We start from the raw sequence: 114822 nt of genomic DNA on the forward strand, positions 1-114822 counted from the left end.
AAAGGGGCGGCCACCGAAGTGGCCACCCCCTTGCTGTTTCGACTAGGAGCCGACGCGGAAACGCGTGAACGCGGTTCCCTTGACACCGGCCTCTTCGAGGACCTGTGCCACGGACTTCTTGGCGTCCTTCGCGAATGCCTGGTCAACCAGGACCTCACCCTTGTAGAACCCGGTTACGCGGCCTTCCACAATCTTGGTGAGCGCGGCTTCGGGCTTGCCCTCTGCCTTTGCGGTCTCTTCGGCGATGCGGCGCTCGGACTCAACCAGGTCAGACGGAACGTCTTCGCGGGTCAGGTAGTTCGGGGCCATGGCAGCGATGTGGACTGCAACATCGTGGGCGGCGGTGGCAGCGGCTTCGCCTTCACCGTCAACAGCGAACAGCACGCCAACCTGGGCCGGGAGGTCCTTGGAGGTCTTGTGCAGGTAAGCGTCAACCGTTGCGCCCTCGACGCGGGAAACGCGGCGGACAACAACCTTTTCACCCAGGACAGCGCCTTCTTCGACGACGACCTCGGAGAGCGGCTTGCCGTCAACCTCGGTGGCCAGCAGGGTCTCGAGGTCGGCTGCGCCGGACTCGACGGCAACGGCCAGGACCTTGTCGGCCAGCTGGATGAACTTGTCAGCCTTGGCCACGAAGTCGGTCTCGCAGTTGACCTCGATCATAACGCCGACGCCGTTGCTGACCTTGGCAGCCACCAGGCCTTCAGCGGTGGAGCGGCCCTCGCGCTTGGTAGCGCCCTTGAGGCCCTTGATGCGGATGATTTCGATGGCCTTTTCGGCGTCACCGTTGGCTTCGTCAAGAGCCTTCTTGACGTCCATCATGCCGGCGCCGGTGCGCTCGCGCAGGGCCTTGATGTCCGCGGCAGTGTAGTTCGCCATGTGAACCCCTCTGTCTAGAAATTTGTTGTGGTGTACGGACCGACAGGACAGCAGCCCACCTGGTGGGCCGCCATCCTGTCAGCAGCTCCGGCGCCGCAGGCGCTGGAGAATCCGGGTTAGTTGTTACTTGGCGTCTTCAGCCGGAGCAGCAGCTTCTTCTGCCGGAGCAGCTGCCTCGGCAGCAGCCGGAGCTTCAACTTCCTCTGCCGGAGCAGAAGGAGCGGCAGCAGCAGCTTCTTCAGCCTTGCTGCCTTCGAGGAGTTCGCGCTCCCACTCGGCAAGGGGCTCTTCCGGAGCTTCGGTGGTGCCGGTGGCGCGGTTGTTGCGGGCGATGAGGCCCTCGGCAACGGCGTCGGCAACAACGCGGGTCAGGAGGTTCACAGAGCGGATGGCGTCGTCGTTGCCCGGAATCGGGAAGTCGACCTCGTCCGGATCGCAGTTGGTGTCCAGGATGGCCACAACCGGGATGTTCAGCTTCTTGGCCTCGTCAACGGCGAGGTGCTCCTTCTTGGTGTCCACGATCCAGAGCACGGAGGGTGCCTTGGTCAGGTTGCGGATACCGCCGAGGTTGGACTCGAGCTTGGTGAGTTCGCGCTTGAGGAGCAGCAGCTCCTTCTTGGTGTACGCGGAGCCGGCGACGTCGTCGAAGTCGATCTCTTCGAGTTCCTTCATGCGCTGGATGCGCTTGGCGACCGTCTGGAAGTTGGTCAGCATACCGCCGAGCCAACGCTGGTTCACGTACGGCTGGCCAACGCGGGTTGCCTGCTCGGCAATTGCTTCCTGGGCCTGCTTCTTGGTGCCGACGAAGAGAACGGTGCCGCCGTGTGCAACGGTGGCCTTCACGAACTCGTAGGCGCGGTCGATGTAGGACAGCGACTGCTGAAGGTCAATGATGTAGATGCCGTTGCGCTCCGTGAAGATGAAGCGCTTCATCTTCGGGTTCCAACGGCGGGTCTGGTGTCCAAAGTGGACGCCGCTGTCAAGCAGCTGGCGCATAGTTACGACGGGCATGCCGACGCTCCTTCCGGCAGGTCATTCATGAGAAACCCCGAAGGCTTCTTACCCTGCCAATAGTTGACGGTTGATTAGCGTGGCCCGGGCGGGCCGTGCTCCTGGCATCCATCGCGCTTCTCATCAGCACCAGGGTGCTGACCGCAAGAAGCATGATCCTCCAGCGGAGGGCTGGATGCGCGTAGTCAGCTGCCGCTCCCCCACACTCCTGAATGAGACGTGCCGACGCAAACCCGGACAGGGGCGTATACCGTTGGAAAAACCAGTGGGATAGCCGCCGGACGGAAAGCGTTGAGGGCGCAGCGAACTGCTCCATCAAGTGTACTACAGGCGCCCGCACCCGGAGGACGGGAATGACGCCGGCGCACGGCCTTATCCACATAGGCCGGCCCGCCCCTGCCGGCTCCTTTTCAAGCGGTGCAGGCTGGGCATATGAAACCTCCGGTACTGCTCGCAGCGCTGCTCCTGCTGCCCGCCTCCCTTGCCCCCGCCGGGGAGACCCTTACCTTCGGTCCGGCACCCGCCGCCGTGGAGGCCGCGCCCTCCTGGCGATGGCCGGTATCCCCCCGCCCGCCGGTTCTCCGGGACTTCGACCCGCCGCCCAAGCCGTGGCTCAGCGGCCATCGGGGCGTGGACCTTGGGACAGCGCCCGACGGCGCCCCGGTCACCTCGCCGGCGGCCGGAACCGTCAGCTTCGTGGGGGTTGTCGTAGACCGGCCGGTGATCACCATCGACCACGGCAACGGCCTGCGCAGCAGCTTTGAACCTGTGGAGAGCAGCCTGGCGGCCGGCAGCGCGGTGGACGCGGGCCAGGTAATCGGCACTCTTCTCCCGGGCCATTGCCCGGCCGCTTCCTGCGTGCACTGGGGCGTCCGGCGCGGCGAGGATTATGTGAATCCGCTGCAGTTTGTGATGGACCTGCGGCCATCCATCCTGCTGCCCCTGGGTGCATCGCCGTAGTGCCCGGCGGCGCACTCGCGGGTACGGTCCGCAACGGGTCAGACGATCGCCGAGATACCGGTGATGGCGCGGCCGGTGACGAGGGTGTTGATTTCGTGCGTTCCCTCGTAGGAGTAGATGGCTTCAGCGTCCGCGAAGATCTTGGCCATTTCAAAGTCGGTCACGATGCCGTTGCCGCCAAGGAGGTTCCGGCCGATCGCAACGCTTTCACGCATCCTTGCAGTGGTGAACGCCTTGGCCAGGGCGGACTGTTCGTCCCTGGCAGCACCGGCATCCTCCAGCTGGGCCAGCCTCACCATCATGCCCATGGAGCTGACGGTGTTGCCCAGGATCTGGACCAGCTGGCTTTGGACCAGTTGGAAGGACGCCAGTGGCCGGCCGAACTGGTGGCGCTCTACCGCGTAGCGCCGGGCCACGTCGAACGCGGCCAACTGCTGGCCCACGGCCTGCCAGGCCACACCGAGGCGTGTGACTTTCAGGACCTTGTTGACGTCGCGGAAGCTGTTGGCGTGGGCGAGCTTGCAGAAGTCCGGAACCACCACGTTGTCAAGCGTGATGTCGGCGTTCTGGACAGTCCGGAGTGCGATCTTGTTCTCGATCTTCTTCACACTGAACCCCTCCAGCGTGGTGTCCACCAGGAAGCCCTTGACCTGGTTGTCCTCAAGGTCCCGCGCATAGATGACCACCCAGTCAGAGAAGGTGGCGTTCCCAATCCAGCGCTTGGCCCCGTTCAGAATCCATGAACCACCCTCGCGGCGCGCAGTGGTCCGTGTTCCACCCGCTACGTCCGATCCGCCCAGGGGCTCGGTCAGGCCGAACGCCCCGATCTTCCTGAGCGCATAGATGTCCGGCAGCCAGGCGTCCTTTTGCTCCTGGGACGCCAGCGCTTCGATGGAACCGGTGAAGAGTCCGTCGTGGACGCCCATAAACGTGGAGATGGACGCGTCAGCGCGCGTCACCTCGGCATGCATCAGGCCGGCAAAGAGGTTGGAATGGCCCTGCCGCCGGACCGGACTGACCAAGTCGATGTCCGCCAGCTTTGGAATCAGGTCCATGGGGAACTCGCCGCGGTTCCAGAAGTCGACAGCGATGGGCCGCACCTCGCGGGCCAGGAAATCCCTGATCTCCGCCAACCGGTCCTGCTCCTTTCCGCTCAGCAACTGCTCGAAGGAATAGAAGTCGCCGTCGGCATAGGGCAGGTTGGTGACGTCGGCAGCAGGAGTGGACATGTTTACCTCGCAGATGATCAGCGGTGACCGGAGCTCGCCGGAAAGGAGCACGGTAAGTTACTGCTCAGTAACATACCGCAGGTGCGGCGCTTAGGAAAGAAAACCGCGGCCTGCAGATGTGCCGGCCGCGGTTTCCGCGTTCGTGGGTAGGGCTACTCGGACTTGAACCGAGGACCTTAGGATTATGAGTCCCGCGCTCTAACCAGCTGAGCTATAGCCCCAGATGCCCTGGCTGGTCTCCGCAAAAAGGGATATCCCTGCAGGGCAGAATTACTCTAGCAAACCCCGGAAAGCGTTCAGACCACTTTGTCCTCGAAGCGCGCGCCCCGGTACAGGTCCTCGAAGGTCTGAAGGGTGCCTTCGATGCTGTGCGGTGCCACCATTTGCCGGCTGACCTGGCCCATGGCGGCACGCTGGTCTGCCGGCAGTTCAAGGATCATGGTGATCTTCTTGGCCAGGTCGTCACTGTCGTTCGGCGTGAACAGGTACCCGTTTTCGCCGTCGCGGACCAGGTGCGGCAATGCCATGGCATCCGCCAGCACCACCGGCGTTGAAGCGGACATCGCCTCCAGGGTGACCAGCGACTGCAGCTCCGCCGTCCCGGGCATGCAGAAGAGATCAGCCTTGATGTAGGCATTCCGCAGGTCCTCGTCGCTGGCCAGGCCCAGGAACTTCACCCGGTCCCCCAGCCCGAGCCGCTGGACGAGGTTTTCGAGCGAGGAACGGACTTCGCCGCCACCCACGATTTCCAGGTGCACGTTCAGCTCGGGTGGTGTCTTGCTGATGGCTTCGATCAGTACATCCACATGTTTTTCCTCGGCGAGGCGGCCGGCAAACATCACGGTGGGGTGAGCGTGCGGTTCGATGTGCTCGCCGGGCTGGAGTTCGTAGGCGGCCGAATCGATGCCGTTGGAGAGCGGGAGGACCTTGCGGAGGAAGGCGTGCTGGTGCATGGCCTTGGCCGCGAGCGGGGTGGGCGTAGTGACTACGTCAGCCCGCGCCATGACTTTGCCCATGTCCTTCCAGGAGATCCGTCCGATGATGTTTTTGAACCACTGCGGGAACGGCAGGAACGGATTCAGGTTCTCCGGCATGAAGTGGTTCGTGGCGACGATCCGGATGCCCCGCTTGTCGGCCTCGTACAGGACATGCTCGCCGATCATGTAGTGGCTTTGGATGTGGACGACGTCGGGCTTGACCCGGTCAAAAAGGATGCTGATCTCCTTCTTGATTTCCCACGGGAAGCACAGGCGGAAGTACTCATGGGTGGGGGCGGCGTGCGAGCGGAGGCGGTGCACGGTGGCCTCTGACCGGAACTCGGTGAAGCTCTTCCCGTTGTCCGCACGGCAGGCCAGCACGTGCACGTTGTGGCCCCGGCCCGTCATTCCCTTGGCCAGGCGGTAGCCGAACTGCGCGGCCCCGTTGATGTGGGGCGGGTAGGTGTCCGCGGCGATCAGGATGGTCAGAGGTTGCTGGTCTGCGGGCGTGGTCACGTGGAGAACTCCTGATGGTCACGGTGCGGACAGTTGCACTGACAGCACGGTTGGCCGCTGGCATGGCGCCGGGGCTTCGTGTAGTTGCTGGCGAAGGGACTAGTGGGACGGCCTGCCCGCGGCCTTCCGAGCGTCTTTTTTGCGCTTGGTGACCTCGGGGTGGTGCCGGGACAGGGCTATGACTCCCACGATAGCAAGGGATGCCGCCGTTCCCATCGCAATGGCCATGACGGCGTGGACATCGGGGCGGAGTTCGCCGAGGATGACAATGCCGATGGCTATTCCCACAAGGGGATCGATCACCGTGAGTCCTGCGATCACCAGGTCCGGCGGTCCCGCGGAGTAGGCGTTTTGGACAAACCATGACCCCAGCCCACCCGCAGCAATAAGGGCCACCACGGAGTACCACTGCACGTTCAGCAGGAACAGCCCGTTGGGGTCGAGCAGGTGCTTGCCGATGATCCGGGTGAGGACGGCCACGAATCCGAAGAGGACGCCGGCGCCCAGGATGTAGACGAAAGCGTTGATCCGGTGCTTGAACATTACGGCCAACGTGCCGAAGAGTCCGACAGCGAGGGCGAGCAGCAGCACAATGGTGAGTTCGGCCTCGAGGCTTACATGGTGGTTTTCCTGGGTGACGTTGACGGCCAGGAGGACAAAGAGCGCAGAGCCCGTCACACACGCGGCGATGGCCACCACGGTTGCCCGGTTGATGGTGAGGTCCTGGTCCTTGGCGTTGATGACGGTTGTGATGACGAGCGCGATGGCGCCGATTGGCTGGACTACGGTGAGCGGGGCGGACACGAGGGCCACCGCGTTCATGGCCATGCCCGCACACAGCAGCAGGAGGCCGAAGACCCAGCGCGGGTTCCGAAGGAGGCGGAGGAAACCATTCGAGCTAAGTGCCAGGCCGCCGGTGTCGGCTTTGACGGCGCTTCCCTGGCGCTGGGCTCCAAGGGCAAGGCAGAAGGCTCCAAGCAGCGCAAGCACAACGGCCACCCACACCATCAGGCGGTCCCGCCGTCGTGATGCTGCTGCATCCTGCCTTTGCGCAGGATGGCCCAGAAATAGTTGTAGGCGGCGATCCAGTGGCCGATCAGGCCAAGGCCCAGCACTATCCACGCGGCGACGAACAACTCATCCGAAAATGGGGTGTCCAGCCGGGACAGGACCAGCATCGGCGTGCCCAGGAGCAGCAGCCCGGTGCGCACCTTGCCCACTACGCTGACGGGAAGGTCCGGGTGGCCGCCGAAGAAGGACAGCGTGAGGACCAGCAGTACGGCGTCGGGGATCACCAGCGCGGCCAGATACAACCAGTGCACGACGTCCGCGATCACCAGCGTGACGGCGACGGCGATCAGCGCCAACCTGTCGGCAATGGGGTCGAGGACGCGGCCAAGCTTGGAGGCCTGGTCGAAGCGGCGCGCCACGTAGCCGTCAATCCAGTCGGTGCAGCCCATCACGGCCAGGACCACCACAGCGGCGCCGTACTCTTTTTGGGCCAGAACCAGCCATACGAAAAGCGGTACGCCCATGAACCGGACCACAGTCAGCAGGTTGGGGATGGTGAAGACGCGGTCGTGGTCCACCTGGGAGCGTCCCGGGCGGGAGCCGGCACCGATGAACCTCATCCCGACCCCTTTCCTTCCTGCTGCCCTCCGGGCACGGCTTAACGGTTTCTGCCTGCGGCCCTGCCACGCGCTGCCCGTCGGCGGCGACGTTTAAGGCCGGGTCCTAGTAGCTCCGAAGAAGCTTGCGGACCAGGACGACGAACACGGTACCGGCAGCCGCAAAGGCGGCCAATGGCTTCCACCGGCTGCCCAGGCTGCCTGCGGACTCTGAAAGAGCTGCAAGCCGGTGGCCGGCAAGGTCTTTGCCCCTTCCGGCCAGGGCCTGGCCTTGCCGGAGTTTGCCCTGTCCGGCAGCCAACAGGACCCGGGCCTGGGTTTTGACGTCGAGCTCTTGGCCGAGGTCGTCCCGGACCTCGGTGAGGTGGTGGCGGCGCTGGTTCAGGCGGCGGACAAGTTCGGGCTCGGAGGCCTGCGGGAACTCCTTGTTGTGCTCCGCCGCCTTTGCTTCCTTCTCGGCCTTTGCCTTCGCGTCGGCCTCCGCCTTGGCCGCCCTGGCCGCTTTCGCTTCGGGGCTCTGCGGATCGAGGACCGCGGGGTTGAAGGCGGAGCCCTCCTTCGCGATGCCGATATCGTGCTTGATCCCGCGGATGGTTTCCTCCGGCAGCAGGGGCATGGCCTTCTTGAATTTACGCATGCCGATCAGGCCGCCGATGAGTCCTATCAGCAGGAAAGCCGCGGAGACCAGCAGGGCAGCCAGCCACGCCGGCATGATCGTGGCGAGGCCCATGATGGCGGCAACAATCAAGCCGACCAAAAGGAAAAGGAGGAAGACGAGGGCCACTGCGAGGAAGGCGGCGGCAACTCCGACCTGGATGCCCTTGCGCTTGAGCTCGACTTTCGCGAAAGCCACTTCGTCATTGAGCTGGCGGGGCGCCAACCGGAAAAGGAGTTTAAGCGTCCTGGGCAGCGCAGCAATGCGCAATCCCGGGCTGGTCCGCCCGCTGTGACGTCCGCTCATCGGTTCCGCCTTACTGTTTCATGGCCGATTCGGCTTCCATGTGCTGCGGGAAAGTGCAGCTGCACAGTCCCCGGCACCAAAACTATCATTCAGCTGAATGACGGACCCCGGGGCTTGCCGGACGGCGCGGCCTACAACGCTGCAGAATTACTTCCCGCCCCGGGCCTAGGATTAATCTCCGTGACCATACCCAGCAATCCGGGCGATCTTCTGAGCCGCCGCCGGAAACTCCTGTACATCCTCCTCCTCGGCGCCCTGACGGCATTGGGTCCGTTCACGATTGACCTTTATCTTCCCGCCTTCCCCGCCCTGGAGGAGAGCCTCGGCGTGACCGAGGCCCAGGTCCAGCTGACCCTCGCCGGGACTACCGTGGGCTTTGCCATTGGCCAGCTGGTGGTGGGCCCCTTCAGCGACAGGTTCGGCCGCCGGACGCCGCTGATCCTTGCCACGGCCGTTCACATCGCCGCGTCGCTGGGCGCGGCCCTGTCCACCGACATCACGAGCCTTGGTATTTTCCGCGTCCTGATGGGTGTGGGTGCTGCCGGCGGCGGCGTCGTGGCGATGGCCATGGTCCGGGACCTGTTTTCCGGCTACGCATTGGTCAAGATGTTTTCCCGGATGTCCCTGGTCAGCGGGCTGGCACCGATCCTGGCGCCCGTGATCGGCTCCCAGCTGCTCCTGGTGATGCCGTGGCCGGGGATTTTTGTTTTCCTTGCCGCCTACGGCACCCTGGTCATCGTCGCCGCCCTGTTCCTGGTGCGCGAGACGCTGCCTCCGGAAAAGCGCCGGCAAAGCGGTATGACGGCCCGCCAGCGCTACCGGGTCCTCTTCAGCGACAGGGTCTTTGTTGGGCTGCTGCTGGTGGCCGGCCTGAACTTTGGCGGCCTGTTCACCTACCTTTCCGCCTCCCCTTTCCTCTTCCAGGACATTTTCGGTTTTTCCGCCCAGGAGTACGGGCTTCTCTTCGGCATCAATTCCCTGGGTATCGTCGCGGGAATCCAGACAAGCTCGCGCCTCATCCGGCGCGTCCCGCCACAGTGGATCATTGCCGCCGCCACGGCCTGGATGTTCGTCATGGCCATGCTGATCGTGGTGTTCGACCAGCTGGGGTTCGGCCTCTGGGGCGTGATGGTCCCGCTGTGGTTCTACATCATGGGCACGGGCTTTATGTTCCCCTGCGTGCAGGTGCTCGCCCTGGCCAGCCATGCTGCCCAGGCCGGTACAGCAGCTTCGCTGCTGGGTTTCGCGACCTTCATGATGGCAGGGCTCATCTCCCCGGTAGTGGGGTGGCTGGGAATCACTAGCGCCGCTCCCATGGGCGCCGTCCAGGGCGCCTGCATCCTGCTGGCAATCGCCGCCCTCTGGCTGGTGGTGCGACCGCGCACCGTGCCTTCCATCCACTGAGTCCCGTCGATCCACTGACGCCATGAAGCATCCTGAGAAGCGAAAGCCGCACCGGAACCGCCGGGGACTCTTCCTTGGGGCGGTGCTGGGCGCCGTCGCGGGCTACTTTGCCGGCCGCGCCCTGGGCAACCCCGCCATGGGGATTGTCCTGGGCATGCTCGCGGGGTCCGCTTTGCTGTACCGGGTCAACCCCGGGCCCTGGAACCGGCCCTGATCATTCCCGCACGACCCCCGCGGTGCTCCCGCATAGCCCCCGTGACGCTCCCGCCGGCCGGGCCGGGCCGTGCCGCAGCCTCCACGTCTGCCGCTGGGCGCCCGTCCCGGGATAAAATGTGTCCGTGCCCCGCCGGCAGAATCAACCGCCGCTTCCGGCCACGTGGCAACGGTGCGATACCGGGATACTGCCACTGTGGTGGGAACGGTTGTGCGCCGAGAGCGGCGAGCAGTCCGCCGCCCTCTACGCCGCCGGCCTGTTCACCGAGGACCGCCGCCGGCCGATCGCCCAGTGGTACAACCCCGCCTTCATGGCAGCACTGCTGGTAGCCCCGGAAACCTCCCCCGAGTGGCCCGTGCAGCGCTTCGGCATCTTCTACGCCCCACCGGAAACCGGCTTTGTGCGCGTCCATTCCGCGCCCCACGAGTGGAACCCGCGCCAGCCGCGAAAGTCGCCCACGGAACGGGAGGCGTTCCTGGCCGCCATCGTTGAAGCAGAGCGGTTCCTCCAAGTGGAAATGGACTTCGTCTAGGAAACGAAAAATCCCTGTCCCTCCGAGGGAGGCACAGGGATTTTCCGTTTGGCTCCTCCTGCTGGACTTGAACCAGCAACCCTTCGATTAACAGTCGAATGCTCTGCCAATTGAGCTAAGGAGGAATGAAGCAGGTACGACCTTAGCAAAGGATTCGCACCAAAGTGAAATCGGCGGTTTTGCGGGCCCGATTGCGCCGCGAGGGCATAAAAAATCCCCGTTCCGGAGGCCGGAACGGGGATTGTGCGCTCCTCCTGCTGGACTTGAACCAGCAACCCTTCGATTAACAGTCGAATGCTCTGCCAATTGAGCTAAGGAGGAATGAAGCGGGTATTAGCCTAGCAAAGGTCTGGCCGGGAAACGAAATCGGGGCCGGCGGGTGCAGTGCCGGGGACCGGGTCAGGCATCCGAGCGCAGGGCGCGGCGTTCCATTTCCAGCATCATCAGCTCGCGGTTGAGCCGCTGGTAGGTCTCTGGATCAGCCGCCGGGTCCAGCCGTTGGAGCTGGCCCATCTTGTCCGCCTTGACCCGGGTGATCTGGAGCTCGAAAAGCCGCGAGAGGATGTCACGGCAGTACTTCTGCACTGCTTCCTCCGTACTGGCGGGCAACGGCACCACGGCCAGTTCGGACACCAGGGGCCGCAGCGGTTCGGGAACTTCGTTCATCACGTGCTCCACCCAGCGGACCGGGTCAGCAGTGAGTGCCGGGTCCGTGGCGCGCATGGCGTCATGGACTGCCTGAAAGGCCGGTGTAGCGAACCGGGCAGCGGCAAAGCGCTCCCAGACCCCGCCGCCGAGCAGCGCAGGCTCCTGCAGTGCCACCTCCAGGGCCTGGCGTTCCATGGAGGCCACCGGATCGCGGGGGTCCGGGCGGTGGAAGGACGGGACAGCGCCCGACGGCGGCCCGGCAGCTACGCCGGGTCCGCCAGGTTGGGCGGCGCCTGCGGGAGTCCGGGGATCGGCGGCGGGTGGCCCACCTTGGTCTCCGCGCTTTACGGCAGCGGTCACCATGCGCAGCACTTCGTTGGGGTCCGGCATGCCCAGCCATCCCGTGAGGGCCTGGCAATAGCCCGTGCGGGTGGACGCGTCCCGGATGGCGGCAACCACCGGTACGGAGGCCTTCAGGCCCTGCACGCGCCCTTCCACGGTGTCCAGGTTGAACTGCTTGAGCGTGGTGCGGATGGCGAACTCGAACAGCGGCCGCCGCGACTGCACCAACGCGTGTACTGCCTCGTCGCCCTTGCTTTGGCGCAGGTCGCAGGGATCCGCCCCCGTGGGCTCCACGGCCACAAATGTCTGGGCGGTGAAACGCTGGTCCTCTTCGAAGGCCCGCAGTGCCGCCTTCTGGCCCGCGGCGTCGCCGTCGAAGGTGAAGATGACCTCTCCCCCGGTGCCGTCGTCCGAAAGCAGCCTCCGGGCTACCTTGATGTGCTCGGTGCCGAACGCGGTGCCACAGGTGGCAACCGCCGTCGGGACCCCCGCGAGATGGCATGCCATCACATCTGTGTAGCCCTCCACCACCACCAGCTGCCGGTCCTTGGCGATGTTGCGCTTGGCGAGATCGATCCCGTAGAGCACCTGGGATTTCTTGTAGAGCGTGGTCTCCGGGGTGTTCAGGTACTTGGGGCCTTGGTCGTCCTCGTAGAGCTTGCGGGCGCCGAAGCCGATGGTGTCCCCCGCGATGTCCCGGATGGGCCAGATGAGGCGGCCGCGGAAACGGTCGTAGATGCCCCGGTTTCCTTCCGAAAACATGCCCGTCAGCTTCAACTCGGCATCGGTGAAGCCCCGGTTGCGAAGGTGCTTGAGCAGCGCGTCCCAGCCCTGCGGGGCGTACCCGACGCCGAACTGCTCGGCGGCGGCACGGTCGAACCCGCGGCCGTGCAGGAAGGTACGTCCCTCAGCGGCCCCCGGCGTGAGCAGTTGCGCCTGGAAGAACTCGTCGGCGATTTTGTGGGCGTCCAGCAGCCGCTGCCTGCGACCCACTTCCTCGCGGCTGGGGCCGGTACCGCCGTCCTCGTACCGGAGTTCATAGCCGATCCGGGATGCCAGCTTCTCCACGGCTTCCTGGAAGGAGCTGTGGTCCTGCTTCTGGACGAACGCAATGACGTCGCCATCCTCGCCGCAGCCGAAGCAGTGGTAGCGGCCTACCTGGGGACGGACGGTGAAGGACGGCGAGCGCTCGTCATGGAAGGGGCACAGGCCCTTGAAGGTCCCCAGCCCGGCGCCCTTGAGCGTGACGTAGCCGTCAACCACTTCCTTGATGTCCGTGCGCTGGCGTACTTCGTCAATATCTTCACGTTTGATCAGCCCAGCCACAGAGCAATCCTAGCCCCGGGGTACGACGGCGGCCGGCGCCTTATGGCGTTCCTCACCACAGCGACGGAAGGCTCCCCACCAGGCGTTCGTACATGGCCAGCGCCGAGCCGTCGGTGAGTGATGCCACCTGGTCGATCACAACGCGAAGGCGCGCACCGTCGTCTGGCGCATCCCGCCAGTCTGCAGCGAACATCGGCTCGAGGTGCCGGTCGCCGGTGGCGCTCAGGGCGGTGACCAGGGCGTGCAGCACTTCGCGCTGGCGCTCGTAGATGGGCTGGCGGTGATCCGTGGTCATCACAAAGGTGGTGGCCAGGCCCTTCATGACGGCGATTTCCATCACGGTCTCGTCCGGCACCATGAGCTGGGCGTTGTAGCGCGTCAGGTTCTCTGGACCGTAGACAGCGCGGGTGGTTTCCAGGGCGCTCTGGCAGAACCGGCCGATCAGCTGGCTGGTCATGTTCTTCAGGGCTGCCATGGATTTGCGGCTGCCGTCGGCTTCGCGCACCCACACGTCCGTGGCTTCCAGCCGCGCCAGCGCGGCGTCGATCGCGGCGGGATCGTTGTGCGGCAGGTACCACTGCTTGGCGTAGCCAACCACCCGGGCGCGGTGGTCCGGATTGTCCATCCAGCGGAGCTGGAAGTGTCCGGCCACGATCGCGTCCTCGACGTCGTGCACTGAGTAGGAAATGTCGTCGGCGAGGTCCATGACCTGGGCCTCCAGGCATGATTGGCGCTCCGGGGCACCCTGGCGGATCCAGTTGAAGATCGGAAGATCGTCCTCATAGGCGCCGAACTTGCTGGTCCGCTGTCCCTGGATCACCGGGGCTTCCAGCGCGGACCAGGGGTACTTCGCTGCGGCGTCCAGGCTGGCCCTGGTGAGGTTCAGCCCGGCCGGCTGGTTATCTGCCGTCAGCACCTTGGGCTCCAGGCGCGTCAGCAGCCGGAGGGTCTGGGCGTTGCCTTCGAAGCCGCCGATGGCGTGGGCAACCTCGTTCAGCGCAGATTCCCCGTTGTGGCCAAACGGCGGGTGGCCCAGGTCGTGGCTGAGGCAGGCGGTGTCCACCACGTCCGGGTCGCAGCCCAGGGCGCGGCCCAGTTCGCGGCCCACCTGGGCCACTTCCAGGCTGTGGGTGAGGCGGGTCCGGACAAAGTCGTCCGTGTCCGGCGCCACCACCTGCGTCTTGGCGCCCAGCCTGCGGAGCGCGGAGGAATGCAGCACCCTGGCGCGGTCACGCTCAAAGTCCGAACGGTAAACGTTTTTGCTCGGCTCCTCCACCCAGCGGGCGGAATCGTGGCTGTCGTAGCCCGGCAGCACCGGTGCGGCGGTTCGTGTCTCAGCCACCGGAAACATCCAGTTCCGCAGCGGAGATGTCCCGCGACTGGTCAGCGTTGAGTGCCCGCGATTCCAGCCAGTCCTTCGGCAGCGCGGGCCTCTTCGGTGAGCCTGCCCGCCCGCGGGGACCTTCGGCGTCGCCGCCCGGGTAGGGCGAGTCCAGGTCCAGCTCGGCGAGCGTATCCCGCAGCACCTGCAGGCTGGTCACGAGGGCCAGGCGGGTGCGCAGTTCCCCGCCCACCACGTAGCCCTTGAAGTACCAGGCGATGTGCTTTCGGATTTCGCGCAGGGCCTTGCCCTCGTCACCGAACGTTTCCACCATGAGTTCCGCGTGCCGGTACACACCCTCGGCCACCTGGCGCAGGTTGGGCCGGAAGCGGGTGTCGCTGCCTTCGAAGGCTGCCTGCAGGTCCCCGAACAGCCAGGGCCGGCCCTGGCAGCCGCGGCCCACCACCACGCCGTCAACACCTGTTTCCCGGACCATCCGTACCGCGTCTTCCGCAGACCAGATGTCGCCGTTGCCCAGCACCGGGATGTCGGGCAGCGCCTCGCGAAGGCGGGCGATCGCAGACCAGTCAGCCTGTCCGGAGTAGAACTGGGCGGCTGTCCTGCCATGAAGGGCGACGGCGGCGACCCCGGAATCGCGGGCGATCCGGCCGGCGTCGAGGTACGTGAGGTGGTCGTCGTCGATGCCCTTGCGCATCTTGATGGTGAGCGGGACGTTGCCCTTGGAGGCTTCCTTGACGGCGGTCTGCACAATTGAGGTGAAGAGGTCGATCTTCCAGGGCAGGGCCGAGCCGCCACCGCGCCGGGTGACTTTGGGAACGGGGCAGCCGAAGTTCAGGTCGATGTGGTCCGCCCGGTCTTCCTCAACGAGCATCTGCACGGCGCGGCCCACTGTTACCGGGTCCACGCCGTACAGCTGGACGGACCGGACCTTTTCGTCGTCGTCGTGGGAGATGATGCGCAGGGACTCAGGCGTCCGTTCCACCAGGGCGCGGGAGGTGACCATTTCCGCCACATACATGCCGCCGCCGTACTCGCGGCACAAACGACGGAAGGCCGAGTTGGTGATCCCGGCCATGGGCGCCAGGATCACGGGGGTGTCCACGGTGATGGGGCCAAGCTTCAGGGGCGGGAGTTCCAGCCTGGGGGCGGGAGGAGTTGCTGTAACAGTCACCTGTCCATTGTTGCAAAGCCGGGCAAATCGTGAGTGCCGGCAGGTCCCGCTCCCTGGCAGCCACCGCTGTCAGTCCCGCTCTGCAGCCCTGCGCCCCCGCCGGGTCTGGAGGGCCGCGGCCGCGAGCGTGCCCGTATCGGAGACATCATCAGGATTGACAACCGGTTGCGTTCCCGGGTGGGCTGACCCTCGAGCGGCTGTGGCCTGGCCATGGTCCATGTCCACTCCACGGCCGCCGGAGTCCGGAAGCTCCGCTGCCCGTGCACCGGTCGCCTTCACCACCAGCACGGCAATCAGGGTGGTCACCGGGATCGCCAGGACCAGGCCAATGGAACCAACCAGGGTCCGGATGACCTCTTCGGACAGCTCAGCGCTGGTGAGGGTATCCGCGAGCGGGCGGTCGTAGAGCATCACGATGATGAGGATCGGCAGGGCGGCGCCGGCGTAGGCGAACGCGATGGTGTACACGGTGGAGGCGATGTGGTCACGCCCGATGCGCATTGCAGAGGTGAACAGTTTCCGCGCGCTGCTGCCGGGTGCCAGTTCGTACAGCTCCCACACCGCAGAGGACTGTGTGATGGTCACATCGTTCAGGACACCAAGCCCCGAGATGATGAGCCCGCACAGGATCACGCCCGAGATGGAGATGTTGGCCGACGTGTTCACCAGGGTGGTTGCCTCGTGGTTGCCTACTCCGGCAAGGTTTGCGGCGCCCGTGGCCCAGGCTGCGAGGAGCGCCGTGATCCCCAGCCCGAACATGGTGCCCAGAAGGGCGGTTGAGGTCCGGGCCGAGAAGCCGTGGGCGAAGTACAGGACCCCGATCATGATCACCGTTGATCCCACCAGGGCCAGCAGCAGCGGGGGTTTGCCTTCCACCAGGCCGGGAAGCATAAAGCTGGCCAGCACGAAGTACGCACCGACCAGTCCGATCAGTGCCCGGAGGCCGCGCCAGCGGGCCACCGCGATGACCACCGCGGCATAAAGCAGTGCGAGCAGGACTATCGGCAGGGTCCGGACGAAGTCCACAAAGATAAAGGCCGGCGAACCCTGTGACGCTGACGCGCCCTGGGCGTTGGACAGGTTCAGGTAGCGGATCTGGTCACCGGGCTTGACCCCGTGGGACTTCGCGACGTCCGGGTTGATGACCACCTTCACCGGGCTTCCGCCCTTGTCCGGTTCGGTGAAGGCAAACGTACAGTCGGATCCCTGCTGGGATTGGCCCTGCTGGTTCTGGCCTTGTTCGCCCGTACCCGGCTGGCCTTGATCCTGCTGGGCCACGCCCTGCATGCAGTTTTCGGTGACCACGCTTTGGATGCTGCCCGTATCGAACGTGACCCCCGGGGCGGCGGAATAGGGGTTGGCCAGGGAGATGCCTTCCTTGCTCCCGGAGGGCCACAGCATGGCCATGCCTGCCAGGGTCAGGAGCGTCAGGGGAATCAGCACCGCGGCGAGGATGCGGTTTGCCTTCCGGCGGGCGGCCATCGCCTGCGGCGTCGGCTCCGAATGACCTGTAGAAGCGTGGGAGTGACCGGACCCCATCAGCAGTAGAACCTCATACGTTGAACTCTACGTCCGGCACCATAGGGTTGATAAATGGATCGTCAGAACTGGGAGGAACCGGGCATGGCCAACCGCAGCACAGGGGAAAGCGGCAGTTTTAATGCCGCGGGAACCGCAGCCGAATCTGACCGCCAGGCCGTGCTCAGCGTGCTTCCCCCGTCCGGGCCCACCCTGGGGGTTGCCCTGGTGCTGCACGGAGGAAAATCCCACAGCCGCGAACCGGTGGAATCGACCCACCTGAGCCCGGCAAGGATGGTCCCCTTCGCGCGGCACCTGCACCGGGCCGGCAGAAAACACGGGCTCGCTGTGTGGTCCCTGCGCAACAGCGTGCGCGGCTGGAACGGGGCTGACATGTCGCCCCTGCAGGATGCGCGCTGGGCCCTGGAACAGATCAGCAGCCGGCACCCGGGTGTGCCGGTATTCCTGGTGGGCCACTCGATGGGCGGGCTGACCGCGGTCTGCGCTGCGGACCACGTGCAGGTGGAAGCTGTTGTGGCCCTGGCGCCCTGGCTCAGCCCTGGGACTCCGGTTTCAGCAGTGGCCGGCCGGAAGGTGCTTATTGTCCACGGCACCCTCGACAGGTGGACCAGCCCCTCGGCGTCGCTCGCGTTTGCACGCCGCGCCGCCGCAAACGCTGAATCCATGCAGTACGTTGCCCTCAAAGGCGTTGGGCATTTCATGTTCCGCAAGATCCGGCTGTGGCATACGCTCTCCACCGGGTATGTCCTGAAGGCCTTCCAGGAATCAACCGGGGCGGACGTGGCCCTGCCCCGGGGCTTTGACGAACTGCTGCCGGCATCGGCGGTCCAGGTGACCCTGTGACCCCCTTCCCCTGGGCGGACTTTGCCGCCACCCTGCCCTGGACCGCGCTCGCCGTCGTCGTGGTCCTGGTAATCACGTTCGCCCTAGCCGTCCGCCAGGGCCGGCACTCGGTGATGGATGTGGCGTGGGGTCCGGGATTCGTGGCCGTCGCGGTGGTGTCCTGGTGCCTTTCCGCCGGAATTGGCGACGACGCGAGGCGCCTGGTGCTCCTCCTGCTGACCGCGGTATGGGGCCTGCGGCTGGGTGCCCATATCGGCTGGCGCGCCCGCGACGGCCATGAGGACCCCCGGTACCAGGCCATGCTCAGCAGTGCGCCCGGCAACAGGAATGCCTATGCGCTCCGGCGGGTCTACCTGCCGCAGGGCCTGGTGATGTTCTTTGTTTCGCTGCCCGTCCAGGTTGGTATGTCCGCCACCGGCGGCATTGGCTGGCTTGCGCTCCTGGGCGTCCTGCTCTGGCTCACCGGGTTCGCTTTCGAAACCGTGGGCGACTGGCAGCTGCAGCAGTTCAAGCGGGACACCAGCCGTCGTGGAACTGTCCTGGACACCGGCCTGTGGCGCTATACCCGGCACCCCAACTACTTCGGCGACGCCGCCGTATGGACTGGTTTGTTCCTGATCGCCGCCGATTCGTGGCCCGGAATCCTGACTGTGCTCTCGCCAGCGCTGATGGTGTGGACCTTGGCGGCGAAGACGGGCAAGCCGCTGACGGAGAAGGCGATGTCCGGGCGCCCAGGCTACCGCGAGTACGTTGAAGCCACCAGCGGCTTTATCCCCCGGCCGCCGAAGCGCCACTGACCCAAAAAAGCTAGCGCCAAGTGCCGTTCTGGACCGTCAAAACGACACTTGGCGCCACTCAGTTGGCTGGAGACTGCCTAGTCCGAGACGACCAGGGTTTCCGGACCGGAGAGGCGCGCCTTGCCGTTGTCGAGCAGGGGCTCGACGGCGGCGCGCAGGGCTGTCATGGAATCGTCCAGTTCCAGCATGACAGGGTGCTGGTACGCAATCAGCGCGAGCATGTCCCGGACGGCTTCGGCGGCGTCATCCGCGGCAAGCGCCGGTTCGTGGCCAACAAACACGTCCGTAGGTTCCTGGCCGCTCTGGCCCGTGTCCTCTTCCGGACCCTGGGCCGGCGCTGCGTAACTAACGGCGAAGGCACGGATCCGGCCCTTCTTGCTCGGCGCCACCCCCGAACCGAAGGCGGACCCAGGCTGGGCACGCAGGACAATCGCGCCGTGCGCACCGGTGAGGTCGTCCAGGAACAGCTTCTGGACCTGGCCCACGGACAGCACGCCCGGTGAATCCCACCCGTGGATGGCAGTGTAATAGCGCCCCACCACGTCGGTGAGTTCCACTGAGCCGGTGGCCAGGTCCATCACCACGTCGGAGCCCGCGTTTTCGTCGCTGGCCGGCCCGCCGCCGTCGTCCTTCGCCGGGAATACGGGAAGCCTCAGGGCACCCGGTTCCACCACCACCAGCCGTGAACGCTGGATGGGCGAAAGGCCGAAGGCTTCCGCAAAAGCGGCGCCGGGGGTGCCCGGCTCCACCTTGGCGCGGAGCCTGGTCACGCCCGACGGCGACTGTTCGGCTTCGCGGCGCAGCATGGTCAGGAGCGTCGTACCGACGCCCGAGCGCCGGTGATCGCGGGCCACCTCGACGTACGTCCACAGCCGCTCAGGGTGCAGGGAGGCCTCGTACACAACGCCCGCCGCGACAGGAATTCCGACGCCGTCCACCACGTCCTCGGCCACGATGCACCGCCGCCACGGCGAGCCGTCGCCGTCGGAAGAAGGCGCAAGGGCACCGCGGAACTGCCGTGCCTGGTGGGTTTCGGGGCCGCCCCAGATCTCAAGGAGGGCCAGGTCATCGCCCTCGCGCCATTCGCGGTATTCGATGGCCACTGCTAGGCGCCGATCAGGCGTGCGGCCAGGTAGCCCTCAACCTTGTCCAAGGAGACGCGCTCCTGGCTCATGGTGTCCCGCTCACGGATGGTCACGGCCTGGTCCTCGAGGGTGTCGAAGTCCACGGTGATGCAGAAAGGGGTACCGATTTCGTCCTGGCGGCGGTAGCGGCGGCCGATGGCGCCGGCGTCGTCGAAGTCGATGTTCCAGTTCTTCCGCAGCTGGGCGCCGAGGTCCTTTGCCTTCGGGGAGAGGTCCTCGTTGCGGCTCAGGGGCAGCACGGCGGCTTTGACCGGGGCCAGGCGCGGGTCCAGCTTCAGGACTGTGCGGACATCAACGCCGCCCTTGGCGTTGGGGGCCTCGTCCTCGGTGTAGGCGTCCACCAGGAACGCCATAAAGGAACGGGTGAGGCCCGCGGCGGGTTCGATCACGTAGGGGGTGTAGCGCTCGTTGGTGGCCTGGTTGAAGTAGCTCAAATCCGTGCCGGAGGCCTTGGCGTGCGTGGAGAGGTCGAAGTCGGTCCGGTTGGCGATGCCTTCGAGCTCGCCCCATTCCGAGCCCTGGAAGCCGAAGCGGTACTCGATGTCCGTGGTGCCCTTGGAGTAGTGGCTCAGCTTCTCCAGCGGGTGCTCGAAGAAGCGCAGGTTTTCCTCGCGGATGCCCAAGTCTGTGTACCAGGACATGCGCTCCTTCATCCAGTACTGGTGCCATTCCTCATCGGTTCCGGGCTCAACGAAGAACTCCATCTCCATCTGTTCAAATTCACGGGTACGGAAGATGAAGTTGCCGGGGGTGATCTCGTTGCGGAAGGACTTGCCGATCTGGCCGATGCCGAACGGCGGCTTCTTGCGGGAGGTGGTGAGCACGTTGTTGAAATTGACGAAGATGCCCTGGGCCGTTTCCGGGCGCAGGTAGTGCATGCCTTCCTCGCTGGCCACCGGGCCGAGGAAGGTCTTGAGCAGGCCGGAGAATTCCTGGGGTTCGGTCCATTCGCCGCGGGTGCCGCAGTTGGCGCAGGCGATGTCCTTCAGGCCGTTCTCGGCGGGGCGGCCCTTTTTTTCCTCGTACTCTTCCTCGAGGTGGTCCGCGCGGTAGCGCTTGTGGCAGGAGAGGCATTCCACCAGCGGATCGGAGAAGACCTCCACGTGGCCGGAGGCTTCCCATACCTGGCGGGGCAGGATGACGGAGGAGTCAAGGCCCACCACGTCCTCGCGGCCGCGGACCATGGACTGCCACCACTGGCGCTTGATGTTTTCCTTCAGTTCGGCACCGAGGGGCCCGTAGTCCCAGGCAGAACGCGAACCTCCGTAGATCTCACCGGCCTGGAACACAAAACCCCTCCGCTTGGAGAGGGAAATGACCTGGTCGAGAACGGATTTTGCTGCCATGGGGAAACTCCAATTTCTACAGGGCCGCTGGGTGCGGTCCGCGGTTTTCAGGCCCCGCGATAGCCGGCGGTGCGTGACCGCAGGCTGCCGCGGGGGCGGATGAAGGAAAGATGCAAAAAGCTGCGTGTCCTAGCCTACCGGTGCCCGCTGCGGAGCGCGCCCCGCGGCCAGGGCAGGGTTGCCAGGATGATCGCGGCCAGCGTGAGGATCGTGCCGAGCACTGTGGCCGGTGCAACCACGGTTCCGGGCGCGGGCAGGATCACGTCGAGCGCAAGCGAGCCCAGCAACTGGCCGGCGATCATGCCCAGGCCCGTCACCAGTACGCCCAGGCTGCGGACCAGCAGGGCGCCCAAGCCGATGAAGACACACCCCATTGCCCCGCCGACGTAGTACCACCACTCCCCCGGCAACGGATTGCCGGGCCCGGCCAGGGCCACCTTGACGGCGTAAGCCGTCCAGAGGACCACCGAACCGGCCACGAAATTGACCAGGGTGGCGGCGATCGGCGTTCCGTAATGGACTGTCGCTGTTCCGTTCATGGCCTGCTGGAAGCTCATGAGGAACCCGGCGAGGACGGGGAGAAGGAGGGGAAGCAGCAGGGCCCCTGCGCTGCCAGGTCCAGCGCCGCCGTCGGACGTTCCTCCGGCGGTTCCGGTAAACCGGGGCGAAACTGCCCAGGCCACGGCGGCAATGGTCAGCAGGCAGCCGATGACCCGGATCGCGGTGACGGGCTTACGGCCGGCCGGCCCGATGCCCAACCGGTCCACCAGTAGACCGCTGACGGTCTGGCCGGTGACCGTGGCTACGGTGAAGAGGGCCACGCCCAGGATGCCCACCGTGAAGGACTGGGCAAAAACGAACAGCGCGCCGATGCCGCCGGCGAGGACGTAGACGCGGGGAAACGCCCTGCTGCGGACGGCGGGCAGGATCCCGGCCAGCCCGGCCCGGCCGCGCGGCAGGAGCAGCGAGATCAGGATCATCACAACAAGACCTGTGCTGAAACTCACCACGGATGCAGCGATGCCGTCATCTAACCGGGCACCCAGGGCACCGTTGATGCGGCCCTGCAGGGGAATGGCCAGGCCTGCGCCCACCGCCAATGGAAGGCCTGCAAGCAGCGGCAGGCGATGGGTGGAGGTCACTGAATCCACCTTACGTCAGGCATTATTGCTTCATGAGCAACCCCGTTGAAGACGTCCCCATCCGTGACAGCATGATCCGCCTCGGCCAGCTCCTTAAGCTCGCCAACCTGGTGGAGGACGGCGTGGAGGCGGCGGAACTCATCAAGAACGGGCTCGTCAAGGTCAACGGCGAGATCGATGACCGGCGCGGCCGCCAGCTGCACAACGGGGACACTGTCACGGTCAACGGGCAGACCGTCCGGGTGGTGGCACCGAAGGCGGACTGATCCCCCACGCCGGCGCCCGCCGTCGCCCGCCTACTTCTTGAGCACCTCGTGCGTGAGGAATTCGCCCACGTGGCCGATCTCCTGCTGGTTAATCCCGTGCCACATGCCTGTGTAGAGCACCTTGGTGAGCTTGACGTGCCGGCGGACCCAGCCCATGGTGTAGTCGATCTTGTCCGGGGTGATCACCGGATCCTGCTGGTCCCGGCCCCAGAACATGGGAACAGTGCCGTCCAGTTCGGAGTCCTTGAAGCTGGGATCGTCGCCCGCGTCCACCACAAAACCTGAGAGTCCGACGACGGCCGCAAAGTCAGTGGGGCGCTGCCGCAGGAGTGTGGTGGCCATGGCCATTCCCATGGAGAAGCCGAGCAGGGACACCGAGGGGTGCCCCACCTTGATGGCGTCGATCCAATCCAGCACAAAGGACGAAGCCGCCTTGACCCGGTCCAGTGAGTAGTCGATGGATGCCGTGAGCGGGAACCAGGTGAAGCCCGGGCCCATGGCGATGGGCGCCCGGACGGAGGCGACGGCGAAATCCCCCGGCAGCAGGTCGGCCAGACTGAGCAGGTCCTGTTCGTTGGCGCCGTAGCCGTGCAGGAGCACCAGCAGGGGCTTGCCGTCGCGCTGGTCCTCCGGATGGGACCACAAAACAACAGGGGCAGGAAATACTTCGGCTTCAGTCATGGTTTCCATTGTTACAGCTACCGAATGGTAACAACCTACGTTCGCGTAGCCAGTGAAGCGGAAGGCAGGATAGGACCGTGACTGACACAAGCGCCATTCAATCCCCCACTGCCCACGCCGGATCCCACCCCTGGACCCGCTACGTGGCGATGGGCGATTCCTTTACCGAGGGTATCGGCGATCCCGAGCCCTCAAGCCCCGGCGGCTACCGCGGCTGGGCAGACCGGGTGGCGGAGGAACTGGGCCGGACGCAGCCTGACTTCGCTTATGCCAACCTTGCCGTCCGTGGCCGGCTGCTGCAGCAGATTGTGGACCGGCAACTCGCGCCCTGCCTGGCGCTGAAGCCGGACCTTGTCACCCTCTCGGCCGGCGGCAATGACCTGCTGCGCCCGGGCGGCGATCCCGACGTCCTGGCGGAGAAACTTGACTCGGTGGTGCAGATCCTGGCCATGGGCGGCGCCACCGTGGTCCTCTTCAACGGCCCGGACACCGGATCGTCCGTGCTGGGCAGGATCCGCAGCAAGGTGGCCATTTATAACGAGAACCTGCGTACCGTGGCTGCCCGGCACGACGCCGTGATTGCCGACATGTGGTCCCTGCGCCAGCTCAGCGATCCGCAGATGTGGGACCAGGACCGGCTGCATTTCTCCCCGCTGGGCCACCACACCATCGCGGCTATGGTGCTGGACTCGCTGAATGTGGACCATACGCTGGAGCCGCTGCAGCCTAAACCTGTGCCTTCGCGCACCTGGCGCGCGGCGCGCTCGGGCGACCTGGTGTGGGCACGCGAGTACTTCGTGCCCTGGGTGCTGCGCCGGCTGCGCCACCAGTCCTCCGGCGACGGGATTACCGCGAAACGTCCGACGCCGGGCCCCGTCTTTGGTCCGGGCGTCCCGTTGGGATCCGGCGAGGGTCCGCTGGGAACCACCGAGGCGGTTCGGCGCTAGCGCTGCAGGCTTTTGCGGGAAACTCGACGCGGGTTACCGGACCAGCTGAGGCGGCGGGCATGGAACCTGACGCGGTGGTGCGCCTGCGGCTTCAGTCCCAGCTGCTCCGGGCACCCGGCGCGGCCTCAGCCCCTTCACGGGACTCCCGGCCGTTCGGGTGCAGTCCGGGGTTAAGCTGGAAGGACACACATGAGAGGCACGGCACCGTGAGCAACTTGTTTTTCTGGATCATCATTTTGTCATTCCTGATCCCGATGGCCATGCGGATGTACCGGAAGTCTGTCGCCCGCAGGAACCACGAGCAAACCTTTTCCGGGCGCTACCCCGAGCAGTTCCCCGGCAGCGGCCAATTCCCCGGATCAGGGCAGTTCCCGGGATCAGCCGGCCCGCAGAACAAGCAGCCGCGGGACGGCTTCACCCAGCAGGACTATTTCAGCGGCGGATTCCGCGAGCTTGACCGGCCGCAGCCGCTGCCGCCCATCCAGCCGGTCCCGCCGATGGACCAGCAGTTTCCGCCGTACGGGCAGCCGCAGCATGGGCAGCATCAGCAGGGCCACCGTGAAGAAGCCCCGCAGCAGCCTGCGGCACCTGCGACTCCCCCGCCGCCGTCGGCCCCGCAGGGCTACCGCGCCCGCAAGCTTGCCGAACTGGACGAGAAGTACAGCAACGGTGAACTGTCCGTCGAGGAGTACATGACCCGCCGCGGCGAGATCATGAACGGCTAGCCTGCGTCAGTCCATCTCGTCCAACCTCCGGCGTCAGTCCACCTGCGGAAAGCCCAGGTCGATGACAGACGTGGCCGGGTCCGGCCACCGCGTGGTGACCACTTTGCCCCTGGTGTAGAACCGGATGCTGTCCGGCCCGTACATGTGCGTGTCACCGAACAGGGAGTTCTTCCAGCCACCGAAGGAGAACGTGCCCACCGGCACCGGGATGGGCACGTTGACCCCCACCATGCCCGCCTCGACGTCGAACTCGAACTGGCGGGCAGCGCCGCCGTCGCGGGTGAAGATGGCAACCCCGTTGCCGAACTCGTTGTCGTTGACCAGGCGCACTGCATCGCTGTAGGTATCCACGCGCACCACGGACAGGACGGGGCCGAAGATCTCGTCGTCGTACACCTTCATGCCCGGCTTGACGTGGTCCACCAGGCTGACTCCGATGAAGAACCCGTCTGAATCGAACTGCTGCGAACGGCCGTCAACGACCACCGTGGCACCTTCGTTCTCGGCGCCGGCCACATAAGAGGCCACCCTGTCGCGGTGTTCGGCGGTGATCAGCGGGCCCATTTGCGACGCCGAATCCGTGCCCGGGCCGATTGTCAGGGTAGCCATCCGGCTCTGGATGGCTGCCACAAGATCGTCCGCAATGTTGCCAACGGCGACGAGCACACTGACCGCCATGCACCGCTCGCCTGCCGAACCGTAGGCAGCCGAAACGGCGGCGTCTGCTGCCATGTCAAGGTCCGCGTCGGGGAGGACCACCATGTGGTTTTTGGCCCCGCCCAGGGCCTGGACCCGCTTGCCGTGGTCCGCTGCGCGCTTGTAAATCGACTGCGCAATGGGCGTGGAGCCAACGAAACTGACGGCTTTGACGTCCTGGTGTTCGAGCAGGACGTCCACCGCTTCCTTGTCGCCCTGGACCACGTTCAGCACACCGGCCGGCAGTCCCGCTTCCGCAAAGACTTCCGCGATGAACACGGCGGAGGACGGATCCTTCTCACTGGGTTTCAGGAGCACAGTGTTGCCACAGGCCAGCGCACTGCCGATCATCCACAGCGGCACCATAGCCGGAAAGTTGAACGGGGTGATGCAGGCCACCACGCCCACAGGCTGCCGGACGGAATGGACATCCACGCCGCTGGAAACCTGTTCGGAGCGTTCCCCCTTGAGCATGTGGGACAGACCTGTGGCGAACTCGATGTTCTCGAGCCCGCGGGAAATCTCCCCTTCGGCGTCAGAAAGTACCTTGCCGTGCTCGCTGGTGAGGATGGCGGCCAGTTCGGACTTGCGCTGGGTCAGGATTTCGCGGACGCGGAAGAAGATGTTGGTGCGCTTGGCCAGGCTTGTTGCCCGCCATGCCGGCAGGGCGGCCTTGGCGGCGGCAATGGCTTCCTCCACCCGGGCCGCCGAAGCCAGCGCCACCTGCTTTTCCTGCTCGCCGGTAGCCGGGTTGAAGACGGGGCCGAAGCGTTCAGCGTCGGTGACGCGGTTGCCGTTGATGTAGTGCGGGATGGTGTGCATGGATGTCTCTCTTCTACTTTGCTGAATCCAGTGAGCCGTCAACGAGCTTGATGATCATGGAACAGTCCTTGCCGGACTCGCCCGCATCGATGAGGCGTTGGTACAGCTGCTGGACGTGCTTGCCGATTTCGAGCGGCGTTCCGGTGTCCTCGGCGGCGCTGATGGCCAGGCCGATGTCCTTGTTCGCCAGCTCGGCAGTGAAGGTGGGCGCGAAGTCGTTGTTGGATGCTGCGGTGGGGACAACGCCGGGAACGGGGTACCAGGTGCGCAGTGCCCAGCTGTCCCCGGAGGAGACGGAAGCAATGTCCCAGAAGACCTTCTTGTCGAGGCCCAGCCGGTCCGCCAGCACTGCACCCTCGGCTGTGGAGGCCAGGTTGATCAGGAGCATCAGGTTGTTGCAAATTTTGGCTGCCTGGCCGGTGGTGGCTCCGCCGGTGGGAATGATGTTGGCAGCCATCGGTTCGATGTAGCCGGTGGCGTCGGCCACAGCGCCCGCTTCACCGCCGACCATAAAGGTGAGCGTTCCTGCTGAGGCGCCGCTCATGCCGCCCGAGACAGGGGCGTCCACGAAGCGGAAGCCGGCGGCAGCGGCGGCGTCGTGCAGTTCCTTAGCCGCGGCGATGTCGATCGTGGAGGAATCGACCAGGAGTGTGCGCGCATCCGCATGCGCCAGCACCCCGTCCGTACCCAGGTAGACAGCCTTGGCATGCTCGCCCTTGGGGAGCATGGTGAAGACAACGTCGGCGCCCGCCACCGCCTCAGCGATGCTCGCTACCGGTTTCACCCCTCCGGCCTCCGCTGCGGCGAGGGCGGCCGGGTTGAGATCGAATCCCCGTACGTCATGGCCCGCCTTTGCAAGGTTCCCGGACATGGAACCTCCCATGTTCCCCAAACCAATCCAACCGACTACTGCCATGGCCTAAGCTCCTTTGCTGTGTCTCCGGCCGAGGGCGGCCGGAAGGTCTGTGTCCACCATCACACCCTGCTACAGTGCAATCAAGGGGAAAAATCACAGACGGTATGTGCACTGATGCACACAGATGAAAGGGCACCGGGTGGCACGGCTTCCGAGTCCGGACGACTTGTTGATTTTGCTGACCGTGGCGCGGCTGGGGCGTTTTAATGCCGTGGCCGAAACGCTGGGCACCACGCACACCACCATTTCCCGCCGGATCCTCGCCCTCGACAAGCAGTTGGGTGGCCGCACCCTCGAGCGCAGCCCGCACGGCTGGGAACTGACGGAGCTCGGGGCCTCGGCCGTCGCCGCGGCGGAAACCATCGAGGAAACGCTCGGGTCCCTGGCTGCCGTCACGAGCCAGGACCGGGACACCCTGGCCGGCATGGTGCGGATCAGCACCTCCGACGGTTTCGGCGCCGAATTTGTGACGCCGGCGCTGGTCCGCCTCCAGCAGCGGCACCCCAACCTGAATGTGGAGATGCTGAGCGCCACACGCAAGGTCAGCCAGAACCGGTCCGGCGTGGACCTGGAGGTGGTGGTGGGCCGCACGGACGTGAGCAACGCCCAGACCATTTTCCTGACCAACTACTTCCTCCGGCTCTACGCAAGCCCCGCCTACGCCGCCCGGCGGGGCTTGCCGGAAACGCCCGACGGCGTGGGGCAGCACGGCTTCGTCTCTTACGTCGAGTCGGCCCTCCAGGTTGCCGAACTGGGCCACCGGTCCTCGCAGCTGCCCATGCCGAAGTCCAGCTTCCAGGCGACGAGCATCTTTGCCCAGGTGGAGGCGGTGCGCCGCGGCGCCGGCATCGGGCTGCTTCCGAACTTTATGGTGGCCCGAAACCCGGAGTTCATTCCGGTGCTCCCCGACGCCTTCCAGCGTCAGTTGCCCATCTGGGCGGTGGCCCGGCCGGAATCGCTGCGGTCCGCCCGGGTGCAGGCCGTGATCGCTGCCCTGCAGGAAGAGGTGGCCGAACGCCAGGACCTGCTGGCAGCCTAGGGCCAGGCATCCGGATGATGCCTGCCTGCGGCGTTTCAGGCTCGGAGTGCCGTTCCAGGAATTCGAGAAGGCGTCTTAGGCCTGGAAGAGCCGCCTCACCACTTGCCCGGCGGCGAGTGCATCAAGGCCTTCGTTGATCTCCTCCAGCGGCCGGGTGTCGGTATGCAGCAGCTCAACGGGAAGCCGGCCCTCGCGCCAGTACCCCAGGTACAGGGGGATGTCCCGGCCCGGAACGGCGTCGCCCATATACGAGCCCAGCAGCCGCTTTCCCACGCCGGCGAACTGAAGCGCGGGCACTGTCAGTTCTGCGGTGGGGTGCGGCAGCCCTACGGAGACCACGGCGCCGCCGCGGGTCACGTGGTCCAGGCATGAGGCGATGACCCGTGCTGATCCCACAGCTTCGATGGCCGTGTCCACGCCGTCGCCGGCAGCCGCCTGGATCAGGCGGGAGGCCTCCTCCGGGGTGCCCACGGCGGTTGCCCCGCACTTTTGGGCGAGCCCGTGCTTGCCCGCATTGGGATCGATGGCGATCACGGAGGAGGCACCGGCGAGCGCCGCAGCCATCACGGCCGAAAGCCCCACGGCACCCAGTCCGAAAACGGCTACGGACTGGCCGGGCTGGATGGCGGCAGTGTTCAGGACAGCTCCCATCCCGGTGAGCACAGCGCAACCGAACATTGCCGCAACAGTGTCCGGGACGTCGTCGTCGATAACCACCACCGACTCCCGGGCCACCACGGCGTAATCGGCGAACGCCGAAACACCCAGATGGTGGTTGATCCGCTCCCCAGCAGGCGTCCGCAGCAAGGCCTCGCCGTGCAGGAGGTCCCCGGACCCGTTGACTTCCGCCGCACGGTGGCAGAGAGCGGGACGGCCCGCACGGCACGCCCGGCAGGCACCGCAGCTGGGGACGAAGACGAGGACCACATGGTCCCCGACTGAGACATCCGTGACGCCGTCACCCACCGCGGCAACCCGTCCTACCGCCTCATGCCCCAGCGCCATGGGAAGGGGCCTGACGCGGGAGCCGTCCACCACCGACAGGTCAGAGTGGCACAGGCTCGAGTAGGTGATGGTGATGCCCAACTCACCGGCGCGGGGTTCCGGCCGGTCAAGATTTTCGACCTGAAGCGGATGCGTTTCGGTGTAGCTGCTTCCGGACGGGACCGTGGAGTAGAGGACCGCTGCTTTCATGGAAATCCTGATTTCGTCGAAGGTGCCGGCGCCCAACTGCCCGGGCCTGCGTGGTCGCGGGTCCGGGCAGTCGGTGTGCTGTGTGTGCTGAAGGGTGGTTATTTCTTGCCGGCCGCGAGCAGGTCCGCAGTGCCCTTGGCGTCGGCCGCGTCCACGTCGTGGAGGGAGATGCCCCGGGTTTCCTTAAGGAAGAACACGGAGATTGCGGTCACGATGCAGGCTCCGAGGAGGTACAGCGCCACGGGGGTGGAGGACTTGAAGTTGCTCAGGAGTGCGGTGGCGATGATCGGGGCCAGCGAACCGGCGACGATGGAGGTCACCTGGTAGCCCAGGGAAACGCCCGAGTAGCGCATCCGGGTGGGGAACATCTCGGCCATGATCGACGGCTGCCCGGCGTACATCAGCGCGTGGAACAGCAGGCCGATGGTGATGGCGGCCAGGATGATGAGGTCGTTGGCGGTGTCCATCATCGGGAAGGCGAAGAAGCCCCAGGTTCCGCCGAGGATGGCGCCCACCATGTAGACCGGCCGGCGGCCGAAGGCGTCGGACATCTTGCCGACCAGCGGGACAGCGCAGAAGTGGATGAAGTGCGCCACCAGCAGCAGGAGGAGGATGCGGGAGGTATCGGTCTGGACAACGACCTTCAGGTAGGTGATGGAGAACGTCACCACGAGGTAGTACAGGATGTTCTCGGCAAAGCGCAGGCCCATGGCGGTGAACACGCCGCGGGGGTAGCGGCGGAAGACCTCCGCGACGCCGTAGCCCTTCTTCTCAACGGTGACTTCCTTGCGGGCCTCGATGAAGATCGGGGCGTCCTGGACCTTGGTGCGGATGTAGTAGCCGACGATCACGATCACGGCAGACAGCCAGAAGGCAACGCGCCAGCCCCAGCCGAGGAATGCTTCCTGGGAGAGCGTGGACGACAGGGTAAACAGCACGCCGGTGGCCAGGAGGTTACCCATGGGAACGGCGGACTGCGGCCAGCTGGACCAGAATCCGCGGGACTTGTTCGGGCTGTGCTCGGCAACGAGCAGCACGGCGCCGCCCCATTCACCGCCGACGGCGAAGCCCTGGACGAAGCGCAGGAATACCAGGAGGGCCGGAGCCCAGTAGCCGATCTGCGCGAAGGTGGGCAGGCACCCCATGAGGAAGGTGGAAACGCCCACCAGGATGATGCTCAGCTGCAGCAACTGCTTGCGGCCGAACTTGTCACCGAAGTGGCCGAAGACGATGCCGCCTATCGGCCGGGCCACGAAGCCTACGGCGTAGGTGACGAAGGCGGCGATGATGCCATCCAGTTCGGTCCCTGAATTGGGGAAGAACATTTTGCCGAACACCAGGGTGGCGGCGGAGGCATAGAGGAAGAACTCATACCACTCAACGACGGTGCCGGCCATGGAGGCCGTGACGACTTTCCTCAGGCCTGAGGCCTTGACGTCGGTTTCCTCTGGCCGCCGTGCGGCCGAGCTTTCCGTACTCATGTGTGAACTCCTTCGGCGTCGTCATCGACACCACTGGGACAGGCTATGGCGGGTGCGTGTGGTTTTGGTCACGAACCGCCGGGTCCCAACGAGTATGGTCTGCCGGAAGGCGCAGCTCAACGCCGAATGATGCAGAGCGCATCTGCATTAATGCACATTCTTTGGCATCTAGGCCTGGTGTTATGCCGAAAGGTGCTCCCGCAGCTGGTTCCCCAGCTGGCCGATCTCGGTAAGGAAGCCATCGTGCCCGATGGGCGCCTCAATCAGGTGGACGTCCACCTCGCCGGGAAGCGCCCGTGCCAGCTCGCGCGACTGGGACGGGAAGTAGAGCCGGTCCGAGTCCACGGCGGCCACAAAGAAACGGGCACTCGAGCTGGACAGGGTCTGGGCGAGGGACCCGCGTCCCCGGCAAATATCGTGGCTCATCAACGCCTCGGTGATGGCGATGTAGCTGTTCGCATCGAACCGCTGGACCAGCTTGGTGCCCTGGTGGTCCAGGTAGCTTTCCACCTGGTACCGCCCGCGGGTAGCGAGCTGCTGCCCCTGGAGCGGCGATTCGGGGGCCTGCGGCTCACGGCCGAAGCGTCCGTCCAGTTCCCGCGTGGAGCGGTACGTGATGTGGGCGATGCGCCGGGCCAGGGCGAGGCCCTGCTCGGGGGCGGGTCCGTTGTAGTAGTCACCGCCGTTGAAGTTGGCGTCCTGCCGGATGGCGAGGGTCTGTGCCTGGGCGAACGCGATCTGCTCGGCGGTACTCGCGGCGCCTACCGAGATCACTGCGCAGCGCTGCACCCGTTCCGGAAACGTGACCGCCCATTCGAGCGCACGGGCCCCGCCCATGGAACCGCCCAGCACGGCAAACCAGCTCCCGATCCCGAGCTGGTCGGCCAGCCGGGCCTCGGCCAGGGTGCTGTCCCGCAGGGTGACCAATGGAAAACGTGAACCCCAAGGCTTCCCGTCCGGCGCGGGCGACGACGGCCCGGTGGACCCGTAGCAGCCGCCCACAATGTTGATCGACACCACGAAAAAACGGTTTGTATCTACCGGCGCACCAGGCCCCGCGAGCTGTTCCCACCAGCCGGGCTCCTCGGTGTCGCCCCGGGTCACGTGGGTGCTGCCTGTCAACGCGTGTTCGATCAGGACGGCGTTGCTGCCGTCCGCGTTCAGTGTGCCCCAGGTTTCATAGGCCAGAGTGACGTCCGGAAGGTATCCGCCGGCTTCCAACTCCAGTCCCCCGATGGAGGCGTAGCGGACAATCCCGTGTTCAGGGACAGTTGTACGGGTGACGGTAACCGTCATGGCAAGACCTCTTCTACGCGCTTGCCCGCCGTCGAATGACCGGCAGGCCAGGTCTTCACCCGGGGCACCCCGCCGCGGAAGGAGGGTTGCCGGCCAGCAAGCCGGGGCTGTCACTGGCACTCATGACCTGGTTCGAGTGTACGAAACAGCCCCTGCCTGCCGCCAAGAGTGTGACTGGTTGTGACTTCCCCGGCTTGTGCCGCGTTGGGTGCCCTGGGTATTTCTAAGCGCCGGTTGCCTCCTTGGCCGCCCGGAAGCCGGCTTCGAGATCTGCCAGGATGTCATCGATGTGCTCGATCCCCACCGAAAGCCGCACCAGGCCCGGGGTCACGCCGGCCACCACCTGCTGCTCCGGCGAGAGCTGGCTGTGGGTAGTCGACGCCGGATGGATCACCAGCGAACGGACGTCACCGATGTTTGCCACGTGGGAGTGCAGCTCCAGGGCGTCCACGAAGCGCTTGCCGGCCTCCGCACCCCCGGCGAGGTTGAAGGAGACGATGGCGCCGGTCCCCTTGGGGCCGTACTTCCGGCCCCGCTCGTACCAGGGGCTGGAGGGCAGCCCGGCATAGGCGACCGATTCGACGTCGTCACGCGACTCCAGCCACTGTGCCACGTCCAGGGCGTTGGCCACGTGCCGTTCCACGCGAAGGCTCAGCGTCTCCAGACCCTGGGCGATCAGGAAGGCGTTGAAGGGCGACACTGCGGAGCCAAGGTCTCGCAGCAGCTGCACCCGGGCCTTCAGGATGTACGAGAGATTGGCGCCCAGGGCGCCTTCGGCACCGAGGTCCCGGGCGTAGACGAGTCCGTTGTAGGTGGGGTCCGGGGTGTTGAAGCCGGGGAACTTTGCGGGGTCCTTGCCAAAGTCAAACTTTCCGGAATCGACGATCACGCCGGCGATGGCTGAACCATGGCCGCCCAGGTACTTGGTGGCCGAGTGCACCACGATGTCCGCGCCCCATTCCAGCGGCCGGATCAGGTACGGGGTGGACAGGGTATTGTCCACGATCAGGGGCACGCCGGCCTCGTGCGCGACCTGGGATACCCCTTCGATATCCAGGACGTCCTGCCGCGGGTTGGATACCACCTCGCCGAAGAAGAGCTTGGTGTTGGGCTGCACTGCTGCGCGCCACTGCTCCAGGCTGTCCGGGTCCGCCACGAAGGTGACTGATATGCCGAACTTCTTCAGGGTGTGGGCGAAGAGGTTATAGGTGCCGCCGTAGAGGCTGGGGCTCGCGACGATGTGGTCCCCCGCCTCGGCAATGTTCAGGACGGCGAAAGTCTCAGCAGCCTGTCCGGAGCTGAGCAGCAGCGCCCCCAGTCCGCCTTCAAGACTGGCAATCCGCTGCTCCACTGCCTCCTGGGTGGGGTTCCCAATCCTGGTGTAAATGGGGGCCAGCTCGGCCAGGGCAAAGCGGTTGGCGGCGCTTTCAGCAGTGGGGAACACGAAGGACGTGGTCTGGTAAATGGGAAGTGCACGGGCGCCCGTGGCGCCATCCGGCTCCTGGCCGGCGTGGATCTGGCGGGTTTCGAAAGACCATCCGTTGGACAACTAAGGCTCCTTTGACATGGGCCCGGCATGCTGGAAGCACCGCGGGCCGCGCTTGCCATCCGGCCGGTGCCGGACAGCCAGGTCCTCACCCGGGGCACCCCACCGCGGATGGAGGGTTGCCGGCCAGCGAGCCGGGGCTTGTCACTGGCACTCATGACCTGAGCTCAGTGTAGGAACATGCGTTGATTGCCGGACAGAATTGTGACGAACATAGTCAGGAACATTTCCTCGGTCCGTCGGGGGCTTAATTACGGCTCACAAGGCGAAATCCCAGTAAGGCTACCCTTAGCTGAGAGCCCGATCACAAAGTGCCAAGATGTTGCCATGCGCATGGATCACGTCTCTTACGCCTGTGAACACGATGGCCTGGCTGCCACCACCGAACGTATTTCCTCTGCCCTCGGCGTTGAGGCAGTGAAGGGCGGGGTACACCCGCGGTTCGGAACCCGGAATATGATCATCCCGCTAGCGGGACACAAGTACCTCGAAGTGGTGGAGGTCCTGGACCACCCCGCTTCGGACAAAGCTCCCTTCGGGCAGGCAGTGCGTGCACGGTCTGCAGCCGGCGGCGGCTGGATGGGCTGGTGCGTCGAGGTTGACGACCTGGCCCCCTTCGAAGAACGGCTCGGGCGGTCCTCGGTCAACGGCAACCGCAAGTTTCCTGACGGCCGCGAACTGGTCTGGAAGCAAATCGGCATCCTCGGTTTGATCGCCGACCCGCAGGTTCCCTACATGCTCAAGTGGGAGGGCGACCCGTCCCTGCACCCGTCCAACGCCTACGACAGCAACGTCAAGATGAGCTGCCTGACTATCGCCGGTTCCGCTGCCCGCGTTACTGAATGGCTGGGTGAGCCGGTGGAGAAGCCGCTCGAAGACGTAGCCGTGGAGTGGGTGGCACCGCACGGGACCCCCGGAATCCTATCGGTGACGTTCGAGACCTCCAACGGAGCTGTGACGATCTAATTCTCTCCTTGGGCACGGGCAGCTTTGCCCGGGCCTCGGCATGGGTAGGTACTGCAGACTGCCCTCCTACGCTTCGGCCGCCATCAGCAGGTGACAACGGCGTCACCCGCTGATGGCGGCCGAATCCATTTAGTACAGCTGCGGTAGCGAAGGCGTTTGAGGACATCAATGCCGCTCTTGCCGTGCTCAATGCCGAGGCGAAGGGATGCGGTTCGGAGCAGTTCTCGGCTGCTGATCCGCTGGCAGGGCTGGCTGATGGCTGCCTGGACATCCTTACCGGTGCCTCAGGGGTCCAGGCCCGGATGTCGGCGTTAGTGGTCAACGCTGCAGGGACGTACGCCCAGACCGCGCGGGCGGCCGCTCCGCCCGACGCACCCGTGCAGGGACAGGAAATGGCTATCGCCGCGGAAGTCGGCAGCCTCCTGGCCCTCAGCGGCCGGGCCGCCGGTGCCCTGCTGGCCCAGTCCCACGCCCTGACCACCTCCCTGCCCCGGACCCTGGCAGCCCTCGAAGCAGGGACGATCCCGTGGCGGCACGCCCAGGTCATGGTCGACGAAACCGCCACCCTCGACCCCGCCGGCGCCGCGGCCCTGGAAGGGCACTTCCTGGACCCGGACACCGAAACCCGCCACGGCCGCCGCGATCGGGGACATCCCGGCCTACCGGTTCAAAACCAAAGCCCGGACCTGGCGGGAACGCCACCACATCGAGTCCATCGAAAAACGCCACGCCAAAGGCGTGGCAGACCGGCGGGTGGAATACCGGCCCGACCAGGACGGCATGGCCTGGCTCTCCGCCTACCTGCCCGCCGACCGGGCCGTAGCGGGCTGGAACCGGCTCACCGCCATGGCCAGGGGTATGCAGAGCCCCATCGAACACCGCACCCTCACCCAACTGCGGGCCGACCAGTTCGCCGAAGCCCTGCTGAACAGCGGAACCAGGATCAGCGCCGGAACTACTGCCGGCAGCGGCGACGACGCAGGCACAAATGCCGGTCACCGTGCCCGTGTTCTCCCTGCTGGGCCTCACCGACGAACCGGCAATGCTGGACGGATACGGACCCATCCCGGCATCCATGGCACGAAAACTCCTCGCGGACGGGGCAAGCTCGTTCCACCGCGTCCTCCCTCGGCGAAGAAGGCATCGAACGGTTCCTGCGCGCCCGCGGCGGGTGAGGTCCCGTCCCAAACAGGCCGGCTGCGTTACCCCAGCCCGATTGCCTTGCCAAAGAGGCTGAATCCGACGAACGCGACGATATCCAGCAGGGCGTGAGCGATCACCAGGGGCATGACCCGGCGCGTCCGGGTATACAGCCAGGCGAAGACGACGCCCATCACCACGTTGCCGATGAAGGGCCCGAAGCCCTGGTAGAGGTGGTAAGTCCCGCGAAGCAGCGAGCTCACCACGATGGACAGCGGCACGCTCCAGCCGAACTTTCCGAACCGGTCCAGCAGGTATCCCACCACGATGACTTCTTCGACCACGGCATGGCGCATGGCGGACAGGACCAGCACCGGCACCGTCCACCAATAGGCGTCCAGCGCACTGGGAATAATCGCCGTGGTGATTCCCAGCGCCCTCCCTGCGGCATACAGGCCGAGGGACGGGATGCCTATCAGCGCAGCCAGCCCCAGCCCTTGGAACAGGTCCCGGCCCGGGCGCTCAAAGTTGAATCCGAGCTTCCGGAACGCCGAACCCGCGTTGCTGCCGTCGCCGGATACAGACTGCCTGTTGTCGGTAAGGAAGTAGATCACCAGCAGCACGGGCACCAGCGCGAAGATGATGTCCAGCAGTTGGTAGGTCAGGTCGAAGTACTCGCGGGTGCTCTGGGAGCGGTTGAGAGTTGAGGTGCCTTCCGCGAGCGGTGCCCGGGTCATCTTGTCCAAAAGCTGCACCACCGAGTAGACGGCAGACTGGCCCAGGGACAGGCCTAAAACAATCCAGACTTCGATCCGCAGACGACGGCGGGAGGAAACCAGCATGTACCCATCTTGCCTGCAGTTTCTGGAACCGGCCTGATTGGCCTGCCGAAGTACCGGGGCGCCGCTAATGGTGTTCAGCCGGCCGCCACAATCACTTCCGTGCCGTTAGCCTCAAAGGCAGCCTTGTCCTGGGCCGAAATGCCCGAATCCGTAATCAGGCGGGTGAAGTTGTAGCCGTCCATGGTGGCGAAGGCGCGCACCCCTACCTTGGAGGAGTCAGCCAGCACGTAGGAGACGCGCGCCCTGCTGGCGAGCAGTGCGTTGACCGAGGCTTCCCCCTCCCCCGTGTTGGTTGGCCCGACCTCCGGGTCGATGCCGTTGACGCCGATGAAGGCGATGTCCAGCACCACCTTCTGCATGATGATGTCCGTGTAGGGCCCTACGAGTTCGTAGGACCGCGGATTCAGGATGCCGCCGGTAACCATGACTTTGATGTTCGGCCGCACTGCCAATTGCCCGGCGATGTTGATTGCATTGGTTACCACCGTGAGAGTGGACTGGTTGGAAGGCGCGTTGAGGTCCTCGCGGGTGGCCAGGATCTGCGCCAGCGCGGTACTGGTGGTGCCGCCGCAGAGGCCGATCACCGCTCCGGGGGCAATCAGGGCAGAAGCCGCCAGGGCAATCTGCTCCTTGGCCTCGGCGTGGTCGTCCCGGTTGTACCGGCCCGGCAGGTCGTACGCGAGCGCACCGGTGGTGGCACCGCCCCGGGTCCTGGTCAGCAGCCGGCGCTTGGCCAGGCTGTCCAGGTCGCGCCGGGCGGTGGCCGGGGAGACGTGGAGGGTGCTGACGATCTCCTCGACCTCGACCTGGCCGGTTTTGGCAAGGATGTCGAGGATAGCGGTCAGTCTGTCGGTGCGGGTCATGCAAGGGCCTCCAGCTACTTCCGCCACCAGCTTCGATGACGCTTTTTGATCATAACAGAGAGCTAATGATCATCTAACGTCAGTTTGCTGGCGCCCCTTATCTGGCCCGCTTCCCCGCCCGCCATACAGCGTACGTCAGGGGCATACCCGGCCGGTACGCAAGGTGAGTAGCGGACGGTGCGTTGAGCAAGTGGAGGTCCGCACGGTGTCCGACGGCGATGGAACCCACCGCACGATCGCCGTCGGCGTCTTTTCCGGAGTCCTTGCGCAGCGCAAGGGCGCCGCCGTAGGTCGCTGCCCGGACAGCTTCATGGACGCTCAGGCCCATCTGCAGCACCGCGGTGGTCACGCAAAACGCCATGGAGCTGGTGTAGGACGTGCCCGGATTGCAGTTGGAAGCGAGTGAAACCTGAACCCCGGCGTCAAGCAGCGCCCGTGCGGGCGCGAGCGGCTGGCGGGTCGAGAGGTCACAGGCAGGAAGGCACGTGGCCACGGTGCCACGCCGCCCGGTTCCGGTGGCAGCATCCCAGCCGGTCCAAGTTCCGGCGAGTGCGTCCACATCCTTGTCCGCGAGGTAGTTCACGTGGTCCACGCTCGCGGCTTCAAGTTCCACTGCGAGCTGTACTCCCGGGCCTTCGCCGAGCTGGTTCCCGTGGACACGGAGCCCCAGGCCCGCGTCGCGGCAGGCCAACAGCACCCGGCGGGACTGCTCGGCGCTGAAGGCGCCTTCCTCACAAAACACATCGGCCCATTGCACGTAGGGCCGGACGGCAGCCAGCATCGGGCCGCAGACGAGGTCCGTGTAGTCGTCCGGGTCCTGCCCCGCGGGCACCAGGTGCGCTCCGAGGTAGGTGACCTGGTCGGCGACAGTCGAGGCGATGCGTGCGCTCCGGGTCTCGTGTTCAACGTCCAGGCCGTAGCCCGTTTTCGTCTCGATGTAGGTGGTTCCCTGCGAAACCGCTTCGGCAACGCGGGACAGCGCCAGGCGGGTGAGGTCGTAGTCGGATGTTGCGCGGGTGGCGTTCATTGTGACGGCGATGCCCCCTGCAGAGTAGGACTCCCCGGCCATCCGCGCCTCGAACTCCGCCGTCCTGTCGCCGGCGAAGAGCAGGTGCGTATGGGAGTCCACCCAGCCGGGGAGCATGGCGCGGCCACCCGCGTCGACGGCGTCATCCGCTGCAGGAGCATCGGCCGCTGCGCCGATCCACGAGATCCGCTCCCCCTCGATCACCACCGCGGCGTCCCTCAGGACCCGGCGCTCCAGGTCCTGCGTCATCAGCTCGGCGATATTGGTGATCAGCGTACTCATACACCCATTCTTCAGCGCCGTACTGACCAGCGGGTTGCCGCCAGCGCCTGTGCTGTCCGGGATGCCGGACTGTCATCGGCGGCGTGGGCCGTCCTGTTGGCGGATTGGTGACCGGCGAGGATTTGCCCGGCCGCCAGTTCCGCCATCGCGGACGACGTCTGGAAGCCATAGCCGCCCTGGCCGGCGAGCCAATAGAAGCCGGGGGCTTCGGCGTCGAATCCGGCCACCGGAACGCCGTCGGCCGCTTCTGTCCGTAACCCCGTCCAGGCCCGACGGACGTCGGTGATGCCCAGCGTGGTCACCTGGTTCAGCCGGGCCACCAGCCGTTCCACGTCCCCGGGCCGGGGCTTGGCGTCCTCGGGCCCGCTGGGCACTGTCTCGGACGGCGAGATGAGTACCTCATCGCCGTCGCGGCGGAAGTAGAACGTGTTGTCGGCCGCGGCCACCATGGGGCTGTGCTCCGGCAAGGGGCGTTCGACGGCGGCAATCGCCGCGGTGCGCCGGTACGGCTGCAGCCCGAGCTTCTCCACGCCGCTGATGACGGCGAGTTCGTCCGCCCAGGCACCGGCGGCGTTGACCAGGACGCCCGCCCCGAATGCCTCCATGCCGGCGCCCACTTGCCAGCCGGAGCCGACGCGCTGCGCGGAATGGACCCGCGCGCCCGTAATGATGTCCACCCCGGCGGCCAGCGCGCGTTGCCGGTGGTCCGCCAGCAGCAGGGGCGCGTTGCAGCCAAAGGAGCCGGTATCCAGGCCGGCGGCCATGAACGAGTCCGGAACCAGTGCCGGGCAAAGTTCCAGCGCCTCGGCGTGGGTGATGGGCTGCATGGAGCCGCTGGCTTCCGCGGCCACCGCCTCCTGACTGCCGATCAGCATAAAGCTCCGCGGTGTGAGCACCGGTTCGGGCAGCTCAGCATCGCGGGCTGCGATCAGCTCGAGGGTCCGGACCGTGAGTTCCTGGACCACGGGCGGGCCGAAGCTGGGGATGAGCTGGCGGGCGGAGCGGGAGGACGTGTGGTACGCCAGCTCCTGCTCCGCCTCCACCAGTGCCACGCTGCAGTTGCCGGCCAGGGCCGAGGCCAGGGAAAGCCCGGCTATGCCGCCGCCAACAATCAGGACATCGTAATGTGCTGCCATGGCACCATCCTTGCAGAGTCAGGCGCGGACTGTGGCTGCCCTCACGCTGCCACCTCGGCGCGGCTGGCGACGAAGGCACGAACGCACGTTTCGACGTCGTCCGCTGAGTGTGCAGCCGAAAGCTGCACCCGGATCCTGGCTGCGCCCCGCGGAACCACGGGGAAGCTGAAGGCGGTAACGAAGACGCCGTGCTGCAGCATCCGGTCGGCAACCTTGGCGGCGAGCACGGCGTCGCCGAACATCACCGGAACAATGGCATGCTCGCCGGGCAGGAGGTCAAAGCCTTCCTCGGTCATCCGGCGGCGGAACAGTGCGGCGTTGTCGAAGAGTGCGCGGCGCAGGTCCGCTGAGTTCTCCACCAAGTCAAGGGCCTTGATGGTGGCGGCCACGATGGCCGGTGCCAACGAGTTCGAGAAAAGGTAGGGCCGGGCCTTCTGCCGGAGCATGGCCACCACTTCCGCGCGGCCGGAGACGTACCCGCCGGATGCCCCACCCAGTGCCTTGCCGAAGGTGCCGGTGTAGATGTCCACCCGGTGCGACACCCCGGCGTGCTCCGGCGTTCCGGCCCCGGTTGCTCCCATGAAACCGACAGCATGCGAGTCGTCCACCATGACCAGGGCGTCGTGCTTTTCGGCGAGGTCGCAAATGGCCTCCAGCGGCGCCAGGTACCCGTCCATGGAGAAGACGCCGTCCGTAACGATGACCTTGCGGCGGGCACCCTTCGCCTCTACCAGCTTCGCTTCCAGTTCCGCCATGTCCTGGTTGGCGTACCGGTAACGCTGCGCTTTGCACAGGCGGATGCCGTCGATGATGGAGGCATGGTTCAGGGCGTCCGAGATGATGGCGTCGTCCGGTCCGAAAAGGGATTCGAAGACACCACCATTGGCATCAAAGCAGCTGGAGAACAGGATGGTGTCCTCTGTCCCCAGGAATCGGGAGACTCGGGCTTCGAGTTCCAGGTGCAGGTCCTGGGTTCCGCAGATGAACCGCACGCTGGCCATGCCGAAGCCGCGTTCGTCCATGGCTGCCTTGGCGGCGTTGATGATGTCCGGGTGGTCCGCCAGGCCCAGGTAGTTGTTGGCGCAGAAGTTCAGCACGTTGGCGCCCTGCTGTCCGATGATGCCCGCGGTGATGTGGCTGGACTGGGGCGAGTTGATGCTGCGTTCGGTCTTGAAGAGTCCCGCAGTGCGGATGTCCTCCAGCTCGGTGCCCAGCTGGTCCTTGATCGAGGTGTACATGGTGTTCCTTAGAGTTGGGTCCAGTCGAGGACAACTTTTCCGCCTGCGCCGCTGCGGGCAAGGTCGAAGCCCTTCTCCCACTGGGTGGCAGGGAGCGTATCAGTAACGACGGCGGAGACGCCCGCATGCAGCACGGGGTTGGACGAGAGCATGGCGCTCATGGCGTACCAGGTCTCGTACATTTCGCGGCCGTAGATGCCTTTGAGCGTGAGCATGTGTGTCACCACCTTGCCCCAGTCGATGGTGATGTCCTGGCTGGGCAGGCCCAGCATGGCGATCCGGCCGCCGTGGTTCATGTTGTCAATCATCTCCGGCAGGGCGGTGGGGTGGCCGGACATTTCCATCCCGATGTCGAAACCTTCGCGCATGCCCAGTTCGCGCTGGGCGTCGCGGACGCGGGTGGTTGAGACGTCGATGGCAAGGTCTGCACCGAGCTGCCGGGCAAGGTCCAGGCGGGGCTTCGAGACGTCAGTGATGGCGATCTTGCGTGCGCCGGCATGGCGTGCCACGGCGATGGCCATCAGCCCGATGGGGCCGGCACCGGTAATCAGGACGTCCTCGCCTACCAGCGGGAAGCTCAGGGCGGTGTGGACTGCATTGCCGAAGGGGTCGAAGATGGCGCCGAGCTCAGGAGTGACGGAAGGGTCATGATGGACCCACACGTTGGTTTCCGGAATAACCACGTACTCTGCGAACGCGCCGTCCCGCTGCACGCCCACGCTGACCGTGTGGATGCACATCTGCCGGCGGCCTGCGCGGCAGTTCCGGCAGATTCCGCAGACCACGTGGCCCTCACCGGAGACCCGGTCACCGACTTTGACGTCCCGAACGTCCTCACCGATTTCCACCACTTCACCATAGAACTCGTGGCCGGGAATGAGGGGGGCTTCGATGATCCCCTGCGCCCACGAGTCCCAGGACTGGATGTGCAGGTCCGTGCCGCAGATCCCGGTGGTCATAACCCGGATCTTCACGTCGGCAGGGCCCGCCTCCGGTTCGGGGCGGTCCACCAGTTCGAAGCCGGCCTGTGGGCCCGGCTTATACAAAGCCTTCATCGGCTTCCTCACTCCTCGTATTGCGTCGTCGGCAGGTGCTGCCCTCCTCATTACAGCGAGGAAGAAGATTTAGCACAACCGTTATTTTCTCAATCAACGATGTAGCGATAGCTAATGGATAAACTGGAGGAGTGGAGATACACCAGCTTGAAATCCTGCGTGAACTCGGGGCGCTTGGCAGCGTCAAGGCAGTGGCCGACACGCTCATGGTCACCCCTTCGGCCGTGTCCCAGCAGTTGGCACTCCTGCAGCGGACCTTGGATGTGCCGCTGACGCGCAAGGAGGGCCGGAACCTGGTGCTCACCGAGGCAGGCCAGGTGCTGGCCGACGCCGGGGCCGCCGTCGTCAGTGCCATGGCGGACGCCAGGGGTGCCATCGGGAGCTACCACGGCACCCCGGCCGGCAGGGTCACCCTGTCCGGCTTCCACAGCGTGGGGCAGGCGGTGTTTGCTCCGCTCGCGAGGATCCTGGATGCGCCGGGACAGCCGCGTATCGAGCTTTCCGATGAGGACGTGGCCCAGCACGACTTCCCCGCCCTCACCGCCCGCTACGACCTGGTGCTGGCCCACCGCATGGACCACAGCCCCCGGTGGCCGGCGGAGCGCGTTACGGTGATTCCCCTCGCCCACGAACCCCTCGACGTGGCGTTGCCCGCCGGCCACCCCCTGGCAGGGAAGGCGGCCGTGACAGCGGACGACGTCGGCGGGGAGGCCTGGGTGACCAGCCACACCGGCTACTCCCCCGCGGATGTGTTGTCCGCCGTCGCCGCCGTGTCCAGCCGCGAGCTGAACATCGTGCACCGGATCAACGACTATTCCACGGTTGCGGCGCTGGTGGCCGCGGGCGGAGTGGTGGGGCTGCTGCCGAGGTACACCGCCGGGCCGGTACTCAACCCGGACATCGTACTGCGGCCCCTTGAAGGGATCAGCACACGGCGCCGGATCGACCTGCTGGCACGGCCCGAGAACCTGAAGCGCCGTTCCGTCATGATTGTCTCGGAGGCCCTGCAGGGCATCATGGCCGGCCTGGTGGAACGCGGCTGACCCCACCTGGGTAGCGCCAAGTATCGTTGCGAACGTCCATAACGACTGCCGCTGCCTACTTTCTGTGGCCCTTGCCGTGGCCATGGCCTCGGTTATGCCCAAATCGACGGCCGTCGGCAGCACCTTCAACGATCCGCTCTGCGGTTACCTTGTCCCGATTTTTTCGCCGGAGATCCTGACAGCCGCCTTCTTGACCACGCTCCCACTGTGCAGGTGCTGGGGGCGCTGAGTTTCGCGAGAGCCACCGCCCCGGCGAGCAGGGTCTTGCGGAATTGCAACGGTTCCCGGACGGACATGTCCATTCCTCCCACAGCAACGGCAGGGCCTGTTTCCCCGTGCGGCGGCGCCCTGGAGCTTCAGTGTAGGGCGGGCAGTCGCAAGGGCACACGAGTAGTCGTCGGCTTGTGGGACGCGAGTACTGCTTAACCCGAAACTGGGTCGCAGTAGATGCCGTTATGAGCACTCAAAACGGCATCAACTGCGACCCAGTTGGGGCGAACTTAGGTGGTGACGCCCAGCTTTTCCAGGATCAGTTCCTTGACGCGGCCGGCGTCGGCCTGGCCGCGGGTGGCCTTCATGACCCCGCCCACGATCGCGCCGATGGCCTGGACCTTGCCGCCGCGGATCTTTTCGGCGACGTCAGGCTGCGCAGCGAGCGCAGCGTCAATCGCTTCGAGCAGGGGCCCGTCGTCGGAGACCACGGCCAGGCCGCGCTTCTCCACGATTTCAGCCGGGGTGCCTTCGCCGGCGAGCACACCGTCCAGTACCTCGGAGGCCATTTTGTTGTTGATCTTGCCGCCTTCCACCATGCGTGACAGCTCCACGATGGTGGCGGGCTGGACGCCCAGCTGGCCGGGGTCAACGTCGGCGTTCTTGGCGCGGCCCACGATCTCGCCCATCCACCACTTGCGGGCCACGGAAGCCGATGCACCGGCGGCGATGGTTTCCTCGATCTCGTCCATCACGCCGGCGTTCACCACGTCGCGGAATTCGAGGTCCGAGTAGCCCCAGTCGGCCTGCAGGCGCTTGCGGCGGGCGGCCGGCGGCTCGGGCAGGGTGGCCCGGAGCTCCTCGACCCACTCGCGCGACGGAACAACAGGGACAAGGTCCGGTTCGGGGAAGTAGCGGTAATCATCGGCGTCGGACTTTGCCCGGCCTGACGTGGTGGTGCGGGTGTCCTCATGCCAGTGGCGTGTCTCCTGGATGACCGGCTCGCCGGCGTCCAGGACGGCAGCATGGCGCTGGATCTCGTAGCGGACGGCGTGTTCGACGGCGCGCAGCGAGTTAACGTTCTTGGTCTCGGAGCGGATGCCGAACCGTTCCCGGCCGTGCGGGCGGAGCGAGACGTTCGCATCGCAGCGCACGTTGCCGCGCTCCATTTTGGCATCGGACACACCCAGGTTCTTGACGATCTCCCGGACCGCTGCAACGTAGGCCTTGGCCAGTTCGGGCGCACGGGAACCGGCACCCTCGATCGGCTTGGTGACGATCTCCACCAGCGGAACACCGGCACGGTTGTAGTCCACCAGCGAGAAGTCCGCACCCTGGATACGGCCTGTAGCACCGCCCATGTGGGTCAGCTTCCCGGCGTCCTCTTCCATGTGGGCGCGCTCGATCTCCACCCGGAACAGGGTGCCGTCAGAGAGTTCGATGTCCAGGTAGCCGTCGTACGCGATGGGTTCGTCGTACTGGGAGGTCTGGAAGTTCTTGGGAGTGTCCGGGTAAAAGTAGTTTTTCCGGGCGAAGCGGCAGGACTCGGCGATCTTGCAGTTGAGCGCAAGGCCGATCTTGATCGAGGACTCGATGGCAGCCTTGTTCACCACGGGCAGGACGCCAGGCATGCCCAGGTCCACCTCGTTGACGTTGGTGTTGGGCTCGTCACCGAAAACGTTGGGGGCGGAGGAGAACATCTTGGTCTTGGTGTTGAGCTCCACGTGGACCTCGAACCCCAGGACGGGATCGTATTTCTCCATGGCCTCTTCGAAGCTCAGGATTGCGTCAGTGTTCATTATTTTGCCTCCTTGGCTTCGACGAGCTCACCCAGTTCCGGGGCCTGCGCCAGCAGCGGGCCGCCCCACCTGGCCTCAAGCAGCGACTCCAGCACGGCGCCCACACGGTACAGCCGGGCGTCCTCCCGGGCAGGGGCCAACAGCTGGATGCCCACGGGGAGCCCGTCCTCGTCCGCGAGACCGCCCGGCAGGGACAGGCCCGGGACACCTGCGAGGTTGGCCGGAATGGTGGCAACGTCGTTGAGGTACATGGCCAGCGGATCGTCCAGCTTCTCGCCGAGACGGAAAGCCGTGGTGGGGGCGGTGGGCGAAATAAGGACGTCAGCCACGGTGAAGGCGGCATCGAAGTCACGCTGCACGAGGGTGCGGACCTTCTGTGCCGAGCCGTAGTAGGCGTCGTAGTAGCCGGCGGACAGCGCGTAGGTGCCCAGGATGATGCGGCGCTTGACTTCGTCGCCGAAGCCGGCGGCGCGGGTGGCACCCATCACGCGTTCGATGGTCATGGGACCGTCTTCTGGGAGGACCCGCAGGCCGTAGCGGACGCCGTCGAACTTGGCGAGGTTGGAGGACGCCTCGGAGGGCATGATCAGGTAGTAGGCCCCCAGCGCGTACTGGAAGTTGGGGCAGGACACCTCGACGATTTCGGCGCCGGCATCCTTGAGGAGCTCCAGGGAGTCGTTGAAGCGGTTTTCGACGCCGGCCTGGTAGCCCTCGCCGTGCAGCTCCTTGATGATGCCAATCCGCATGCCCTCAACGTTGCCCGTCTTCGCGGCAGCCACGAGGTCTGCCAGCGGGTCGGCAAGGGAGGTGGAGTCCCGGGGATCGTGCCCGCCGATGACCTCGTGCAGGAGGGCTGAGTCCAGGACCGTGCGGGAAACAGGACCGATCTGGTCCAACGAGGACGCCATGGCAATGGCGCCGTAGCGGGACACGCTGCCGTAGGTGGGCTTCACGCCCACGGTGCCGGTGACGGCGCCGGGCTGGCGGATGGACCCGCCTGTGTCGGTTCCGAGGGCAAGGGGCGCCTCGAAGGCGGCGACGGCCGCAGCGGACCCGCCGCCGGAGCCACCCGGGATCCGGTCCAGGTCCCACGGGTTGCGGGTGGGCCCGTAGGCGGAGTGCTCAGTGGAGGAGCCCATGGCGAACTCGTCGAGGTTGGTTTTGCCCAGGATGGGCATCTTCGCCGCGCGCAGGCGTTCGACGACGGTGGCGTCGTAGGGGCTGTGCCAGCCCTCGAGGATTTTGGAGCCTGCCGTGGTGGGCTGGCCCACCGTGACGATGAGGTCCTTGACGGCGATGGGGACGCCGGCCAGGACGTGCAGGGCGTCAGCCTCGGCGCCACCGGCGGCGCGGATGGCGTCCACCTCGGCGGCGACGGCGAGCGCTTCCCCGGCGTTGACGTGCAGGAAGGCGTTGACGCCGCGTTCGCCGCCGTCTACTGCCGCGATCCGGTCAAGGTACGCCTGGGTGACCTCGACGGAGGTGACCTCGGCGGCGGCCAGCTTTTCGGCCAGCTTGGCGGCGGAGAGGCGGATGAGTTCGTTGGTGTCAGTCATGCTTATGCCTCATCCAGGATTGCCGGGACCTTGAAACGGTTTTCGTCGGAGTCCGGTGCGCCGGAGAGCGCCTGCTCCGCAGTGAAGGTGTGTCCCACAACGTCCTCGCGGAACACGTTGTTCAGCGGGATGGGGTGGGACGTCGCCGGGACGTCATCACCGGCAGCTTCGCTCACGGACTTGACCGAATCAACGATGACCGCGAGTTCTCCGGCCATCCTGTCCAGCTCTTGGGCACTCATCTCAATGTGAGCGAGCCGCGCGAGGTGCGCGACGTCGTCACGGTTGATCGCAGCCATGGATCTCCCCTGCAAAGTTTGAATTGGTTTTCCGGTCCATTCTAGTGGGGAAACGATGATGCCCGTCTGACATCCCCCAGCGGGCGTCAGACGGGCACCTTCATACCGGGCTCCGGACCATAGGGGCAGGACCACGGCAGCTACAGACTAGCCGATTCCGATGGCTCCGGTCAGCACGCCAATTCCCAGCATGACCAGGGACACTACTGCGCTGCGCCACAGGACTTTCTTGTGGTGGTCGCCGAGGTCCACCTTGGCCAGGGACACCAGGAGCAGGATGGCCGGTACCAGCGGGCTCTGCATATGGAACGGCTGGCCGGTGATGGAGGCGCGGGCCATTTCGGCGGCGCTGATGCCGTAGTGGCCGGCAGTCTCGCTCAGGACGGGGAGGACGCCGAAGTAGAAGGCGTCATTGCTCATAAAGAACGTCATCGGGATGCTGAGGACGCCGGTGATGACGGCCATGAACGGGCCCATGCTGGACGGGATGATCTGTACCAGCCACGCGGACATTGCTTCCACCATGCCGGTACCGGTGAGGACGCCGGTCAGGACGGCGGCGGCCATAACCATGCTGACCACTGCAACGATTGACGGCGCGTGGGCCACGATCTGTGCGGCCTGGTCCTTGACGTGCGGGAAGTTCACCAGCAGGGCGATGGCGGAACCCACCATAAAGACGTACGGCAGGGGCACGAGGTCTGCGATAAGCATGCCCATCACGGCGACGGTGAGGCCCAGGTTAAACCACTGCAGCTTGGGGCGCAGGGTCTTGCGGTTGGGGTCCAGCGCGGTATCAGCCATGGCGGTGTCGTTGTCATCAACAACGGTCTCTGTGCGTTCCAGCACAGCCACGCCAGTGGAGGGCGCTGAACCGTCGACGACGGGGCCTCCCGTTGCGGGAACAAATGAGGTACCGCGTGCGCCGCCGGACGAACCACCGGCGGGAGTGCCGCCGTCGAACGCTTCTGCCGTGTCAGGGACACCCCAGATTTCAGGCTGCGTGGCGCGGAGGCGGTTGCGCTCCTGCAGGCCGAGCAGCCAGGCGAAGGCCAGGACGACGGCGATGCCTGCAAGGAGGGACGGAAGCATCGGGACAAAGACTTCGTTGACGTCGATTTTGAGGGCGCTGGCGGCGCGGGCGGTGGGGCCGCCCCACGGCACGATGTTCATGGTGCCGTTGGCCAGGCCGGCCACACAGGTGAGGACCACGGGGCTCATTTTCAGCCGGAGGTAGATGGGCAGCATGGCCGCGGTAGTGAGGATGAAGGTGGTGGAGCCGTCGCCGTCAAGGGACACTGCGGCCGCGAGGATGGCGGTACCCAGGACCACCTTGGCGGGGTCGTTGCCCAGCTTGCGGAGGATGAACCGGACCAGCGGGTCAAAAAGCCCCACGTCGATCATCAGTCCGAAGTAGATGATGGCGAACATCAACAGGGCTGCCGTGGACGTCATGGCCTTCATGGAATCCATGACCATGTCGCCGATGCCAAGGCCGGCACCGGCAAAAAGACCAAAAACGGTGGGGACAATGATCAACGCCAGCACTGGCGTCAACTTCTTCGTCATGATCAGCACCATGAATACCGCGATCATTGCGAATCCAAGTATTACCAGCACGGCCGGCTCCTTCTTTGTGAACAGCGGCACAGCGGTGTGACGCGTGCTACAGACTGTAGGGTGGCGGCCGTCACGGCCGTGCCTTTGGCTCAATTGATTGGCATACTGCTTATTGCGAGCATTTTGCTCATTCTGCTCATCGCGCCCGCGGGTACCCGCCAGCCACCCTGATCAAGGAGGACCATGCCGCGTTCCAGTCCGCGTGCGCCGCTGCGGTTCTCCACTCAGACGCTTTTGCTGCAACTGGCGGTGGTACTTCTTGTGGTTCTGCTCAGTGCCGCCGTCCACGCCTGGCTGACCTATGACAGGGTGGGCCGCGAGGCTGAAAACCAGGCGCTGACCCTCGCCCGGACGGTGGCGTCCGACCCCTCGGTGCGTGCGGACGTGCTGGCCATCAGCCAACAGGCCGGCACTCCCCCGGCCGCCGAACTCGCTGCCGGGCCGCTGATGATGTCGGCAGAAGCAGTGCGTACCCGGACGGGTGCCCTGTTTGTGGTCATCACCGATGAAACTGGTCTGCGTCTGGCGCATCCGGATCCGCCGCGGCTTGGGGAAAGGGTGAGCACGGACCCGTCCGAAGCCCTGTCCGGCCGGGAGGTCACTACCAGGAACACCGGAACTCTCGGCCCGTCCGCCGGCGCGAAGGTTCCCGTTTACGCCCCGGGCAGCAGCACCGTGGTGGGTGAGGTCAGCGTTGGGTATTCGATGGAGACTGTGGGCCAAAGCGTGGCCCGCGACATCGGCCCTGTTGCCCTGACGGCCACCGGCGCTCTCCTCGCCGGCGTCCTCGGATCCTTCCTGCTGCGCCGCCGCCTCCAGCGCCTCACCCTGGGATTGGAGCCGGAGGAGATCAGCACGCTGGTCCACGACCAGGTGGCGGTCCTGCAGGGTGTGGACGACGGCGTGATCGGCGTTTCAGCCGACGGCCGGATTACCGTCTTCAACGCAGCGGCGCAGCGGCTGCTGGGGCTGACCGACCTGGCCGGAGGCCACTGGCAGGATGCGCCCGTCCCGGACCAGCTGAAGTCCCTGACCCGGCCGGGGTCCGGTGCCACTGCAGCGGTTGAGCTGGTGGCCGGCGGCCGGGTGCTGGTAGCCAATGCGCGCAAGGCCCTCCACCGTCGGGAGGACCTGGGCTGGGTGGTCATGCTCCGCGACCGCACGGAACTGCAGCAGCTCACCCGCCAGCTGGACGCCGTGGGCACCATGTCCACCGCGCTGCGGGCACAGCGCCACGAGTTCGCCAACCAGCTGCACACCATCGCCGGCTTTATGAGCATCGGGCAGCACCAGCAGGCCCGTGAGTACCTGGCCCGGCTGGCCGCCACGGGACCGTTGAAGTTCCCGGTGGACCAGGCCGAGCTGCTCCAGGACCCTTATCTGCAGGCGTTTGTGGGGGCCAAGGGCGTGGAGGCCGACGAACGCGGCGTCGCCTTGCGCATTGGGCCTGAAACGCTGGTGCGTGGGCAGGTGACCGACGCCCAGGACGTCACCACAGTGCTGGGAAACCTGATCGACAACGCGGTCAACGCGGCAGTGGCCGGCTCAGCTTCCGACCGCTGGGTAGAAGTGGAAGTAATGGATGAGCCGGACGACGACGGCGGCACCCTCCATATGGTCGTCGCCGATTCGGGCGACGGGTTGGCAGAAGGGACGGAGGGCGAAGCGGTCTTCGCCGAAGGCTTCACCACCGCTTCCGGCCCCGTCCGTGCAGGTGGCGGCCAAGGCTTCGGGCTGGCCTTGGCGCGGCAGCTGGCCCGGCGCCGCGGCGGGGACGTCAAACTGCTGGACCCCGGCGCCCGGGGCGGGCCGGGTGCGGTCTTTATGGCAACGCTCCCCGGCACCACCGCGGGAACCAAAAATGCGGGGCACACGGACGCAGGGCTGAAGGACGCAGCCGGAGAGGAAGAAAATGCCTGAGGACTATCGGGTGCTGATCGTGGACGACGACTTCCACGTGGCGAAGCTGCACGCCGCCTATGTGGATTCGGTGCCGGGGTTCCTGGCGCTTGCCCCGGTGGGATCGGCGTCGCTCGCGCTGCAGGCCATTCACAGCCTCCGCCCGGATCTGGTCTTGCTGGATGTGTACCTGCCGGACGCCTCCGGGATTGACCTGCTGCAGCAACTGGACGTGGACACCGTGATCCTCAGTGCCGCGTCCGACGCCGCCTCGATCCGTGTTGCCTTCCGCCGGGGCGCGCTGGGCTACCTGCTGAAGCCGTTTACGTCGGAGTCGCTGTCGCAGCAGCTCCGGTCCTATGCGCGGTACCGGCGCTTGTTGTCCCAGCCGGGCGCGCTGGACCAGGATGCAGTGGAGCGCGCCAAGCGCGCCCTCATCCCCGGCGACGTTACGCCGTCGTCAAAGCCCCGCTCAGCCACGGAAGCGGCGGTGCTTGAGTCGCTGGTTCCCGGCGAGCAGTATTCCGCCGCCGAGGTGGCGGGCCGGGTAGGCGTGTCCCGGGCGACCGCGCAGCGGTACCTGTCCGCGCTGGCGGACGACGGCGCCGTGGACATCCAGCTGCGCTACGGAACCACCGGCAGGCCGGAGCACCGCTACGGCCTGCCTGCTCGTAACGTGCGGGCCTAGCTGCCGCTCTTCTGGGCCACGAGCTCGATCTCGACCAGCATTTCCGGATCCAGGAAGGGCAGGACATGCACCAGTGACAGGGTGGGCCGGATTTCGCCGAACACTTCGCCGTGGGCACGGCCGGCTTCTTCCCATTGGCTGATGTCCGTCAGGTACAGCTTGGACTGGACAACATCCTCAAAGCTGAAGCCGGCGTCCGCGAGGACTTTGCCGAGCTTTTGGAGGATGAACTGCGTCTGCGTGTAGAAGTCGTTCCCTACGATGCCGTCCTCGCCGCTCGCGGCGGTGGCGGAAATGTACAGGGTGTTGTCCACCTGGACAGCCCGGGAGTAGCCGAGGGTCTGTTCCCAGGCGGAGCCGGAGCCGAAGGTTTTGCGCATGGTGGGCCTTTCGAAACTGAGTGAGTCCGCACCACTTTAGGGCGGCTACAGGTCCAGCCGGTAAACCAGCAGTTTTATGTCAGTCCCGGGCACGAGCCAGTCCCTTTCCGGCACCCTGGCGAAGCCGGTTTTGTTGTACAGTCCCCGGGCGCTTTCCCAGGTGCTCCCGGTGGTCAGCGCCACGGCCCTGACGCCGTCGAGGGCCTTGGCGTGCTCAAGGATCGCCGTCATCATGGCTTTGCCGGCCCCGCTGCGCTGCACGGCCGGGTCCACCACCAGCATGCGGAACTCGAGCTCGTCGTGCAGGGCAATGTCCGCGTAGGGCTCACCGGCGAGGGCCAGCGTGACCGAACCCACCACATCACCGGCCCGCTCGGCTACCCAGACGGTGGCTTGGCCGGCCCGCTGCGCAACGTCCTGGACCTTGCGCATGTAGGGGTGGTCGGCGTCGTCAAAGTAGCCGGCCGCCAGGTAGGAATCCCTGGTGATACGGGCAACGGCGTGGAAGTCGGATTCGACGGCGGGACGGACTGTTATTGGCGATTGCACTGAACAATGGTAGTGCTACCAGCCAGTAGCACCGGGCAAAACCGGGGTTTCCGTGACTGAACTATCAGTCGTTGCCCCCGCACCCGGGCGGCCTGGAGTTCCTGGCCGGGGTCAGAGCGGAAATTTGCCGGACAGCTCCAGGCTCGCTGCGCAGGTCCAGGCGTCCAGCCTTTCCTCGTCCGTTGGGCCCCCGTCGAGCGGGCTGGCCAGCCGCGGCCGGCGGACCCAGCAGCCGGCTTCCTCGGCGATCAGTGCCCCGGCAGAGAAGTCGTGCTCGTTGAGCCCCCGTTCACCGAAGGCATCGTGCGTGCCGTCCGCCACCAGGCACAGGTCCAGCGCAGCGGAGCCGAGCCGGCGGACATCCGCGAAATCCTTCAGGAGTTCGGCAAACTGGGCGGCCTGCTCGGAGCGGACCCGGGGGTCGTAGTTGAACCCGGTTGCAAGGATCTGCCCCTTGCGCCCCGGAACCGGGCCCTCGAGCCGGCTCAGGGTCCCGTTTTCCTCCAACCACGCGCCCTGGCCCCGGGCAGCGTAGTAGACGCGGCCCAGCGCAGGAGCGTTGACGACGCCGGCCAGCCATACGCCGTCGGAATCGGCCACTGCCACGGAAGTGCCGTAGTAGACAATGTTGCGGATGAAGTTGGTGGTGCCGTCCAGCGGGTCGATGGACCAGCGGTAGCCGGTGGGCTCCGCCGGCCTGGTGGTCCCGTGTTCCTCGCCGGTAATGCTGTCATTGGGCCGCGCCGCTGAAATGACGCCGCGGACCGCGTGCTCTGCGGCGACGTCGAACGCGGTGACCCAATCGCCGGCGTCGCCCTTGTTGCTGGCATGGAGCGCCTCGGCGTTCCGGCCGGCCAAGACCCTGGCTCCCGCTGCGGCAGCCTGTTTTGCCACTTCCAGCAGTTCGGCGGGAGATACCTGGCTGGCTCCCTCGGCGCCGCTCACGGCGTTGCCTCCGCCGGCGCCTCGTCCAGGGCCGCTGCCGTTGCCTCCGCCTGCGCTGCCGGCCCCTCGGCCAGAAGCTGCCGGAAGCCGTCCTCATCCAGCACGGGAACTCCAAGCTGTTCGGCCTTGTCCAGCTTGGTTCCGGCGTTCTCACCGGCCACCACGTAGCTGGTGTTTTTGGAGACGGAGCCCGCCGCCTTGCCACCCCGCAGGAGGATGGCCTCCTTCGCCTCGTCGCGGCTGAAGTTCGGCAGCGAGCCGGTAACCACCACCGTCAGCCCCTCCAGGGTGCGGGGCATGGATTCATCCCGCTCGTCTTCCATCCGGACCCCCGCAGCAGCCCATCGATCGACAATCTCCACGTGCCAGTCCTCGGCAAACCATTCCTTTAGGGCAGCGGCGATGGTGGGACCCACCCCGTCCACGTGGGAGAGTTCATCCTCCGAGGCCTTCCGGATGGCGTCCATGCTGCCAAATGCCGTGGCCAGGGCGCGGGAGGCCCGCGGACCTACGTGGCGGATGGACAGCGCCACCAGGACACGCCACAACGGCTGGGTTTTGGCCTTCTCGAGTTCGCGGAAGAGTTTTTCCGTGGTGGCAGTCGGCTTTGACGGCGACTTCGCGGTGCCCTTGCTGTAGAAGTACGGCACCAGTTCGAATTCCCCGGTGGCCACTCCCTTGGAGCGCTTCTCCCGCCGGATGCGTACCTCCGCCAGCAGCTCCGGGGTGAGGTCGAACAAAGCCGCCTCGGTGGTGAGCGGCGGAACTTCAGGTTCCGTCGGCTGGGTGAGGGCAATCGCTGCTTCCCAGCCCAGCGCCTCGATGTCGAACGCGCCTCGGCCGGCGAGGTGAAAAACCCGTTCGCGCAGCTGCGACGGGCAGGATTTGGCATTGGGGCAGCGGATGTCCACGTCGCCCTCCTTGGCCGGGGCCAGGGGTGTGCCGCAGGAGGGGCATTCGGTGGGCATTTCAAAATCGCGGACCGGCGGATCCTGCTGGCCGCGGAGGGCCAGGACCGGACCCACGATTTCGGGGATAACGTCGCCGGCCTTGCGCAGCACCACAATGTCGCCGATTTTCACGCCCTTGGCCTTGACCACGTCCTGGTTGTGCAGGGTGGCCATTTCAACGGTGGATCCGGCCACCTTGACCGGCTCCATCATGCCGAAGGGCGTCACCCGCCCCGTGCGGCCCACGTTGACGAGGATGTCAAGAAGCTTCGTGTGGACTTCCTCGGGCGGGTATTTGTAGGCCACTGCCCACCGCGGCACGCGCGTGGTGTAGCCCAGGGCACGCTGGGTGGCAAAGTCATCAACTTTGACCACAATGCCGTCGATTTCGTGGAGCAGCTTGTGGCGCTGGTCCCCGTACCGCTTGATGAAGTCAAGGACCTCCTCCAGGCTCCCCAGCACCTCGGAGTAGGGGCTGACGGGCAGGCCCCAGTCTTTCAGCAGATCATAGGTTTCGGACTGGCTGCGCGCCTGGAGCCCCTCCCGCGCACCGATGCCGTGCACGAACATCTTCAGCGGGCGCTTGGCTGTTTCCGCCGGGTCCTTCTGGCGGAGGGAACCGGCGGCTGCATTGCGCGGGTTGGCCAGGGGCGCCTTGCCGGCTTCGATCAGGGCCTCGTTGAATTCGGCGAATGCTTTAGAGGGGATGAACACCTCACCCCGGATTTCCACTTCTGCCGGAAACCCTTCGCCGCTTAGCTCCTGCGGGATTTCCTTGATGGTGAGCACATTGTGGGTGATGTCCTCGCCGGTGGTGCCATCGCCGCGTGTGGCTGCACGCACGAGTTTCCCGTCGCGGTACAGCAGGTTGACCGCCAGGCCGTCGATTTTTAGTTCGGTCAGCCACGCCGGCTGGTGCGAGCCGTCACCCAGTTTCGCGATGCCCGCTGATGCTTTTGTGAGCCAGGCTTCGAGTTCCTCGAGGGAGAAAACGTCCTCGAGACTGTACATCCGCTGCAGGTGCTCCACCGCGGCGAACGCGGCCGAGACTTCCCCGCCCACTTCCTGGGTGGGCGAGTCGTTGGACACAAGCTCCGGATGAAGTGCTTCGATTTCTTCCAGCCGCCGGAAAAGCTCGTCGAACTCGGCGTCCGGGACCAGGGGTGTGTCTTCCTGGTAGTACGCGAACCTGTACTTCCGGACGAGGTCGACAAGGTTTTCGTATTCCTCCCGGACCGAGTCGGAAGGGATCGCTTCCGGCTCGCTGGGTGCGGTAGTCCGGGTGGCTGTCTGTTCTGCGGGGCCTGGTCCTGTGCTCACAGACCTATCTTGCCTTACCGCAGAAGCCGGACGCTGGCACGCGTGCCGGCTGGGGTAAGGACGCCGTCAGCGATCGGCCGAAGGTGCAGCCTGTTCCGCCCTCATTGTTGGCTTTCGACGGCGTCCACCACGATCACCGTGATGTTGTCCCGTCCGCCGTTGCCTAGCGCGGCCCTGATCAGCTCATCCGCTGCAAGCTGGGGATCCTCCACCTTGCTGAGGATCTGGAAGATGTCTTCGTCGGCAAGCTCTCCGGTAAGCCCATCGGAGCAGACCAAGATGCGGTCACCATCCCTGGCCGGCAGCAACCAGTAGTCTGCCTCGGTTTCGTCACCGGTTCCGAGGGCGCGTGTGACCACGTGCCGCCGCGGATGGACCAAGGCCTGCTCAGGCGTAATTTCTCCGGCGTCCACAAGCTCCTGGACCTCCGAGTGGTCCACGCTGATCTGTTCGCACTTTCCCTGGCTGAGGCGGTAGGTCCGGGAATCCCCGATGTTCATCACCAGCCAGTAGGGCATGCCCATCTGCTCAACCACGACCGCCCCCGCCAGCGTGGTGCCGGCACGTGCCCCGGTGGCCTCACGGATGGAGTCGTCGGCCTTGACCAGGTACTGCTGGAGGACGGCAGCTGTCACGCTTCGTTCACCCGTTGCGAGCTGGGGTATCGAAGCCAGCGCACGGACACACATGCCGCTGGCCACCTCGCCGGCTTCGTGGCCACCCATACCGTCAGCCACAGCGAAAACCGGATCGGCCGCGAGGTAGGAATCCTCGTTCAGCTCCCTGCGGAGTCCCCGGTCTGTCCCGTGGCCGACGACAAGGCCAAGCTTGGGCCTCCGTTCGACGCTGGAGGGAACGCTTGCGGGCTGCTGTTTCATGCTGTCCTAAATTAGTGGTTCGGTCACAGGAACCATGGATTCCGGGCAGCAATCCCCTGCCCCATACCAACGGTCAAGATGCTAGTCCAGGACCAGCCCCTTGCCGAGCCCGCGGGTGAGGCGCACCGGGCGGATCTCACCAAAGCCGCGGACATTCTCCGGAGGCTGCGGCAGCATAACAAACCGTTCGTCGTGCTCCAGCGCGGAGGCAGTCATGGAGTCCACCAGCACCGTTCCAGGGTCCGCCAGCGTAGTCAGGCGGGCCGCAAGGTTAACAGTGGGACCGTAAATATCGCCGAGCCGGGACAGGATCCTGCCCCAGACCATGGCCACCCTGGCTTCCGGCAGGATCTCGTCTTCGGTGAAGGCCTGAGCCAGCGCCAAGGAAATTTCCGCGCCTGCAGCCGGCGTCTCCGCAATGTACAGGACTTCGTCACCCACCGTCTTGACCAGGCGGCCGCCGCCGACGGAAATGATTTCCGCGCACTTGTTTTCGAACCGCTGGACCAGCCGGGCCAGCGTTTTTTCGTTCATGCGCCGGGACAGGCTGGTGTAGGAGACCAGGTCCGCGAAGCCGACGGCGCGCGCCAGGGGCAGCGGGGCGTCGTCTTCATCGCCTTCGCGGCCTTCCTCGCTGGCCTGCAGTCCGGCCTCGGCGCGGACCGCGAGCCGCTGGATACCGGCGTTGAGCTGACGGCGCCAGGAGTAGACCAGCATTTCCTCCAGCGCGTCCACCAGCGCCGGGAGCTCATTCACCAGGCGCTTGCGGGCGACGGCATCTGTAACGCCCTGTTCGTGCACCATGTCTTCCACCAGGGCTTCGATCTGCCAGACCACCATGCGGTCAGTCATCTGGCCTATGGAGCGGGTGACGGAGATGGCGGCTTCCTCCGTCAGCTTCCCGGACCGGACCAGGTCCACAACAGTGGAGAGGGCTGCCTGGTCGCGCTCGGTGAAGGCAACGTCCTCGTCGCCGAAGTTGGGGAACCCGAGGGCACGCCAAAGTTTGCGCGCGGACAGCAGGGACAACCCTGCGCCGGCGGCGACTTCACGACGGCGGAGCTTGCGTTCCCCGCCCAGCAGCCGGGCCTCCAGGGCTTTCATTGCCAGCCGCTCGGCGGACATGGTGCCGGTGGCGGGATGGGCGTCGGCGGCCGGAGTTGGCGGCGCGATGGACTCGACGCTTTCCCGCTGGTGCTCATCGTTCATCTGGTCCACCTTCTCTCTTGTCCCACGGCAAAGCTCCGGCGGGGTGATCCGTTGTTCCGCCCGGCTGGGCGTCGTGCTCGTCCGGCAGGTCCCCGATGGCGTCGAGGATGAAGTCCCGGAACCTGGCTACTTCCGGCACATCAGGGAACGTGACCACTCCCTGGTATCCGATTTCCAAGGATATATTCCCGGAGCGGAAGAAACGTTGCAGGACCGACTCATGGACAGTCAGGTTGCGGACCGAAGCCAGGTACACCTGCTGGTCCTGCCGCTTCCACATTCCGGACCTGGCCACCAGCCGCCGGCTGGTCAGGGTGTAGCGGGTGCTGTGCCAGCGCAGCAGCCTTGGCAGGCAGAAAACCAGCCACACCGAAGCGGCCGCGAGGACACACCCCGCCACCAGCCACGGAGTCCAGCGGCCCGAAAGAGCGGGAACAGCCCGCCCGGCTTCTCCGCGGATCACCCAGGCGGAGCAGTAGGCCGCAATCGCCGGCGAAAGAATAAAGGCAACCATGGCGCCGGCGAGCTTCCTCGGCTGCGGGCGGGTGGTGACAATCACCTGCTCGCCCGGGACAAGGTCTTTACGCATAACCGCCTTGGCCGGAGGCGTCCGGGGAGGTCCACGGCCGCAGGTGCACCACGTCCCCGGCGGTGACCACGTGTTCGCGGGAGTCGCGGTCCACCACCAGCAACGACCCGTACTCGTCAAGCCGGGACGCATGGCCGATGATCTCGTGGTCTCCCGGCAACTGCGCCCGCACCTGCTTGCCCAGGGTGACCATGACAGCCTCAACCCGCTTGTGCAGCGACGCGCCGCCCGCCATCCCTGCCGCCGGATCGCCGTCGGCGTTGCAGAAGCTGCGGTACAGCACGGCAAACTTCGAAAGGTAGCTCTTCAGAAGGACGGTCCGGTCCGCCGTCCGGGCCCCTTCCAGCATCACCGACGTGGCGGTGGGGACAGGCAGCTCCGCTGCACTGAGGGTCACGTTCAAGCCTGTTCCCAGGATGACCGGCGGCACGGAGCCGTCCACCATGGGGCCCAGCTGGGCCAGGATGCCCGCAATTTTCTTCCCGCGTACCAGGACGTCGTTGGGCCACTTCAGCTCGGCCGGGATTCCTGCGGTCTCCAGCAGGGTTTCGCGCAGCGCCAGCGCGGCAATCAAGGACAACCACGAATAGCTTTGCGTGGGCAGCGGGCGCCTTTCGGCGTTGGCCGGACGCAGGACAACCGAGACCGAGATGGAGCTCAGCGGCGGAGCTTCCCAGTGCCTGTCCAGCCGTCCCCTGGCAGCTGTCTGGTACTCGGCGGTGAGCACGGACAGGTCAGGCCAGGCAGCGGGCTCCACCGTGACGGACCGGAGAAGGTCGGCGTTGGTGGACCCGGTGGAATCCACCACCTCCAGCCGCGGGATGCCGGTGGCGGACAGGAAGTTCTGGTCCGCCAGATCCCTCCGGTCCAGGGGCGTACCGGGGGCGCGTGCGTCATCCATAGCTAAATCCTACCGACATGGGCAGGAGGTGCCGCCTACAGGAAGATGTCCGGCACCAACCGGTCCTCGGGAGCCCCCAGACTGTAGGGACTGAAGTCGGCAACATCGGCCGCGGCGAGGACTTCCTCGTCCGTGTAGAAGTTCCCGCTGCCCCCGACGCCGGCGCGAAGGTTGGCCCCCGTGAGTATGGCGTGCGCGGCATCAGCCATGATCTGCGGGCCTCGCGCTGCCTGGACCATTTGTTCGCCGTGGGGCATGTTGCGGATGGCCGCTGTGTCGATCAGGGTGCACGGCCACAGCGAGTTGACCCTGACCCCGTCCGCTTTCAGTTCTTCCGCCAGCCCCAGGGTGGTCAGGCTCATCCCGTATTTCGCCATGGTGTAGGCCAGGTGCTTCCCCGCCCAGTGTGGATCGAGGTTCAGCGGGGGTGAGAGGGTGAGGATGTGCCCGCCGGCGGATGCGCGGAGCGCGGGCAGTGCCAGCTTGGACAGCAGGAATGTCCCGCGGACATTGATGTCCTGCATCAGGTCGTACTTTTTCATGTCAACGGCGTCCGTGCGGGACAGGTCAATGGCAGAGGCATTGTTAATGAGGACGTCGATGCCCCCGAAGCGCTCAACTGCCGCTGAGACAGCCCGCTCCACATCTTCATCACGCCGGACATCGCCGACCAGCGGAAGCGCCTGGCCACCGGCCGCCACCAACTGTTCGGCTGCGGTGTACACCGTGCCTTCCAGCTTCGGATGCGGCTCCCCGGTCTTGGCCATCAGCACGATGTTGGCGCCGTCTTCAGCTGCCCGGGCGGCAATTGCCAGCCCGATCCCACGGCTTCCGCCGGAGATCAGTACGGTGCGGCCGCGGAGGGAACCGGTTGGCCGGTAGGGGCTCAAAGAGGGCCCCGAAGCATCATTGCTCAAAGTCATAAAACCCACTGTAACCCAGATATGTTACTGACGAGTAACATGCTGTTGCCAGTTGCGGCACGGCAGAAAATTGTAGGTTTTCTACAGCGGCGGGCTCCAGAGGCGTCACTAGACTAGCCAGCAGGGTTCGTTCTTTGTGTGGATGCTACTTAACTCCCGCATCGGACCCGCCAGCAAGGACAGCGCCACAGGACCAATCTGCTACAGAGCCGGAGATATTTGATGAGCCACGATCTGACAACGACAGCGGGAAAGATCGCCGATTTCCGCGACCGCCAGGCCCGTGCCGAACAGCCCTCCGGCCCCGAAGCAATCGAAAAGCAGCACGCCCGCGGCAAGAACACCGCCCGGGAGCGCATCGCCCTCCTTCTCGATGTTGACTCCTTCGTGGAATTCGACGCCCTGGCAGTGCACCGCTCAACCGCCTTTGGCATGGAGAAGAAGAAGCCCCTGGGCGACGGCCTGGTCTCCGGTTACGGCACCGTGGACGGGCGCCCCGTAGCCGTCTACAGCCAGGACTTCTCCGTGTATGGCGGCTCCCTCAGCCAGGTCAACGGCGAAAAAATCGTCAAGGTCCAGGAATTCGCGCTGCGCAACGGCTGCCCTGTGGTCGGCATCCTCGACGGCGGCGGAGCCCGTATCCAGGAAGGCGTTGCATCGTTGGCCATGTTCGCGGACATCTTCCGCAACAACGTCCATGCCTCAGGTGTGGTGCCGCAGATTTCCCTGATCATGGGCCCCTCGGCCGGCGGCGCCGCGTACTCCCCTGCGCTTACCGACTACGTGGTGATGGTGGACAAGACCTCCCACATGTTCATCACCGGCCCCGACGTCATCAAGACTGTCACCGGCGAGGATGTGGACATGGAAACCCTGGGCGGCGCCCGCCAGCACAACTCCACCACCGGCACGTCCACGTACTTGGCTTCCGATGAAGCCGACGCCCTCGAGTTTGTCCGCGAACTGTTGGACTTCCTGCCCTCCAACAACCTCTCCGAGGCCCCCGTGCTGGACCACCAGCAGGAGCTGGAGGTCGACGACGACGACCTCGCCCTGGACACGCTGATCCCGGATTCGGCCAACCAGCCCTATGACATGCGCAGCGTTGTTGAGCAGATCGTGGATGACGGCCACTTCCTCGAAATGCAGGCCCTTTACGCCCCCAACGTCATGATCGGCTACGGCCGGGTGGAGGGGCACACGGTGGGCATTGTGGCCAACCAGCCCCTTCAGTTCGCTGGCACCCTGGACATCGCCGCATCGGAGAAAGCCGCCCGCTTTGTCCGCCACTGCGACGCCTTCAACATCCCCATCATCACCCTGGTTGACGTTCCCGGTTTCCTGCCTGGCAAGGACCAGGAATTCCAGGGCATAATCCGCCGCGGAGCCAAGCTCCTGTACGCCTACGCCGAGGCCACCGTTCCCAAACTCACCGTCATCACCCGCAAGGCGTACGGCGGGGCCTACATTGTGATGGGTTCAAAAAAGCTGGGCGCAGACCTGAACCTGGCATGGCCCACGGCACAGATCGGCGTCATGGGTGCACAGGGCGCAGTCAACATCCTGTACCGCCGCGACCTTGCCGCAGTGGCCGAAGCCGGCGGGGACGTTGAAGCCCGGCGGGCTGAGGTCATCCAGCAGTACGAGGAAGAGCTGCTGAACCCGTACCAGGCCGCCGAACTGGGCTACGTTGACGCAGTCATTGCCCCCTCCGAAACCAGGACCCAGATCATCAAGGGACTGCGCGCGCTCCGTGACAAACGCGCCAGCCTTCCCACCAAGAAGCATGGGAACATTCCGCTGTGATCCCCGACCAGCCCACCGACGAAGCCAACGCGCCCGCTGAGCCGCTGCTCTCTGTTGTCAAAGGCCAGCCCACGGCCGAGGAACTGGCCGCACTCACCGCCGTCGTCCTCTCCCTGGGAGGTGCCGAACCTGCACTCGCCAACAAGCCATCGGTGCGCCACTGGCTGCGCCGGCAGCAGTTGCGGCTGGCGCCCACCCCCGGGCCAGGAGCGTGGAAGCGAAGCCGCGGCTGAAAGCCTCCCCACCGGCTCCCAAATCCCGCTTCGCTCGACTTGGGGGCCTCGCCGGCGTGGGCCCGCGGCCAGGGAACCCTCGGCGGCGTGGGCCCACAACTTCACAATACGTGGGGTTTAGTCTCGGAGAGTGACTACAGACACTGCTCCTGCCGCCCGCCCGATAACCCGCATCGACGCCGTCGCGGACAACTACACGGACACGCTTATCAGGCTTAATCCGTCCCTGGCCACTACCCTTGGCGTCCCCGGACACGAGACCGAATTCCAGGACTTTTCCCCCGCCGGCCTCGCGGAAATCGCCGAGGCTGCACGAAAGGCCCTCACGGAACTTGAGGGACTCGAGCCCGAGGACGACGTCGACACCGTCACCCTCGACGCCATGCAGGAGCGGCTTGGCCTGCAGCTGCTGATCCACGCGTCCGGCTGGGATTACGCGAACCTGAACAACATCGCCTCCCCCGCCCAGGACATCCGCTCCATCTTCGACCTGATGCCCACGGAGACGGAGCAGGACTGGCAGCACATCGCCGGCCGCGCATCGAACGTTCCAGGAGCCATCGGCGGTTATATGGAATCCCTGCGGCTTGCCCGGGACGCCGGCCGGGTTGCGGCTGCACGGCAGGTGAACATCGTTGTTGAGCAGGCCACGAAGTATGCCGCCGAGGACGGCTTCTTCGCGAGGCTTTCGGCAGGAGCGGCCACGGCCGCCGGGCCCCTGCCCGCCGCCGTCCAGGAAAAGCTCGACGCCGGGGCTGCCGCCGCCCGAAGTGCCTACGCCAGGCTCGCAGAATTCCTCCGGACCGAGCTGCTGCCCGCCGCGCCCGAGAAAGACGCGGTGGGCCGCGCCCGCTATGCGCTGGCCTCACGTTCCTTCCTCGGCGCGACCGTGGACCTGGAGGAAACCTACGCCTGGGGCGTGCAGGAACTCGACCGTCTGATTGCCGAGCAGGAGCAGGTGGCACACACCATCAAGGCCGGTGCCACCATCGCCGAGGCCAAGGACATCCTGAACAACGACCCCTCACGCCAACTGAAGGGCAAAGAGGCATTGCGGGAGTGGATGCAGGAACTCTCGGACAAAGCGGTTGCTGAACTTGCCGGCGTCCATTTCGAAATCCCGGACGTCATGCGGACGCTCGAGTGCCTCATCGCGCCCACGGATGAGGGTGGTATTTACTACACCGGCCCCTCCGATGACTTCAGCCGCCCCGGCCGGATGTGGTGGTCCGTCCCGGCCGGTGAGGACACGTTCACCACCTGGGCCGAAACCACCACCGTCTTCCACGAGGGCGTCCCGGGCCACCACCTCCAGGTGGCCACTGCCACCTACCGCCGCGAACTGCTGAACACGTGGCGCAGGAACGTGTGCTGGACGTCCGGCCACGGCGAAGGCTGGGCCCTCTACGCCGAGAACCTGATGCAGGAACTGGGCTACCTGGACGATCCGGGCGACCACATGGGCATGCTGGACATGCAACGGATGCGCGCCGCCCGCGTGGTCTTCGACATTGGCGTCCACCTCGAACTCAGGGTCCCCGAACGCTGGGGCTCCGGCACCTGGACCCCGGACAAGGGCTACGAATTCCTGAAACAGAACCTGCCCATCAGCGAAGGACAGCTTAACTTCGAGTTTGCGCGCTACCTCGGCTGGCCGGGACAGGCCCCCTCCTACAAAGTGGGCCAGCGCCTCTGGGAACAGATCCGCGCAGAACTCGAAGCCCGCCCCGGTTTCGACCTGAAGGAGTTCCACACCCGCGCCTTGAACGTTGGCTCCGTAGGACTGGACACCCTGAGGCGCGCGCTGATCGGCTGATTGTGCTGGCAGCCGGTGTCCCCGGTGGGGTTGGCGGTGCTCATCCCTTGGCTGCTGCTGCCGGCGAGGTGGGGCGCGGTTGACCCTCAACAGCCTTCCGGGTTTCCTCTTCAATGAGGTCCGCGTTGATCCTGGCGCCGGCCATAACCCCCTCGGCAGCCGCAGTGATCACCTGGGCCATCAGGTTGGAGACATTGCCCGCTGCGTATACGCCGGGGACGTCCGTGGCACCCATGGGGTCGGTCCCGATGAAACGTCCCGCGCCCGACGGGTGCACCTGGGACGTCAGCCCGAGCGATTCCAGGAGCGCGGACCTGGCCTCCATCCGCGTGCCGACAGCCAGCGCGCCTATTTGGAACGATGTGCCTTGGCGGAGGGTGACCGCCTTGAGGACACCGTCCACAGCGTCAACGGAAGCCACTGGTCCGGCAACCACCGTGACGGACCGGGCCGCAAGCTTGTCCCATTCCTCATCAGTGGGTTCCACGGTGTCGTTCAGGAAGAGGGTGATATCGCTGGACCATTGCCTGAACAGCAACGCCTGATGGAGGGACAAAGGGCCCGTTCCCAGCACACCGATGTGTTGCCCGCGGATTTCCCAGCCATGGCAGTAGGGGCAGTGCACAACGCCCTTTCCCCATTGCTCCCGCAGCCCAGGGATGGGAGGCAGTTCGTCCGTCAAACCGGTGGTGACGAGGAGTCGCCGGCCGGCGAACCGGCGGGCATCTTCGGTTACCACTTCGAAGCCATCAGGCGTGCGCCGCGCTGAAACAGCTTCGGCGTCGATAACCGTACCGCCATAGGAGAGCACTTCGTTCCGCCCGACGGACAGAAGGTCCGAGGGCGTCATTCCGTCCCTCGAAAGGAAGCCGTGCACCCCCGCAGCGGGTGCATTCCTTGGTGTTCCGGAATCTATGACCAGCACCGAGCGGAGCGCCCGTGCCAAGGTCGTCGCCGCGCTGAGCCCTGCGGCACCTCCGCCAATAATTACGACGTCATACCCGCTGGTGTCCATGCTCTTTTGTCCTTCCTCGCGTTCTGTATGTTTGCCCCAAGCGTCCTCGGGGCGGTAACACCAGCCTCTACCACCCCAAGGATTGCTGGCAATCTTATTTGCCAATATGGCAAAATGGTGGAATGGCAACTGACTTGGACGACCTTCTCGGGGCGGTCGGCCCCCGGCTACGGGCGATCCGCACGGAGCGGAACCTCACCCTTGGCGACGTTTCCTCAGCCTCCGGGATATCGGTGAGCACCCTTTCCCGCCTGGAATCCGGCCAGCGCCGGCCGAACCTCGAAATCCTGCTGCCTCTCGCGCGGCTGTACGGGGTTCCCCTCGATGACCTGGTGGGCGCCCCGCCCACCGGGGATCCGAGAATCCACCTGCGCCCCATAACCCATGCCGGCATGACGGCCGTTCCCCTGACCCGACGCCCCGGAGGACTGCAGGCCTTCAAAATGGTGCTGACCGGCGATGCCCGCGGGGCTGAACCGGATCCGCGCGTTCATGAAGGCTACGAGTGGCTTTACATCCTCAACGGACGGCTGCGCCTGGTGCTGGGCGACAAGGATTTTGAACTTCGTGCCGGGGAAGCCGCGGAGTTCGACACCCACACGCCGCACTGGTTCGCGAGCGCCGACGGCAGGCCCGTCGAGTTCATCAGCCTGTTTGGACAGCAGGGCGAGCGGATGCACGTACGCGCGCGGCCCCGGCCAACCTAGCCAGGACGGTCCGCAGAAGCGAGATGTTAAGCACTTCCACCGTGGGAATAACTTCATAAAAAAGCAGAAAACCGCTGTTTTATGGGGACCTTCCCGGTCCTTTCGTCCATGCGAGGCCGTAACATTTCTCAACATGCGTTCGCCGTGATATTGGAGCGGGCCCTAACGTATTCGGGTGAGCACATCAACCCGCACCCCAGAATCCGCAGGAAGGACCGGCTTCCAGCTGCCCAAATGGGCTGGCTCGTTCGGCTTCCAGATCATCGCCGCCCTCATCGTAGGGCTCGGCCTCGGCCTGCTGGCCAAGTACACCGGCAGCACCAAAGCCAGCCCCAACGGCCTCGGCGCCACACTCCAGACCATCGGCTCCAGCTACGTATCGCTGCTGCAGACCGCCGTCGTCCCCCTGATCTTCACCGCCGTCGTCAGCTCCATCTCCAACCTGCGCCAGGTGTCCAACGCCGCCAAGCTGGCCTGGAACACGCTGCTGTGGTTCGCCATTACCTCCCTGATCTCCGTGCTGATCGGCATCGGCCTGGGCGTCCTCCTGCAGCCCGGCGCCAACACAGGCATCACCGGTCAGGGCGAAGCCCCCAGCAAGGTGGGTGACTGGTGGGCGTTCCTGATCGGACTGTTCCCCAAGAACTTCCTGGGCCTGGGTGCCACTTCCACCGTCGCCGAATCCGGCGTCGTCACCACCTCCGTCAGCTTCAACGTGCTCCAGATCCTGGTGATCGCCATCGCCGTAGGTGTTGCCGCGCTCAAGGTGGGCAAGGCCGCCGAGCCCTTCCTGAACCTGAACGCTTCTGCCCTGGCCGTCATCCAGAAGGTCCTCTGGTGGATCATCCGCATCGCACCGCTGGGTACCGTGGGCCTTATCGGCAACGCCGTCGCAGTCTACGGCTGGGACACCATCGGCTCGCTGGGCAAGTTCACCTTCGCCATCTACGTTGGCCTGGCCCTCGTGCTCTTCGCGGTCTACCCCATCCTGGTCCGCACCCACGGACTGTCGGTCAAGCAGTACTTCTCCGGCGTCTGGCCCGCCGTCCAGCTGGCCTTCGTTTCCCGCTCCTCGGTGGGCACCCTGCCCCTGACCCAGCGTGTGACCGAACGCAGCCTGGGCGTACCCCGCGGCTACGCTTCCTTCGCCGTGCCGCTGGGCGCCACCACCAAGATGGACGGCTGCGCTGCCATCTACCCCGCCATCTCGGCCATCTTCGTGGCACAGTTCTTCGGCATCCAGCTCGACTTCAGCCAGTACCTGCTGATCGCACTGGTATCCGTCCTGGGCTCCGCGGCAACCGCCGGCACCACGGGCGCCGTCGTGATGCTCACGCTGACGCTGTCCACGCTGGGACTGCCGCTTGCCGGCGTGGGCCTGCTCCTGGCCATTGACCCCATCCTGGACATGGGCCGCACCGCGGTGAACGTCGCCGGCCAGGCACTCGTCCCCACCATCGTCGCCAAGCGCCAGGGCATCCTGGACGAGGCCCTGTACAACGCACCCCGCAACGGAACGCCGTTTGTTGACGACACCATCGATGCCGCGGAAAACGCTGCTGACGCGCCGTCCGACGGGACCTCCACGGACACCACAACGCGTGAACTGGCGGACGTGAAGGCCTAAGGGCCGCTGCTCACCCTGCTGCACAAAGAAGCCCCCGGGAATTCTCCCGGGGGCTTCTTTGCGTGGGGGGGAGGAATCAGTGGCCGCCGATGACGCCGTCTTCGACGGCCTGAGTCACGGCGTCAGCCTCGGCCTGGGTCAGTTTCCGTCCGTCACCGCCTGTCATTTTTATTTGTGCATGACACCTCCTGTCTCCTGGATCCGCCGTCGGTGACGGCTGGTGGTGGTTCGCCTCTTCGGAGGCATCACCAGCATCGCGGCGCAGGTTCTGGAAGAGCTGTCCGGAACCTTTCATCTTCCTGTGAAGGGTTCCCGTGGAAACTTGCCCGGAGTGCAAACTTGCACGTAGTGTAAGGGCGTGTCAACTTCCACTGAGCCGGCAGCACCGGCGGCTGCCAGCCCGTCCCGGCGTGAGCTGAACAAGGCAGCGACCCGCCAGGCAATCACCGAGGCCGCCTTGTCGCTGCTGCGTAGCCGCGGTCCGGGAAACTTCACCGTGGAGGACATCGCGGATGCTGCCGGAATTTCGCGACGCACCTTCTTCAACTACTTCGGCAGTACCGACGCCGCCCTCGCGTCAGTTACGCACGGATTCCTGGACAACGCCATCCAGCAGTTCCGGCTCCGCCCGGCCGACGAACCAGTCCTGGAATCGGCCCAGGCGGCCTTGATGGCCCTCGCGGACCCCATGACGGTAGCGCCGCTGGCCGAGCTCTTTACCCTCACCCAACAGAGCAGCCTGATGTCCCACTCCGAACTGGAAGCCTGGGACCATTGCCGGGAACAAATCACGGCCGTGGCCCGGGAACGTGCGGCCGGAACGCCCAACGCTGCGGACGAACTCTACCTTCGCGCCTTCGCCGGCTCCGTGATCTCCTGCGGCAAGGCCGCCATGGAAGTCTGGTTTGCCCGCCGTGGCGCTGACCTTTCGCCGGCTTCCCTCGCCGAACTCCGTCAGCTGCTCATCGACGCCATGGCGCTCCTGGGTTCCGGCTTCACCACAGCCCAACCGTCTTCTTCATCTTCCGGCTCCCGTTCCTCCTGATCAGATCGGTTTCCCTTCATGGCACTGCTCCTGTACCGCCTGGGCAAGTTTTCCTACCGCCGGCGCTGGCTGGTCATCTCGCTGTGGCTGGCTGCCCTGGTGGCCGTGGGCGGTTCGGCTGCCGCTTTCCATGGCACGCTGTCCAACAACTTCCAGATCCCCGGCACTGAAACCCAGCGCATCGCCGACAAACTTAAGGAAGAGCTTCCGTCAGCGTCCGGCGGCAGCGCCACCATCGTGTTTGAGGCGCCCGACGGCGGCTTCACGGCCGAGAGCCGCACCGCCGTCACCGAGGCGCTGGCAAAGCTGAAGTCAGTGCCCGATGTCCGCGGCACCATAGATCCATTCGCCACACAGGCACAGGTGGACCAGGCCGGGCAGGCCATCACCGACGGCGAGCAGCAGCTTGCCGCGGGCCAGGCACAACTTGACGCCTCCCGCACAGAGCTTGAGGCCGGCAAAGCCCAGCTCGATGCAGCCGAACAGCAGCTCGCAGCGGCCGGCGCCCCCGCTGCCCTGATCGAGGAACGGCTTGGCCAGCAACAGGCCGCCCTCGCGGAAGGCCAGGCAAGGCTCGACGCCGGCACCCGGGAGCTCGAAGCCAGCAAGGCCAAGCTCGAACTGGGCAAGCGCCAGGCAGACGCTTCCTCTGCCATCCGCTTTGTCTCCGAAGACGGCCGCGCCGCCGTCGCACAGGTTCAGTTCAGCACCTCCATCAACGGCCTGAGCCCAGAGGTCCGCCAGCAGGTCCAGGACATCGCGCATGAAACCTCCGCCGCCGGCGTCACCGCCTACGCGAGCAAGGAAATCACCGAGGACATCTCCGAACTCTTCGGCGCCGCCGAGATTATCGGCATCGCCGTCGCCGCCCTGGTCCTGATCCTCATGCTGGGAACGCTCATCGCCGCGGGACTGCCGCTGCTCATGGCCGTGATCGGTGTCGGCGTGGGTGTGGGCATCACCTTCGCACTATCCGGCCTCTTCGACATGAGCTCCATCTCCCCCATGCTTGCCCTGATGCTGGGCCTGGCCGTGGGGATCGACTACTCCCTGTTCATCGTCAACCGGCACCGGACCCAGCTTCTTGCGGGCATGGACCAGGAGGAATCGGTGGCCCGCGCCACCGGCACCTCCGGCAACGCTGTGGTCTTCGCGGGCCTTACCGTGATCATCGCCCTCGCCGCACTCGTCGTGCCGGGACTGCCTTTCCTCGCCGTCATGGGCCTGGCCGCGGCGGGAACCGTGGTTGTAGCAGTCCTCGTGGCCATCACCCTCACCCCGGCCATGCTCTCCCTGATCGGCCGTCGCATCATCTCCCGGCGGGCCTGGGCCAAAGCCGAGGCCCATAACGCCGAACCCGGCCACGAAGCAACCGACGAAGCCCAGGACCGCGAGCGCAGCACCCACGGCTGGGGCGGCCTCGTCACCCGGCACCCCGTGCTGGCACTCCTGGCCGGCGTACTCCTCCTGGGTACCCTCGCGCTGCCCGCCACACAGCTGCAGCTTGCACTGCCCGACGGCGGCTCTGAACCGGTGGATTCCGAGGCCTACCAGGCCTACGACCTCACCGCCCGGAGCTTCGGCGAAGGTGTCACCGGCCCCATCGTGGCCGTAGGTGAATTCCCCGCAAACCTGGACGAAGCCCAAGCACAGACGCTGCAGTACAACGTCGCGGACAAGCTCCGGGCCGTGGACAATGTGGTGGCCGCCGTGCCCGTTGCTCTCAGCGAAGACCGCCGGACCGCCGTCTTCCAGGTGATCCCCAAGGAAGGCCCCGCCAGCGCCAGCACCGTGCAGGTGGTCTCCGAGCTCCGGGGCCTCAACGACGACATCCAGTCCGAATTCGATGTAGCAATGGGACTGACGGGCCAGACCGCCGGCAACGTGGACGTCTCCACGAAGCTCGGTGACGCCCTGCCGCCCTACCTGGCGATCGTCGTCGGACTTTCCCTGATCCTGCTGCTGCTGGTGTTCCGCTCCATCGTGGTGCCGCTGCTCGCCACGGGAGGATTCCTGCTCTCCCTCGCCGCGGCGTTCGGCGCCGTGGTGGCCGTGTACCAGTGGGGCTGGCTGGGCGGCGTGTTCGACGTCGCCAACCCCGGCGCAGTCCTCAGCTTCCTGCCCATCATCCTCATCGGGGTGCTCTTCGGGCTCGCCATGGACTACCAGGTGTTCATCGCCTCCGGAATGCGCGAGGCGTACATGCACGGATCCTCAGCCAAGCAGGCGGTCCGGGTGGGCTTCCGCCACGCTGCCGCCGTGGTGACGGCCGCGGCGATCATCATGGTCAGCGTCTTTGCCGGCTTCATCTTCAGCCACCTCACCATGGTGCGGCCCCTCGGCTTCGCAATGGCCTTCGGTGTCCTGCTGGATGCGTTCGTGGTGCGCATGACCATTGTTCCGGCAGTGATGTACCTGCTCGGCGAGAAGTCCTGGTGGCTCCCCCGCTGGCTGGACCGCATCCTGCCGGACGTGGACGTGGAGGGCGCCAAGCTCAGCAAGCCCAAGGCAGCACCGGCACCAGATGCGCTAGTCCACTAGGGACGCCGGTCCACCAGGCCGGCGCTGATCAATTAGGCTGGGGGCCGTGGTCCGCCTGATTCTTGCCTCCCAGTCCCCCGCCCGCACCAAGCTCCTCAACGAGGCCGGCATCCGCCATTCGGTACTGGTGTCTGACGTTGACGAGGATGCCGTCCAGGCACGCTACGGCATCACCGACCCGCACGATACCGCCCTGCTGCTGGCCCGGGCCAAAGCGGAGGCGGTGGCGGCGCTGCCGGAAGCGGAAGGTGCGCTGGTGCTCGGGTGCGACTCCGTCTTCGAGTTCGACGGCGAGGCGCACGGCAAACCGTACACCGCCGCCGTCGCCCGTGAGCGCATGCTGCGGATGAGCGGCAACGCAGGCGTGCTGCATACGGGACATTGGCTGGTGGACTGCAGGGAGACGGACCCCGACGACGGCGCTGCCCCGGGCACGGGCGCCACCCTAGGGACGGTGGCTTCCGCGGAGGTTTCCTTCCTTGAGATGGATGCGGCGGAGATTGACGCCTACATCGCCACCGGCGAGCCGCTGCACTGCGCCGGGTCCTTCACCATCGACGGGCTGGGCGGGGCATTCATTCGAAAGGTCGACGGCGACCCGCACGCCGTGGTCGGCCTGTCCGTCTCCACGCTCCGCGGTTTGCTGGCGCAGGCACAGGTGCGCATCACCGACCTGTGGCCCGCGGCGTAAAGGTACGCGATTTCCGGGAGTCTTGTAGCTTCCCTACAAAGCCTGGGCTCTTTACACGCGGAATCCGCAAGTAATATCGGCGGAACCCTCAAAACCACGCTAGGCTCCCTGAAGAAAAGAAGGAGACGCCTTGTCAGCAAATTTGGAGCAGTCCGCACGTCCCGCACAGTCGACCCTCACAAAGGTGCTGATCGCCAACCGCGGTGAAATCGCGGTGCGCATCATCCGCGCCGCCCGTGATGAAGGTATCGCCTCCGTTGCCGTCTACGCGGACGCAGACCGTGACGCCTTGCACGTCCGCCTTGCTGACGAGGCCTACGCGCTGGGCGGCAGCACCGCCGCCGAGTCCTACCTGGTGATGGACAAAATCATCGACGCCGCCCGCCAGTCCGGCGCGGACGCCATCCACCCCGGCTACGGCTTCCTGGCCGAAAACGCGCAGTTCGCTGCCCGCGTGATCGAGGCAGGCATCACCTGGATCGGTCCCTCGCCCGAGGCCATCTCCGCCCTCGGCGACAAGGTCCAAGCCCGGCACATCGCCGAGAGGGTGGGCGCACCCCAGGTTCCCGGCACCGCGGACCCGGTCCAGTCCGCCGAGGAAATCCTCGACTTCGTGGACCAGTACGGGCTCCCCGTAGCCATCAAGGCCGCTTTCGGCGGCGGCGGCCGCGGCATCAAGGTTGCCCGCAGCCGCGACGAGATTCCCGAACTCTTTGAATCCGCTGTCCGCGAAGCCACCGCAGCCTTCGGCCGCGGCGAGTGCTTCATCGAGCGTTTCCTGGACGCACCGCGCCACGTCGAGACCCAGTGCCTGGCGGACGCCCACGGCAACGTGGTGGTGGTCTCCACGCGCGACTGCTCGCTGCAGCGCCGCAACCAGAAGCTTGTGGAGGAAGCCCCGGCTCCGTTCCTTACCGAGGAACAGAACCGCCGCCTGTACGAGTCCTCCAAAGCCATCCTGAAGGAGGCCGGCTACCTTGGCGCCGGCACCTGCGAATTCCTGGTGGGCCAGGACGGCACCATCTCCTTCCTTGAGGTGAACACCCGCCTGCAGGTGGAGCACTGCGTTTCCGAGGAAGTCACCGGCATCGACCTGGTGCGCGAGCAGTTCCGCCTGGCCCGCGGCGAGGAACTTGGCTACGGCGATCCCGAGGTCCGCGGCCACTCCTTCGAATTCCGCATCACCGGCGAAGACCCGGGCCGGAACTTCCTGCCGGCCCCGGGCACGCTCCGGGTCCTGAAGAACCCCACGGGCCCCGGCATCCGCATCGACTCCGGCGTGGAGGAGGGCGACGTGATCAGCGGCAACTTCGATTCCATGCTTTCCAAGCTGATCGTGACGGGGGCCAGCAGGCCGCAGGCCCTCCAGCGCGCCCGTCGCGCCCTGGCGGAAATGGTGGTGGAAGGCATCCCAACGGTGATCCCGTTCGACCTCGCCGTGGTTTCGGACCCCGCATTCGCACCGGCCGAGGGCCCCTTCAGCGTTCACACCCGCTGGATTGAGACCGAATTCGTCAACAACCTCCCGGCATGGACCCCCGACGGCGGCGCCGGCACCGAGGCTGACTCCGAGGAGCGGCAGCGCGTGGTGGTTGAAGTTGGCGGCAAACGGCTCGAGGTAGTGCTGCCCGCCTCGCTCGGGTCGGTGGGAACCGGCGCCGCAGCGAAGCCCGGCAAGTCGAAGAAGCGCGTCCGCTCGGGAGGCACGGCTGCAGCCACCGGCAACGCGCTGACCTCCCCCATGCAGGGCACCATCGTCAAGGTGGCGGTGGCCGACGGCGATGTTGTGGCCGAGGGCGACCTCGTAGTGGTCCTTGAGGCGATGAAGATGGAGCAGCCGCTGACCGCTCACCGCTCCGGAACCATCACCGGCCTGACCGCCGCACCCGGCGAAACAGTGTCAGCAGGCGCCGTCATCGCCACCATCGAAGACTAGCAAGCGCCGGAGGCCCCCATGCTCGCACCCAGCTTTGAAGAAGAAGTGGACCGCTACCACCTCGCCGTCCCCGAAATCACCCGGGGAGACCCGGGACCCATCAAGGAGCTGTACTCCCGCCTCGACGACGTCACGCTGGCGAACCCGTTCGGCGGCATCGCCCGCGGCTGGGCGCAGGTGGAAGCCCGGCTGGACCAGGCGGCCCGGCAGTTCCAGGACGGTGAGATGCTCGGATTCGACACCATCACGTCCTACACCGCCCGTGACACTGCCTTCCTGGTGGAAACGGAACATTTCCGTGCACGGCTGGACGGCGCCGCCGTCGCCGAGGAGTTCGCGCTCCGGGTGACCAGCGTCTTCCGCCGTGAGGAAGGGTACTGGAAGCTGCTGCACCGCCATGCCGACCCGGCTGCCCGGCCGCAGTCCCGCCGGTCCCTGAGCCAGCCCGCCGCCAGCTGACTGGTTGACAAGCTGACAGGTTCCGCCGGAAAAGGCACACTAGGCAGATGTTGCCTTTCCTGCTCCTGGCGTCAAGGGCCGAAGACGCAGCTGCCGAGGACGAGTATGCCGCTTACCTCCGGTACGGCGGATTGGAACCCTCCGAGCTGCTGCGCATCCGGCTGGAGGCCGCTCCCCTGCCCGAACTGGACCTTGACAGCTACTCGGGCGTGATCGTGGGCGGCAGCCCGTTCACGTCCAGCGATCCGCCCGAACATAAGACTCCCGCGCAGCACCGTGTGGAGCGCGAGCTGTCCGGGCTCCTGGACCAGCTGGTGGCCCGGGACTTCCCGTTCCTCGGTGCCTGCTACGGCGTCGGCACCCTCGGGAGGCATCAGGGCGCCGTGATCGACAGGACCTTCGGCGAACCACTCGGCGCCGCCGGGATTGAGCTGACGGACGCCGGCCTGGCGGATCCGGTGCTCAGCGGCATGCCCAGGACGTTCACCGCCTTCACGGGGCACAAGGAAGCCTGCACCGTCCTGCCCGAGCACGCCGTGCTGCTGGCGAGGTCTGCCGCGTGCCCGGTCCAGATGTTCCGCATCCGCACCAACCTCTACGCCACCCAGTTCCACCCCGAGCTCGACGCCGAAGGCCTCTGCACCCGCATCGACATCTACCGGCATGCGGGCTACTTTCCGCCGGAATCGGCCGAGCAGCTGATGGACGACGCCCGGCAATTCACGGTCACCGAACCCATGAACATCCTGGAAAACTTTGTGGCCCGCTACGCCTCGGGCACATAAAAATGCCCGGCTGGTCCACAGACCAGCCGGGCATTCCGCTTGTTAGGGCGGCGGCGTTATCAGGCCACGTTGTTCTCGTAGTCCACGTCGCGGGTTTCCTTGCTGACGAACAGGGCGATGAGGGTCAGTACCGACATGGCGGTCAGGTAGATACCCACCAGTACCGGGCTGCCGTCCGCCAGTTCCCACAGGGCAACGGCGATGAACGGAGCCACCGCTGCGCCCAGGATGCTGGAGAAGTTGTAGCTAACGGCCGATCCTGTGTAGCGGACGTTCGTGGGGAACAGTTCCGGCAGCAGCGCACCCATCGGCCCGAAGGTCAGGCCCATCAGGGAGAAGCCGATGACCAGCAGGGCCATGGTGCCAACGAACCCGCCGCTGAACAGCGGGACAAAAAGCAGGCCGAAGACGAAGATCCCGCCGGTGACCGCAAGCAGCATCTTGCGGCGTCCGTACTTTTCGGCCAGCGGTCCGGAGACCAGGGTGAAGATGCCGAAGAAGACAACACCGGCAATGAGCATCCAGAGGAAGTCGTTGCGGGTGAAGCCCAGGCCCGGAACGAAGGCTGCCGCGGCGGCCTCGGTCATCGGTTTCCCGGCCTTTTCTGCGGCGGCCCGGGCTGCGTCGAGGCTGGCGGGGCGCGTGCCGTAGGTCAGGGTGAACGTGGTCATCAGGTAGAAGAGCACGTAGGTGGCAAGCATGATGAACGTACCGAGGATCAGCTGGCGCCAGCTGGTCTTGAATACCCGGCCCAGTGGCAGCTTGGCCACTTCGTTGGACTCAATCACCTTGGTGAAGGCCGGGGTTTCGATCAGTTTCAGGCGGACGTAGAGGCCAATGATGACCATCACGGCGCTGAGCAGGAACGGCACGCGCCAGCCCCAGGACTGGAAGTCAGCCGGGGACAGCGCGTAGCTGAAGACCAGGAAGATCACGTTGGCGATGATGAAGCCGATGGGGGCGCCCAGCTGGGGGAAGGTGCCGTAGATGGCCCGCTTGTTGGCCGGAGCATTCTCCGTGGCCAGCAGCGCAGCGCCGCTCCATTCGCCACCCAGGGCCAGGCCCTGGGCGAAACGCATAACCACCAGCAGGGCCGGAGCCCAGAAACCCCAGCCGGGAACCAGTGCGGTGGGCAGGCAGCCGATCAGGAACGTGGCAATACCCATGGTCAGCAGTGATGCCACCAGGGTGCCCTTGCGGCCGAACTTGTCGCCGAAGTGGCCAAAGACAATGGAGCCGAGCGGGCGGGCGACAAACGCGACGCCAAATACGGCAAAGGAGCTCAGCAGCTGGGTGGTTTCGTTCTGGTTGGGGAAGAACAGCTGCGGGAAAACCAGGACGGCCGCGGTGGCATAGACGTAGAAGTCGTAAAACTCAACCGTGGTGCCGATCAGGCTGGCGACGATCACGCGGCCGCGTGAGTTCACCGGCTGCGGGGATCCGGGCACCGTGGAGGTATCGGTGGATGACATAGGTAAACGCTTTCATGAGAACCGGCCAGGCCGTGCGTAAAGGCCCGGCTCGAAATAGTTAGAGTTCAATATTAGTTCCGGCGGTCCAGTCAATGGACGAAAGGTCCACTATCCGGACCTGTGCCGTGCGTCTCACGTTGTGGCCCCAGCCTATGCCTCACGTTCGTCACCGGCCACCGATAGGCAAATGTCACAGCGCGTTAACAAACCCCGTCGGTCCGCGAAACGCGGCATCCCTACCTTGGAGGAACAACATCCCCCCAAAAGGAGGTACCCCGTGACTGTTGACCGCACCGCTGATGCCGGCCCCGGCAATTCCCTGTATCTGGACGAAGCCGCAAGGCCCGGAACCGCCGCATCCGCCAGCGCACAGCCCGGCTCTACCCGCACCACAGAAGCCCCCGTCCTTGAATTCCGCCCCGGCCGCTGGATCGCCAACTGGGATGCCGAGAACAAGGAACAGTGGGAATCCACCGGCCGCTCCATTGCCCGCCGCAACCTCAACTGGTCAATCTTCGCCGAGTTCCTCGGTTTCGTTGTATGGCAGCTCTGGTCCATCGTGGTGGTCCAGCTGCCCGCCGCCGGCTTCAACTTCTCCACTTCCGAAATCTTCTGGCTAATCTCCATGCCCAGCCTGGTCGGCGCAACCCTGCGCATCCCCTACACCTTTATGGTTCCGCGCTTCGGCGGCCGCAACTGGACCATCGTGTCCGCCCTGCTGCTCCTGATTCCGTCTACCGGCCTGGCCCTGTGCGTCTCCAACCCGGAAACCCCGTTCGCTGTCATGCTGCTCGTGGCAGCCCTCGCCGGCTTCGGCGGCGGAAACTTCGCCAGCTCCATGGCCAACATCACCTTCTTCTACCCGGCCCGGGAAAAGGGCTGGGCGCTGGGCCTGAACGCCGCCGGCGGCAACATGGGCGCCGCCGTCGCACAGCTCGCTGTCCCGATTGTGATCACCCTGCTCGCCGTTGGCACGGTCAACCTGCCCATGGCCGGCTGGATGTGGGTGCCGTTCATCCTGGTTGCGGCCTTTGGCGCCTGGAAGTTCATGGACAACCTCACCAGCGCCAAGGGGGACATCGCAGGTTCGGTGGCAGCACTGAAGGAACCGCACCTGTGGATCATGGCCTTGCTGTACATCGGTACCTTCGGCTCCTTCATCGGCTTCGCGGGTGTGTTCCCCAAGCTGATCAAGGACTATTTCCCAGCCTTCTCCTCCATCGGAGTGGGCACGGTAGCACTCTCGCTGGCGTTCCTCGGACCGCTGGTGGGCTCCCTGGCCCGCCCGTACGGCGGACGCATGGCCGACCGCATGGGTGGCGCCCGGATGACCGTGGCTGCTTTCGCGTCCATGGCCGTCATCACGCTCACCATGGTCTGGACCCTGCCGCTGAAGAACTTCTGGCTCTTCCTGGTCCTCTTCCTGATGCTCTTCACCGCCAGCGGCTTCGGAAACGGCGCCACCTACCGGATGATCCCGGTCATCTTCGCCACCTCCAGCCGGGCAGCCCGGAACGGGGCAAGCTCAGTGGCAACCCAGCGCCTCGCGTCCTCGGCGCTCGGCCTGATCTCCGCCATCGGCGCCTACGGCGGGTTTGTCATCCCGCAGGTACTGAACGCCTCCAACACCGCCAGCGGATCGTACACGCCCGCCTTCTACGGCTTCGTCGGGGCTTACGTCCTGATGCTGGTTGTCTGCTGGGCCTGCTACATCCGCAATGCCAACCGAAATGCGATGGGACACGTCTAACATGACCAAAAGCGCCGACACGCACTGCCCTTACTGCGCCCTGCAGTGCGCCATGACGCTCACGTCTCCAGCGGGACGGGCCCCGGCTTCCCAGCCGGGGCCAGTCCCCGTGACTGTCCTGCCCCTCCCGGCGTCTGCCGCCAAAAACGCGCCATTCCTTCAAGTCAGCGGCCGGGACTTTCCCACCAACCGCGGCGGCCTTTGCCGCAAAGGCTGGACCTCCACCTCGCTCCTGAACCATCCGGGCCGGATCACCGAGCCCCTCCTGAAGGGTGCCGACGGCGTCCACCGCCCCATCAGCTGGGATCTGGCGCTTGAACTCGCAGTGGGCGCCGTGAAGGACGCCCGCGCCCGCTACGGCCGGGACTCGGTGGGCGTGTTCGGCGGCGGCGGTCTCACCAACGAGAAGGCCTACATGCTGGGAAAGTTTGCCCGGCTCGCCCTGGGGACCTCCCGGATCGATTACAACGGCCGTTTCTGCATGTCCTCCGCTGCGGCCGCAGGGATGCGGGCCTTCGGCGTGGACCGCGGCCTGCCGTTCCCGCTCGAAGCCCTGGACACTGCCGGCACCATCCTGATGCTTGGTTCCAACGTGGCCGAAACCATGCCGCCCTTCGTGCAGCACCTGAAGGGAACGCGCGATGCCGGCGGGCTGATTGTGGTGGATCCCCGCCGTTCGGCCACGGCTGCTTTTACGGCCGACGGCGGCGGTCTCCACCTCCAGCCCCTGCCGGGCACCGACCTTGCCCTCCTGCTGGGCATCTCCCACGTGGTCATCCACGAAAACCTGGTGGACACCCCCTACATCGAGGAACGCACCTCGGGCTACAGCGCCGTGGTCCGCAGCGTGAACTCCTTCTGGCCTGAACGGGTGCAGTCCATCACCGGCGTCCCGGCGGAACTCATCCGGGAGACCGCACGCCGGCTCGCGGAAGGCGCACGCAAGGGCGGCAGCTACATCCTCACCGGCCGTGGCGTGGAGCAACATGTGGACGGCACGGATACCGCCACGGCAGCCATCAACCTCAGCCTCCTGCTCGGACTGCCCGGTTCGGCCAGCAGCGGCTACGGCACCCTCACCGGCCAGGGCAACGGCCAGGGCGGGCGCGAGCACGGCCAGAAGGCCGACCAGCTCCCCGGATACCGCAAGATCACCGACCCCGCCGCCCGCGCGCACGTTGCCGGCGTCTGGGGCGTCCCGGAGGCCCTTATTCCCGGGCCGGGCCTGCCGGCCGTCCAGCTGCTGCAGTCACTGGGAAAGCCTGACGGCGTCCGTTGCCTTTTTGTCCACGCCTCCAACATCGCCGTGGCTTCCCCCGACGCCAACGCGGTCATCAAGGGCCTTCGCAGCCTGGACTTCCTGGTGGTCTGCGATTTCTTTATGTCCGAGACCGCGGCTGAGGCGGACCTCATCCTCCCCGTTCTCCAGTGGGCGGAGGAGGAAGGCACACTGACCAACCTCGAAGGCCGCGTGCTGCGCCGCCGCCGGGCCCTGACTCCCCCGGCCGGGGCCCGCAGCGAGCTCTGGATCATGGCACGGCTGGCTGAGGCCCTCGACGCCCCGTCCACCTACAGCGAAGACCCGCAAACTGTGTTTGAGGAACTCCGGCTCGCCTCGGCCGGCGGGCTCGCCGACTATTCCGGCATCGACTACGCCATGCTCGACCGCGGCGAAGCCGCCTACTGGCCCTACCCCGCCGGCAGCAACGGGACCCCACGGCTGTTCCGGGAGAAGTTCGCGCACTCAGACGGCAAAGCCGTTATGACCCCGGTGACGCCCCGCCGTCGTCGTACTCCCGGCGCTAACCCGGATCCGGCTGCGAAAACCATGACCCTCATCACCGGCCGCCTCCTGGAGCATTACCAATCCGGCGCGCAGACCCGCCGGGTATCCGAGCTGCTGGAGGCCCGGCCCGAAGCGAAGCTGCAGCTCCACCCCGCGGCCGCGGCGTCGATGGGCATCACCGAGGGTGCGTTCGTCTCGGTGGCGAATGAGCGCGGCGAGGTGCTGTGCCGGGCTGAACTGAGCACCGCCATCCGCCCGGACACGGTCTTCCTGCCCTTCCACTTCCCCGAGCTCGAGAGCGCCAACCGCCTCACCGAGGCCGCTACGGACCCGATCTCCGGGATGCCCGAATTCAAGTTCAACACGGTGTGGGTGCGGCCGGTTGCCGCGCCGGTTTCAACCAACATGCTTCAAACGATGGAGGCCTCATGAGCGAGGAAGTTGTCATTGTAGGGTTCGGGCCGGTGGCGGCGCGGCTGGTTGATGAGCTCCTGCCTGCCGTCCGCAGCGGCCATCTGAACCTCACTGTGGTGGGCGCGGAAGCGGAAGCTGCGTACAACCGCGTGCTGGTTGCCGACCTCGGCGTAGGGCGGACCACCGCCGATGTCCTGGCACTTTCCGACGCCGGCGCCCTGGCCGCGGAAGGTGTGGACGTCCGCCTTGGCGTCCGCGTCCGCCGAGTGGACCGCGCACGCCAGCAGGTCCTCCTGACCGACGGCGGGGCAGCACATTACGACCGCCTGGTCTTCGCCACCGGGTCCCGCCCGGTGATCCCCAACCTGACCGGCATCAACCCGGACCCCGCCGCGCCGGTCCTCCCGGCGGGTGTTACCGCGCTGCGCGACCTTCGTGACGCGGAGGTGCTGCGCCAGGCGGTGGACGGCGGCAAACGGGTGGTGGTGCTCGGCGGCGGCGTCCTGGGGCTGGAGACAGCCCTGGCCGCAGCGGAAGAAGGCGCCACCGTCACCGTGGTCCACAACGGGCCCCATCCGCTGGGCCGCAACATTGACCGCGGCGGCGGCGCGGTCCTGGCGGCCAGCCTGCGGCGCTGCGGCGTCCGGATGGCCGGCAATGCGCGGTCCACCGGTGTGGAGCACAACGCGCCCGACGGCGGGTTCTCGGCCCTGCTGCTCGACGACGGGTCGGCGATCGACGGCGACCTCCTGGTCCTCTCGTGCGGTGTCCGTCCCCGCACGGAACTGGCAGAGGGCTGCGGGCTCTCCACGTCCGCAGGGATCCTGGTGGACCACCGGCTCCGGGCCCACCACGAGCCGCACATCTTTGCCGTGGGTGACTGCGCTGAGGTCCGTTGCCCCGATCCGGACTGCGCGCAGTGCCGGAACGCCAAGGGCCCGTCCGGGCTTGTCGGGCCCGGCTGGCGGCAGGCCGAGTGGCTCGCCGAATACCTGACCCTCCTGGCGTCCGCCGCGGCCGGTGACGCCGACCTGCTGCCGGAATTGCCGCCCGAGCAGGCAGGCGTCATTGTCCTGAAGGCCCGGGGCATGAACATGGCAGTTGCCGGGGACAACGCTGCCGAACCCTGGGACGAGGAAGTCCTCACTGCCGGTGCAGTCAACGGCCGCCCTCGCCTCCAAATCGCACAGTGGGCCGATCCTGAACACGGCCGCTACGTGAAGATGACCACCCGCGGCGGCGTGCTGGAGGGCCTGGTGGCCGTTGGAATGCCGCGCACGGCCGCGGAACTGGTGGGGCTGTTTGAACGCGGTGCGGAACTGCCGGCCGACAGGTCCCTGCTCCTGCGCCTCGATGGGCCGGACCAGCTTCCGGGCGCTCCTGCCGACCCACAGGGAACGGTCTGCAGATGTGCGGGTGTCAGCGGAGCGGCCATCGCGGGCGCCATGGAGGAAGGCTGCTCAACGGTGGCCGACGTGTCCAAGGCAACCCGGGCCGGCACCGGCTGCGGCGGCTGCCACGAGGACATCAAGGGACTGATCGAAAAACACTTTTCCCCAGCCGCGCCCTGACCTCGCAAGCTCGGTCAGGGAACCCGGCGGCCGTGGCCCCAGGCGGTTCCCGCCGGCGGTTGAGCCTGCCGGACCCTGTGCTATTACACCGGTGCTTTGGGAATCATGATCCAGAGCGCGATGTACACCAGTTCGCCGATCCCCACCAGGCCGAAAATCACGAAGCCCAGCCGGACCAGGAATTTCGGGAGCCCGAACCGGGTGGCCAGGGCTGCGCAAACACCGCCGATGATTTTGCCGCTGCGGGGACGGACAAGGGCTGTTGTCATGGCCCCGGCTACCCTTCAGCCCGTGCTTCGCCGGCACCCGAGAACTCGCCGCCGGCCACAGCCTCCGCATACTGGGTGAGGTCCGGCCCAGGCTGGAAATCCACAAACTGGTCCTTCAGCTTTTCAAACAGGAACTTGTACACCTCGTCCTTGCCGGAATCGGACAAAGACGACGCAGCTTCCCGGACCGCTTCCTGGAGCGCCCGGTCGGCGTCCAGCAGGATCTTCTCCCGCGCCTGATCGTTCCACTTGACGTCCTGAAATTCCATGGGGGTTCTCCTCGCGTCGACGACTGATGCAGGAAAGGCCGGGAAATTCCTTAGTGAAATTCCCGGCCGGTCCTTGAAGGAGTCTACGCAGGAGGCGCCGCAGGGGTCCAGACTTTCCAGCCCCTTCCCCTTCCGGGGTCAACCCGCTACAGGTGCACGTGCAGCCGGCGCGCCGCCTCCGAGATGGACCCGGTCAATGACGGGTAGACGGTGAAGGTGCTGGCCACGTCATCCACGTGCAGTTTCTGCTTCACTGCGATGGAGATGGGGAAGATCAGCTCGGAAGCGTTCGGCCCCACCACCACACCGCCAATCACCGTTCCGGAGCCCTTCCGGGCGAAGATCTTTACGAAGCCGTCCTTGTGGTTGCGCATCTTGGCGCGCGCGTTGCTGCGCAGCGAAAGCTTGACCACGTCACCCTGGTACTTGCCGGAGTCAATCTCTGCCTCGGAAACGCCCACGTTAGCGATTTCGGGCGAGGTGAAGATGTTGGAGGCAACCTGGTGCAGCTTGAGCGGGGTGACACTGTCGCCCATAAAATGGGCCACGGCGATGCGGCCCTGCATGGCGGCCACCGAGGCAAGCGGCAGCACCCCGGTGCAGTCACCCGCGGCGTAAATGTTCGGAGCGGTGGTCCGGGAGACGCCGTCCACCTTGATGTGGCCGCTTTCACTGACCGCCACGCCGGCTTCTTCCAAACCAATGCCAGCGGTGTTGGGGATGGAGCCCAGGCAGAGGAGGCAGTGGCTGCCGGTTACCTTGGACCCGTCGCTGAGGGTGACCACAACGCCGTCCTCGGTCCGTTCCACGGACTCGGCACGGGAGCGGGACAGGACGCGGACGCCGCGGCGCTCGAACACTTCCTCCAGCACCACTGCTGCATCCACGTCGGATCCGGGAAGAACGCGGTCGCGGCTGGAAATCAGCGTCACCTTGGAACCCAGGCCGTTGTAGGCGGAGGCGAACTCGGCTCCCGTCACACCGGAACCCACAACGATCAGGTCCTCGGGCAGTTCATCGAGGTCGTAAATCTGCGTCCAGTTGAGGATCCGCTCGCCGTCCGGCCGGGCCGTGGCAAGCTCACGCGGATGGGCGCCCACCGCGAGCAGGATGGTGTCCGCCTCCACGGTTTCCGTACCCTCCGCCGTGAGAACCTCGATGGTGTGGTCGTCCACGAGCCGGCCGGAGCCGGTCAGGATGCGGACGCCCTGGTTGGCCAAGCCGTCGTGGATGTCCTTGGACTGGCTGCGCGCCAAATTGAGGAGGCGGTCGTTGATGTGCTTGAGGTCCGCCCGCATCACCGGCACAAAGTCGCCGCCGTCAACGTCGAACTTCACTCCCAGCTCCCCCGCCTCGGCGACGCGGGTCATCAGGTCCGCCGTGGCAATCAGCGTCTTGGAGGGGACGACGTCGGTCAGTACGGCCGAGCCGCCCAGTCCCGCCCGCTCGATGATCGTGACCTGCGCTCCGAGCGAGGCGGCCACCATGGCGGCTTCGTATCCGCCGGGACCACCTCCCAAGATTGCGATCCGGGGTGAGCTGAAATCTGGATGCGTAGTCACAATCAATCATTGTCCTGCATCCTCCCCTGACCACCAAAGAAAACGGTCTCTCACAAAAGCGGGCCAAGGGTGGGCGCAGGCGGAGCGGCAGGATAACTTGTACCAGTGAGTACAACAGACTTCCTGAACACCGATCCCTTCGCTGCCGCGCGTGCCGCTGCCGAGTACATTGCCGAGGAAACGGGCGTGGACAGCCACGACGTCGCCCTGGTCCTGGGCTCCGGCTGGGGCGAGGCAGCCGACCTCATCGGCGAAACCACCGCCACCCTGTCCGCTGAAGAAGTTCCCGGCTTCCACGCTCCTGCGGTTGTTGGGCACGTGGGCACCATCCGCTCGGTGCTCACCAAGGAGGGCAAGCGGGCCCTGGTCCTGGGCGCCCGCACCCACTACTACGAAGGCAAGGGTGTCCGCTCCGTAGTCCACGGAATCAGGACGGCGGCGGCAGCAGGTTGCAGCACCCTGGTCCTCACCAACGGCTGCGGCGGGCTGAATGAAAACTGGGCACCCGGCACGCCTGTGCTGATCAGCGATCACATCAACCTCACCGCCGCCTCACCGCTGGAGGGCGCCACGTTCGTGGACCTGACAGATCTCTACTCCGCCCGCATCCGCGGGCTCGCCCGGGAAGTGGACGCAACCCTGGACGAAGGTGTCTACGCCCAGTTCCCCGGCCCTCACTACGAGACCCCCGCAGAGGTTCAGTACGCCAAGCGCATAGGTGCCGACCTGGTGGGAATGTCCACCGCGCTGGAAGCCATCGCCGGGCGCCATGCCGGGATGGAAGTATTCGGAATCTCACTGGTCACCAACCTTGCCGCGGGCATCAGCCCCCACCCCCTCAGCCACCAGGAAGTTCTCGAGTCAGGACAGGCCGCAGGCCCCCGGATTTCAAAGCTGCTCGCCGAAATCATCGCGCGGCTCTAAGGGTGGGATTTTTCCGTCTCGGCCGGTTAATTGGGCCCACGCCCGCCGGGTTCCCTGGCCGAGCGTGCGAGGCGAGGGGCCTGATGGGGAAGAGTTCGGTGCCCAATGACGATAGGTTAGGCCCATGACGTCTTCCGATGCCGATTTCCGCCTGCTCAACGAGGCCCGCGGATGGGCCGCCCAGGACCCGGACCCCCAGACTTCGGCTTCGCTGCTGGATCTTGTCCGGCTTGTTGAGGAGGGGGCTCCGGCAGCCCGGCAGGAGCTCGAAGACAGTTTCCGCGGGACACTGCAGTTCGGTACAGCAGGCCTGCGGGCGGCCCTGGGTCCCGGACCCAACCGGATGAACCGGGTGGTGGTGCGCCGGGCCGCCGCGGGGCTGGCGGACTTCCTGCTCCAGGCAGTGGGGCAGGCGTCACCGGGAACCCGCCCCCGCGCCGTCGTCGGCTATGACGCCCGGTACAACTCGGACATCTTCGCGGAAGAAACCGCCGCCATCTTCACGGCAGCGGGGATAGAAACCTTCCTCCTGCCGGCGGCGCTTCCCACTCCCCTGCTGGCTTACGCCGTGCGGGCGCTGGAATGCGACGGCGGCGTGATGGTTACCGCCAGCCACAATCCGCCGCAGGACAACGGTTACAAGGTCTACCTGGGCCGCCATACCGTTCCGGAAAGCGGCAATGGCGCCCAGATCGTGGCGCCCTACGACGCGGAGATCGCCGCCCATATCGACGCCGTGGGCCCCCTGGAATCCATTGTTCTTGCCCCCGGCGGCTGGACAGTGCTCGACAGCGCCCTGGCCGAGGGCTACGAGCACGCCACGGCGGCCCTGGCCCTGCCGGAACGCTTCCCTGCCCGGGACCTGCGCATCGTTCTCACCCCGATGCACGGCGTGGGCGGCGAAACCGCGCAGGCCGTGCTGAAGGCTGCCGGGTTCACTAACGTCACCCTTGTGGCCGAGCAGGCCGAACCGGACCCGGACTTCCCCACCGTCAGCTTCCCTAACCCGGAGGAACCCGGAGCGCTGGACCTTGCCCTGGAAACGGCTGAACGGCTGGGTGCTGACATCGTGATCGCCAACGATCCCGACGCCGACAGGGCGGCAGTAGCGGCGAAGGATCCGGACACCGGTGCCTGGCGGATGCTCCGCGGCGACGAGGTTGGGGCGTTGCTGGGTGCCCACATCGCAGCCCGGCTGGCGGCAACTGACGGGAACGACGGCGACAGCGGCAGCCAGCGCGTGTTCGCGAATTCGATCGTGTCCTCACGGCTTTTGGCACGGATCGCCACGGCAGCCGGCTACGCGCATGAGGAGACACTGACCGGGTTCAAGTGGATTTCCCGGGTGCCAGGTCTGCTGTACGGCTATGAGGAAGCCCTGGGTTACTGTGTGGCGCCCGAGGTGGTGAAGGACAAGGACGGGATCTCCGCAGCGGTATTGATCGCGGAACTCGCCGCAGCCGCAAAGGCTGACGGAAAGACCGTTTTTGACACCCTGGACGAGCTGTACCTGCAGCACGGCCTGCACGCCAGCGACCAGCTCAGCATCCGGGTGGCGGACCTGGGCCTCCTGGACGCCATGATGAACCGGCTCCGCGTCAACCCGCCGGAGTCCTTCGGGTCCTCCGCGGTGGAACTTTTCACGGATTTGGCCGAGGGCACCGAGCAGCTTCCTGCCACTGACGGGCTCCTCTACCTCACAAGGGACCTCACCCGGGTTATCATCCGGCCCAGCGGCACCGAGCCCAAGCTCAAGTGCTACCTGGAAGTCATTCACCACGTAGGCACCGCGGCAGAACTGCCGGTGGCCCGGCAGGCAGCGCGGGCGGCCCTTGACGAGGTGCTGCAGGACGTCAGCGAGGCACTGGGGCTTTAGTAGCCCCAGGCCCCGGCGCTGAAACCCGCTAGAGCTCGATCTCGACGAAACCGTCGAGAATGCGGGTACTGAAGGTCGCAAGGCGCAGCCCCGGGGCGCTGAAGCACTCGCCGGTTTCCAGGTCATAGACCTCTTTGTGCAAAGGGGAAGCGATAGTGGGGCGGGCGCCCCTCGATCCGAGGATCCCCCGGGCCATAACGTGTGCTCCGGTGGCCGGGTCCTCGTGGGCCACCGCAAAAACTTCACCGGGGCCGGTGCGGAAGAGCGCGACCTGGCGTCCCGCGACGAGGGCTGCTTCACCCCAGGCGGGTTCCAGATCATTCACCAGGCAGACGCGGTGCCAGCCGGCGGTGATGCCCGCTACGGCCTCATCGAGGCCGGCTGCGAGTGCCCCAAGTTCCAGTGTTGCCGTCATGTCGGCTCCTCTCCCTGTGCCTATAGTCCTTGCGTTCGGCCGCCTCCGCAGCCGTGTTCCACGCTAGGCCGCAGGTGTTTCAAAGGGGTGCAGTGAATGTGTCCGGCGCGTAAAAGACACCTCACTCAGCCGGAAACGCGTTCGTGATGCAGAAGTTAAGTTGACGAAACAATCGGGAAACTGAAGCGAAACTGCGGCTTCCTAGTCTGGATGGACAGCTCGACTGAAAAGGCTGCAGAGAACCGTCTGCCGCCCATGCGAAAGGCCCACAGTGACCGAACAGACTTCCAGCACAGAGACTCCGCGCCGCATCGTCGTCGTCGGCGGCGGCCCGGCGGCCCACCGTTTTGCGGACGCAATGCATGCCCGTGGCCTCGAAGGCTGGCATGTCACGGTCCTCACTGAGGAAGCCCACCTCCCCTACGACCGCGTGGCGCTTTCCAAAGCCCTGACCGAAATGGACTACGACCTCACCCTGGGCGAGGCGTCCATGTGGGACCACGAGGCACTCTCGCTGAAGACCGGTGAGCGCGTCGTCAAAATCAACCACGAAGCCAAGACGGTGGGGACCGCCGCCGGCAGCGTCTTCGAATACGACGAACTCGTGGTGGCCACAGGTTCGAATGCCGCCCGCCTTCCGATCCCCGGCGCCGAGCACACGCACGTCTACCGCACCCTCGAAGACGTCTGGGCCATCAACAAAGCCATCGCCGAACTCACCGAAAAGCTGGGCCGCAAGGTCAACGCCGTCACCATCGGTGGCGGTCTCCTCGGACTCGAATCGGCAGCCGGCACCGAGCAGCTCGGTGCCACCCCGATCGTCATCGACGGTTCGCAGTGGCTGATGGCCACGCAGCTGGATGAAGGCGCGGGCCAGGCAATGGGCCGGCTCATCAAATCGAAGGGCTTCGAGGTCCATGGCGGCGTCTTCCCCTCGGAGGTACTGTCCGACGACGACGGCCAGGTCACCGGCGTCCTGATGGCTGACGGCCGCATCATCGATGCCGATCTTGTGATCGTCGCGATCGGCGTCCGGCCGCGCGACGAACTCTTCCGCGCAGCCGAGGGCGAGGAGCAGGTCTTCTCGCTGGGCCAGCGGGGCGGAGTGGTCATCAACGACTACTGCGCCACAGAAGTGGACGGAATCTGGGCCATCGGCGAAGTGGCCAACTTCGGCGGCATGTGCCTGGGCCTGGTTGCTCCCGCCAACACCATGGCGGAAATTGTCGCCGACCGCCTGCACGGCGGGGATGCCACCTTCCCCGGTTTCGACACCGCCACCAAACTCAAGCTCTCCGGCGTCGACGTCGCGAGCTTTGGTGACGCGTTCGCCAAGACCGAGCACGCCCTCGAAATCGTCTACGCGGACCCCGCCCGCGGCGTGTACCAGAAGATCGTCACCACCGACGACGCCAAGACCCTGCTGGGCGGCATCTTCGTGGGCGACGCCTCACCGTACATGAGCCTGCGTCCGCTCCTGGGCCGCGAACTTCCCGCCGAACCGGGCGCGTTCCTCAGCGCGGCCGGCGGCGGCGAAGCCCCGGAAACCGAACTGCCGGACGACGCCACCCTCTGCTCCTGCAACAACGTGACTGCCGGCAGCATCCGTGACGCCATCAACGGCTGCGGCGCCTGTGAGGGCAACGCCCCCGTCCAGGAACTGGGTGAGCTGAAGGGCTGCACCCGCGCCGGCACCCAGTGCGGCTCCTGTGTCCCCATGCTCAAGAAGCTGCTGGAAACGGAGCTCACCAAGTCCGGCGTCGAGGTTTCCAAGGCCCTCTGCGAACACATCGAACTGTCCCGCCAGGAACTGTTCGACGCCATCCGCGTCCTGGAACTGACCTCCTTCGAAGAGATCATGGCCAAGTACGGCACCGGGGCAGGCTGCGACATCTGCAAGCCGACCATCGCGAACATCCTGGCCAGCCAAAACAGCGCCTACGTCCTGGACGCCGGCCGCGGCACCCTGCAGGACACCAACGACCGCGCCCTCGCCAACATGCAGAAGGACGGCACCTACTCGGTGGTTCCCCGCATCGCCGGCGGTGAAATCACCCCGAAGAAGCTGGGCGTGATCGCAGCGGTGGCCGAGAAATACAACCTGTACACCAAGATCACCGGCGGCCAGCGGATCGACATGTTCGGGGCCCGCCTGGAGGAGCTCCCGGAGATCTGGAAGGAGCTCGTGGACGCGGGCTTTGAATCCGGCCAGGCCTACGGCAAGAGCCTGCGCACGGTGAAGTCCTGCGTCGGGTCCACTTGGTGCCGCTTCGGCGTCCAGGACTCGGTGGCCATGGCCATCCAGCTGGAGCTCCGTTACCGCGGCCTCCGGAGCCCGCACAAGCTCAAGATGGGCGTCTCCGGCTGTGCCCGCGAATGCGCCGAGGCCCGCGGCAAGGATGTTGGCGTGATCGCCACGGCCGACGGCTGGAACCTGTACGTGGGCGGCAACGGTGGCGCCACCCCGGCGCACGCCCAGCTGCTGGCCAGGGACCTCGATGACGAAACGCTGATCAAGTACATCGACCGCTACTTTATGTACTACATCCGTACCGCGGACCGCCTGCAGCGCACCGCGCGCTGGCAGGAAGAGCTCGACGGCGGCATAAAGCACGTTGAGGACGTGGTGGTTAAGGACACCCTGGGTATCGCCGCGGACCTCGAGGCGGCTATGGCCAAGCACGTGGACACCTACCAGGACGAATGGGCGGACACCCTCAAGGACCCGGAGCGACTCCGCCGGTTCCGCTCCTTCGTCAACGCGCCTGACCAGAAGGACGACTCCATCACCTTCGTCCCGGATGAGCGGGGCCAGATGCGCCCCGCCACCCAGGAGGAAAAGGGCAAGGTCCTGCTCGGAGCGTCCATCGCGGTCCGCCCCACCAGCGAGAACGAGGTATAGGCATGCAGCTCAGCATTGATCTCACCGGCCGCGAGGTCCTGGTCACCGGCTCGGACCACGCCGCGCGTCAGGCGGTCCGCCGCTACGAAGCCGCCGGCGCCGTCGTCTCCCGCCTCAGCACGCCCCGGGGGGGCGGCCATGACGGCCCGCTGCCCGAACGTCCCTTCCTTGTTGCCGCGGTGGACGACGGCCAGCCCGGCTGGGAATCCCTGCTGGACCGGTGCCGCACCGCCGGCATTCCCGTGGCCGCCGAGCCGGCAGCCGGACCCGTTGGCCACGTCACCCTTGTGGGTGGCGGCCCCGGAACAACCGAACTGCTCACCGTCGGCGCCGTCAAGGCTCTCCGGGACGCCGACGTGGTGTTTTATGACCGCCTGGCCCCGTGCCAGGACCTGGCGTCCCTGACTTCCGCTGAATTGGTGGACGTCGGCAAGAAGCCCGGCCACCACAAAGTGAGCCAGGGCGACATCGAGAAGCTGATGGTGGAAAGTGCCCTCGCAGGCAACAATGTGGTCCGGCTCAAGGGCGGTGATCCGTACGTGTTTGGCCGCGGCGGCGAGGAAGTTGCCTCCTGCGTGGCAGCCGGTGTGCCGGTCCGCGTCATCTCAGGCGTCACCAGCGCCATCTCCGTTCCAGCGGCGGCCGGCATCCCGGTGACCCACCGTGAAGTCAGCCACATGTTCACCGTGGTCTCCGGGCACGCGCCGCTGACTGAAAAGGAGCACCACCACCTCGCCGGCCTGGGCGGAACCATCGTTGTCCTGATGGGCATCGGCACCCTCCACCAGCTCGCCGCCGGACTCCGCAGGGCCGGGATGCGTGCCGAAATGCCCATGGCCGTCGTGGAGCGCGGCTACCGGCCCGGGCAGCGCACCACCATCGCCGATCTCGGCACTATCACCAGTGCAGCGGCCGGTTGCAGCAACCCGGCTGTACTGGTAATCGGCGAGGTGGTTCGGGTGGCTGAGGCCAACCGCGGGCATGCTGAGGCCGCCGCCGATCTGGACAGGCTGGCGGCCTCGCTGCTGGGCTCGTGAAAGGATTGACCTCCATGACTGCACTTGCACCGGCCGAAACTCCGCAGGTTGAAGAAGCGCCCGGCGCCACCGAAGCACCGCTGGAGGGTTTCCGCATCGGTGTCACCTCGCACCGGCGGTCCCAGGACCTGATCGAGGCCTTGGAACGCCGTGGTGCGGAGGTGCTCCACGCGCCCGCCCTGAAAATCGCTCCCGTGCAGGAGGACATGCGCCTCATCGAGGACACGCGGGCCATCATCGCGGCCCAGCCTGACCTCTGCATCGCCACCACGGCCTACGGCATGCGCCGCTGGTGTGAAGCCGCGGACTCCTTCGGGATCGGCGACGAGCTGCTGGAGACCCTGGGTGCCTGCCGGATGTTCGTCCGGGGACCCAAAGCCCGGGGTGCCGTGCGCGCGGCCGGGCTTGCCGACGTCGGTATCAGCAGCGACGAAACCACCGCGACGCTGGTGGACATGCTGCTCACGGAGGGTGTCCGGGGCAAGACCGTCGCCGTGCAGCTGCACGGCTACACCGATGTCCGGCAGCTGGAGCGCCTGAGGATGTCCGGCGCCACGGTCCTGACCGTGACGCCTTACCGCTGGGTGAAGCCCGATGGCGCGGACAGGCTGCCCCGCCTCATCGAGGCCGCGTGCAGCGGAAACCTGGACGTCCTCACGTTCACCAGCGCGCCTGCCGTGGACGCCATGTGGAGCACCGCCCACGAGATGGGTGTCTACAAACAGCTGATCGAAAGCCTGAAGACCAACGTCACCACCGCGGTGGTGGGCCCCGTCACGGCGCAGCCTCTGCTTGACGCCGGCGTGACGCCCCTGGTTCCGGAGCGGTTCCGGATGGGGGCGCTCATCAGGCTGGTATGCGAGCACCTCGCTTTGAACCACGTCCGGCGGCTGGACACCCGGTCCGGCAACATCGAACTGCGGGGACGCAGCCTGCGCATTGACGGCCAGCCCGTGGAACTGGCCCCGGCCCCGCTGCTGCTCCTTCGCGCCCTCCTGGGGGCCGGCGGCGCTGTCCTGTCCCGCGAATCCCTGTCAGAACTGCTGGAGCTCCGCGGTTCGGTGCACGCCCTGGACATGACCGTCAGCCGGCTCCGTTCCTCACTGCCTGACGGCCGGCTGGTGGAGACCGTGGTGAAACGGGGCTACCGCATCCGGGTCTAGCTGCGTGGACGGGGTGCCGAATGTGTCCACTGGCGGAGGAATGAGAGCCACGTCACGGGTTCTGTTACCGGCCGGTAAACACTGGCGAACGTGCCGTTGATAAAGGGCAACTGTGCGGAAACACCCCGGAAAAAGCGCGGGCCTACGCTGGGTTCATCACGAAGTTCCGGCCGTTCCCGGCCGCCAGCGAAAGGGCCAGCACATGTCCGCTCCGGCACCCTCCACGTCCACCGCTCCCGCCACCCGCATTGTCATCGCAGGGGCGGGCCCAGCTGCCCAGGCCCTCGTCAGCCAGCTTGACCGCGCCCGGTTCACCGGCACCATCACCGTACTGAGCAACCGGGACGATACCCCGGCGGAACTGGTGGAGTTGGCGCTGCTCCCCCAGGTCTCTGTCCGCTTCGGCCAGCCAGCCAGCCACATCGACGCGGAAAACCGGACTGTCGCGACGGCCGACGGCATGGAATTCAGCTATGACCAGCTGGTCATCGCCACCGGATCGGCACCGGTAGCCAGCCCGGTGGAGGGCGCCGGCCGCTGCCTGAGCTACTCCACCATTGACGACGCCGCCCGCGTCGGCGAGGCCGTCAACGAAGTCACGAGGGAACTCGGCCGGCGTCCGCTGGGGATCCTGGTGGGCACCGGCGCCGCCGCGGGCCAGGCTGAAGCAGTGCTCCGGGCGAGGGGTGTACGCCCAATCCGCACCACCGCCAGGCCGGCCGCCGTTATGCCCGGTGCATCAGCGTCAGCTTTCGCCGCCTCCGGTGTGATCTTCGAGGACGGCAGCAGCATGTACGGCGACCTGGTGGTCCTTGCCGAAGAGCGGGTGTCCCGGGACGGGCTCGCCGCCAGCGCCGGACTGCGGACGGCGGCCACCGGTGGGATAGTCATCAGCGAGGACTTCCGGACGTCGGTCCCGGGGATCTGGGCGATTGGTGACGCCGCAGCGTTCGACGGCGTCCGGCTGGGTCTGCTGGTTGCTGCCGCTTCCGCGGCGGGCGCCTGCGCCACCCAGCTGCTGACCGCTTCTGCTCCTGCTGCCTTGCCCGCGGCTGCCTGACCGCGGCCTCGGCTGCTTGCCCGATGTAAGCCACTCCGGCTGTGGCAAGATGGTTCCCGAAACGAGTCATGGGCGTTACCGCGCCCGGCCCACGGGCCCCTGGAGAGGACCATCATGAGCAACGAAGCCACCCCTTCCGTTCAAACCGCAGCCGCCGGATCCGGCAACATCGCATCCTTCATCGACCACACCCTGCTGAAGCCCGAAGCGGGAGAAGCTGACATCCTCAAGGTCTGCGCCGAAGCCGTGGAGTACCACTTCAAGTCGGTGTGCGTTAACCCCCTTTGGGTGAAGACCGTCAAGAAGGCCCTCAAGGGTTCCGCTGTCCTGACCTGTTCCGTGGTGGGCTTCCCGCTTGGCGCCACACCCACTGACGTCAAGGCCTTTGAATCCCGCGGTGCGGTGCTGGACGGCGCCGACGAGGTGGACATGGTGATCAACATCGCGGCCGCCAGGGCCGGGGACAAGGGTGCGCTGGTTGAGGACATCACTGCCGTGGCAGAGGCTGTCCACGCCGGTGGCGCCATCCTGAAGGTCATCATTGAAACAGCGCTGCTGGATGATGCCCAGAAGGTTCTCGCCTGTGAGGCCGCTGTGGAAGCCGGTGCTGATTTCGTCAAGACCTCAACAGGCTTCAACGGCGGAGGTGCCACGGCGGAGGATATCGCCCTGATGCGGAAGACGGTGGGCCCCGGCCTTGGCGTGAAGGCCTCCGGCGGAGTGCGGTCCCTCGAAGACGCGCAGGCTATGATTGCAGCAGGTGCAACACGTATTGGTGCCAGCTCCGGCATTGCCATCGTCAAGGGTGAACAGGGTTCGTCCTCGTACTGAGGGCACCCGGAGCCGCCACAGATTGAGGCCCGCGGGCCAAGGAGGAACGAATGTCCAGCAGTATCACGGCTTCCAACCAGGGCTCTTCGTCTGACCAGGGCAACGTGCAGACGCCCCAGAACGAGAACAAGCTCGGCACGAGCATTCTTCTCTTCGTGGTCTGCATGGCCCTGTTCCTCGGCGCCATCTACTCACTGTCCTTCCTGACGCTGGGAAACCCCTGGCCAATGGCAGCCTGCCTGGTGCTGTTCGCCCTGGCTTACTGGATCCCGCAGACCATCCTCGGCCGTTCGGACTCCGCCGGCGAGCACTAAGCCCAGGCAGGTCGCACTAAGTGTCGTTTTGACGGCTTAAAACGGCGCTTACTGCTACTTCGTTTGACCCAAACGCGGTAAGACCCCCTGGACACCGTCCAGGGGGTCTCTTGCTGTCCATGGCCCGGCCTTCGAGAACCAGAGCAGGGCGTGGGGACCAGACCCGGTGTCAGAACCAGGTTCTGGTCCAGGCCTCAGCGGCGGCGGCCACCCTTGGCCATTGGCCATCGAGTAAGGACCAGCCCGCCACGCACAGCCCCACCATCGCGTAGGCGCTCACCGGGATCAGCAGCAGCCACTCGCGCTTCGACCCGGCACGCCCCAGCAACGGCAGGGACAGGGCGCCGTTTGGCCGCCAGACCTGGCGCAGCAGCGGTACCTTGCGCATGAGCTTGGGCGGCCGGATAACGACCGGCCACAGCAGGGGCACGCCTCCCGTGGTGATCAGGTCCCCCACGATGTGCACCACCACGCCCGTCAGCATCGAGACGGGGAGCCAGGTCCACTGGTCCGGCGCATACCAGGTGACCAGCCCGGCCATGGTGAGCGCGAAGATCCAGTTGCTGATGAAGCCCGCCTTGGGGAACAGCTTCAGGGCCTTCGCGGCGATGTTGATCATAAACATGCACAGCAGCCCCGCACCCACGGACAGCAGTCCCCAGTCCGTCTGCACCTGGACCTGCCCGGCCAGGGTGGCGAGCAGCACAAAGAATGCCGCCCCAAGCACGGAGTGCGTGCCCTGCCGGTGCCCGCCGCTGGCGTTCTCAATTCCGACGGCGATCACGTTGGACAGCGGCGGCAGGGAATTCGCCACCGTGCTGTGCCGGTGGTCCCAGTCGCACACCAGGGCTGTTCCCGCCGTCGCCATCCCGCCGATCAGGATCCCGGTGGCGTCCAGCGGGTACCAGCTCAATGTGTACGGCCCCGTGGACGCAATAGCTACCCACGCCGCGGCTCCCGACGCGGCGTGGTGTCCTCCCATCAAGTCCTAACTCACCGCCAGTGGGGCGTCCGAGAAGATGTACCGGATGACGCCGTTGGCCCATTCCAGGATTTCCGCGTCCTGCAGGTCCCGCCCGCCGATCTTTGCTGTTTTCGGCTTGGGGATCAGCACGGCATCCAGGGCCGGCTTGGACTGGGATCCCGGGTACATCCGGTTCAGGCGCATAACCTTGGACTCCGGAAGCGTAGCGGGCGAGAACTTGATGAAGTTGCCCTGCAGCGCCACATCGGACAGTCCCGCTTCCCGGGCACCCACCCTGAAGCGCGCCACTGACACCAGGTTCTGGGCCGGCAGCGGCGGCTCGCCGTACCTGTCCACAAGCTCGGCCAGGACTTCGTCGATGGCCTCATTCGTGAGTGCGGAGGCCAGCTTGCGGTAGGCCTCCAGGCGCAACCGCTCCCCCGGCACGTAGTCGTGCGGAAGGTGCGCGTTGACCGGCAATTCGATCTTCATCTCAGCTGCCTTCTCCTCGGCCTCGCCACGGAAGTCCGCCACCGCCTCCCCTACCAGGCGGATGTAGAGGTCGAAACCGACGCCCTGGATATGGCCTGACTGTTCGCCGCCCAGCAGGTTGCCGGCGCCGCGGATCTCGAGGTCCTTCATGGCCAACTGCATGCCCGCGCCAAGTTCATTGTGCGCGGCCACGGCCTTCAGCCGTTCCAGCGCCACCTCGCCGAGCGGTTTCTCTGACGGGTAGAGGAAGTAGGCGTAGGCACGCTCACGGCCGCGGCCCACCCGGCCGCGGAGCTGGTGCAGCTGGGACAGGCCGTACTTGTCCGCCCCGTCCACGATCAGGGTGTTGGCGTTGGAGATGTCCAGGCCGGTTTCGATGATGGTGGTACACACCAGCACGTCAAAGCGCTTCTCCCAGAAGTCAACGATGATCTGTTCCAGCCGGCTCTCGGACATCTGGCCATGGGCCACCTCAACCCGGGCTTCCGGTACCAGTTCACGGATCTTGGCGGCGGTGCGCTCGATGGTGGACACCCGGTTGTGGACCAGGAACACCTGGCCCTCGCGCATCAGTTCGCGCCGGATGGCAGCCGAGGTCTGCTTGTCCGTGTAGGGGCCAACGTACGTCAGAACGGGGTGGCGTTCCTCCGGCGGCGTGGCCAGGGTGGACGTTTCCCGGATGCCGGTGAGGGACATTTCCAGGGTGCGCGGAATGGGGGTTGCACTCATGGCCAGCACGTCCACGTTTGTGCGCATTTTCTTGAGCGCTTCCTTGTGCTCCACCCCGAAGCGCTGCTCTTCGTCCACAATTACGAGACCCAGGTCCTTGAACTCAAAGTCCTTGGACAGCAGCCGGTGGGTACCGATGACGACGTCCACTGAGCCGCTCTTGACGCCCTCTACGGTCTCTTTGGTTTCCTTGGTCCCCTGGAACCGGGACAGGGCCTTGACCCGCAGGGGAAAACCGGAGAACCGCTCGGTAAAGGTTTCGTGGTGCTGCTGGGCCAGCAGGGTGGTGGGCACCAGCACGGCCACCTGTTTGCCGTCCTGAACCGCCTTGAAGGCTGCGCGCACGGCGATTTCCGTTTTGCCGTAGCCCACGTCGCCGGAGACCAGCCGGTCCATGGGGATTTCGCGCTCCATGTCCGCCTTCACCTCGTTGATGGTGGTTAGCTGGTCCGGCGTCTCCACGTACGGGAAGGCTTCCTCAAGTTCGCGCTGCCACGGGGTGTCCGGACCGAAGGCGTGTCCGCGCGAGGCCATCCGGGCGGAGTACAGCCGGATCAGCTCGCCGGCGATCTCCTTGACGGCTTTGCGGGCCTTGGACTTGGTGCTGGCCCAGTCCGCGCCGCCCATCTTGCTCAGGACGGGAGTGTCGCCGCCAACATAACGCGTCACCTGGTCCAGCTGGTCGGTGGGCACAAACAACCGGTCCCCCGGTGCGCCCCGCTTGGACGGCGCATACTCCAAGACCAGATATTCGCGCACGCCGTCACCGCCTCCAGCAACTTTGCGCTGGATCAGCTCCACAAAGCGCCCGATGCCGTGCTGTTCATGCACCACGTGGTCCCCCGCCACCAGCTGCAGCGGGTCCACCGCGTTGCGGCGCTTGGACGGCATGCGGCGCATGTCCTTCGTGGATCCGGCGGACGTCCGGCCCAGCAGGTCGGCTTCGGTGAGCAGGCCGAGCTTGAGGCCGTCCAGGACAAACCCGCGTCCGACGGCGGCAGTGGTCACCTCGATGATGCCCGCCTGGGGTTCGTGGTCCAGGCTGTCCACCCGGGCGCAGGGGATGTCGCTGTCGTGGAAGAGTTCCGCGAGGCGCTGCGCTGGCCCGGGACCCTCCGTGGCCACAACGATCCGCCACTGGTCCCGGACGCGGGAACCGATGAAGTCCATCATTTCGGCCACGTCGCCCTGGTAGCCGCGGGGTTCACGTGCGTGCAGGTTCAGCACGTCGACGTCGGGCAGCAGGTCCTCGTCCTGTGCCAGAGAGGTGATGGACCACCAGGACACACCGTGCTCCAGGGATGAAGTCCGCGTTTCGGTCAGCGAACGGAAGCTGGCTGAGTGGAGGGCAGCGCTTGCCTGCGAGCTGAGGTCCAGCGGGGCGGTCCCGCCGTCGGAGGCCGTGGACCAGGCCGCTTCCAGGAACTCTTCGTTGGTAGCGGCCAGGTCGTGGGCGCGGGTACGGACCTTCTCGGGTTCGATAATCACCGAAATGGAACCCGCAGGCAGCTGCTCCACAAACGGGACCATGGCATCCACCAGCACCGGCGCCAGGGATTCCATCCCCTCCACGGCAATGCCGCCAGCGATCTTTTCCAACATGTCCGCCGCAGCCGGAAGCTGGGACTTCAGGGTGGCCGCACGGGACATCACGGACGGAGTAATCAGGATTTCCCGGCACGGCGGGGCGTGCAGCTCCGTGGGGTGGTGGAGCCCGGGCGAAGACAGCGAGCGCTGGTCGGCGACGGCGAACCAGCGCATCTGGTCCACCTCGTCACCGAAGAATTCCACCCGGATGGGGTGATCCTCGGTGGGGGGAAAAACGTCGATGATGCCGCCGCGGACAGCGAACTCACCGCGGTGCGTCACCATGTCCACGCGGGCGTAAGCAGCGTCCGCGAGGCTCCGCACGACGTCGGTAAACGGAACGTCCTGGCCCACCTTCAGCGTGACAGGAACCAGCTCGCCCAGGCCGGCCACCATTGGCTGGACCACGGCGCGGACGGGTGCCACCACCACACGGAGCGGTCCCGCCGTCGAGCTTTCCGGGTGCGCAAGCCTGCGCAGCACGGAGAGTCGCCGGCCCACGGTGTCTGAGCGCGGGGAGAGCCGTTCGTGCGGGAGGGTTTCCCAGCTGGGGAACTCAGCCACGGCGTCCGCGGGGAGGTAGGCCCGCAGCGCGGCCGTCAGGTCCTCTGCCTCCCGGCCGGTAGCGGTGACGGCCAGCACCACGGCTGGCCGCGCGCCGTCGGACCCTCCGCCCGCCGTGGCAGTGGCCGATATTCCATCCGCCATCTCGGCAAGAAGCACCGGCCGCAGTCCGGCAGGCGCGCTGATCTGGTAGTCCTGGCCCCGGACATCGAAGCCGCGGGCAGCCTCGGCCCGGACACGGGCGAAGGTCTTGTCCGGGCCGAGGGCTCGGCGCAGTCCATCCAGCGACGGGCCCGCGCTGGAATGGCCGGCGGTGGACGGGCCGGGAAGGCTCATGGCAGAAGCTCCTGTGGTGTTCAACGAAAAAGCGCAACGCGAAAACCCGAAATTCGCGTCGAATCCCGGGTAAACCCAGCCTACCCCTCCCCACCGACATGCCGGGTGGATGCGTGCAGCTAGGCTGGCAACCACACACCAGGCAGGCAGGCGGCCGTCCAGGCGCGCTGCGGCTCCGAACAGCTTAGAGACGAAGAGGAGACAGCATGACCGGAACCAGCAGCACCGAGCGTTCACCCAAGACCGTCCTGGTCACCGGGTCCACAGGTTACATCGGCGGCCGGCTGGTGCCGAAGCTCCTGGAGGAGGGCCTCACAGTCAAAGTCCTGGTGCGCTCCCCAAACAAAATCGCGGGGGTGCCATGGCGGGACAGGGTGGAGGTCATGGAGAGCAGCCTGGACGACGGCGACGCGTTGCGGGCGGCGCTGGCCGGCGTCGACGTCTTCTACTACCTCGTGCACTCGATGGCAGCCGGGGCGGGATTCGAAGCCAAGGAACAGGCGATGGCGCGGGCGGCCGCTGATGCTGCTGCGGCGGCGGGGGTGGGCAGGATCATCTACCTGGGCGGCCTCCATCCCCAAGGCGTGGAACTGTCCACCCACATGCGCTCCCGCGAGGCCGTAGGCAAAGTGTTCCTCGACAGTCCGGTGGACGCCATCGTGTTCCAGGCGGGCGTGGTGATCGGCTCCGGCTCGGCCTCCTTCGAGATGATCCGGCACCTTTCCGAGACGTTGCCGCTGATGCCGGCGCCCAGCTGGGTCCGCAACCGCATCGAGGCCATCGCGGTGCGGGATGTCCTCTACTACCTGGTGTCCGCGGCTTCCCTGGACGGCCCGATCAACCGCACGTTCGACGTCGGCTGCCGCCAGGTGCTCACCTACGCTGGGATGATGAAGGAGTACGCCGCCGAAGCCGGGCTGCCCTACCGGGTGGTGCTTGCACTGCCCGTCCCTGCGCCCAAACTCGCCGGCATGTGGGTTGCCCTGACCACACCCATCCCGCTGTCCATGGCCGTGCCCCTGGTCCAGTCCCTCCAGCACGACGCCGTGTCCAATGAGCACGACATCGACCGGTACATTCCGCAGCCCGACGGCGGCCTTACCGCCTACCGCACCGCCGTCGCCCTGGCCCTCGGCAGGGAACGCGACGGGCAGGTGGAGACCACCTGGGCGAACGCCGGGGTGGCTGCCGATCCCCTGCCCAGCGACCCCGACTGGGCGGGGCACAAGGTCTACATCGACGAACGGACCTTCCACGGCGATGTGGATCCCGTCCACGTGTGGACGGTCATTGAGGGCATCGGCGGGCGGAACGGCTGGTACTCCCTGCCTTTGGCCTGGCAGGTCCGTGGCTGGCTGGACAAGCTGACGGGCGGCGCCGGCCTGCTGCGCGGACGCAGGCATCCGCATACCCTCGCCGCCGGCGAAGTGGTGGACTGGTGGCGGGTGGAACGGATTGACCACGGCAAACTGCTGCGGCTCCGCGCCGAGATGCGGGCACCGGGCCGGGCATGGCTGGAGCTGTCCGTGGAGCCCGACGCAAACGGCAGCAGGTACCGGCAGCGGGCCATCTTCTTCCCCAAAGGCCTGAGCGGGCGGCTTTACTGGCTGGCGGTCCTTCCGTTCCACAGCCTGATCTTTCCGGCCATGGCGAGGAACATCACCGGAGCGGCGCGGAAGCTCGTGGATGCGGAGCGGACAGCGAGGACCCCGTAGGATGTTTGGAGCTTAATCCGTTCCCCACGTCCCAGGAGGACCCATGGCCCTGAGCGCAACCACCACCCTTCCGCACTCCGTACCCAGCGTTGCAGCTGTCCTGGTGAATGAGGATTTCCAGCGCCACGTCAGCCAGCTGGTGGGCGGCAGCCTCGAATCCTTCACCGTTGACGGCGACGTCGCCGGCGCGTTCAGCGCCACGTCCGTACGGACCCTTCCCACCACCCGGCTTCCCGAGTTCGCCCGCAAGTTTGTCGGTGAGCACCTAAAGGTGACGCAGGTGGAAAGCTGGGATGCCCCCGCGGCGGACGGCTCCCGCCAGAGCAACATCTCGCTGAAGGTCGCTGGCGCTCCCGTGGACGTCACCGCCGTGCAGCGGCTGATAGCTGCCGACGGCGGCACGCGCGTCGAGCTCGAGGGTGCCGTCAAGTCCTCGGTTCCGTTCCTCGGCGGGAAAATTGCCGACGCCGCCGAGCCCATGGTTGCCAAGGCGCTGAACCTGCAGGCCAAGCAGGCCCAGGCCTGGCTGGAAAGCCACTAACTCGTGGAGCTGCCCGTCTTCGCCGCGCTGGTCCTGATCATCGCCGGCGTCTGGTCCCTGGTGGTCTGGCCGCAGTTCCTGCGCCGGGTCATGAAGGATCCCCGGGCCCGCGACGCCGCCGGCAAGGCCACGAAGTTCCTTACCGTTCACGTGGTGCTGGTGAGCATCTCCATGGTGCTGGGGGCGGCCACCGCCATCATCGGCATCATGTCGCTGTTCTAAGCAGGTTCCACTAAGAAGTCCGGGCCTTCTTCCTGCGGGAAGGAGGCCCGGACTCTTTTGCCGTCAGGCTGCTTGGTCAGGTTTGTGCTGTCAGGCTGCCTGGTTGAGCGCGTCCTCCGCCGCTACCCAGGAAATCATGGCGCACTTCACGCGGGCCGCGTAGCGGGCGACTCCCTCGAACGCTGCCGCATCGCCCAGGAGTTCCGGATCCGCGGTTATTTTGCCCCGGGACCGGAGGACCTCGCGGAAGCTGTCAATCACCTCGTGCAGCTCAGCCACAGTCATTCCTTCAGCCAGGTCCGTGAGGACGGAGGCTGACGCCATGGAGATGGAGCAGCCCGCGCCGTCCCAGGCGATTTGCGCAACTTTGCCGTCGGTTACGGCGAGGCGCAGGGTTACTTCGTCGCCGCAGACGGGGTTGAGCTGGTGCGACTGCCCCGTCGTGGCGCCGTCCGGCGCCTGTGTCCCGGCCAGTCCGCTGCCATGGCGGGCCTTGGAATGGTCAAGGATGATCTGCTGGTACAGGTGGTCAAGGCTCATGTCATACCTTCAAAGTGTTGGTGTCTTAGGCGCGGAAGTAGGCCCGCACGCCCGAGACGGCATCCAGGAACTGGTCCACGTCGTCGGTGGTGTTGTACAGGTACGCGCTTGCCCTGGTGGTGGCCGTCAACCCGAGCCGGCGGTGCAGCGGCTGGGCACAGTGGTGTCCAACTCGCACGGCGATTCCCCGCGAATCAAGGTATTGGCCCACGTCGTGGGCGTGCACTCCCTCAACGTCGAACGCGGCGAGCCCTATCCGGTCCTGGCCCGCGGCGGGACCGAGCACCCGGATCCCCGGAAGGGATTCCAGCCCGGTGATCATGCGCTGGCCAAGCTCAGCCTCCCAGCGGTGGATCCGGTCCAGCCCTGTTTCCGTCAGGTAGTTGGCAGCAGCAGCCAAGGCTACCGCCTGGGAGATCCGCTGGGTCCCGGCTTCAAAGCGCTGGGGCGCGGGGAGGTACTCAGCGCGCTCCATGGTCACAGTGGTGATCATTGACCCACCGGTCAGGAACGGCGGCAGGATGTCCAGGATCTCCTGCTTGCCGTAGAGCACCCCGATTCCCGTGGGGGCCAGCATTTTGTGTCCGGAAAAGACTGCGAAGTCAACGTCCAACTCTTTGACGTCCAAAGGCATATGCGGGGCGGACTGGCAGGCGTCCAGGACCACCAGGGCGCCGGCGTTCCGGCCCAGGGCGGTAAGTTCGCGGACGGGGTTGATGGTGCCCAGGACGTTGGAGGCGTGGGTGAAAGCCAGCACTTTCGTCCTCGCGTTGACGATGCCGCCGGCCAGGTCCATGCGGAGGCTGCCGGCGTCGTCCACGGGTATGTAGCGAAGGCTTGCCCCGGTGCGGAAGGCAAGTTCCTGCCAGGGTATGAGGTTGGCGTGGTGCTCCATTTCCGTCACCACGATCTCATCACCCGGGTTCAGTGCAAGGTCCTTCAGCCGGGCGTCGCCCCGCCCCTGTGCCGCCCATAGGCCGGCGTTGGACAGCGCGTAACTGAGCAGGTTGAGGCCCTCCGTTGCGTTGGACGTCCAGATGATCTCGGAGAAGTCAGCGCTGACGAAGTCGGCCACTGTCTGCCGGGCGTCCTCGAACGCTTCGGTAGCCTCGACCGCGAGGTGGTGGGCACCGCGGTGCACGGCAGCATTGCGCTGCTCATAGAATTCCTGCTCGGCTTCGATGACGCTCAGCGGATTCTGGGACGTGGCTCCGGAGTCCAGATAGACCAGGGGGCGTCCGTTGACCAGTTGGTCCAGGACCGGGAAGTCGTTCCGGATGCGTTGCACTTCGGCGTTATCCATGACCGGCAAGGCACGTTCCAGTGTGGCTGGCGTTGATACTACGGCCAAAACTAACTCCTTGAGATGCCAACGGATGACACTCAATTGTCCCACAGCCGCTCCGGGCTTCAGCCCCGCGGAATGGAGGGCCGGCAACGGCTGGGGGGAGAGCCTCGGTCTCAGAAGACTCTGACGTTGCCGGCCCCGCCCAGCCCGGCCCCGAAGGACCGGAAGATTGTGAGGACGGGAAAGACTTGTTCTGCTGCGGGCAACTCTTGCGGCTTCTTTCGGCCGGTTCCTTTTGCCTCCTTAAGTAAATCCCTCGGAACCACTCTGCGCACGAGTAGGGTGTACTCGAATTCAGCGTCGACGCACTACGGGGACTGCCTGCAGTACCCGCATCGCCCCAATGGGCAGCTGGACCAAGGGTCCCGGGCGTGCGCCGCCCGTTTTTGGGCAGGCAAAAGGGCGCAACGGCGGTGGTTCGTCGGACGGGCTATTCAAACTTATTTCGGGAGGGCTGACTCCAGCTCATCGCGGCTGCGCACACCCAGCTTCACGTACGTGCGGTACAGGTGCCCTTCTACGGTACGCACCGAGACCATCAGCCGTTGGGCGATTTCGCGGTCCGTGAGGCCCTGCACAGCCAGCCCCACGATGTCCTGCTCCCGGCGGGTGAGGTGGACGGCGGGAGCGGCAGCAATAAACCGGCCTTCCCGGAACCGCTCCCCCAGTTCGTGGTCGCACTTCTCGCGGAGTGCCACCGCCTGCCTTGACCGTCGGCGTTCTCCGGCCTGCTCCAGGACGGTACTGGCACGGGCATAGGCCTCGCGGGCCAGATTCACGAACCCCGCTTCCTCCAGTGAGGCTGCCGTGCCCATCAGGTCATCCCCGTCAGCTGCTTCCCAGCCGGCAGCCAGTGTCAGCATCGCCTGGGCCCATCGGCCCTCCACCGTCTTCGCCACTGACTGCACCATGGGGATAACGGAAGGATCACCCAGGTCCCAGCAGATGGCCAGGATTTCGAGCAGGGTGCCGGCCCTGGCGGTGGCGCCCTGAGTGGTGGCCAGAGTATGGAGCGTCGCCAGACCCTTGCCGTCCCGGGACAGATATTCGGAGGCGGCGGCGCCGTAGGCTGCGGCCAGCAGCTCGTGGGCTGGGCCTCCCGCCATTGCGTCGGTGAAGTCCTGTTCAAGCCGTTTTGCCTGCGCTGCATCCCCCAGCCTGGCGGCCACGTAGAAACCCAGGGAGGACCCGAAGCGGAACAGCTGCAGCGGATCATTCAGCCTCAACGCCTCAACGGCCGGCAGCAGCACCTGGTACGCCCGGTCCATGCGGCCTTGCCGAAGAAGCGAGTATCCCTGGAGCACCTCCAGGCTTCCGTTGAACGTGGCAGCTCCGGCCGCGTGTCCGGCCGCGTAATTGTTCAGTTCCCGCTCGGCCGATTCCCATTCACCCATTGCCAGGTAGCCGGTCACGAGCCGTCCCAGCACGAACTCGGTGAAGAAGAACAGGCTGTCTTCCAGCGGCGGCAAGTCCGAGGCGGCCAGGAGGGCGGAATCCAGTCCCTCGCCGGCGCGGCCGGCGGCGGCAAGGGCGTGGCCCAGAAGCGCTTCACCAAGCACCCTGACCGATTCGCCTCCGGGCTCCGTGGAGGCGATGCTCCGGATGTCCCGGACCTCAGTGGCCAGCGCCCCGGCATCCACGGCTGCCCCAAGTTGCAGGAAGCGGATGACCTGCAGGAGCTGGTCTTGGGGTTGACGGTCCCCTTCGGCGTGCTCCCGGGCGTGTTCCCGTATGTCCTCGGCCAAGGCGTCCAGTGACTGGCTGGTGGCCTGATGGGCCGCTGCCCGGAGCAAAAGGACGGCAGGACCGTCAGGTTGATCGGAAAGCTGGCGCCAACAGCTATCCAGCATGTGGGCGGCCTGGCTGTACGCGCCCTCGTTGTAGAGGGCCCGTGCCTGGATAGCGGTGGCCAACGGCATCAGCGCAGGATCCTGGATCTTGGCGGCTATGGTCCGGGCGCTTGGGTTGCGGAACCGCCTCAGGGCCTCGCGGGCGGCGTCGAGCATTTCCGGGTCCGATATGCGCAGTCCACATTCAAAGGCCCACTCCACGGACCGAAGCATGCCCTCCCCGCGCAAAACCGTGCCGTTTTGGTGGGCCCGGATCTTCTCCAGCAGCTGCAGGCTGCGCGACACGGAGATTGTGCTTCGGATGGCGTTGGCGAAAAGGGCATTCCACAGGGAGAGTTCGGCCGGGACTCCAGGGGTTTCAATAATCATCTGCTGGTCAAGGAGCGCCCGGACCACGGCGGCTCCGCTGATGTCCTCGATCACCTTGCGGCCCACCGGGCCGGCAAGCGCGATGAGCTTCAGGGCCTCCTGCTCCTCCGGCCCGCGCCGGATGTGGTCCTTTGTCACCACCGCCGTGAGCTGGGCGCCGTCGGCGGGCACAGGGCCGAGCAACATCCAGATGCCGTTCCGCTTAGCCAGGACACCACTTTCGGCAGCGTCGTGCAGCAGGGCATCGAGAATGCGGGGATTACCGCCGGACGCAATCCACACGGCGTCCACTGTGGCGGCCGGCACCGTTCCATCGAGGACGTTGGCCAGAACTTCTTCAATCTGTTCCCGGTTGAGGGGCCGAAGGTCCACCCTTTCGGCAAGGCCGTCGTACCAGAGCTGGTCCAGCGGCTGCGGCAGCCCGGGCCGTGGCCTGGCAGCCGCCACCACTGTTGCCCAACCTGCGGAGATGAGGTCCGCCACTACCCCGGCCGAGGCGTCGTCCAAGTGGTGGGCATCGTCCACTACCAAAAGGACAGGGGCGCCCCTGCCTGCCTTCAGCTTCTCGAAGTACGTCCACATGGAGCGCAATACCGCCACCGGCGAAACCGACTCTTCGGCGGTCAGCTCACCTGTATAGGGAGTCAGGACGCCGAAAGGTACGGCGGCCAATGCAGAACTCCCATGAATCTGCAGGATGTTCAGATCCCCGGAGAGCCGCTCTGCGATGGCCTCTGTGAGGGACGTCTTGCCGATTCCGGGCCCGGCCATCACAAATACAGCCTGGCTGGTCCCGCTCCGGACGATGTTGCAGATCCGGTCCAGGGGTTCGCGCCGGCCGGTGACAGGGCGTTGGGCGGGTGCCGGTTTGTGGCCGTTAGACGAGTCCAGTCAGATCACCCCTGGAAGTTACGCCCAGCTTTGTGAAGACCTGGTAGAGGTGGCCTTCCACGGTGCGGACGGACACACCCATTTCCAGGGCGATGTCACGGTTCGATGCTCCGCGGCCGGCCAGCCGCGCGATCTGGCGCTCCCGCGCGGTCAGCAACGGGCTGCCACTGCTGGGCACGATGGGAAGGTTCGCCACGGTGGCAGCCAGGATGTCCAGACGCGCCTGGGCGGTCCGGGCGGAAATGGAATCCCCGTCCTGCCGCGCGAAATCCACTGCCAGCGCCATACAGCGGGCCTCAACGGCGTCCAGTTCGAGGGTGGCCGCGATTTCCCCCGCGGCAAGCAGGGTCTTGGCATCCTTGGTCCGGCTCCCCACTGCGATAAGTCGGGCGATCTCCGCAAGGGGGCCCTGACGGTGGTCCGCGATCTCCTCCAGAAGGCGGAAGTCAGCGTCGCTGCCGTTGACGGTAGCCGCCAGCAGACTGATCCCGGCGACGGTGTAAAGGCCTGCCCCCTTGTACCGCCGGGCTGACTGCTTCAGGCCCGCAGCGGCTTCGGCGTCGCCCAGCCATCGTCCCGCCACCAGCGCGCAGAACTCGATAATGCTCTCCGTGGTGAAACTGGACTTGCCCGGGGTCCGCTGGAGTTTGGTCAGGAATTTGCGCGCCTGGGCAGCGTTGCCCATCTGCGCGTGGGCGAGTGCTGTCGCGGCGTAGGCACAGCGGAGGGCACTCTGGAGCGGTTGAAGTTCCAGCTGCGCCACCGCAGAAATCAGCGGGTCCAAGGCAACCCCGCCCCGGCCGGAGTAGACATAGGCGAGTCCGGCAGCAAGTTCGGTAGCGGCGCTCCGGTACGGCAGGCGGTCGTATTCCCCGCTGCCGTGCGGACCCAGGAGATCGATGCAGCGACGCCACTGCCCGGCAATCAGCAGCACCAGGTAGGCCTCCCTGGTGTACTGCTCGCGTAAACCCACCACGTGGGAGGCGTCGGTTATCTGGCCGCCAAGCTGACGCATCAGGCTCAGCGCATCCATTTCCCGCCCGGTCAAGGCCAGCGCCGTCATCAGGATGACGGCGGACTGCATCCGGTAGCCGGTGTCCGGGTTCCGTGCCGGATCTGCCGCCGCCTCGAGGTCTGGAATCATGGCCGCGTAGTCGCCGACGAACGCGCGGTACTCGAACCCGCTGAGCGCGACCCGGTTCGCGGCTGCCACGGCAGGGTGCGGCCAGGGTGCCTGTTCTGCCGCGCCCTCCAGCCGTTCACGGGCTTCAGCAAGAAGGGCCGGGACTTTGGCTGCCTGTTCCGGATGCCACAACATCACCCGGGCCTTCGCCGCTATGACACGGGCGTATTCTTCGACACCAACATTGTCCAGTTCCGGCTGGGAAATATCCTCCAGGGCAGCGAGGGCCTGGACCGGCAGGTCCAGCTGAAGATAAGCGCCCGCCTTCTGGCGCTGGGCGGGAACCCACTCCTGGTCCGTCCGCTCCAGCATGTCCGCGTAAACCAGGGCGAAGCGGGGGTCAAACAGCTGGACGGCGGCTTCGGCAGCTGCCAGGGCCAGGGCCGGGCTCAGCTCGGCCTCACACTCGTGCGTCCACGCGGCAAAGGCCATCAGCTCCTCGACGGTCATGTCCGCGGGGTCCGGTTCGGTACCGCCCAGAAGTGCGCTCCGCAGTTCCCGGCGCCGGGCAATGCTTATCCATGACCGCACGACGTCGCCAATGTACTTTTCCCGCAGGGACACCCACCGGTGGTCCGAATCGTCAATCTCCAGTAAGCCGGCATCCTCCATGTCCGCCACTACCTCGGAGTGGTACACCGCCGTGAGCCTGGAGAGCTCCACCCGCCTGGCGCAGGAAAGCATCTCGATGACTTCCCTGGTTTCCGGCGTCTCCCGCGACCAGCGTGACCGCACGATGTCGTCAAGGCTGGCGGCGCCGTCGAGCACCACTTTGTCGCGGAGGGTCCAGACGGAGTCGGACAGAACGAGGTTGCCCGAGAGCCGCTGTTCGGTAACCAGCGCTTTCAGCAGCAGCGGGTTTCCGCCCACCATTTGGTGATAGGTGGTGACCAGCGACGCTGAGACCCGGTGGCCGAGCAGGGACAACAGGACCTGGCGGGTCTGCAGTTCATTGAGGTTGCTGAGCCGGACCTCGGTCAGGCGCCGGTCCGTGAGCAGCCAGTGGAAGTCGGCGGGAAGGTCACTGATCTTTGGTGCAACGGCGATGATTTTGGCCGTGCCCGTCAGGAGTACATTCAGCAGCACTCCCGCGCTCATTTCGTCAATGCTGCCGGACGTGTCCAGGGTAATGACGCAGCGCCTGCCGGCGGCGTCGCTCCGGATCAGCGACGTGATCCCGCGGAGAATCGCGGTGGGAGAACCCATGTAGGCCTGCGGCAGGCGCGCAAGCAGGAAGGAGAGGCAGCCGTAGGGAGTGTTGGCGCCGGCGGGCCCGCTCCGAAGCTGCAGGGACCAGACGTCCGCACCAAGATTGGAAACTGCGGCACGGGCGAGCGAGGACTTTCCTACGCCCCGGCCTCCCGTGATGACGGCGCCGAGAGAGTTTTCGCTGGTCAGGGCGGCGCGAACCGCTTCAAGGTTGGCGCTGCGGGCAGGCGCAGACCACTGTTGTGCCCCGGGCGCGCCGGCGTTTTCGGTGTGCAGCCCAACGTCGTGAGATGTTGACCCACGTCCCCAGCTAAGTGGCTCGATTGACATGAACTTATCCCCTACATCCCGCGATAGCGGGATGTAGCCCCATTGCTCCCCCGCCTACGAAAAAGACTACCTTGTGGCACAGACAAGGAAACAGGTACCGGGGACTTTAAGTTTTTTTGTTGCTAGCGCTCGGACTTCGCCGGATGGAACTTCTGCTGGGCGGACATGAGCCCCTCGCGCAGGAGCAGCTCCACCGCATCGGCTGCCTCGTCCAGCAGGAAAGGCAGCTCCTTGAGTTCGCCCGAGCCGAAATCGCGCAGCACGTAGTCGGCTGTGTCCATCCGGCCGGGCGGCCTTCCGACCCCCACGCGGACGCGGAGATAGTCCTTCGTGCCAAGCGCTTTGGAGATATCCCGTAGTCCGTTGTGGCCGCCTTCTCCCCCGCCGGTCTTGAGTTTCACAGTGTTGAAGGGAATATCGATCTCGTCGTGCACCGCCACCACGTGATCCGGCGTAATGCCGTAAAAGCTCGCCAGCGCCGAAACGGGTCCGCCGGAAACGTTCATGTAGCTCATGGGTTTGGCCAGCACCACGCGGGGACCACCGATGCCGATGCGGCCCTCCACCACCTGCGCGCGTGCCTTGTGGGTCTTGAAGCCGGCTCCCACGCGTCCGGCGAGTTCGTCAAGGACCATCTGCCCGACGTTATGCCTGTTGCCCTGGTACTGCACTCCCGGGTTTCCGAGGCCAACGATCAACCAGGTGTCAGTCATGAATCAATCCTAAGGTGGGGCGCGCAGGGGCTTTGGTACGGGCTGCGGGTAGCAGACATGGCAGTGGCCGGACCCCAGGGGGATCCGGCCACCGCTGAAAGGTGCAGGCGGATTACTCGGCTGCGGCCTCGGAAGCGGCGCCGGCAGCTTCCTCCGTGCCTTCTTCGTCGCCGGACTCGGTGGCCTCGGAGATGTTCACCACGAGGGCATCGGCGTCCGCCAGCAGGACTGCACCCTTCGGCAGGACCAGGTCAGAAGCGTGAATGTGCTCGCCTGCGCTGCGGCCTTCAATGCTGACCTCGACGGCGGTGGGCAGGTGGGTTGCCTCGGCCTCAAGGGAGATGACGGTGAGTTCCTGGTTGAAGGCGTTGCCCGGAGCAAGCTCGCCGACGACGTGGACCGGAATGTCAACGGTCACCTTTTCACCCTGGCGGACGGTGAGGAGGTCGATGTGCTCGATGATCTGCTTGATCGGGTCACGCTGGACGTCCTTGACCAGAGCCAGGTGGCCTTCGCCGTTGATGTCCAGGGCCAGCAGGGCGTTGGCGGTGCGGACGGCGAGGGTGGTTGCCTTGGCCGGGAGGGTGATGTGGATGGGCTCTGCGCCGTGGCCGTAGATGACGGCGGGGATCAGGTTGGCCATCCGGGCGCGGCGGGCATAGCCCTTGCCGAATTCGGTGCGCAGTTCTGCTGCAAGCTTCTGCTCAGACATGAATATCTCCTTGAAAACTAAAACGGTGTTCAGCAAGGGCGGAGGTCTGTCGCGACCTTCAACGCCGGGCGGCCGTGGCCGGACCCATCTTCGAAGGGAGATTCAGACCCAGTCGATAACGGAGACTGCTAACCGGCTCCCGCAGGGGGTACCGGCGCTCTCCCTCGCCAAGGTATCGCTGGAAAGTCTACCAGCGGCGGAACCAAATACTGAAAACGGGCCCCGCCCCCGGCGGCCGATCAACTCAGCCGCTGGGCGCGGGGCCTCCCAACCTCCTGAACCGCTAGGCCTTACCGTCGAACAGGCTGGTGACCGAGCCGTCGTCGAACACTTCCCGGATGGCACGGGCGATCAGCGGAGCGATGGACAGCACGGTCAGCTGCGGGAACCGCTGTGACGCGGTGAGCGGGAGCGTGTTGGTGACCACCACTTCACGGGCGCCGGACTCGGAGAGGCGCTGGGCGGCCGGCTCGGAAAAGACAGCATGCGTGGCGGCGATAATAACGTCCTTGGCCCCCGCGTTCTTCAGCACATTGACGGCACCGGAGATGGTTCCGCCGGTGTCGATCATGTCGTCGATCAGGACGCAGGTGCGTCCCTCGATCTGGCCCACTACGGTCTTTGAAACAGCCTGGTTGGGGACGGTGAGGTCGCGGCTCTTGTGCACAAACGCCAGCGGGGCGCCGCCCAGGCGTTCTGCCCACTGCTCAGCGACGCGGACGCGGCCCGTGTCAGGCGAGACCACGGTGATGTTCTCGGCGTTCACCCGGGTGCGGATGTAGTCGGCGAGCAGCGGGATGGCCATCAGGTGGTCCACCGGGCCGTCGAAGAAGCCCTGAATCTGCGAGGTGTGCAGGTCCACACTCATGATGCGGTCGGCGCCGGCGGTCTTGTACAGGTCTGCCACCAGGCGGGCCGAGATGGGTTCGCGGCCGCGGCCTTTTTTGTCCTGCCGGGCATACGGGTAGAAGGGAGAAACCACAGTGATGCGCTTGGCCGAGGCGCGCTTCAGCGAATCGATCATGATCAGCTGTTCCATTAACCAGTTGTTCAGCGGAGCGGGGTGCGCCTGGATGACAAAAGCGTCCGTTCCGCGGACGCTCTCGCCGGCACGGACGTAGATCTCACCGTTGGCGAAGTCGTAGGCGTCTACCGGGAGGAGGTCGGTGCCGAGCTCCTTGGCGATCTCCCGGGCCAGCTCGGGGTGGGCGCGGCCTGTGGCCAGCACCAGCTTCTTTTCGCCGCGCGCCGTAATTTCGCTCATTATTGCTTGCCCTCTTCTGTAGATGCCGGGGTACTTGAGGTATCTGGGGTGGCTGCCTGGGCCAGTTCGGCGGAGCGGGTGCCAGGGCGGTTCGCGGCTACCCAGCCCTCCGTGTTGCGCTGGGCGGCAACCGTCAGCACGAGTGCGCCCGCCGGGACGTCCTTGCGGATCACCGCGCCGGCGCCGCTGTAGGCACCGTCCCCCACGGTGACCGGGGCAACGAACACTGTATTGGAGCCGGTCCTGACGCCGGAGCCGATTACCGTGCGGTGCTTCTTCTCGCCGTCGTAATTGGCCGTGATATTTCCGCAGCCGATGTTGGTATCCTCACCAATTTCAGCATCGCCGGCATAGCCGAGGTGGGACAGCTTGGAGCCACGGCCGATGGTGACGTTCTTTGTTTCGTAGAACGCGCCGATCTTGCCGCTTTCGCCGAGGACGGTGCCGGGGCGCAGGTACGTAAAGGGTCCGACGGCGGCGTGCTGGCCGATGACCGCCCCTGAACCGTGGGTGCGTACCACCTTGGCGCCCTCACCAATGGTGACGTCCGTGAGAGTCGTGTCGGGGCCGACGACGGCATCCCTCGCCACGGACGTGGCGCCATGCAGCTGGGTGTTGGGCAGGATCCGGACGTCCTCGTCGAGGGTCACGGAAGAGTCGATCCAAGTGGTTGCCGGGTCTACCACCGTGACACCGGCACGCATCCAGGCCTCCACAACTCGCCGGTTCAGCTCGGCGCCCAGGGCGGCAAGCTGGACGCGGTCGTTGGCGCCTTCAACCTGCCAGCGGTCGGCAGTGACGACGGCGGCTACGCGGCCACCTGCCTGCCGGGCCAGTCCGAGGACATCGGTGAGGTATTTCTCGCCCTGGGAGTTGTCGCTGGTGACGTGGGACAGTGCGTCGCGGAGGGCGGCAGCGTCAAAGGCGTAGATGCCGGAGTTGACCTCGCGGATGAGCCGCTCGGCGTCGGAAGCGTCCTTGTGTTCGACGATGCCGGTGACGGTCCCGTCGTCACCGCGCAGGATGCGGCCGTAGCCGGTGGCGTCGTCGAGGACAGCCGTGAGGACGGTGACCGCGTTGGATTCGCGTTCGTGCGTGGCTACGAGCTCGGCCAGCAGGTCTCCGGACAGGAGGGGCACGTCGCCGTAGGTCACCACAACGGTTCCGGTGAGGTGCTGGTCAGCGTCCAGGGTTTCGAGGGCGACCTCCACTGCACGTCCGGTGCCCGGGACAGCGTCCTGGTCGACGATGACGGCAGCAGGGTCCAGCCCGGAAATGTGGCGTGCCACCAGGTCACGTTCGTGCCGGACCACGATGGCGAGCTGCCGGGGATTGATACTGCGTGCGGCCAACAGGGCGTGGCCCACCATGGACCTGCCGCCAATTTCATGAAGAATCTTGGGAGTGCGCGATTTCATCCGCGTACCGGCGCCTGCCGCCAGAACGATGACCGCGGCCGGGCCGGTATTCTCGGGGATCACGTACGGGCTCTCCTTGCTAAATGACGCTGGCGTTTTGCGGTGCCCGCGCGGCCTGAAGCCGTCCCGGCACCGAATGACATCCTACTGAACGCTCCTCGCACAGCAGTTCCGCCCATAGGATTCGAACCTATACTCCACGGCTCCAAAGGCCGGGGTGCTGCCATTACACCAGAGCGGACCGTGCCGAGGCGCTTCGCCTGGGCACAAGTAGTTATTTTGCCACGGGTTCGGGGCGCTGCGCGACACAGGCCGTTCAGGCCCCGGTCCCGCCACGTTTCTGCCCCGTCCCTGCCCCTGTCACGGCACCGTGTTCCGCACCGCAGGTCGGCTGCGATTCCGCCGGCAACGGGTAGTGCATGATGGAAATGTGAGCAACAACCCTCCGCGGACAAGGATGACCGGCCTTCAGCGGCGGAACCAGCTGATCGACGTGGGACGGGGCCTCTTTGCAGTCCGCGGACTTGACGGCACAACCATCGAGGAAATCGCAGCCTCCGCGGGAGTATCCAAGCCGGTCATCTACGAACACTTCGGATCCAAGGAAGGGCTTTATACCCAGGTGGTGGACTTCGAGTTCCGCATCCTCCTGGAGGCCATCAGCGCCGCCCTTACCGAGGAGGCGAAGCCGCGCGTCCTCGTGGAACGGGCCGCCCTGGCACTGCTGACCTACATCGAGGACCGCACCGAAGGGTTCCGGATCCTGATGCGGGACGCCCCGCCGTCGCAGCCCGAGGGCGCCTTTTCCACCCTGCTCTCCCACGTCACCGCCAAAGTCGAGCACATCCTCTCCGACGAATTCGACCGCCGCGGCTTCAGCGCCCGGGACGGCGCCATGTACGCCCAGATGCTCGTCGGCATGGTCGCCATGACCGGCCAGTGGTGGCAGGACAGCCGCGAGCCCGACAAGCACACCGTTGCGGCACACCTGGTAAACCTCGCCTGGAACGGCCTGACCGGCCTCAAAAAAGACCCGGAGCTGATGTCCGAGGGGTAGGTCTGTGCATCAATGTGGTGACTTTCCTACGGGTCCCGAGGGTCACCCTTCACGCTGCAGCTACCGTCCTCGGGGTTCACCTTCCCGGCGCAGTTGCCCTTCGCCGTCGCTTAGACGCGGAAGGGCCGGCTCCGGCACCTAAGCCGGATCCGCCCACCCCGAACGGACGATACGGCTTATTCGCCGAGGACCTCCAGGGCCTCTAACCATTCGAGTTCGAGGGCTTCGCGTTCGCCGGCGAGGTCCTTGAGCTTTTTGTTTTGTTCGGCCAGGGCGTCGAAGTCGTTGTCGGCCGTGCTCTTGACCATGTGGTCGTGGAGCTTCTTTTCCTGCTGTTCGAGTTTGCCGAGCTGGCGTTCGATGCGGTTCTTGGCTTTGCGGGCGTCCCGCTTTTCCGCTTCGGACGGGCCCGTCGGAGCCGTGGCCGCGGACGCTGAAGCACCACTGGTGACGGGGTTGCCGCCACCGGTGATGGTGGAACCGGCCAGGGCGGATTCCCGGAGTTCCAGGTACTGGTCTACGCCGCGCGGCAGGGCACGGATCTTTCCATCGCCCAACAGCGCCATCTGGTGGTCGGTGACGCGTTCCAGCAGGTAGCGGTCGTGGCTGACCACAACGAGCGTTCCCGGCCAGCCATCGAGGAC

97 protein-coding genes, 4 tRNA genes, 1 pseudogene and 2 riboswitches (1 of these 104 cut by a window edge) are annotated in these 114822 nt (G+C 66.0%); of the genes and pseudogenes, 40 read left to right on the forward strand and 62 right to left on the reverse strand.

Annotation, left to right across the window (positions count from 1 at the left end; genetic code table 11):
• Positions 1-42: 42 nt before the first annotated feature.
• Together tsf and rpsB are read right to left on the reverse strand one after the other, a co-directional pair.
• On the reverse strand, positions 43-879 hold the full coding sequence (gene tsf / locus AC50X7_RS11830; RefSeq protein WP_307095712.1) for a translation elongation factor Ts: 837 nt from the start codon (positions 877-879) through the stop codon (positions 43-45).
• Between the two features lie 123 nt (positions 880-1002).
• On the reverse strand, positions 1003-1890 hold the full coding sequence (gene rpsB / locus AC50X7_RS11835) for a 30S ribosomal protein S2 (RefSeq protein WP_494979177.1): 888 nt from the start codon (positions 1888-1890) through the stop codon (positions 1003-1005).
• Between the two features lie 432 nt (positions 1891-2322).
• Between rpsB and AC50X7_RS11840 the strand changes: the two genes are divergently transcribed.
• Entirely contained in the window at positions 2323-2850 is a 528-nt protein-coding gene (locus tag AC50X7_RS11840; RefSeq protein WP_494979178.1) for a M23 family metallopeptidase, read from the forward strand.
• A gap of 38 nt (positions 2851-2888) precedes the next feature.
• Here the strand turns inward: AC50X7_RS11840 and AC50X7_RS11845 are convergent, their stop codons facing one another.
• The 6 genes from AC50X7_RS11845 to AC50X7_RS11870 all read right to left on the reverse strand — a co-directional run bounded on the left by AC50X7_RS11845 (position 2889) and on the right by AC50X7_RS11870 (position 8161).
• Positions 2889-4079, reverse strand: a complete 1191-nt coding sequence (locus AC50X7_RS11845) for an acyl-CoA dehydrogenase family protein (RefSeq protein ID WP_494979260.1) — start codon at positions 4077-4079, stop codon at positions 2889-2891.
• 147 nt (positions 4080-4226) lie between these two features.
• Positions 4227-4300 (reverse strand) — tRNA-Ile (locus AC50X7_RS11850).
• Between the two features lie 75 nt (positions 4301-4375).
• The gene (locus AC50X7_RS11855) at positions 4376-5572 is read right to left on the reverse strand and encodes a glycosyltransferase (RefSeq protein ID WP_494979179.1); all 1197 of its coding nucleotides are present in this window, start codon (positions 5570-5572) and stop codon (positions 4376-4378) included.
• Between the two features lie 99 nt (positions 5573-5671).
• Positions 5672-6580 (reverse strand): DMT family transporter, encoded by a 909-nt coding sequence (locus tag AC50X7_RS11860; RefSeq protein WP_493947310.1) that lies wholly within the window; start codon positions 6578-6580, stop codon positions 5672-5674.
• Positions 6580-7203, reverse strand: coding sequence for a CDP-alcohol phosphatidyltransferase family protein (locus AC50X7_RS11865; RefSeq protein WP_494979180.1), 624 nt, complete (start codon positions 7201-7203; stop codon positions 6580-6582). The genes AC50X7_RS11860 and AC50X7_RS11865 overlap by 1 nt, the downstream gene beginning before the upstream one ends.
• 103 nt (positions 7204-7306) lie before the next feature.
• Entirely contained in the window at positions 7307-8161 is an 855-nt protein-coding gene (locus AC50X7_RS11870; protein ID WP_494979181.1) for a phage holin family protein, read from the reverse strand.
• A 180-nt stretch (positions 8162-8341) separates the two neighbouring features.
• Here AC50X7_RS11870 and AC50X7_RS11875 point away from each other — a divergent pair, with 180 nt between their 5' ends.
• From AC50X7_RS11875 to AC50X7_RS11885, 3 genes are all read left to right on the forward strand, one after another.
• Positions 8342-9565 carry a multidrug effflux MFS transporter gene (locus AC50X7_RS11875; RefSeq protein WP_494979182.1) on the forward strand — a complete coding sequence of 408 codons (1224 nt, stop codon included), beginning with the start codon at positions 8342-8344 and terminating at the stop codon, positions 9563-9565.
• A 22-nt stretch (positions 9566-9587) separates the two neighbouring features.
• Positions 9588-9779 carry a hypothetical protein gene (locus tag AC50X7_RS11880; RefSeq protein WP_494979183.1) on the forward strand — a complete coding sequence of 64 codons (192 nt, stop codon included), beginning with the start codon at positions 9588-9590 and terminating at the stop codon, positions 9777-9779.
• A gap of 124 nt (positions 9780-9903) precedes the next feature.
• Entirely contained in the window at positions 9904-10311 is a 408-nt protein-coding gene (locus AC50X7_RS11885; RefSeq protein WP_307095727.1) for a hypothetical protein, read from the forward strand.
• A 49-nt stretch (positions 10312-10360) separates the two neighbouring features.
• On the opposite strand, the gene AC50X7_RS11890 is transcribed toward AC50X7_RS11885, so the two are convergent.
• The 6 genes from AC50X7_RS11890 to AC50X7_RS11915 all read right to left on the reverse strand — a co-directional run bounded on the left by AC50X7_RS11890 (position 10361) and on the right by AC50X7_RS11915 (position 16679).
• Positions 10361-10436 (reverse strand) — tRNA-Asn (locus AC50X7_RS11890).
• A gap of 123 nt (positions 10437-10559) precedes the next feature.
• A tRNA-Asn gene (locus AC50X7_RS11895) sits at positions 10560-10632 on the reverse strand.
• A gap of 78 nt (positions 10633-10710) precedes the next feature.
• Positions 10711-12627, reverse strand: a complete 1917-nt coding sequence (dnaG, locus tag AC50X7_RS11900) for a DNA primase (RefSeq protein WP_494979184.1) — start codon at positions 12625-12627, stop codon at positions 10711-10713.
• A 52-nt stretch (positions 12628-12679) separates the two neighbouring features.
• A complete protein-coding gene (locus tag AC50X7_RS11905; RefSeq protein ID WP_494979185.1) occupies positions 12680-13978 on the reverse strand; it encodes a deoxyguanosinetriphosphate triphosphohydrolase in 1299 nt (432 codons plus the stop codon).
• Complete coding sequence (gene dusB / locus AC50X7_RS11910; protein WP_494979186.1) at positions 13962-15140, reverse strand: tRNA dihydrouridine synthase DusB; 1179 nt, start codon at positions 15138-15140, stop codon at positions 13962-13964. Before dusB ends, AC50X7_RS11905 begins: the two co-directional genes overlap by 17 nt.
• A gap of 69 nt (positions 15141-15209) precedes the next feature.
• Positions 15210-16679 (reverse strand): YibE/F family protein, encoded by a 1470-nt coding sequence (locus AC50X7_RS11915; protein ID WP_494979187.1) that lies wholly within the window; start codon positions 16677-16679, stop codon positions 15210-15212.
• A gap of 84 nt (positions 16680-16763) precedes the next feature.
• On the opposite strand from AC50X7_RS11915, the gene AC50X7_RS11920 reads away from it, so the two are divergent.
• Positions 16764-17522, forward strand: a complete 759-nt coding sequence (locus AC50X7_RS11920) for an alpha/beta hydrolase (RefSeq protein WP_494979261.1) — start codon at positions 16764-16766, stop codon at positions 17520-17522.
• Complete coding sequence (locus AC50X7_RS11925; RefSeq protein ID WP_494979188.1) at positions 17519-18319, forward strand: DUF1295 domain-containing protein; 801 nt, start codon at positions 17519-17521, stop codon at positions 18317-18319. Before AC50X7_RS11920 ends, AC50X7_RS11925 begins: the two co-directional genes overlap by 4 nt.
• A 77-nt stretch (positions 18320-18396) precedes the next feature.
• Here AC50X7_RS11925 and AC50X7_RS11930 read toward each other — a convergent pair whose 3' ends face one another.
• From AC50X7_RS11930 to AC50X7_RS11940, 3 genes are all read right to left on the reverse strand, one after another.
• Positions 18397-19422: a GNAT family N-acetyltransferase gene (locus tag AC50X7_RS11930; RefSeq protein ID WP_494979189.1), complete on the reverse strand. Its 1026-nt coding sequence runs from the start codon at positions 19420-19422 to the stop codon at positions 18397-18399.
• Positions 19423-19424: 2 nt separating this feature from the next.
• Entirely contained in the window at positions 19425-20810 is a 1386-nt protein-coding gene (locus tag AC50X7_RS11935) for a glycine--tRNA ligase (protein WP_494979190.1), read from the reverse strand.
• A 134-nt stretch (positions 20811-20944) separates the two neighbouring features.
• A complete protein-coding gene (locus tag AC50X7_RS11940) occupies positions 20945-21952 on the reverse strand; it encodes a DMT family transporter (protein WP_494979191.1) in 1008 nt (335 codons plus the stop codon).
• A 32-nt stretch (positions 21953-21984) separates the two neighbouring features.
• Between AC50X7_RS11940 and AC50X7_RS11945 the strand changes: the two genes are divergently transcribed.
• A complete protein-coding gene (locus tag AC50X7_RS11945) occupies positions 21985-22218 on the forward strand; it encodes an RNA-binding S4 domain-containing protein (RefSeq protein ID WP_307095745.1) in 234 nt (77 codons plus the stop codon).
• 30 nt (positions 22219-22248) lie between these two features.
• On the opposite strand, the gene AC50X7_RS11950 is transcribed toward AC50X7_RS11945, so the two are convergent.
• Positions 22249-22899 (reverse strand): alpha/beta hydrolase, encoded by a 651-nt coding sequence (locus AC50X7_RS11950; protein WP_307095748.1) that lies wholly within the window; start codon positions 22897-22899, stop codon positions 22249-22251.
• Positions 22900-22976: 77 nt separating this feature from the next.
• On the opposite strand from AC50X7_RS11950, the gene AC50X7_RS11955 reads away from it, so the two are divergent.
• Both AC50X7_RS11955 and AC50X7_RS11960 read left to right on the forward strand, forming a co-directional pair.
• The gene (locus AC50X7_RS11955; RefSeq protein ID WP_494979192.1) at positions 22977-23846 is read left to right on the forward strand and encodes an SGNH/GDSL hydrolase family protein; all 870 of its coding nucleotides are present in this window, start codon (positions 22977-22979) and stop codon (positions 23844-23846) included.
• 206 nt (positions 23847-24052) lie between these two features.
• Positions 24053-24571: a hypothetical protein gene (locus tag AC50X7_RS11960; protein ID WP_494979193.1), complete on the forward strand. Its 519-nt coding sequence runs from the start codon at positions 24053-24055 to the stop codon at positions 24569-24571.
• A gap of 33 nt (positions 24572-24604) precedes the next feature.
• Here AC50X7_RS11960 and AC50X7_RS11965 read toward each other — a convergent pair whose 3' ends face one another.
• Together AC50X7_RS11965 and mmsB are read right to left on the reverse strand one after the other, a co-directional pair.
• Positions 24605-26089, reverse strand: a complete 1485-nt coding sequence (locus tag AC50X7_RS11965; protein ID WP_494979194.1) for a CoA-acylating methylmalonate-semialdehyde dehydrogenase — start codon at positions 26087-26089, stop codon at positions 24605-24607.
• 13 nt (positions 26090-26102) lie between these two features.
• Complete coding sequence (gene mmsB / locus AC50X7_RS11970; RefSeq protein WP_494979195.1) at positions 26103-27005, reverse strand: 3-hydroxyisobutyrate dehydrogenase; 903 nt, start codon at positions 27003-27005, stop codon at positions 26103-26105.
• Between the two features lie 139 nt (positions 27006-27144).
• On the opposite strand from mmsB, the gene AC50X7_RS11975 reads away from it, so the two are divergent.
• On the forward strand, positions 27145-28044 hold the full coding sequence (locus tag AC50X7_RS11975; protein WP_494979196.1) for a LysR family transcriptional regulator: 900 nt from the start codon (positions 27145-27147) through the stop codon (positions 28042-28044).
• Positions 28045-28119: 75 nt separating this feature from the next.
• On the opposite strand, the gene AC50X7_RS11980 is transcribed toward AC50X7_RS11975, so the two are convergent.
• From AC50X7_RS11980 to AC50X7_RS11995, 4 genes are all read right to left on the reverse strand, one after another.
• Positions 28120-29238, reverse strand: a complete 1119-nt coding sequence (locus AC50X7_RS11980) for an alcohol dehydrogenase catalytic domain-containing protein (protein WP_494979197.1) — start codon at positions 29236-29238, stop codon at positions 28120-28122.
• Positions 29239-29336: 98 nt separating this feature from the next.
• Positions 29337-30719: an MFS transporter gene (locus tag AC50X7_RS11985; RefSeq protein WP_494979198.1), complete on the reverse strand. Its 1383-nt coding sequence runs from the start codon at positions 30717-30719 to the stop codon at positions 29337-29339.
• A 180-nt stretch (positions 30720-30899) separates the two neighbouring features.
• Positions 30900-32015, reverse strand: coding sequence for a homoserine O-acetyltransferase MetX (gene metX, locus AC50X7_RS11990; protein WP_494979199.1), 1116 nt, complete (start codon positions 32013-32015; stop codon positions 30900-30902).
• A 12-nt stretch (positions 32016-32027) separates the two neighbouring features.
• Positions 32028-32143: riboswitch (SAM riboswitch) on the reverse strand.
• A 95-nt stretch (positions 32144-32238) separates the two neighbouring features.
• On the reverse strand, positions 32239-33564 hold the full coding sequence (locus AC50X7_RS11995) for a bifunctional o-acetylhomoserine/o-acetylserine sulfhydrylase (protein WP_494979200.1): 1326 nt from the start codon (positions 33562-33564) through the stop codon (positions 32239-32241).
• Between the two features lie 43 nt (positions 33565-33607).
• Positions 33608-33723: riboswitch (SAM riboswitch) on the reverse strand.
• A 165-nt stretch (positions 33724-33888) separates the two neighbouring features.
• Here AC50X7_RS11995 and AC50X7_RS12000 point away from each other — a divergent pair.
• Positions 33889-34527 carry a VOC family protein gene (locus AC50X7_RS12000; protein WP_307095765.1) on the forward strand — a complete coding sequence of 213 codons (639 nt, stop codon included), beginning with the start codon at positions 33889-33891 and terminating at the stop codon, positions 34525-34527.
• Positions 34528-34838: 311 nt separating this feature from the next.
• Here the strand turns inward: AC50X7_RS12000 and AC50X7_RS12005 are convergent, their stop codons facing one another.
• The 7 genes from AC50X7_RS12005 to tdh form a co-directional block, all read right to left on the reverse strand.
• Positions 34839-35180, reverse strand: coding sequence for a hypothetical protein (locus AC50X7_RS12005; protein ID WP_494979201.1), 342 nt, complete (start codon positions 35178-35180; stop codon positions 34839-34841).
• Positions 35181-35729: 549 nt separating this feature from the next.
• A complete protein-coding gene (locus AC50X7_RS12010) occupies positions 35730-36509 on the reverse strand; it encodes a CPBP family intramembrane glutamic endopeptidase (protein WP_494979202.1) in 780 nt (259 codons plus the stop codon).
• 74 nt (positions 36510-36583) lie between these two features.
• Entirely contained in the window at positions 36584-37372 is a 789-nt protein-coding gene (locus AC50X7_RS12015) for a DeoR/GlpR family DNA-binding transcription regulator (RefSeq protein WP_494979203.1), read from the reverse strand.
• A gap of 97 nt (positions 37373-37469) precedes the next feature.
• Complete coding sequence (gene hutI, locus AC50X7_RS12020) at positions 37470-38681, reverse strand: imidazolonepropionase (RefSeq protein WP_494979204.1); 1212 nt, start codon at positions 38679-38681, stop codon at positions 37470-37472.
• 11 nt (positions 38682-38692) lie between these two features.
• Entirely contained in the window at positions 38693-39817 is a 1125-nt protein-coding gene (locus tag AC50X7_RS12025; RefSeq protein WP_494979205.1) for an NAD(P)/FAD-dependent oxidoreductase, read from the reverse strand.
• A gap of 41 nt (positions 39818-39858) precedes the next feature.
• The gene (locus AC50X7_RS12030) at positions 39859-41055 is read right to left on the reverse strand and encodes a glycine C-acetyltransferase (protein ID WP_494979206.1); all 1197 of its coding nucleotides are present in this window, start codon (positions 41053-41055) and stop codon (positions 39859-39861) included.
• 8 nt (positions 41056-41063) lie between these two features.
• Positions 41064-42110: an L-threonine 3-dehydrogenase gene (gene tdh, locus AC50X7_RS12035; protein ID WP_494979207.1), complete on the reverse strand. Its 1047-nt coding sequence runs from the start codon at positions 42108-42110 to the stop codon at positions 41064-41066.
• Positions 42111-42241: 131 nt separating this feature from the next.
• Here tdh and AC50X7_RS12040 point away from each other — a divergent pair, with 131 nt between their 5' ends.
• Positions 42242-43153 (forward strand): LysR family transcriptional regulator, encoded by a 912-nt coding sequence (locus AC50X7_RS12040; protein WP_494979208.1) that lies wholly within the window; start codon positions 42242-42244, stop codon positions 43151-43153.
• 500 nt (positions 43154-43653) lie between these two features.
• Here the strand turns inward: AC50X7_RS12040 and gatB are convergent, their stop codons facing one another.
• The 4 genes from gatB to AC50X7_RS12060 all read right to left on the reverse strand — a co-directional run bounded on the left by gatB (position 43654) and on the right by AC50X7_RS12060 (position 48637).
• A complete protein-coding gene (gene gatB / locus AC50X7_RS12045; RefSeq protein ID WP_494979209.1) occupies positions 43654-45162 on the reverse strand; it encodes an Asp-tRNA(Asn)/Glu-tRNA(Gln) amidotransferase subunit GatB in 1509 nt (502 codons plus the stop codon).
• Complete coding sequence (gatA, locus tag AC50X7_RS12050) at positions 45162-46718, reverse strand: Asp-tRNA(Asn)/Glu-tRNA(Gln) amidotransferase subunit GatA (protein WP_494979210.1); 1557 nt, start codon at positions 46716-46718, stop codon at positions 45162-45164. The genes gatB and gatA overlap by 1 nt, the downstream gene beginning before the upstream one ends.
• Before the next feature lie 2 nt (positions 46719-46720).
• Entirely contained in the window at positions 46721-47017 is a 297-nt protein-coding gene (gene gatC, locus AC50X7_RS12055) for an Asp-tRNA(Asn)/Glu-tRNA(Gln) amidotransferase subunit GatC (protein ID WP_104042884.1), read from the reverse strand.
• Between the two features lie 147 nt (positions 47018-47164).
• Positions 47165-48637 (reverse strand): CitMHS family transporter, encoded by a 1473-nt coding sequence (locus tag AC50X7_RS12060; RefSeq protein WP_494979211.1) that lies wholly within the window; start codon positions 48635-48637, stop codon positions 47165-47167.
• Between the two features lie 183 nt (positions 48638-48820).
• On the opposite strand from AC50X7_RS12060, the gene AC50X7_RS12065 reads away from it, so the two are divergent.
• Positions 48821-50557: a sensor histidine kinase gene (locus tag AC50X7_RS12065; protein WP_494979212.1), complete on the forward strand. Its 1737-nt coding sequence runs from the start codon at positions 48821-48823 to the stop codon at positions 50555-50557.
• Positions 50550-51224, forward strand: a complete 675-nt coding sequence (locus AC50X7_RS12070; protein ID WP_494979213.1) for a response regulator — start codon at positions 50550-50552, stop codon at positions 51222-51224. The genes AC50X7_RS12065 and AC50X7_RS12070 overlap by 8 nt, the downstream gene beginning before the upstream one ends.
• Here AC50X7_RS12070 and AC50X7_RS12075 read toward each other — a convergent pair.
• The 9 genes and pseudogenes from AC50X7_RS12075 to AC50X7_RS12115 all read right to left on the reverse strand — a co-directional run bounded on the left by AC50X7_RS12075 (position 51221) and on the right by AC50X7_RS12115 (position 59868).
• On the reverse strand, positions 51221-51604 hold the full coding sequence (locus AC50X7_RS12075) for a RidA family protein (protein WP_494979214.1): 384 nt from the start codon (positions 51602-51604) through the stop codon (positions 51221-51223). The two genes, AC50X7_RS12070 and AC50X7_RS12075, sit on opposite strands and share 4 nt — an antisense overlap.
• Before the next feature lie 45 nt (positions 51605-51649).
• The gene (locus AC50X7_RS12080; RefSeq protein ID WP_494979215.1) at positions 51650-52153 is read right to left on the reverse strand and encodes a GNAT family N-acetyltransferase; all 504 of its coding nucleotides are present in this window, start codon (positions 52151-52153) and stop codon (positions 51650-51652) included.
• A gap of 111 nt (positions 52154-52264) precedes the next feature.
• A complete protein-coding gene (locus AC50X7_RS12085) occupies positions 52265-53098 on the reverse strand; it encodes an inositol monophosphatase family protein (RefSeq protein WP_494979216.1) in 834 nt (277 codons plus the stop codon).
• Positions 53095-55368: an NAD-dependent DNA ligase LigA gene (gene ligA / locus AC50X7_RS12090; protein WP_494979217.1), complete on the reverse strand. Its 2274-nt coding sequence runs from the start codon at positions 55366-55368 to the stop codon at positions 53095-53097. Before ligA ends, AC50X7_RS12085 begins: the two co-directional genes overlap by 4 nt.
• A gap of 119 nt (positions 55369-55487) precedes the next feature.
• Positions 55488-56246, reverse strand: a pseudogene (locus AC50X7_RS12095) (PP2C family protein-serine/threonine phosphatase); the annotation flags it as partial.
• Positions 56247-56327: 81 nt separating this feature from the next.
• The gene (locus AC50X7_RS12100) at positions 56328-57455 is read right to left on the reverse strand and encodes an adenylate/guanylate cyclase domain-containing protein (protein WP_494979218.1); all 1128 of its coding nucleotides are present in this window, start codon (positions 57453-57455) and stop codon (positions 56328-56330) included.
• Positions 57445-58044 carry a PH domain-containing protein gene (locus AC50X7_RS12105; protein ID WP_494979219.1) on the reverse strand — a complete coding sequence of 200 codons (600 nt, stop codon included), beginning with the start codon at positions 58042-58044 and terminating at the stop codon, positions 57445-57447. Before AC50X7_RS12105 ends, AC50X7_RS12100 begins: the two co-directional genes overlap by 11 nt.
• On the reverse strand, positions 58037-58945 hold the full coding sequence (locus tag AC50X7_RS12110) for a biotin--[acetyl-CoA-carboxylase] ligase (protein ID WP_494979220.1): 909 nt from the start codon (positions 58943-58945) through the stop codon (positions 58037-58039). Before AC50X7_RS12110 ends, AC50X7_RS12105 begins: the two co-directional genes overlap by 8 nt.
• 35 nt (positions 58946-58980) lie before the next feature.
• Positions 58981-59868 carry an SDR family oxidoreductase gene (locus AC50X7_RS12115; RefSeq protein ID WP_494979221.1) on the reverse strand — a complete coding sequence of 296 codons (888 nt, stop codon included), beginning with the start codon at positions 59866-59868 and terminating at the stop codon, positions 58981-58983.
• 222 nt (positions 59869-60090) lie between these two features.
• Here AC50X7_RS12115 and AC50X7_RS12120 point away from each other — a divergent pair, with 222 nt between their 5' ends.
• The 3 genes from AC50X7_RS12120 to AC50X7_RS12130 all read left to right on the forward strand — a co-directional run bounded on the left by AC50X7_RS12120 (position 60091) and on the right by AC50X7_RS12130 (position 63723).
• A complete protein-coding gene (locus AC50X7_RS12120; RefSeq protein ID WP_307095803.1) occupies positions 60091-61674 on the forward strand; it encodes an acyl-CoA carboxylase subunit beta in 1584 nt (527 codons plus the stop codon).
• Positions 61671-61907 (forward strand): acyl-CoA carboxylase subunit epsilon, encoded by a 237-nt coding sequence (locus tag AC50X7_RS12125; protein ID WP_494979222.1) that lies wholly within the window; start codon positions 61671-61673, stop codon positions 61905-61907. The genes AC50X7_RS12120 and AC50X7_RS12125 overlap by 4 nt, the downstream gene beginning before the upstream one ends.
• Positions 61908-62037: 130 nt before the next feature.
• A complete protein-coding gene (locus AC50X7_RS12130; protein ID WP_494979223.1) occupies positions 62038-63723 on the forward strand; it encodes a DUF885 domain-containing protein in 1686 nt (561 codons plus the stop codon).
• 40 nt (positions 63724-63763) lie between these two features.
• Here the strand turns inward: AC50X7_RS12130 and AC50X7_RS12135 are convergent, their stop codons facing one another.
• Positions 63764-64738, reverse strand: a complete 975-nt coding sequence (locus tag AC50X7_RS12135; protein ID WP_494979224.1) for an NAD(P)/FAD-dependent oxidoreductase — start codon at positions 64736-64738, stop codon at positions 63764-63766.
• 122 nt (positions 64739-64860) lie between these two features.
• Between AC50X7_RS12135 and AC50X7_RS12140 the strand changes: the two genes are divergently transcribed.
• The 8 genes from AC50X7_RS12140 to AC50X7_RS12175 all read left to right on the forward strand — a co-directional run bounded on the left by AC50X7_RS12140 (position 64861) and on the right by AC50X7_RS12175 (position 74529).
• The gene (locus AC50X7_RS12140) at positions 64861-65445 is read left to right on the forward strand and encodes a helix-turn-helix domain-containing protein (RefSeq protein ID WP_494979225.1); all 585 of its coding nucleotides are present in this window, start codon (positions 64861-64863) and stop codon (positions 65443-65445) included.
• A gap of 175 nt (positions 65446-65620) precedes the next feature.
• Positions 65621-67072 (forward strand): dicarboxylate/amino acid:cation symporter, encoded by a 1452-nt coding sequence (locus AC50X7_RS12145; protein WP_494979226.1) that lies wholly within the window; start codon positions 65621-65623, stop codon positions 67070-67072.
• A 358-nt stretch (positions 67073-67430) separates the two neighbouring features.
• Positions 67431-68117, forward strand: a complete 687-nt coding sequence (locus AC50X7_RS12150) for a TetR/AcrR family transcriptional regulator (protein WP_494979227.1) — start codon at positions 67431-67433, stop codon at positions 68115-68117.
• A gap of 18 nt (positions 68118-68135) precedes the next feature.
• Positions 68136-70658, forward strand: a complete 2523-nt coding sequence (locus AC50X7_RS12155; protein ID WP_494979228.1) for an MMPL family transporter — start codon at positions 68136-68138, stop codon at positions 70656-70658.
• Between the two features lie 46 nt (positions 70659-70704).
• Positions 70705-71349 (forward strand): Maf family protein, encoded by a 645-nt coding sequence (locus AC50X7_RS12160; RefSeq protein ID WP_494979229.1) that lies wholly within the window; start codon positions 70705-70707, stop codon positions 71347-71349.
• Between the two features lie 130 nt (positions 71350-71479).
• A complete protein-coding gene (locus AC50X7_RS12165; RefSeq protein WP_494979230.1) occupies positions 71480-73285 on the forward strand; it encodes an acetyl/propionyl/methylcrotonyl-CoA carboxylase subunit alpha in 1806 nt (601 codons plus the stop codon).
• A gap of 18 nt (positions 73286-73303) precedes the next feature.
• A complete protein-coding gene (locus AC50X7_RS12170; RefSeq protein ID WP_104042915.1) occupies positions 73304-73744 on the forward strand; it encodes a YybH family protein in 441 nt (146 codons plus the stop codon).
• Positions 73745-73791: 47 nt separating this feature from the next.
• Entirely contained in the window at positions 73792-74529 is a 738-nt protein-coding gene (locus tag AC50X7_RS12175) for a glutamine amidotransferase (RefSeq protein WP_494979231.1), read from the forward strand.
• A 59-nt stretch (positions 74530-74588) separates the two neighbouring features.
• Here AC50X7_RS12175 and AC50X7_RS12180 read toward each other — a convergent pair whose 3' ends face one another.
• The gene (locus AC50X7_RS12180; RefSeq protein ID WP_494979232.1) at positions 74589-76001 is read right to left on the reverse strand and encodes an MFS transporter; all 1413 of its coding nucleotides are present in this window, start codon (positions 75999-76001) and stop codon (positions 74589-74591) included.
• Between the two features lie 277 nt (positions 76002-76278).
• Between AC50X7_RS12180 and AC50X7_RS12185 the strand changes: the two genes are divergently transcribed.
• From AC50X7_RS12185 to AC50X7_RS12195, 3 genes are read left to right on the forward strand one after another with little or no spacing between them, the layout of a single operon-like run.
• Positions 76279-77751, forward strand: coding sequence for an MFS transporter (locus AC50X7_RS12185; protein WP_494979233.1), 1473 nt, complete (start codon positions 76279-76281; stop codon positions 77749-77751).
• A 1-nt stretch (position 77752) separates the two neighbouring features.
• Positions 77753-79969 (forward strand): molybdopterin oxidoreductase family protein, encoded by a 2217-nt coding sequence (locus AC50X7_RS12190; RefSeq protein WP_494979234.1) that lies wholly within the window; start codon positions 77753-77755, stop codon positions 79967-79969.
• On the forward strand, positions 79966-81522 hold the full coding sequence (locus tag AC50X7_RS12195) for an FAD-dependent oxidoreductase (RefSeq protein ID WP_494979235.1): 1557 nt from the start codon (positions 79966-79968) through the stop codon (positions 81520-81522). Before AC50X7_RS12190 ends, AC50X7_RS12195 begins: the two co-directional genes overlap by 4 nt.
• An 83-nt stretch (positions 81523-81605) precedes the next feature.
• Here the strand turns inward: AC50X7_RS12195 and AC50X7_RS12200 are convergent, their stop codons facing one another.
• The 3 genes from AC50X7_RS12200 to AC50X7_RS12210 form a co-directional block, all read right to left on the reverse strand.
• The gene (locus AC50X7_RS12200; RefSeq protein WP_307095829.1) at positions 81606-81791 is read right to left on the reverse strand and encodes a PspC domain-containing protein; all 186 of its coding nucleotides are present in this window, start codon (positions 81789-81791) and stop codon (positions 81606-81608) included.
• Between the two features lie 8 nt (positions 81792-81799).
• Positions 81800-82060, reverse strand: coding sequence for a hypothetical protein (locus tag AC50X7_RS12205; protein WP_494979236.1), 261 nt, complete (start codon positions 82058-82060; stop codon positions 81800-81802).
• Positions 82061-82206: 146 nt separating this feature from the next.
• Complete coding sequence (locus AC50X7_RS12210) at positions 82207-83622, reverse strand: NAD(P)H-quinone dehydrogenase (RefSeq protein WP_307095830.1); 1416 nt, start codon at positions 83620-83622, stop codon at positions 82207-82209.
• A gap of 105 nt (positions 83623-83727) precedes the next feature.
• Between AC50X7_RS12210 and AC50X7_RS12215 the strand changes: the two genes are divergently transcribed.
• Positions 83728-84546 carry a purine-nucleoside phosphorylase gene (locus AC50X7_RS12215; protein ID WP_494979237.1) on the forward strand — a complete coding sequence of 273 codons (819 nt, stop codon included), beginning with the start codon at positions 83728-83730 and terminating at the stop codon, positions 84544-84546.
• 124 nt (positions 84547-84670) lie between these two features.
• A complete protein-coding gene (locus AC50X7_RS12220; RefSeq protein WP_494979238.1) occupies positions 84671-86422 on the forward strand; it encodes a phospho-sugar mutase in 1752 nt (583 codons plus the stop codon).
• 28 nt (positions 86423-86450) lie between these two features.
• Here AC50X7_RS12220 and nirD read toward each other — a convergent pair whose 3' ends face one another.
• Positions 86451-86837: a nitrite reductase small subunit NirD gene (gene nirD / locus AC50X7_RS12225; RefSeq protein WP_494979239.1), complete on the reverse strand. Its 387-nt coding sequence runs from the start codon at positions 86835-86837 to the stop codon at positions 86451-86453.
• Positions 86838-87108: 271 nt separating this feature from the next.
• Here nirD and nirB point away from each other — a divergent pair, with 271 nt between their 5' ends.
• The 6 genes from nirB (at position 87109) to AC50X7_RS12255 (ending at position 94144) form a co-directional block, all read left to right on the forward strand.
• On the forward strand, positions 87109-89739 hold the full coding sequence (gene nirB, locus AC50X7_RS12230) for a nitrite reductase large subunit NirB (protein ID WP_494979240.1): 2631 nt from the start codon (positions 87109-87111) through the stop codon (positions 89737-89739).
• 2 nt (positions 89740-89741) lie between these two features.
• Positions 89742-90776 (forward strand): uroporphyrinogen-III C-methyltransferase, encoded by a 1035-nt coding sequence (gene cobA, locus AC50X7_RS12235; RefSeq protein WP_494979241.1) that lies wholly within the window; start codon positions 89742-89744, stop codon positions 90774-90776.
• Positions 90777-90790: 14 nt separating this feature from the next.
• Positions 90791-91939 (forward strand): uroporphyrinogen-III synthase, encoded by a 1149-nt coding sequence (locus AC50X7_RS12240; protein WP_494979242.1) that lies wholly within the window; start codon positions 90791-90793, stop codon positions 91937-91939.
• 202 nt (positions 91940-92141) lie between these two features.
• Positions 92142-92999: an FAD-dependent oxidoreductase gene (locus tag AC50X7_RS12245; RefSeq protein WP_494979243.1), complete on the forward strand. Its 858-nt coding sequence runs from the start codon at positions 92142-92144 to the stop codon at positions 92997-92999.
• Between the two features lie 114 nt (positions 93000-93113).
• Positions 93114-93830: a deoxyribose-phosphate aldolase gene (deoC, locus tag AC50X7_RS12250; RefSeq protein ID WP_494979244.1), complete on the forward strand. Its 717-nt coding sequence runs from the start codon at positions 93114-93116 to the stop codon at positions 93828-93830.
• A gap of 50 nt (positions 93831-93880) precedes the next feature.
• A complete protein-coding gene (locus tag AC50X7_RS12255; RefSeq protein WP_494979245.1) occupies positions 93881-94144 on the forward strand; it encodes a hypothetical protein in 264 nt (87 codons plus the stop codon).
• 169 nt (positions 94145-94313) lie between these two features.
• On the opposite strand, the gene AC50X7_RS12260 is transcribed toward AC50X7_RS12255, so the two are convergent.
• The gene (locus AC50X7_RS12260) at positions 94314-95126 is read right to left on the reverse strand and encodes a metal-dependent hydrolase (protein ID WP_494979246.1); all 813 of its coding nucleotides are present in this window, start codon (positions 95124-95126) and stop codon (positions 94314-94316) included.
• Positions 95127-95132: 6 nt separating this feature from the next.
• Positions 95133-98816 (reverse strand): transcription-repair coupling factor, encoded by a 3684-nt coding sequence (gene mfd, locus AC50X7_RS12265; protein ID WP_494979247.1) that lies wholly within the window; start codon positions 98814-98816, stop codon positions 95133-95135.
• Between the two features lie 206 nt (positions 98817-99022).
• On the opposite strand from mfd, the gene AC50X7_RS12270 reads away from it, so the two are divergent.
• From AC50X7_RS12270 to AC50X7_RS12280, 3 genes are read left to right on the forward strand one after another with little or no spacing between them, the layout of a single operon-like run.
• On the forward strand, positions 99023-100531 hold the full coding sequence (locus tag AC50X7_RS12270; RefSeq protein WP_494979248.1) for an SDR family oxidoreductase: 1509 nt from the start codon (positions 99023-99025) through the stop codon (positions 100529-100531).
• Positions 100532-100574: 43 nt separating this feature from the next.
• The gene (locus AC50X7_RS12275; protein WP_307095854.1) at positions 100575-101072 is read left to right on the forward strand and encodes a DUF2505 domain-containing protein; all 498 of its coding nucleotides are present in this window, start codon (positions 100575-100577) and stop codon (positions 101070-101072) included.
• A gap of 3 nt (positions 101073-101075) precedes the next feature.
• A complete protein-coding gene (locus AC50X7_RS12280; RefSeq protein ID WP_307095856.1) occupies positions 101076-101294 on the forward strand; it encodes an SCO4848 family membrane protein in 219 nt (72 codons plus the stop codon).
• A 90-nt stretch (positions 101295-101384) separates the two neighbouring features.
• Here the strand turns inward: AC50X7_RS12280 and sufU are convergent, their stop codons facing one another.
• The 9 genes from sufU to AC50X7_RS12325 all read right to left on the reverse strand — a co-directional run bounded on the left by sufU (position 101385) and on the right by AC50X7_RS12325 (position 113362).
• Positions 101385-101834 (reverse strand): Fe-S cluster assembly sulfur transfer protein SufU, encoded by a 450-nt coding sequence (gene sufU, locus AC50X7_RS12285; RefSeq protein WP_494979249.1) that lies wholly within the window; start codon positions 101832-101834, stop codon positions 101385-101387.
• 25 nt (positions 101835-101859) lie between these two features.
• Positions 101860-103185 (reverse strand): SufS family cysteine desulfurase, encoded by a 1326-nt coding sequence (locus AC50X7_RS12290; RefSeq protein ID WP_494979250.1) that lies wholly within the window; start codon positions 103183-103185, stop codon positions 101860-101862.
• A gap of 437 nt (positions 103186-103622) precedes the next feature.
• Entirely contained in the window at positions 103623-106226 is a 2604-nt protein-coding gene (locus AC50X7_RS12295) for a LuxR C-terminal-related transcriptional regulator (protein ID WP_494979262.1), read from the reverse strand.
• Positions 106227-106278: 52 nt separating this feature from the next.
• On the reverse strand, positions 106279-109014 hold the full coding sequence (locus AC50X7_RS12300) for a helix-turn-helix transcriptional regulator (RefSeq protein WP_494979251.1): 2736 nt from the start codon (positions 109012-109014) through the stop codon (positions 106279-106281).
• 122 nt (positions 109015-109136) lie between these two features.
• The gene (gene pth / locus AC50X7_RS12305; RefSeq protein WP_494979252.1) at positions 109137-109727 is read right to left on the reverse strand and encodes an aminoacyl-tRNA hydrolase; all 591 of its coding nucleotides are present in this window, start codon (positions 109725-109727) and stop codon (positions 109137-109139) included.
• 112 nt (positions 109728-109839) lie between these two features.
• Positions 109840-110439 (reverse strand): 50S ribosomal protein L25/general stress protein Ctc, encoded by a 600-nt coding sequence (locus AC50X7_RS12310; protein ID WP_494979253.1) that lies wholly within the window; start codon positions 110437-110439, stop codon positions 109840-109842.
• Positions 110440-110722: 283 nt separating this feature from the next.
• Positions 110723-111703 carry a ribose-phosphate diphosphokinase gene (locus tag AC50X7_RS12315; protein ID WP_494979254.1) on the reverse strand — a complete coding sequence of 327 codons (981 nt, stop codon included), beginning with the start codon at positions 111701-111703 and terminating at the stop codon, positions 110723-110725.
• Positions 111703-113184, reverse strand: coding sequence for a bifunctional UDP-N-acetylglucosamine diphosphorylase/glucosamine-1-phosphate N-acetyltransferase GlmU (gene glmU / locus AC50X7_RS12320; protein ID WP_494979255.1), 1482 nt, complete (start codon positions 113182-113184; stop codon positions 111703-111705). Before glmU ends, AC50X7_RS12315 begins: the two co-directional genes overlap by 1 nt.
• A 106-nt stretch (positions 113185-113290) precedes the next feature.
• Positions 113291-113362 (reverse strand) — tRNA-Gln (locus AC50X7_RS12325).
• A gap of 189 nt (positions 113363-113551) precedes the next feature.
• On the opposite strand from AC50X7_RS12325, the gene AC50X7_RS12330 reads away from it, so the two are divergent.
• A complete protein-coding gene (locus AC50X7_RS12330) occupies positions 113552-114178 on the forward strand; it encodes a TetR/AcrR family transcriptional regulator (RefSeq protein ID WP_494979256.1) in 627 nt (208 codons plus the stop codon).
• Between the two features lie 176 nt (positions 114179-114354).
• Here AC50X7_RS12330 and AC50X7_RS12335 read toward each other — a convergent pair whose 3' ends face one another.
• Positions 114355-114822, reverse strand: partial view of an ABC-F family ATP-binding cassette domain-containing protein gene (locus tag AC50X7_RS12335; protein ID WP_307095871.1) — the 3' end only. 1362 nt of this gene lie beyond the right edge of the window; only the last 468 of its 1830 coding nucleotides appear in the window; its start codon lies beyond the right edge, outside the window; the stop codon is at positions 114355-114357.

The sequence above is a fragment of the Pseudarthrobacter sp. Hb11 genome, assembly GCF_059383655.1.

What these genes read in the sequence shown, in the direction of transcription:
- AC50X7_RS12255 (WP_494979245.1), top strand. Translation starts at nt 93,881, where the DNA reads ATGTCCAGCAGTATCACGGCTTCCAACCAGGGCTCTTCGTCTGACCAG.
- nirD (WP_494979239.1), bottom strand. Translation starts at nt 86,837, where the DNA reads ATGACGGCAACACTGGAACTTGGGGCACTCGCAGCCGGCCTCGATGAG.
- AC50X7_RS12275 (WP_307095854.1), top strand. Translation starts at nt 100,575, where the DNA reads ATGGCCCTGAGCGCAACCACCACCCTTCCGCACTCCGTACCCAGCGTT.
- AC50X7_RS12010 (WP_494979202.1), bottom strand. Translation starts at nt 36,509, where the DNA reads ATGCTGGTTTCCTCCCGCCGTCGTCTGCGGATCGAAGTCTGGATTGTT.
- AC50X7_RS11980 (WP_494979197.1), bottom strand. Translation starts at nt 29,238, where the DNA reads ATGAAAGCAGCGGTCCTCTACTCCACGGTCCCGTCCGGAAGCAGCTAC.
- hutI (WP_494979204.1), bottom strand. Translation starts at nt 38,681, where the DNA reads ATGAGTACGCTGATCACCAATATCGCCGAGCTGATGACGCAGGACCTG.
- AC50X7_RS12100 (WP_494979218.1), bottom strand. Translation starts at nt 57,455, where the DNA reads ATGAACGATGAGCACCAGCGGGAAAGCGTCGAGTCCATCGCGCCGCCA.
- AC50X7_RS11870 (WP_494979181.1), bottom strand. Translation starts at nt 8,161, where the DNA reads ATGAGCGGACGTCACAGCGGGCGGACCAGCCCGGGATTGCGCATTGCT.
- AC50X7_RS11945 (WP_307095745.1), top strand. Translation starts at nt 21,985, where the DNA reads ATGAGCAACCCCGTTGAAGACGTCCCCATCCGTGACAGCATGATCCGC.
- AC50X7_RS12110 (WP_494979220.1), bottom strand. Translation starts at nt 58,945, where the DNA reads ATGGATGACGCACGCGCCCCCGGTACGCCCCTGGACCGGAGGGATCTG.
- AC50X7_RS12120 (WP_307095803.1), top strand. Translation starts at nt 60,091, where the DNA reads ATGAGCCACGATCTGACAACGACAGCGGGAAAGATCGCCGATTTCCGC.
- AC50X7_RS11915 (WP_494979187.1), bottom strand. Translation starts at nt 16,679, where the DNA reads ATGGGGTCCGGTCACTCCCACGCTTCTACAGGTCATTCGGAGCCGACG.
- gatC (WP_104042884.1), bottom strand. Translation starts at nt 47,017, where the DNA reads ATGGCTGCGATCAACCGTGACGACGTCGCGCACCTCGCGCGGCTCGCT.
- AC50X7_RS11965 (WP_494979194.1), bottom strand. Translation starts at nt 26,089, where the DNA reads ATGCACACCATCCCGCACTACATCAACGGCAACCGCGTCACCGACGCT.
- AC50X7_RS12015 (WP_494979203.1), bottom strand. Translation starts at nt 37,372, where the DNA reads ATGACCCGCACCGACAGACTGACCGCTATCCTCGACATCCTTGCCAAA.
- AC50X7_RS12000 (WP_307095765.1), top strand. Translation starts at nt 33,889, where the DNA reads ATGCGCATGGATCACGTCTCTTACGCCTGTGAACACGATGGCCTGGCT.
- AC50X7_RS12135 (WP_494979224.1), bottom strand. Translation starts at nt 64,738, where the DNA reads ATGGACACCAGCGGGTATGACGTCGTAATTATTGGCGGAGGTGCCGCA.
- tdh (WP_494979207.1), bottom strand. Translation starts at nt 42,110, where the DNA reads ATGAAGGCTTTGTATAAGCCGGGCCCACAGGCCGGCTTCGAACTGGTG.
- AC50X7_RS12200 (WP_307095829.1), bottom strand. Translation starts at nt 81,791, where the DNA reads ATGACAACAGCCCTTGTCCGTCCCCGCAGCGGCAAAATCATCGGCGGT.
- AC50X7_RS12005 (WP_494979201.1), bottom strand. Translation starts at nt 35,180, where the DNA reads ATGTCCCCGATCGCGGCGGCCGTGGCGGGTTTCGGTGTCCGGGTCCAG.
- AC50X7_RS12190 (WP_494979234.1), top strand. Translation starts at nt 77,753, where the DNA reads ATGACCAAAAGCGCCGACACGCACTGCCCTTACTGCGCCCTGCAGTGC.
- AC50X7_RS11865 (WP_494979180.1), bottom strand. Translation starts at nt 7,203, where the DNA reads ATGAGGTTCATCGGTGCCGGCTCCCGCCCGGGACGCTCCCAGGTGGAC.
- AC50X7_RS12220 (WP_494979238.1), top strand. Translation starts at nt 84,671, where the DNA reads ATGACGTCTTCCGATGCCGATTTCCGCCTGCTCAACGAGGCCCGCGGA.
- AC50X7_RS11880 (WP_494979183.1), top strand. Translation starts at nt 9,588, where the DNA reads ATGAAGCATCCTGAGAAGCGAAAGCCGCACCGGAACCGCCGGGGACTC.
- AC50X7_RS12260 (WP_494979246.1), bottom strand. Translation starts at nt 95,126, where the DNA reads ATGGGAGGACACCACGCCGCGTCGGGAGCCGCGGCGTGGGTAGCTATT.
- AC50X7_RS12300 (WP_494979251.1), bottom strand. Translation starts at nt 109,014, where the DNA reads ATGTCAATCGAGCCACTTAGCTGGGGACGTGGGTCAACATCTCACGAC.
- AC50X7_RS12315 (WP_494979254.1), bottom strand. Translation starts at nt 111,703, where the DNA reads ATGAGCGAAATTACGGCGCGCGGCGAAAAGAAGCTGGTGCTGGCCACA.
- AC50X7_RS12195 (WP_494979235.1), top strand. Translation starts at nt 79,966, where the DNA reads ATGAGCGAGGAAGTTGTCATTGTAGGGTTCGGGCCGGTGGCGGCGCGG.
- AC50X7_RS12175 (WP_494979231.1), top strand. Translation starts at nt 73,792, where the DNA reads ATGTTGCCTTTCCTGCTCCTGGCGTCAAGGGCCGAAGACGCAGCTGCC.
- rpsB (WP_494979177.1), bottom strand. Translation starts at nt 1,890, where the DNA reads ATGCCCGTCGTAACTATGCGCCAGCTGCTTGACAGCGGCGTCCACTTT.
- AC50X7_RS11950 (WP_307095748.1), bottom strand. Translation starts at nt 22,899, where the DNA reads ATGACTGAAGCCGAAGTATTTCCTGCCCCTGTTGTTTTGTGGTCCCAT.
- AC50X7_RS12025 (WP_494979205.1), bottom strand. Translation starts at nt 39,817, where the DNA reads ATGGCAGCACATTACGATGTCCTGATTGTTGGCGGCGGCATAGCCGGG.
- AC50X7_RS12155 (WP_494979228.1), top strand. Translation starts at nt 68,136, where the DNA reads ATGGCACTGCTCCTGTACCGCCTGGGCAAGTTTTCCTACCGCCGGCGC.
- AC50X7_RS12310 (WP_494979253.1), bottom strand. Translation starts at nt 110,439, where the DNA reads ATGTCTGAGCAGAAGCTTGCAGCAGAACTGCGCACCGAATTCGGCAAG.
- cobA (WP_494979241.1), top strand. Translation starts at nt 89,742, where the DNA reads ATGCAGCTCAGCATTGATCTCACCGGCCGCGAGGTCCTGGTCACCGGC.
- AC50X7_RS12070 (WP_494979213.1), top strand. Translation starts at nt 50,550, where the DNA reads ATGCCTGAGGACTATCGGGTGCTGATCGTGGACGACGACTTCCACGTG.
- AC50X7_RS12030 (WP_494979206.1), bottom strand. Translation starts at nt 41,055, where the DNA reads ATGTACACCTCGATCAAGGACCAGCTGGGCACCGAGCTGGAGGACATC.
- metX (WP_494979199.1), bottom strand. Translation starts at nt 32,015, where the DNA reads ATGACGGTTACCGTCACCCGTACAACTGTCCCTGAACACGGGATTGTC.
- AC50X7_RS12180 (WP_494979232.1), bottom strand. Translation starts at nt 76,001, where the DNA reads ATGTCATCCACCGATACCTCCACGGTGCCCGGATCCCCGCAGCCGGTG.
- AC50X7_RS11935 (WP_494979190.1), bottom strand. Translation starts at nt 20,810, where the DNA reads ATGGCAGCAAAATCCGTTCTCGACCAGGTCATTTCCCTCTCCAAGCGG.
- AC50X7_RS12140 (WP_494979225.1), top strand. Translation starts at nt 64,861, where the DNA reads ATGGCAACTGACTTGGACGACCTTCTCGGGGCGGTCGGCCCCCGGCTA.
- AC50X7_RS12105 (WP_494979219.1), bottom strand. Translation starts at nt 58,044, where the DNA reads ATGCGTAAAGACCTTGTCCCGGGCGAGCAGGTGATTGTCACCACCCGC.
- AC50X7_RS12170 (WP_104042915.1), top strand. Translation starts at nt 73,304, where the DNA reads ATGCTCGCACCCAGCTTTGAAGAAGAAGTGGACCGCTACCACCTCGCC.
- AC50X7_RS11840 (WP_494979178.1), top strand. Translation starts at nt 2,323, where the DNA reads ATGAAACCTCCGGTACTGCTCGCAGCGCTGCTCCTGCTGCCCGCCTCC.
- tsf (WP_307095712.1), bottom strand. Translation starts at nt 879, where the DNA reads ATGGCGAACTACACTGCCGCGGACATCAAGGCCCTGCGCGAGCGCACC.
- gatA (WP_494979210.1), bottom strand. Translation starts at nt 46,718, where the DNA reads ATGACTGACACCAACGAACTCATCCGCCTCTCCGCCGCCAAGCTGGCC.
- sufU (WP_494979249.1), bottom strand. Translation starts at nt 101,834, where the DNA reads ATGAGCCTTGACCACCTGTACCAGCAGATCATCCTTGACCATTCCAAG.
- AC50X7_RS12240 (WP_494979242.1), top strand. Translation starts at nt 90,791, where the DNA reads ATGACTGCACTTGCACCGGCCGAAACTCCGCAGGTTGAAGAAGCGCCC.
- AC50X7_RS11860 (WP_493947310.1), bottom strand. Translation starts at nt 6,580, where the DNA reads ATGGTGTGGGTGGCCGTTGTGCTTGCGCTGCTTGGAGCCTTCTGCCTT.
- AC50X7_RS11920 (WP_494979261.1), top strand. Translation starts at nt 16,764, where the DNA reads ATGGCCAACCGCAGCACAGGGGAAAGCGGCAGTTTTAATGCCGCGGGA.
- AC50X7_RS12065 (WP_494979212.1), top strand. Translation starts at nt 48,821, where the DNA reads ATGCCGCGTTCCAGTCCGCGTGCGCCGCTGCGGTTCTCCACTCAGACG.
- AC50X7_RS12205 (WP_494979236.1), bottom strand. Translation starts at nt 82,060, where the DNA reads ATGGAATTTCAGGACGTCAAGTGGAACGATCAGGCGCGGGAGAAGATC.
- AC50X7_RS12075 (WP_494979214.1), bottom strand. Translation starts at nt 51,604, where the DNA reads ATGCGCAAAACCTTCGGCTCCGGCTCCGCCTGGGAACAGACCCTCGGC.
- AC50X7_RS12115 (WP_494979221.1), bottom strand. Translation starts at nt 59,868, where the DNA reads ATGACTTTGAGCAATGATGCTTCGGGGCCCTCTTTGAGCCCCTACCGG.
- AC50X7_RS11985 (WP_494979198.1), bottom strand. Translation starts at nt 30,719, where the DNA reads ATGAGTACGGAAAGCTCGGCCGCACGGCGGCCAGAGGAAACCGACGTC.
- AC50X7_RS12270 (WP_494979248.1), top strand. Translation starts at nt 99,023, where the DNA reads ATGACCGGAACCAGCAGCACCGAGCGTTCACCCAAGACCGTCCTGGTC.
- AC50X7_RS11845 (WP_494979260.1), bottom strand. Translation starts at nt 4,079, where the DNA reads ATGTCCACTCCTGCTGCCGACGTCACCAACCTGCCCTATGCCGACGGC.
- mfd (WP_494979247.1), bottom strand. Translation starts at nt 98,816, where the DNA reads ATGAGCCTTCCCGGCCCGTCCACCGCCGGCCATTCCAGCGCGGGCCCG.
- AC50X7_RS12245 (WP_494979243.1), top strand. Translation starts at nt 92,142, where the DNA reads ATGTCCGCTCCGGCACCCTCCACGTCCACCGCTCCCGCCACCCGCATT.
- AC50X7_RS11905 (WP_494979185.1), bottom strand. Translation starts at nt 13,978, where the DNA reads ATGTTTCCGGTGGCTGAGACACGAACCGCCGCACCGGTGCTGCCGGGC.
- gatB (WP_494979209.1), bottom strand. Translation starts at nt 45,162, where the DNA reads ATGAACACTGACGCAATCCTGAGCTTCGAAGAGGCCATGGAGAAATAC.
- deoC (WP_494979244.1), top strand. Translation starts at nt 93,114, where the DNA reads ATGAGCAACGAAGCCACCCCTTCCGTTCAAACCGCAGCCGCCGGATCC.
- pth (WP_494979252.1), bottom strand. Translation starts at nt 109,727, where the DNA reads ATGACTGACACCTGGTTGATCGTTGGCCTCGGAAACCCGGGAGTGCAG.
- mmsB (WP_494979195.1), bottom strand. Translation starts at nt 27,005, where the DNA reads ATGGCAGTAGTCGGTTGGATTGGTTTGGGGAACATGGGAGGTTCCATG.